This window comes from Pantoea sp. EKM20T (assembly GCF_011800485.1).
GTDB classification, from domain to species: domain Bacteria; phylum Pseudomonadota; class Gammaproteobacteria; order Enterobacterales; family Enterobacteriaceae; genus Pantoea; species Pantoea agglomerans.
The window spans coordinates 1-115,343 of the sequence record NZ_JAALFW010000012.1; the positions used below are offsets into that span (position 1 = coordinate 1).

Annotated in this window: 104 protein-coding genes and 1 pseudogene (1 of these 105 running past the window's edge); 46 read left to right on the forward strand and 59 right to left on the reverse strand. The window is 55.6% G+C overall.

Annotated elements, in window-relative coordinates; all coding sequences use genetic code 11:
- Positions 1–271 precede the first annotated feature (271 nt).
- Complete coding sequence (gene gmhB, locus HFD94_RS18230; RefSeq protein WP_111534821.1) at positions 272–832, reverse strand: D-glycero-beta-D-manno-heptose 1,7-bisphosphate 7-phosphatase; 561 nt, start codon at positions 830–832, stop codon at positions 272–274.
- A 189-nt stretch (positions 833–1,021) separates the two neighbouring features.
- Here gmhB and metN point away from each other — a divergent pair, with 189 nt between their 5' ends.
- The 6 genes from metN to proS all read left to right on the forward strand — a co-directional run bounded on the left by metN (position 1,022) and on the right by proS (position 6,585).
- A complete protein-coding gene (gene metN, locus HFD94_RS18235) occupies positions 1,022–2,053 on the forward strand; it encodes a methionine ABC transporter ATP-binding protein MetN (RefSeq protein WP_010254188.1) in 1,032 nt (343 codons plus the stop codon).
- Positions 2,046–2,699 (forward strand): methionine ABC transporter permease MetI, encoded by a 654-nt coding sequence (locus tag HFD94_RS18240; protein WP_003852613.1) that lies wholly within the window; start codon positions 2,046–2,048, stop codon positions 2,697–2,699. The genes metN and HFD94_RS18240 overlap by 8 nt, the downstream gene beginning before the upstream one ends.
- A gap of 34 nt (positions 2,700–2,733) precedes the next feature.
- On the forward strand, positions 2,734–3,549 hold the full coding sequence (locus tag HFD94_RS18245; RefSeq protein ID WP_010254184.1) for a MetQ/NlpA family lipoprotein: 816 nt from the start codon (positions 2,734–2,736) through the stop codon (positions 3,547–3,549).
- Positions 3,550–3,677: 128 nt separating this feature from the next.
- On the forward strand, positions 3,678–4,076 hold the full coding sequence (rcsF, locus tag HFD94_RS18250) for an Rcs stress response system protein RcsF (RefSeq protein WP_010254182.1): 399 nt from the start codon (positions 3,678–3,680) through the stop codon (positions 4,074–4,076).
- Positions 4,073–4,777 (forward strand): tRNA (N6-threonylcarbamoyladenosine(37)-N6)-methyltransferase TrmO, encoded by a 705-nt coding sequence (gene tsaA, locus HFD94_RS18255; protein WP_010254180.1) that lies wholly within the window; start codon positions 4,073–4,075, stop codon positions 4,775–4,777. Before rcsF ends, tsaA begins: the two co-directional genes overlap by 4 nt.
- Positions 4,778–4,866: 89 nt before the next feature.
- Positions 4,867–6,585, forward strand: coding sequence for a proline--tRNA ligase (proS, locus tag HFD94_RS18260; RefSeq protein WP_045140757.1), 1,719 nt, complete (start codon positions 4,867–4,869; stop codon positions 6,583–6,585).
- 232 nt (positions 6,586–6,817) lie between these two features.
- Here proS and arfB read toward each other — a convergent pair whose 3' ends face one another.
- Positions 6,818–7,228, reverse strand: a complete 411-nt coding sequence (gene arfB / locus HFD94_RS18265; protein ID WP_010254175.1) for an alternative ribosome rescue aminoacyl-tRNA hydrolase ArfB — start codon at positions 7,226–7,228, stop codon at positions 6,818–6,820.
- 217 nt (positions 7,229–7,445) lie between these two features.
- On the opposite strand from arfB, the gene HFD94_RS18270 reads away from it, so the two are divergent.
- Both HFD94_RS18270 and rof read left to right on the forward strand, forming a co-directional pair.
- Positions 7,446–7,646: a YaeP family protein gene (locus HFD94_RS18270; RefSeq protein ID WP_010254172.1), complete on the forward strand. Its 201-nt coding sequence runs from the start codon at positions 7,446–7,448 to the stop codon at positions 7,644–7,646.
- Positions 7,633–7,893 carry a Rho-binding antiterminator gene (gene rof, locus HFD94_RS18275; protein ID WP_010254167.1) on the forward strand — a complete coding sequence of 87 codons (261 nt, stop codon included), beginning with the start codon at positions 7,633–7,635 and terminating at the stop codon, positions 7,891–7,893. The genes HFD94_RS18270 and rof overlap by 14 nt, the downstream gene beginning before the upstream one ends.
- Positions 7,894–7,933: 40 nt before the next feature.
- Here rof and HFD94_RS18280 read toward each other — a convergent pair whose 3' ends face one another.
- From HFD94_RS18280 to rpsB, 21 genes are all read right to left on the reverse strand, one after another.
- Entirely contained in the window at positions 7,934–8,242 is a 309-nt protein-coding gene (locus HFD94_RS18280; protein WP_167433362.1) for a cytochrome c, read from the reverse strand.
- Positions 8,242–9,561, reverse strand: coding sequence for a tRNA lysidine(34) synthetase TilS (gene tilS / locus HFD94_RS18285; RefSeq protein WP_167433363.1), 1,320 nt, complete (start codon positions 9,559–9,561; stop codon positions 8,242–8,244). Before tilS ends, HFD94_RS18280 begins: the two co-directional genes overlap by 1 nt.
- A 52-nt stretch (positions 9,562–9,613) precedes the next feature.
- A complete protein-coding gene (locus HFD94_RS18290; protein ID WP_010671867.1) occupies positions 9,614–10,003 on the reverse strand; it encodes a VOC family protein in 390 nt (129 codons plus the stop codon).
- 64 nt (positions 10,004–10,067) lie between these two features.
- A complete protein-coding gene (locus HFD94_RS18295; RefSeq protein WP_033756642.1) occupies positions 10,068–12,218 on the reverse strand; it encodes a lysine decarboxylase LdcC in 2,151 nt (716 codons plus the stop codon).
- 169 nt (positions 12,219–12,387) lie between these two features.
- Positions 12,388–13,344 (reverse strand): acetyl-CoA carboxylase carboxyl transferase subunit alpha, encoded by a 957-nt coding sequence (gene accA, locus HFD94_RS18300; RefSeq protein ID WP_010254150.1) that lies wholly within the window; start codon positions 13,342–13,344, stop codon positions 12,388–12,390.
- A gap of 12 nt (positions 13,345–13,356) precedes the next feature.
- Positions 13,357–16,839, reverse strand: coding sequence for a DNA polymerase III subunit alpha (gene dnaE, locus HFD94_RS18305; protein ID WP_010671865.1), 3,483 nt, complete (start codon positions 16,837–16,839; stop codon positions 13,357–13,359).
- A gap of 31 nt (positions 16,840–16,870) precedes the next feature.
- On the reverse strand, positions 16,871–17,497 hold the full coding sequence (gene rnhB / locus HFD94_RS18310) for a ribonuclease HII (protein ID WP_022625455.1): 627 nt from the start codon (positions 17,495–17,497) through the stop codon (positions 16,871–16,873).
- Positions 17,490–18,638, reverse strand: coding sequence for a lipid-A-disaccharide synthase (gene lpxB / locus HFD94_RS18315; protein WP_010254138.1), 1,149 nt, complete (start codon positions 18,636–18,638; stop codon positions 17,490–17,492). The genes rnhB and lpxB overlap by 8 nt, the downstream gene beginning before the upstream one ends.
- 3 nt (positions 18,639–18,641) lie before the next feature.
- Positions 18,642–19,430 carry an acyl-ACP--UDP-N-acetylglucosamine O-acyltransferase gene (gene lpxA, locus HFD94_RS18320; RefSeq protein WP_010254134.1) on the reverse strand — a complete coding sequence of 263 codons (789 nt, stop codon included), beginning with the start codon at positions 19,428–19,430 and terminating at the stop codon, positions 18,642–18,644.
- 3 nt (positions 19,431–19,433) lie between these two features.
- Positions 19,434–19,889 carry a 3-hydroxyacyl-ACP dehydratase FabZ gene (fabZ, locus tag HFD94_RS18325; RefSeq protein ID WP_003852639.1) on the reverse strand — a complete coding sequence of 152 codons (456 nt, stop codon included), beginning with the start codon at positions 19,887–19,889 and terminating at the stop codon, positions 19,434–19,436.
- Between the two features lie 152 nt (positions 19,890–20,041).
- Positions 20,042–21,067 (reverse strand): UDP-3-O-(3-hydroxymyristoyl)glucosamine N-acyltransferase, encoded by a 1,026-nt coding sequence (gene lpxD / locus HFD94_RS18330; protein WP_010254128.1) that lies wholly within the window; start codon positions 21,065–21,067, stop codon positions 20,042–20,044.
- Between the two features lie 3 nt (positions 21,068–21,070).
- A complete protein-coding gene (skp, locus tag HFD94_RS18335; RefSeq protein ID WP_010254125.1) occupies positions 21,071–21,568 on the reverse strand; it encodes a molecular chaperone Skp in 498 nt (165 codons plus the stop codon).
- Positions 21,569–21,678: 110 nt separating this feature from the next.
- A complete protein-coding gene (gene bamA / locus HFD94_RS18340; RefSeq protein ID WP_167433364.1) occupies positions 21,679–24,090 on the reverse strand; it encodes an outer membrane protein assembly factor BamA in 2,412 nt (803 codons plus the stop codon).
- A gap of 51 nt (positions 24,091–24,141) precedes the next feature.
- On the reverse strand, positions 24,142–25,488 hold the full coding sequence (gene rseP / locus HFD94_RS18345; protein WP_010671861.1) for a sigma E protease regulator RseP: 1,347 nt from the start codon (positions 25,486–25,488) through the stop codon (positions 24,142–24,144).
- 12 nt (positions 25,489–25,500) lie between these two features.
- Entirely contained in the window at positions 25,501–26,358 is an 858-nt protein-coding gene (gene cdsA, locus HFD94_RS18350) for a phosphatidate cytidylyltransferase (protein ID WP_022625454.1), read from the reverse strand.
- 18 nt (positions 26,359–26,376) lie between these two features.
- Positions 26,377–27,129: a (2E,6E)-farnesyl-diphosphate-specific ditrans,polycis-undecaprenyl-diphosphate synthase gene (gene ispU, locus HFD94_RS18355; protein WP_010254107.1), complete on the reverse strand. Its 753-nt coding sequence runs from the start codon at positions 27,127–27,129 to the stop codon at positions 26,377–26,379.
- Between the two features lie 181 nt (positions 27,130–27,310).
- The gene (gene ispC, locus HFD94_RS18360; protein ID WP_122889294.1) at positions 27,311–28,507 is read right to left on the reverse strand and encodes a 1-deoxy-D-xylulose-5-phosphate reductoisomerase; all 1,197 of its coding nucleotides are present in this window, start codon (positions 28,505–28,507) and stop codon (positions 27,311–27,313) included.
- 111 nt (positions 28,508–28,618) lie between these two features.
- Positions 28,619–29,176, reverse strand: a complete 558-nt coding sequence (frr, locus tag HFD94_RS18365) for a ribosome recycling factor (RefSeq protein ID WP_010254103.1) — start codon at positions 29,174–29,176, stop codon at positions 28,619–28,621.
- Positions 29,177–29,319: 143 nt separating this feature from the next.
- Positions 29,320–30,045: a UMP kinase gene (gene pyrH / locus HFD94_RS18370; protein ID WP_010254099.1), complete on the reverse strand. Its 726-nt coding sequence runs from the start codon at positions 30,043–30,045 to the stop codon at positions 29,320–29,322.
- A 157-nt stretch (positions 30,046–30,202) separates the two neighbouring features.
- The gene (gene tsf / locus HFD94_RS18375) at positions 30,203–31,054 is read right to left on the reverse strand and encodes a translation elongation factor Ts (protein ID WP_010254097.1); all 852 of its coding nucleotides are present in this window, start codon (positions 31,052–31,054) and stop codon (positions 30,203–30,205) included.
- Between the two features lie 181 nt (positions 31,055–31,235).
- Positions 31,236–31,961: a 30S ribosomal protein S2 gene (gene rpsB / locus HFD94_RS18380; RefSeq protein ID WP_008925636.1), complete on the reverse strand. Its 726-nt coding sequence runs from the start codon at positions 31,959–31,961 to the stop codon at positions 31,236–31,238.
- 318 nt (positions 31,962–32,279) lie between these two features.
- Between rpsB and map the strand changes: the two genes are divergently transcribed.
- The 4 genes from map to HFD94_RS18400 all read left to right on the forward strand — a co-directional run bounded on the left by map (position 32,280) and on the right by HFD94_RS18400 (position 37,320).
- Positions 32,280–33,074 carry a type I methionyl aminopeptidase gene (map, locus tag HFD94_RS18385; protein ID WP_033767962.1) on the forward strand — a complete coding sequence of 265 codons (795 nt, stop codon included), beginning with the start codon at positions 32,280–32,282 and terminating at the stop codon, positions 33,072–33,074.
- A 66-nt stretch (positions 33,075–33,140) separates the two neighbouring features.
- Complete coding sequence (glnD, locus tag HFD94_RS18390; protein ID WP_122889293.1) at positions 33,141–35,795, forward strand: bifunctional uridylyltransferase/uridylyl-removing protein GlnD; 2,655 nt, start codon at positions 33,141–33,143, stop codon at positions 35,793–35,795.
- An 83-nt stretch (positions 35,796–35,878) separates the two neighbouring features.
- Positions 35,879–36,703: a 2,3,4,5-tetrahydropyridine-2,6-dicarboxylate N-succinyltransferase gene (dapD, locus tag HFD94_RS18395; protein WP_010671859.1), complete on the forward strand. Its 825-nt coding sequence runs from the start codon at positions 35,879–35,881 to the stop codon at positions 36,701–36,703.
- Between the two features lie 224 nt (positions 36,704–36,927).
- Positions 36,928–37,320 carry a DUF3461 family protein gene (locus tag HFD94_RS18400; protein WP_010254085.1) on the forward strand — a complete coding sequence of 131 codons (393 nt, stop codon included), beginning with the start codon at positions 36,928–36,930 and terminating at the stop codon, positions 37,318–37,320.
- Between the two features lie 60 nt (positions 37,321–37,380).
- Here HFD94_RS18400 and HFD94_RS18405 read toward each other — a convergent pair whose 3' ends face one another.
- The 3 genes from HFD94_RS18405 to dgt form a co-directional block, all read right to left on the reverse strand.
- Positions 37,381–38,538, reverse strand: coding sequence for a CdaR family transcriptional regulator (locus tag HFD94_RS18405; RefSeq protein ID WP_010254083.1), 1,158 nt, complete (start codon positions 38,536–38,538; stop codon positions 37,381–37,383).
- Between the two features lie 184 nt (positions 38,539–38,722).
- Positions 38,723–40,168 (reverse strand): serine endoprotease DegP, encoded by a 1,446-nt coding sequence (degP, locus tag HFD94_RS18410; protein ID WP_010671858.1) that lies wholly within the window; start codon positions 40,166–40,168, stop codon positions 38,723–38,725.
- A gap of 134 nt (positions 40,169–40,302) precedes the next feature.
- Positions 40,303–41,793, reverse strand: coding sequence for a dGTPase (gene dgt / locus HFD94_RS18415; RefSeq protein WP_010254077.1), 1,491 nt, complete (start codon positions 41,791–41,793; stop codon positions 40,303–40,305).
- 92 nt (positions 41,794–41,885) lie between these two features.
- Between dgt and mtnN the strand changes: the two genes are divergently transcribed.
- The 3 genes from mtnN (at position 41,886) to HFD94_RS18430 (ending at position 43,746) form a co-directional block, all read left to right on the forward strand.
- Positions 41,886–42,584, forward strand: coding sequence for a 5'-methylthioadenosine/S-adenosylhomocysteine nucleosidase (mtnN, locus tag HFD94_RS18420; RefSeq protein WP_086905233.1), 699 nt, complete (start codon positions 41,886–41,888; stop codon positions 42,582–42,584).
- Positions 42,577–43,371 carry a vitamin B12 ABC transporter substrate-binding protein BtuF gene (gene btuF, locus HFD94_RS18425; protein ID WP_010671857.1) on the forward strand — a complete coding sequence of 265 codons (795 nt, stop codon included), beginning with the start codon at positions 42,577–42,579 and terminating at the stop codon, positions 43,369–43,371. Before mtnN ends, btuF begins: the two co-directional genes overlap by 8 nt.
- 123 nt (positions 43,372–43,494) lie before the next feature.
- Positions 43,495–43,746, forward strand: coding sequence for a hypothetical protein (locus HFD94_RS18430; protein WP_010254068.1), 252 nt, complete (start codon positions 43,495–43,497; stop codon positions 43,744–43,746).
- Positions 43,747–43,776: 30 nt separating this feature from the next.
- On the opposite strand, the gene erpA is transcribed toward HFD94_RS18430, so the two are convergent.
- Positions 43,777–44,124 (reverse strand): iron-sulfur cluster insertion protein ErpA, encoded by a 348-nt coding sequence (erpA, locus tag HFD94_RS18435; protein ID WP_010254064.1) that lies wholly within the window; start codon positions 44,122–44,124, stop codon positions 43,777–43,779.
- Positions 44,125–44,327: 203 nt separating this feature from the next.
- On the opposite strand from erpA, the gene hemL reads away from it, so the two are divergent.
- Complete coding sequence (gene hemL / locus HFD94_RS18440; RefSeq protein ID WP_010254062.1) at positions 44,328–45,608, forward strand: glutamate-1-semialdehyde 2,1-aminomutase; 1,281 nt, start codon at positions 44,328–44,330, stop codon at positions 45,606–45,608.
- A 277-nt stretch (positions 45,609–45,885) separates the two neighbouring features.
- Here hemL and fhuB read toward each other — a convergent pair whose 3' ends face one another.
- The 6 genes from fhuB to hrpB all read right to left on the reverse strand — a co-directional run bounded on the left by fhuB (position 45,886) and on the right by hrpB (position 57,114).
- Positions 45,886–47,865 carry a Fe(3+)-hydroxamate ABC transporter permease FhuB gene (gene fhuB / locus HFD94_RS18445; protein WP_167433365.1) on the reverse strand — a complete coding sequence of 660 codons (1,980 nt, stop codon included), beginning with the start codon at positions 47,863–47,865 and terminating at the stop codon, positions 45,886–45,888.
- Positions 47,865–48,743, reverse strand: a complete 879-nt coding sequence (fhuD, locus tag HFD94_RS18450) for a Fe(3+)-hydroxamate ABC transporter substrate-binding protein FhuD (protein WP_167433384.1) — start codon at positions 48,741–48,743, stop codon at positions 47,865–47,867. The genes fhuB and fhuD overlap by 1 nt, the downstream gene beginning before the upstream one ends.
- 10 nt (positions 48,744–48,753) lie before the next feature.
- A complete protein-coding gene (gene fhuC, locus HFD94_RS18455) occupies positions 48,754–49,548 on the reverse strand; it encodes a Fe3+-hydroxamate ABC transporter ATP-binding protein FhuC (protein WP_060679487.1) in 795 nt (264 codons plus the stop codon).
- Positions 49,549–49,587: 39 nt separating this feature from the next.
- Entirely contained in the window at positions 49,588–51,792 is a 2,205-nt protein-coding gene (gene fhuA, locus HFD94_RS18460) for a ferrichrome porin FhuA (RefSeq protein WP_167433366.1), read from the reverse strand.
- A 199-nt stretch (positions 51,793–51,991) separates the two neighbouring features.
- Positions 51,992–54,532 (reverse strand): bifunctional glycosyl transferase/transpeptidase, encoded by a 2,541-nt coding sequence (mrcB, locus tag HFD94_RS18465; protein ID WP_010671853.1) that lies wholly within the window; start codon positions 54,530–54,532, stop codon positions 51,992–51,994.
- Positions 54,533–54,630: 98 nt separating this feature from the next.
- A complete protein-coding gene (gene hrpB / locus HFD94_RS18470) occupies positions 54,631–57,114 on the reverse strand; it encodes an ATP-dependent helicase HrpB (RefSeq protein ID WP_167433367.1) in 2,484 nt (827 codons plus the stop codon).
- Between the two features lie 36 nt (positions 57,115–57,150).
- On the opposite strand from hrpB, the gene thpR reads away from it, so the two are divergent.
- From thpR to panD, 9 genes are all read left to right on the forward strand, one after another.
- Positions 57,151–57,708, forward strand: a complete 558-nt coding sequence (gene thpR, locus HFD94_RS18475) for an RNA 2',3'-cyclic phosphodiesterase (protein ID WP_010671851.1) — start codon at positions 57,151–57,153, stop codon at positions 57,706–57,708.
- Positions 57,686–58,390: a DNA/RNA nuclease SfsA gene (sfsA, locus tag HFD94_RS18480; RefSeq protein ID WP_050679564.1), complete on the forward strand. Its 705-nt coding sequence runs from the start codon at positions 57,686–57,688 to the stop codon at positions 58,388–58,390. The genes thpR and sfsA overlap by 23 nt, the downstream gene beginning before the upstream one ends.
- Positions 58,391–58,637: 247 nt before the next feature.
- Complete coding sequence (gene dksA, locus HFD94_RS18485; protein WP_010254035.1) at positions 58,638–59,093, forward strand: RNA polymerase-binding protein DksA; 456 nt, start codon at positions 58,638–58,640, stop codon at positions 59,091–59,093.
- A 73-nt stretch (positions 59,094–59,166) separates the two neighbouring features.
- Positions 59,167–60,045, forward strand: coding sequence for a tRNA glutamyl-Q(34) synthetase GluQRS (gene gluQRS / locus HFD94_RS18490; RefSeq protein WP_010254032.1), 879 nt, complete (start codon positions 59,167–59,169; stop codon positions 60,043–60,045).
- An 86-nt stretch (positions 60,046–60,131) separates the two neighbouring features.
- Positions 60,132–61,550 (forward strand): polynucleotide adenylyltransferase PcnB, encoded by a 1,419-nt coding sequence (gene pcnB, locus HFD94_RS18495; protein ID WP_203583884.1) that lies wholly within the window; start codon positions 60,132–60,134, stop codon positions 61,548–61,550.
- Positions 61,547–62,032 carry a 2-amino-4-hydroxy-6-hydroxymethyldihydropteridine diphosphokinase gene (folK, locus tag HFD94_RS18500; protein WP_045140766.1) on the forward strand — a complete coding sequence of 162 codons (486 nt, stop codon included), beginning with the start codon at positions 61,547–61,549 and terminating at the stop codon, positions 62,030–62,032. Before pcnB ends, folK begins: the two co-directional genes overlap by 4 nt.
- 83 nt (positions 62,033–62,115) lie before the next feature.
- On the forward strand, positions 62,116–62,910 hold the full coding sequence (panB, locus tag HFD94_RS18505; protein ID WP_010254026.1) for a 3-methyl-2-oxobutanoate hydroxymethyltransferase: 795 nt from the start codon (positions 62,116–62,118) through the stop codon (positions 62,908–62,910).
- Between the two features lie 15 nt (positions 62,911–62,925).
- Positions 62,926–63,780, forward strand: a complete 855-nt coding sequence (gene panC, locus HFD94_RS18510; protein WP_089414561.1) for a pantoate--beta-alanine ligase — start codon at positions 62,926–62,928, stop codon at positions 63,778–63,780.
- A 47-nt stretch (positions 63,781–63,827) separates the two neighbouring features.
- Positions 63,828–64,208, forward strand: coding sequence for an aspartate 1-decarboxylase (gene panD / locus HFD94_RS18515; RefSeq protein ID WP_010254022.1), 381 nt, complete (start codon positions 63,828–63,830; stop codon positions 64,206–64,208).
- A gap of 65 nt (positions 64,209–64,273) precedes the next feature.
- On the opposite strand, the gene HFD94_RS18520 is transcribed toward panD, so the two are convergent.
- From HFD94_RS18520 to HFD94_RS18530, 3 genes are all read right to left on the reverse strand, one after another.
- Complete coding sequence (locus tag HFD94_RS18520; protein ID WP_010671846.1) at positions 64,274–65,287, reverse strand: acyltransferase family protein; 1,014 nt, start codon at positions 65,285–65,287, stop codon at positions 64,274–64,276.
- Positions 65,288–65,711: 424 nt separating this feature from the next.
- Positions 65,712–66,482, reverse strand: a complete 771-nt coding sequence (locus HFD94_RS18525; protein ID WP_010254018.1) for an ABC transporter permease — start codon at positions 66,480–66,482, stop codon at positions 65,712–65,714.
- Positions 66,479–67,408, reverse strand: coding sequence for an ABC transporter ATP-binding protein (locus HFD94_RS18530; RefSeq protein ID WP_010671845.1), 930 nt, complete (start codon positions 67,406–67,408; stop codon positions 66,479–66,481). Before HFD94_RS18530 ends, HFD94_RS18525 begins: the two co-directional genes overlap by 4 nt.
- Positions 67,409–67,516: 108 nt before the next feature.
- On the opposite strand from HFD94_RS18530, the gene can reads away from it, so the two are divergent.
- Entirely contained in the window at positions 67,517–68,173 is a 657-nt protein-coding gene (gene can / locus HFD94_RS18535) for a carbonate dehydratase (protein ID WP_029519477.1), read from the forward strand.
- Positions 68,174–68,253: 80 nt separating this feature from the next.
- Here can and hpt read toward each other — a convergent pair whose 3' ends face one another.
- Positions 68,254–68,790: a hypoxanthine phosphoribosyltransferase gene (hpt, locus tag HFD94_RS18540; protein ID WP_010254010.1), complete on the reverse strand. Its 537-nt coding sequence runs from the start codon at positions 68,788–68,790 to the stop codon at positions 68,254–68,256.
- Between the two features lie 235 nt (positions 68,791–69,025).
- On the opposite strand from hpt, the gene HFD94_RS18545 reads away from it, so the two are divergent.
- Positions 69,026–70,309: a cystathionine gamma-synthase family protein gene (locus HFD94_RS18545; RefSeq protein WP_022625436.1), complete on the forward strand. Its 1,284-nt coding sequence runs from the start codon at positions 69,026–69,028 to the stop codon at positions 70,307–70,309.
- Here HFD94_RS18545 and cueO read toward each other — a convergent pair whose 3' ends face one another.
- The gene (gene cueO / locus HFD94_RS18550) at positions 70,310–71,908 is read right to left on the reverse strand and encodes a multicopper oxidase CueO (RefSeq protein WP_045140768.1); all 1,599 of its coding nucleotides are present in this window, start codon (positions 71,906–71,908) and stop codon (positions 70,310–70,312) included.
- A 182-nt stretch (positions 71,909–72,090) separates the two neighbouring features.
- On the opposite strand from cueO, the gene HFD94_RS18555 reads away from it, so the two are divergent.
- From HFD94_RS18555 to speD, 3 genes are all read left to right on the forward strand, one after another.
- Complete coding sequence (locus HFD94_RS18555) at positions 72,091–72,438, forward strand: YacC family pilotin-like protein (protein ID WP_003854673.1); 348 nt, start codon at positions 72,091–72,093, stop codon at positions 72,436–72,438.
- Between the two features lie 102 nt (positions 72,439–72,540).
- Positions 72,541–73,404 carry a polyamine aminopropyltransferase gene (gene speE / locus HFD94_RS18560; protein WP_010253980.1) on the forward strand — a complete coding sequence of 288 codons (864 nt, stop codon included), beginning with the start codon at positions 72,541–72,543 and terminating at the stop codon, positions 73,402–73,404.
- 28 nt (positions 73,405–73,432) lie between these two features.
- Entirely contained in the window at positions 73,433–74,242 is an 810-nt protein-coding gene (speD, locus tag HFD94_RS18565) for an adenosylmethionine decarboxylase (RefSeq protein WP_010253978.1), read from the forward strand.
- Between the two features lie 248 nt (positions 74,243–74,490).
- Here the strand turns inward: speD and HFD94_RS18570 are convergent, their stop codons facing one another.
- The 3 genes from HFD94_RS18570 to HFD94_RS18580 are packed head-to-tail and all read right to left on the reverse strand — an operon-like array spanning position 74,491 to position 77,494.
- Positions 74,491–75,255 (reverse strand): DeoR/GlpR family DNA-binding transcription regulator, encoded by a 765-nt coding sequence (locus tag HFD94_RS18570; RefSeq protein WP_167433368.1) that lies wholly within the window; start codon positions 75,253–75,255, stop codon positions 74,491–74,493.
- A 6-nt stretch (positions 75,256–75,261) separates the two neighbouring features.
- Positions 75,262–76,242, reverse strand: coding sequence for a D-threonate 4-phosphate dehydrogenase (locus tag HFD94_RS18575; protein WP_167433369.1), 981 nt, complete (start codon positions 76,240–76,242; stop codon positions 75,262–75,264).
- Positions 76,235–77,494 (reverse strand): four-carbon acid sugar kinase family protein, encoded by a 1,260-nt coding sequence (locus tag HFD94_RS18580; RefSeq protein ID WP_167433370.1) that lies wholly within the window; start codon positions 77,492–77,494, stop codon positions 76,235–76,237. The genes HFD94_RS18575 and HFD94_RS18580 overlap by 8 nt, the downstream gene beginning before the upstream one ends.
- Positions 77,495–77,681: 187 nt before the next feature.
- On the opposite strand from HFD94_RS18580, the gene HFD94_RS18585 reads away from it, so the two are divergent.
- From HFD94_RS18585 to HFD94_RS18605, 5 genes are all read left to right on the forward strand, one after another.
- Positions 77,682–78,830 (forward strand): iron-containing alcohol dehydrogenase, encoded by a 1,149-nt coding sequence (locus HFD94_RS18585; protein WP_052271103.1) that lies wholly within the window; start codon positions 77,682–77,684, stop codon positions 78,828–78,830.
- An 11-nt stretch (positions 78,831–78,841) separates the two neighbouring features.
- Entirely contained in the window at positions 78,842–79,726 is an 885-nt protein-coding gene (locus HFD94_RS18590) for a dihydrodipicolinate synthase family protein (protein ID WP_033770977.1), read from the forward strand.
- A gap of 79 nt (positions 79,727–79,805) precedes the next feature.
- Positions 79,806–81,221: a sodium:solute symporter family protein gene (locus HFD94_RS18595; RefSeq protein ID WP_031292876.1), complete on the forward strand. Its 1,416-nt coding sequence runs from the start codon at positions 79,806–79,808 to the stop codon at positions 81,219–81,221.
- Position 81,222: 1 nt separating this feature from the next.
- On the forward strand, positions 81,223–82,419 hold the full coding sequence (locus HFD94_RS18600; RefSeq protein ID WP_022625428.1) for an exo-alpha-sialidase: 1,197 nt from the start codon (positions 81,223–81,225) through the stop codon (positions 82,417–82,419).
- Positions 82,420–82,427: 8 nt separating this feature from the next.
- Complete coding sequence (locus HFD94_RS18605) at positions 82,428–83,099, forward strand: SDR family NAD(P)-dependent oxidoreductase (RefSeq protein ID WP_031292874.1); 672 nt, start codon at positions 82,428–82,430, stop codon at positions 83,097–83,099.
- 61 nt (positions 83,100–83,160) lie between these two features.
- On the opposite strand, the gene yacL is transcribed toward HFD94_RS18605, so the two are convergent.
- From yacL to HFD94_RS18620, 3 genes are all read right to left on the reverse strand, one after another.
- Positions 83,161–83,538: a protein YacL gene (yacL, locus tag HFD94_RS18610; protein WP_010253973.1), complete on the reverse strand. Its 378-nt coding sequence runs from the start codon at positions 83,536–83,538 to the stop codon at positions 83,161–83,163.
- A 190-nt stretch (positions 83,539–83,728) separates the two neighbouring features.
- Positions 83,729–86,326, reverse strand: coding sequence for a bifunctional aconitate hydratase 2/2-methylisocitrate dehydratase (gene acnB, locus HFD94_RS18615; RefSeq protein WP_031593569.1), 2,598 nt, complete (start codon positions 86,324–86,326; stop codon positions 83,729–83,731).
- Positions 86,327–86,879: 553 nt separating this feature from the next.
- The gene (locus HFD94_RS18620) at positions 86,880–87,389 is read right to left on the reverse strand and encodes a phenolic acid decarboxylase (protein ID WP_010253965.1); all 510 of its coding nucleotides are present in this window, start codon (positions 87,387–87,389) and stop codon (positions 86,880–86,882) included.
- A 105-nt stretch (positions 87,390–87,494) separates the two neighbouring features.
- Between HFD94_RS18620 and HFD94_RS18625 the strand changes: the two genes are divergently transcribed.
- Positions 87,495–88,394: a LysR family transcriptional regulator gene (locus HFD94_RS18625; protein ID WP_122459250.1), complete on the forward strand. Its 900-nt coding sequence runs from the start codon at positions 87,495–87,497 to the stop codon at positions 88,392–88,394.
- 427 nt (positions 88,395–88,821) lie between these two features.
- Here HFD94_RS18625 and HFD94_RS18630 read toward each other — a convergent pair whose 3' ends face one another.
- The 8 genes and pseudogenes from HFD94_RS18630 to pdhR form a co-directional block, all read right to left on the reverse strand.
- Positions 88,822–89,751, reverse strand: a complete 930-nt coding sequence (locus tag HFD94_RS18630; protein WP_089414566.1) for an Rpn family recombination-promoting nuclease/putative transposase — start codon at positions 89,749–89,751, stop codon at positions 88,822–88,824.
- 236 nt (positions 89,752–89,987) lie between these two features.
- Positions 89,988–90,077: pseudogene (locus HFD94_RS23060) on the reverse strand (CRISPR-associated protein Cas1); the annotation flags it as partial.
- Between the two features lie 81 nt (positions 90,078–90,158).
- On the reverse strand, positions 90,159–90,584 hold the full coding sequence (locus tag HFD94_RS18640) for a type II toxin-antitoxin system HicB family antitoxin (protein WP_167433372.1): 426 nt from the start codon (positions 90,582–90,584) through the stop codon (positions 90,159–90,161).
- A gap of 26 nt (positions 90,585–90,610) precedes the next feature.
- Positions 90,611–90,790, reverse strand: a complete 180-nt coding sequence (locus HFD94_RS18645) for a type II toxin-antitoxin system HicA family toxin (RefSeq protein ID WP_167433373.1) — start codon at positions 90,788–90,790, stop codon at positions 90,611–90,613.
- A 182-nt stretch (positions 90,791–90,972) separates the two neighbouring features.
- Positions 90,973–92,397 carry a dihydrolipoyl dehydrogenase gene (gene lpdA, locus HFD94_RS18650; RefSeq protein ID WP_010253950.1) on the reverse strand — a complete coding sequence of 475 codons (1,425 nt, stop codon included), beginning with the start codon at positions 92,395–92,397 and terminating at the stop codon, positions 90,973–90,975.
- Between the two features lie 160 nt (positions 92,398–92,557).
- Complete coding sequence (gene aceF / locus HFD94_RS18655) at positions 92,558–94,459, reverse strand: pyruvate dehydrogenase complex dihydrolipoyllysine-residue acetyltransferase (protein ID WP_167433374.1); 1,902 nt, start codon at positions 94,457–94,459, stop codon at positions 92,558–92,560.
- A gap of 14 nt (positions 94,460–94,473) precedes the next feature.
- Positions 94,474–97,140 carry a pyruvate dehydrogenase (acetyl-transferring), homodimeric type gene (gene aceE / locus HFD94_RS18660; protein WP_010253944.1) on the reverse strand — a complete coding sequence of 889 codons (2,667 nt, stop codon included), beginning with the start codon at positions 97,138–97,140 and terminating at the stop codon, positions 94,474–94,476.
- 103 nt (positions 97,141–97,243) lie between these two features.
- Positions 97,244–98,008 (reverse strand): pyruvate dehydrogenase complex transcriptional repressor PdhR, encoded by a 765-nt coding sequence (gene pdhR, locus HFD94_RS18665; protein ID WP_010253942.1) that lies wholly within the window; start codon positions 98,006–98,008, stop codon positions 97,244–97,246.
- Positions 98,009–98,523: 515 nt separating this feature from the next.
- Between pdhR and aroP the strand changes: the two genes are divergently transcribed.
- The 3 genes from aroP (at position 98,524) to HFD94_RS18680 (ending at position 102,446) form a co-directional block, all read left to right on the forward strand.
- The gene (gene aroP, locus HFD94_RS18670) at positions 98,524–99,879 is read left to right on the forward strand and encodes an aromatic amino acid transporter AroP (protein WP_033756570.1); all 1,356 of its coding nucleotides are present in this window, start codon (positions 98,524–98,526) and stop codon (positions 99,877–99,879) included.
- Positions 99,880–100,077: 198 nt separating this feature from the next.
- Entirely contained in the window at positions 100,078–101,490 is a 1,413-nt protein-coding gene (locus HFD94_RS18675) for a glycoside-pentoside-hexuronide (GPH):cation symporter (protein WP_061703635.1), read from the forward strand.
- On the forward strand, positions 101,487–102,446 hold the full coding sequence (locus tag HFD94_RS18680; RefSeq protein WP_167433375.1) for a family 43 glycosylhydrolase: 960 nt from the start codon (positions 101,487–101,489) through the stop codon (positions 102,444–102,446). Before HFD94_RS18675 ends, HFD94_RS18680 begins: the two co-directional genes overlap by 4 nt.
- Here HFD94_RS18680 and ampE read toward each other — a convergent pair.
- Entirely contained in the window at positions 102,428–103,282 is an 855-nt protein-coding gene (gene ampE / locus HFD94_RS18685) for a beta-lactamase regulator AmpE (RefSeq protein WP_167433376.1), read from the reverse strand. The genes HFD94_RS18680 and ampE overlap by 19 nt on opposite strands.
- Before the next feature lie 16 nt (positions 103,283–103,298).
- Entirely contained in the window at positions 103,299–103,850 is a 552-nt protein-coding gene (gene ampD / locus HFD94_RS18690) for a 1,6-anhydro-N-acetylmuramyl-L-alanine amidase AmpD (protein ID WP_010671836.1), read from the reverse strand.
- Positions 103,851–104,046: 196 nt separating this feature from the next.
- On the opposite strand from ampD, the gene nadC reads away from it, so the two are divergent.
- The 4 genes from nadC (at position 104,047) to hofC (ending at position 108,137) form a co-directional block, all read left to right on the forward strand.
- The gene (gene nadC, locus HFD94_RS18695) at positions 104,047–104,943 is read left to right on the forward strand and encodes a carboxylating nicotinate-nucleotide diphosphorylase (protein WP_167433377.1); all 897 of its coding nucleotides are present in this window, start codon (positions 104,047–104,049) and stop codon (positions 104,941–104,943) included.
- Positions 104,944–105,117: 174 nt separating this feature from the next.
- Positions 105,118–105,573 carry a prepilin peptidase-dependent pilin gene (gene ppdD, locus HFD94_RS18700; protein ID WP_033787372.1) on the forward strand — a complete coding sequence of 152 codons (456 nt, stop codon included), beginning with the start codon at positions 105,118–105,120 and terminating at the stop codon, positions 105,571–105,573.
- Complete coding sequence (gspE, locus tag HFD94_RS18705) at positions 105,560–106,945, forward strand: type II secretion system protein GspE (protein ID WP_167433378.1); 1,386 nt, start codon at positions 105,560–105,562, stop codon at positions 106,943–106,945. The genes ppdD and gspE overlap by 14 nt, the downstream gene beginning before the upstream one ends.
- Positions 106,938–108,137, forward strand: a complete 1,200-nt coding sequence (gene hofC, locus HFD94_RS18710) for a protein transport protein HofC (RefSeq protein WP_167433379.1) — start codon at positions 106,938–106,940, stop codon at positions 108,135–108,137. The genes gspE and hofC overlap by 8 nt, the downstream gene beginning before the upstream one ends.
- Before the next feature lie 25 nt (positions 108,138–108,162).
- On the opposite strand, the gene HFD94_RS18715 is transcribed toward hofC, so the two are convergent.
- Entirely contained in the window at positions 108,163–109,203 is a 1,041-nt protein-coding gene (locus tag HFD94_RS18715; protein ID WP_010671832.1) for a GMP reductase, read from the reverse strand.
- A gap of 234 nt (positions 109,204–109,437) precedes the next feature.
- Here HFD94_RS18715 and coaE point away from each other — a divergent pair, with 234 nt between their 5' ends.
- From coaE to yacG, 3 genes are read left to right on the forward strand one after another with little or no spacing between them, the layout of a single operon-like run.
- Complete coding sequence (gene coaE, locus HFD94_RS18720) at positions 109,438–110,046, forward strand: dephospho-CoA kinase (RefSeq protein WP_167433380.1); 609 nt, start codon at positions 109,438–109,440, stop codon at positions 110,044–110,046.
- A 4-nt stretch (positions 110,047–110,050) separates the two neighbouring features.
- A complete protein-coding gene (gene zapD / locus HFD94_RS18725) occupies positions 110,051–110,794 on the forward strand; it encodes a cell division protein ZapD (protein ID WP_167433381.1) in 744 nt (247 codons plus the stop codon).
- 8 nt (positions 110,795–110,802) lie between these two features.
- Complete coding sequence (yacG, locus tag HFD94_RS18730) at positions 110,803–111,000, forward strand: DNA gyrase inhibitor YacG (protein WP_010253903.1); 198 nt, start codon at positions 110,803–110,805, stop codon at positions 110,998–111,000.
- Between the two features lie 35 nt (positions 111,001–111,035).
- On the opposite strand, the gene mutT is transcribed toward yacG, so the two are convergent.
- The 4 genes from mutT to lpxC form a co-directional block, all read right to left on the reverse strand.
- The gene (gene mutT, locus HFD94_RS18735; protein ID WP_010253900.1) at positions 111,036–111,431 is read right to left on the reverse strand and encodes an 8-oxo-dGTP diphosphatase MutT; all 396 of its coding nucleotides are present in this window, start codon (positions 111,429–111,431) and stop codon (positions 111,036–111,038) included.
- Positions 111,432–111,585: 154 nt separating this feature from the next.
- Positions 111,586–114,294, reverse strand: a complete 2,709-nt coding sequence (gene secA, locus HFD94_RS18740) for a preprotein translocase subunit SecA (RefSeq protein WP_010671827.1) — start codon at positions 114,292–114,294, stop codon at positions 111,586–111,588.
- Between the two features lie 74 nt (positions 114,295–114,368).
- A complete protein-coding gene (secM, locus tag HFD94_RS18745; protein WP_323054595.1) occupies positions 114,369–114,875 on the reverse strand; it encodes a secA translation cis-regulator SecM in 507 nt (168 codons plus the stop codon).
- Positions 114,876–115,175: 300 nt separating this feature from the next.
- Positions 115,176–115,343, reverse strand: the 3' end of a protein-coding gene (lpxC, locus tag HFD94_RS18750) for a UDP-3-O-acyl-N-acetylglucosamine deacetylase (RefSeq protein WP_010253894.1). 750 nt of this gene lie beyond the right edge of the window; the window shows 168 of its 918 coding nt (coding positions 751–918); the start codon falls outside the window, past its right edge; it ends in the stop codon at positions 115,176–115,178.

The window sequence follows — 115,343 nt, forward strand, 5'->3', positions numbered from 1 at the left end:
ACAGATTGTCTGATAAATTGTTAAAGAGCAGTGCGAACAGTGCGTTAGCGTCCTGTCGCGAGGTGGCGTATATTACGTTTTCCTCCTGCAGAGTCAACTTCTTTCTCAGAAGTTTTTCTCCGGCGGCGCAGTCTCCTGTGCCTCCTGACCCGTTTTCCGTTTCCGGTTTGCCGTGTCAGTGGAGGCGCATTATAGGGAACGGCTCAGATAGCGCAAGTGCAAATTGAGACTTTTTTTCTGTTCGTCTGAAATTTGCACAAAAGCGGCGTTTTTACCCCTTTTTAATGCGCGCCGGGAGCTCTGCCAGGCTATTAATCACCCAATCTGCTGCTGTTTCACCTTCAGCGGTGACCGGTTTGCCGCTGCGCACCAGTACTTTCATGCCGACACCGGCAGCCTGCCCTGCCAGCATATCTTCCAGCTTGTCACCCACCATATAAGAAGCAGCCATATCAATATTCAGTTCTTCCTGTGCCGTCAGCAGCATACCCGGCTGAGGCTTGCGGCAGTCACAGGCCTGACGGAACTCTGCTACTGTTGCTTCAGGATGGTGAGGACAGAAATAGATGCCATCCAGATCAACATCACGATCGGCCAGCGACCAGTCCATCCATTCTGTCAGCCGCATAAAGGTATCTTCAGTAAACATACCGCGCGCGATGCCAGACTGATTGGTCACAACCACCAGCGCAAAACCCATTGCCTTCAGTTGTTGCAGCGCTTCAATCGTGCCGTCAATAAACTGGAAGTCATCGATCTCATGGACATAGCCATTGTCGACATTAAGGGTGCCATCACGATCAAGAAAAATAGCGGGGACTTTATTCGCCACGTAGAAACTCCTGCTGTAAAAATTGCCGATCAGTATCGCATGATTGCTATAAAAGGGAGAATGTCAGATTGAATCACTTCCATTGATTTAGACGTCTGGATGCCTTAACATCCATCCAGCTTTTATACCGAATAAAAGCGACGAGGCTTCCCACACCACGGACAACGCAACACGATAATAAATAACATAATGATTAAACTAGAAAATATCACCAAGGTGTTTCAGCAAGGCACGCGGTCTGTTCCGGCGTTAACGGATGTCAGCCTGCACGTGCCTGCCGGACAGATTTATGGCGTTATCGGTGCTTCCGGTGCCGGTAAAAGTACGTTGATTCGTTGCGTTAACCTGCTGGAGCGCCCTACTTCGGGCCGCGTACTGGTAGACGGTGCTGATTTAACCGCACTCAACGAACGTCAGTTAACCCAGGCGCGCCGCCAGATCGGCATGATCTTCCAGCACTTTAATCTGATGAACTCCCGTACCGTCGCGGGTAACGTCTCTCTTCCACTGGAACTCGGTAATCTCTCCCGCGCTCAGATCACGGCTCGCGTAACTGAGCTGCTGGAACTGGTGGGATTATCAGACAAGCATGATGCCTGGCCCGCCAATCTGTCGGGCGGACAGAAGCAGCGTGTCGCGATTGCCCGCGCCCTGGCCAGCAATCCCAAGGTTCTGCTCTGTGATGAAGCCACCAGCGCACTGGATCCCGCGACGACCCGCTCTATTCTGGAATTGCTTAAAGACATTAACCGCCGGCTTGGGCTGACGATTCTGCTGATCACCCATGAAATGGATGTAGTGAAACGCATCTGCGATCAGGTTGCGGTCATCAGTCACGGTGAGCTGATTGAGAAAGATAGCGTCAGTGAGGTCTTCTCTCATCCTAAGACACCGCTGGCGCAGCAGTTTATTCAGTCTACGCTGCATCTGGATATTCCGGATGATTACCAGCAGCGTCTTTCTGCCACCGCCGCTGAAGGCACCGTGCCTCTGCTGCGGCTGGAATTCACCGGTAAATCGGTTGATGCGCCGCTGCTGTCTGAAGCTGCCCGCCGTTACAACGTGAATAACAACATTATCAGTGCCCAGATGGATTACGCCGGTGGCGTGAAGTTCGGCATCATGCTGGCCGAAATGCACGGCACAGAAAGCGATACCCGCGAGGCGATAGCCTGGCTGAAGGAGAATCATGTGAAAGTAGAGGTGTTAGGTTATGTCTGAAGCGATGATGTGGTTGCTGGGACGGGGCGTGTGGGAAACGCTGATGATGACCTTCGTCTCGGGCTTTTTCGGTTTTGTGCTGGGTCTGCCGGTCGGCGTTTTACTCTATGTCACCCGTCCGGGCCAGATTCTGCAGAATCAGGGACTTTATCGCGTGCTCTCCGCGCTGGTGAATATCTTCCGCTCCATTCCTTTCATTATCTTACTGGTCTGGATGATTCCTTTTACTCGCGTAATCGTCGGCACCTCAATCGGACTGCAGGCGGCCATCGTGCCGTTGACCGTTGGCGCGGCACCGTTTATCGCACGTATGGTTGAAAATGCCTTGCTGGAACTGCCAACCGGACTGATTGAAGCGTCACGAGCTATGGGCGCCACGCCAATGCAGATCATCCGTAAGGTTCTGCTGCCGGAAGCGATGCCTGGCCTGGTGAATGCTGCGACCATCACCCTGATTACCCTGGTTGGTTACTCCGCCATGGGTGGCGCGGTGGGTGCCGGTGGTCTGGGCCAGATCGGTTATCAGTATGGTTATATCGGATATAACGCCACTGTGATGAATACGGTATTGGTGTTGTTAGTGGTTTTGGTGTATCTCATTCAATTCTGTGGCGACCGCATCGTGCATGCGGTGTCCCATAAATAAGCCAGCAATATCACATTATTAAGAAGGAAAGGATATGTCTTTCAGATTCAAGAAAATTGCCGCTGTGGGTGCACTGATTGGCGCGATTGCGCTGGCAGGATGCGATCAAAAAGAGAAAGACCCTAACCACATCAAAGTGGGTGTGATTGTCGGTGCTGAGCAGCAGGTTGCTGAAGCAGCGCAGAAAGTTGCCAAAGAGAAATATGGTCTGGACGTTGAGCTGGTCACCTTCAACGATTACGTACTGCCGAATGAAGCGCTGAGCAAAGGCGATATCGACGTCAACGCTTTCCAGCACAAACCGTATCTGGATCAGCAAATCAAAGATCGTGGCTACAAGCTGGTTTCAGTGGGTAACTCCTTCGTCTACCCAATCGCGGGCTATTCGAAAAAGATTAAGTCACTGGATGAGCTGCAGGATGGCGCTCAGGTTGCCATTCCAAACGACCCGACCAACCTGGGCCGTACGCTGCTGCTGCTGCAGAAAGTGGGTCTGATCAAGCTGAAAGATGGCGTGGGCCTGCTGCCAACCTCGCTGGATATCACTGAAAACCCTAAGCATCTGAAAATCGTTGAGCTGGAAGCACCGCAGCTGCCACGCTCACTGGACGATCAGCAGATCGCGCTGGCGGTTATCAACACTACCTACGCCAGCCAGATTGGCCTGACACCAGCCAAAGATGGTATTTTCGTCGAAGATAAAGATTCACCGTACGTGAACCTGATTGTGGCGCGCGAAGATAATAAAGATGCGGAAAACGTGAAGAAATTTGTCAAGGCTTACCAGTCTGACGAAGTCTACGATGCCGCTAACAAAGTCTTTAACGGCGGCGCGGTTAAAGGCTGGTAATTCAGCTGTTCATCTCCTTAAGGGCGGCGCTATGCCGCCCTTTCTGTTATTGGGTGCCCTGCCCGACTTGTTATTTATTCTTGTCCTTGTTTCAATAACGCCACTTTTTGAAACCTGAGGATGTTGCCATGCGTTTTTTACCGCTCTGCTTGTTAGCATTGATGCTGACAGGGTGTGTTCATGAGTATCACCCGATAAGCAGCGCACCGTCCCGGCCGCAGCAATCCAGTGAACCCACCCGCAAGCCTGTGTCACGACCGGCACCGGTTAAGCTCTATACCGATGCCGCCGATCTGGTCAGCAAGCCGTTCCGCGATCTGGGTGAAGTCTCCGCTGAAGATTGCCAGATGAGTAATCAGAACTCCCCAGCCAACATCGCTACTGCACGTAAACGCCTGCAGATCAAAGCGTCACAGATGAAAGCCAATGCGGTGCTGCTGCATCAGTGTGAAATCGTCACCGGCACGCCAGGCTGCTATCGTCAGGCGGTGTGTCAGGGTTCGGCACTGAAAGTCAGCAATCAATGAGTGAATTCGCCTTTGCGCAAATTGGGGTAATCCGCTCACCATGGAAGGAGAAGTTTGCCGTGCCGCGCCAGCCAGGGCTGGTGCAGGATGGCGGCGGCGAACTGCACCTGCAGCCACCTTACAATCAGCCGGAAGCGGTGCGTGGACTGGAAGCGTTCAGCCACCTCTGGCTGCTGTTTGTCTTCCATCAGACGATGGAGGGCGGCTGGCGTCCCACGGTTCGCCCTCCCCGGCTGGGCGGCAATGCGCGCATGGGTGTATTTGCGACACGTTCAACGTTCCGTCCCAATCCCATTGGCATGTCGCTGGTTGAGCTAAAAGGTATCAGGATTGAAAAACAGCAGGTGATCCTGCAGCTTGGCAGTCTGGATCTGGTCGATGGCACCCCGGTGGTGGATATCAAACCTTATCTACCCTTTGCCGAAGCATTGCCGCATGCCCAGGCGGGTTTTGCTCAGGCGGCACCTGCGGCTGATATGCCGGTTCGCTTCTCCGCACTGGCACAACAGCAGCTTCACCAGCAGTCGCGCTACCCCAATCTGGCTCGCTTTATCAGTGAAGTGCTGGCACAGGATCCCCGTCCCGCTTACCGTCAGGGCGAAACGCAGGCGCGGGAATATGCGGCCTGGCTGATGGATTTTAATGTACGCTGGCGCATTGACGATGCCGGTACTGAAGTGATCGCTATCGACCCGCGTTAAAACCCGCTTTTGAGCCGGTGATCTCACTGGTACACTAGCCGCCAGCAAAATTCTGTCTGTGACTTTCCGATCAACTGGAACCGTAATCAATGCGTACTACTCAATATCTGCTCTCTACTCAGAAAGAGACGCCTTCCGACGCTGAAGTGATCAGCCACCAGCTGATGCTGCGCGCCGGTATGATCCGCAAACTGGCTTCTGGCTTGTACACCTGGTTACCGACCGGGGTTCGCGTGCTGAAAAAAGTCGAAAACATCGTGCGCGAAGAGATGAACAACGCGGGCGCGGTTGAGATTTTAATGCCGGTTGTGCAGCCCGCCGACCTGTGGCAGGAGAGCGGTCGCTGGGAGGAGTATGGCCCGGAACTGTTACGTATTGCAGATCGCCACGAGCGTCCGTTCGTGCTGGGTCCGACGCATGAAGAGGTGGTCACTGACCTGATCCGCAATGAGCTGAGCTCTTATAAGCAACTGCCGCTCAACCTCTATCAGATCCAGACCAAATTCCGTGATGAAGTCCGTCCGCGCTTTGGCGTGATGCGTTCACGTGAATTCATCATGAAAGATGCTTACTCGTTCCACGTTTCGCAGGAGTCGCTGCAGGAAACGTATGACGCGATGTACCGCGCCTATAGCCAGATCTTCAGCCGTATGGGTCTGGATTTCCGCGCCGTGCAGGCCGACACCGGCTCGATTGGCGGCAGCGCCTCCCATGAGTTCCAGGTTCTGGCGCAGAGCGGTGAAGATGATGTGATCTTCTCTACCGATTCTGATTACGCGGCCAACATTGAGCTGGCCGAAGCCGTCGCACCCGCTGGTGAGCGCGCAGCGCCGTCGCAGGAGATGCAACTGGTCGAGACGCCAGACGCAAAAACCATCGCGGAGCTGGTTGAGCAATTCAATGTGCCTGTTGAAAAAACAGTGAAAACGCTGATTGTTAAAGGTGCCGAAGAGAGCGGCCACGCGCTGGTTGCCCTGCTGGTACGCGGCGATCATCAGCTTAATGAGATCAAAGCGGAGAAGTCAGAGATCGTTGCGTCACCGCTGGTGTTCGCGACCGAAGAAGAGATTCGCGCCGCAGTGGGTGCCGGACCGGGTTCAATCGGCCCGGTTGGTCTGCAGATGCCTGTGATTGCTGACCGTACCGTGGCGAAGATGAGCGACTTCAGCGCCGGCGCCAACGTCGATGGTAAGCACTACTTCGGCATTAACTGGGAGCGCGATCTGCCGCTGGCCAGCGTTGCGGATATCCGTAACGTGGTCGAAGGCGATTTAAGCCCGGATGGTAAAGGTACGCTGCAGATTAAGCGCGGCATCGAAGTCGGTCATATTTTCCAGCTCGGCACCAAGTATTCTGACGCGCTGAAAGCGTCTGTTCAGGGCGAAGATGGCCGCAATCAGGTGATGAGCATGGGCTGCTACGGCATCGGCATCACCCGCGTTGTTGCGGCAGCCATTGAGCAGAACCATGACGACCGCGGCATTATCTGGCCAGCCGCACTGGCACCTTTCGAGGTTGCGATTCTGCCAATGAATATGCAGAAATCGTTCCGGGTTAAAGAGCTGGCGGAAGAGCTGTATGCCACCCTGCGTGCCAAAGGCGTTGAGGTTATTCTGGATGACCGTAAAGAGCGTCCGGGCGTGATGTTCGCTGATATGGAACTGATCGGCGTGCCACACACCATCGTCATTGGTGACCGCAATCTCGATAATCAGGAGATTGAGTACAAATCACGTCGTGCCGGTGAGAAGCAGATGATTAAGCAGGATGAAATTGTTGAATTCCTGCTGAGGGCTCTGAATAAGTAAGTTCTTAGCGTTAATCAAAGCGGGCTGAATCTGGCCGCAACAGATGAGCTCAACGCAAAGGGAACCGGGTCAGGAGAGGAAAGCGTCCCGCGCCAGGGACGGTGCGGGCCGAGCGGCCATGGATGGCTTTAGCGACTTTCCGATCTGACCCCGTTCCCTGAGCAGGCTCGATCTCTTCGCCGCTCGCCCCTGACGTTGTAAGTACTCAAACGCCCCGCCTGCGGGGCGTTTTTTATTGCACCTTGCCGCGCATCGATTTAGTTGAACTGCGGCGGGCTTTTCCTTCAAGACGGCGCTCTTTTGAGGCGCGGGTCGGCCGCGTGGCGCGCCGGGCTTTTTCCACGGTACTCAGCTCCTGGATCAGATTAACCAGACGTTGCAGCGCTGCTTCACGATTCATCTCCTGACTGCGATACTCCTGCGCCTTGATCACCACAACGCCATCACCGGTAATCAAATGATGAGTGGCGGTGAGCAGCCGCTCTTTATAAAACGCGGGCAGTGAAGAGGCAGCGATATCGAAGCGCAGATGAATGGCGGTGCTGGCTTTATTGACATGTTGTCCGCCTGCGCCCTGAGCACGAATCGCCGTCAGCTCAATCTCACTCTCCGGAATCTCAACCGAACGGGATAGCATAATCATAAGCTCGCTCCCCACACCTTAACCACGTTGACCTCCGATAACCTGTTCATCAAATTAACCTTTTGTGCTCTGATTTATTCCGCCTAAGACAGCGGAATCTGTCACTTTAGCAGTGATTCGCGCACTGTTCCTGCTTTACGCAGGCTGATTTCCTCTAAATGGCTATGATATAGTCGCCAGTTAACCAGAGTATTTACGCTCTGCCGAGGAGGGCCACGTGCAAAATTATTGTGAGTTAGTTCGCCGGAAGTATGCCGAAATCGGCAGCGGGGATTTAGGTTACATACCGGATGCGATTGGCTGCGCATTGAAGGCACTTAATGATGTTGCCGCAAATACTGAGCTAAACTCTTCTGTCAGGGAACAGGCGGCCTACGCCGCTGCTAACTTATTGGTGAGCGACTATGTTGATAAATGAAGCGTACCAACCTATCAATTGCGATGATTACGATAATCTGGAACTCGCCTGCCAGAACAACTGGATGCTGTCGCTGGAAATGAAAGATGGCGAGCAGCTTAAGGCAAAAGCCAAAGAGATCTTTTCACGTAAGAACGTTGAATATCTGGCTATCGATCTTTCCGGTGAACATCGCGAATTACGTCTCGACCATATCGCCAGCTTCACCCATCCCGAGTTGGGTACGGTGGTTGTCAGCGCAGAGTAACCTACGCATTCAGGGCGGGACCTTTCCGCCCTGTTAAACTTCAGGGCTGCAACGAACTGTAGTACGCCGCTAAATCCGCCATATCGCTGTCACTCAATCCCGCCACAAACGCCTTCATGACTTCAGCCTGCCCGCCACTGCGTTCGCCCTTTTTATAGGCCTGCAGCGCATGTTCCAGATAAGGTGCGTGCTGCCCGGCCAGGTCAGGATAGAGCGGCACCGCCGCTTTTCCTGCTGCGCCATGACAGGTCATGCAACTGCCCGCTTTCTGTGCGCCGCGCTGCGCATCACCCGCTGCCCATGCCGGTAACACGGTGACCGCTAAACAGGCGATAAGCCACTGTTTCATTATTGTTGTTCTCCTGTGCCGGATGCCCCGTCCCAGACTATCTGCCAGCCCTGCTGATCAGGGGCCGCGCCATCACGGGTGACAAAGAGAGTCGGAACGCAGACCAGCGTCTGGTTATAAAAAATTAACGGCAGCCGTTCACGCTGCCACGGCGGTATCTGCAACTCCTGCCACAGTTTTTTCATTTCCCTTCCGCCACGACGGCCCACCAGATGGACATGACCCTGTGCGTGAAACCGCACGCTGACCTGCTCATCCGGCTCAGGATAGCGCAACAGGCTCTCTGACTGGCTGGCACGCAGCGTGCCAAGGTTCTGCGGTAACGCCAGCGGCTGGCAGAGATCGGGCCATGCCAGCACGGTGTCGCGCAGTGAACTGAACAACGGCAGCCAGTAGAGCTGCTGACGGTAACGACGGAGTTCAGCCTGACCGAATCGCAGCCGGGGCTGCGCATCCTCCCGGCTCGCCATCACTTCGTCGTGGATGCGTTTCAGCGCTTCACGGGACGGCATCGCCCCACCCTGTCCGGCGATCCAGCGCCGCAATAAGGCATTAGCACGCAGCTCACTCATGGCCATTATGGGTGGAAAGTGCAGGCTGCCATCAGGCTGGATCAGCTCTGCCAGTTGCCCGGTGAGCAGTTCATCCAGCAACTGCTCCTGCTCACTGCATAACGCCGCACTGCGGGCCGCTGCCTCGGCAAAATGGGGCCAGCGCTGGTGAAGCTCAGGCAGCAGCCGCTGACGCAGAAAGTTGCGGTCGTAGCGAAGATCCTGATTGCTCTCATCTTCAATCCACGCCAGCTGATGCGCGTCGGCATAGGCTTCAAGCGACTGTCGCGTCTGATTCAGCAGCGGACGCACCAGCTGATGAGAACCCAGCGTGCGTGTCGCGGGCATCGCTGCCAGCCCGGCGGGACCACTGCCGCGCTTCAGCGCCAGCAGGAATGTTTCGCACTGATCGTCGAGGTGCTGCGCTGTGAGTAACACTTCGCCCGGCTGCAGTGCCGCACTCAGCGCCTGATAACGGGCAGTGCGGGCGGCTGCTTCAATGCCGTTTTCCCGGCCATCAACGTTAACGCGGAGCACTTCACAGGGCAGCTGCCACTGCGCGCAAATCGTCTGGCAATGGGTTGCCCAGCGATCGGCATTCGGGCTAAGCCCATGGTGAACATGCAGTGCCCGCAGGCGCAACTGAGGATGCTGCTGCTGCCAGCCGCGAAGCTGATGCAGCAGCACGGTTGAATCCAGTCCACCGCTGAATGCGACCACCAGGGCGGCATCAGGTTGCAAAAGGTTGTCAAAAGCGGGCAAAGACATGGCAGAATCCAGAAAATCGGGCCACTGAATGTCGCCCGCTGAGCGCGCTATTTTACGCCTGATAAAGCTCCAGCGGCAAACCATCCGGATCGGCAAAGAAAGTGCATTGTTTACCGGTCAGGTCATCAATGCGAATCGGTTCGCAGATAACGCCTTTATCGGCCAGCGTCGCGACGGCAGCGGCAACATCCGGCACGGTAAAGGCCAGATGACGCAGGCCACACGCTTCAGGATGACTGACCCGCGCCGGCGGCTCAGGAAAAGAGAACAGCTCAATGGTATAGCGATCCTGTAGGGCAAGGTCGCCTTTCCAGGAGTCCCGCGCTTCGCGGTAATATTCGCCCATCAGACGGAAACCCAGTACGTCACAATAGAATGCTTTGCTGCGCTGATAGTCAGAGGCGATGATGGCGATGTGGTGAATAGCGGTTAACTGCAACATGTTCAATTCCCTGATTCGGGCAGGCTGTCCGCAGACACCCTGCCGCTGATAGTCGTTTAAAGGTTTATGCGAGGTCGTTTTTCAGCACGCGGACGCGATACTCGCCCTCTTCGGTCAGGCTGGCGCCGTGAATATCCGTTTCGAAGCCCGGATAATGCCGTCCAATGCTGCACAGCATCAGCAGAAAATCGAGCACCGCGCGGCTCTTCTCAGTAATCATCTCGCCTGGCATCACCAGTGGAACGCCTGGCGGATAAGGCAGAATCATATTGGCCGACACCCGCCCGACCAGTTCGCTGAGATCCACCGTTTCGATGTTGCCCTTCACCTGCTGCTGAAACGCCTGATGCGGCGTCATCTTCATTTCGGGCAGGACATCAAATGCCTGCAGCATCAGACGCGGCAGATCGTGATGGCGGATCAGCTGATGGATCCCCTGCGCCAGTGTCTGGATGCGCATATTGCGATAGAAGTCAGGATCTTCGGCATAGAGATCCGGCAGCATGTTTTTCACCCGCAGATTGAGATCGTAGGCGCGTTTGAACTCGGTCAGACCGCGCAGCACGCTCATTGCTTTGGTTTTGTCGATGCCGATGCTGAACAGGAACAGCAGGTTATAGGGACCGGTTTTCTCCACCACGATGCCGCGCTCATCCAGAAACTTCGCCACCAGCGCCGCCGGGATCCCCTCTTCCGCCATCTTTCCCAGTTCGCTCATACCCGGCGTCAGAATGGTGACCTTGATCGGATCCAGGTACATATGATCGCGATCGGCCTGAGTAAATCCGTGCCACTCTTCGTCGCCGGGCTGGATCGGCCAGCATTGCGCTTCATCAACCTCTTCCGGCTGCCAGATATCAAAGAACCAGCTGTCAGACTCTTCGCGCAGGCGCTGGATCTCCCGACGGAAGTGCAGCGCGCGCTCCACCGAGCGATTGATCAGTCGTTTACCGGGATTGCCACGCAGCATGGCAGCAGCAGTTTCAATAGAGGAGACGATGGCGTAATTGGGTGAGGTGGTGGTGTGCATCATGTAGGCTTCGTTAAACGTCTGTTCGTCGTAGTCGCCCTTAATGTGAATCATTGATGCCTGCGAAAACGCCGCCAGCAGTTTGTGGGTCGATTGCGTCTCATACACCACTTTGCCCGGGATGCGGTCGCCACTCATGCCACTTTTACCGGCGTAGATCGGATGGAAATTGGTGTAAGGCACCCACGCTGAATCGAAATGAATCGACGGTACATCCAGTGTCTCTTTGATGTACTGGGTATTGTAGAGCAGCCCATCATAGGTGGAGTTGGTGATCACCGCATGAACCGGCCACGTGGCACGGTCGGTGGCAGCCACCTTGAGCGAAATACTCTCGCGGGTGAACTCCTGCTTCGGGATACCGCCGAGAATACCCAACGCATTGCGGGTCGGCTTCAGCCAGATGGGGATAAGATCGCTCATCATCAGCAGATGGGTCAGTGACTTGTGGCAGTTGCGATCGATCAGCACGGTGCTGCCCGCCGGTGCGGCATACATGCCGACAATTTTGTTCGACGTTGAGGTCCCGTTGGTCACCATGTAACTCTGCTCGGCACCAAAAGTGCGTGCAATGTACTCCTCCGCTTCAAGGTGCGGACCGGTGTGATCAAGCAGCGAACCCAGTTCGGTAACGGAAATTGAGATGTCCGATTTCAGGGTATTGGCCCCGAAGAAATCGTAGAACAGGCAGCCCACCGGGCTCTTCTGAAACGCGGTACCCGCCATATGGCCCGGCGTGCAGAAGGTGTACTTGCCCTCTTTCACATAGGTGAACAACGCTTTAGTCAGCGGCGGCGTAATGTGGTCGAGATAGTCATCGGTATATTGCCGGATATGCAGCGCGATATCGTCGGCGGCATTCAGCGCGTACTCAAAAAAGTGCAGCGGCATGCGCATCTCATTGACGCTGATATCCATCTGCGAGTGGGTGTTGATAAAGGCGTACAGCGGCAGGTATTCGTTGAGCTGATTAATCTCACCGCAGAGTTCCGGACTGTTGTGCGCGTCCCAGTCGAAGATGACGCCGCTGATACGCGGATTGTGCTCGATCAGTTTCAGCAGATCGTCACTGTTTTTCGGGTAAAGCAGCCTGAAGCCTTGCAGATTTAACGCCGCGTCGAGTTCGCGTAACGGTTCATCTTTATAAAACACGCCGTGCGCGCCCATGATCGCCAGAATATTCAATGCCCATCTCCCTGATTATTGTGGAACCGGACAAGCATAACCGCTAACCCGCGGAAGGTGTAGCAAGGCGGCTATCGGATGGCGCTGAAAGAGAGGGGAATAGCGTGCGGAGATAAACCGGCGGCATAAAAAAAGCGGACCGGAGTCCGCTTTTATTGATGGGGCTAAATCAGGCGTAGCCGTAGCTCATCAGGCGCTGATAACGACGATCCAGCAGCTCTTCAGTGCTAAATCCATCGAGATCGGCCAGATCGGCCAGCAGCTGCTGCTTCAGTGACTGCGCCATATCAACCGGACGGCGATGCGCGCCACCCAGCGGCTCAGGGATCACCGAGTCAATCAGCTTCAGCTCTTTCAGACGGTGAGCGGTAATGCCCATCGCTTCAGCGGCCAGCGGCGCTTTGTCAGCGCTTTTCCACAGAATAGATGCACAGCCTTCCGGCGAGATCACTGAATAGGTGCTGTACTGCAGCATATTCACTTTGTCGCCCACGCCAATCGCCAGCGCACCACCTGAACCACCCTCACCGATGACCGTACAGATCACCGGCACTTTCAGGCCAGACATTTCACGCAGGTTGCGGGCAATCGCTTCAGACTGCCCACGCTCTTCCGCGCCCACACCCGGATAGGCACCCGGTGTGTCGATGAAGGTGATGATTGGCATTTTGAAACGCTCAGCCATCTCCATCAGGCGCAGCGCTTTGCGATAGCCTTCCGGTGCTGGCATGCCGAAGTTACGGCGAATTTTCTCTTTGGTTTCACGGCCTTTCTGGTGCCCGATGATCATCACCGGACGTCCATCAAGACGTGCAATCCCGCCCACAATCGCTTTGTCATCGGCATAAGCACGGTCGCCCGCCAGCTCATCGAAATCGTCGAAGGCGTTGCGCACGTAGTCAAAGGTGTAAGGACGCAAAGGATGACGCGCCAGCTGAGCGATTTGCCATGCGCCCAAATCGGCGAAGATCTTACGGGTCAGCTCAACGCTTTTCTCACGCAGACGCTGAACTTCTTCATCCAGATTAACGTGTTTATCATCCTGACGACCAATTGAGGTCAGCGAATCGATCTTCGCTTCCAGTTCTGCAATTGGCTGTTCAAAATCCAGGTAATTAAGACTCATAATGTTCCTGTTCTAGTCAAACTCCAGTTCCACCTGCTCCGATCCAATCAACGAGCGCAGATCGTTAAGTAAACGATCGCTGGGCGAAATTCGCCACGCTGCACCAAAGCGCAGCTTCGCTCGCGCGTCGGCTCTCTGATAGTAGAGATGCACCGGAATAGTCCCTGATCGATGAGGTTCCAGAGACTGACGGAGTCGGTTTAATAGCTGGTCATCAATTTGCCTGTCCGTCAGCGAGATAGCAAGTCCGCGCGCGTATTTTTCGCGAGCTTCGTCGATGTCCATGACTTCACGAGCGGTCATTTTAAGGCCACCACTGAAGTCATCAAAGCTGACCTGTCCGCTGACGATCAGAATTCGGTCTTTCTCCAGCAACTGCTGGTATTTATCTAACGCATCGGTAAATAACATCACCTCAAGACGACCGGAGCGATCGTCCAGAGTACAGATACCAATTCGGTTGCCGCGTTTGGTGACCATTACCCGTGCCGCGATCACCAGACCGGCCGCCACGGTAATTTTACCCCGATCGGTAGGATGCATATCTTTCAGCCGCACCCCGCCAACGTAACGCTCAATTTCTTTCAGGTACTGATTAATCGGGTGGCCGGTAAGGTAAAGCCCCAGCGTTTCCCGTTCGCCATCCAGCTGCACCTGCTCAGGCCACGGCGTGACGCTGGCGTACGATTTCTCAACCTGCTCCGGCTCTTCCGCCAGTACGCCAAACATATCAGCCTGGCCAATCGCTTCCGCTTTCGCGTGCTGATCGGCCGCTTTTAACGCGTCACTGAGTGAACTCATCAGCGCAGCGCGATGCGGTCCAAGGCGATCAAAGGCCCCGGACATGATCAATTTTTCCATTACCCGACGGTTGATCTTTTTGGTGTCGGTACGGGCGCAGAGATCAAACAACTCGCGGAAATAACCGCCTTCGTTACGGGCGTCGATGATCGCTTCGATCGGGCCTTCACCGACGCCTTTGATCGCGCCGATACCGTAAACGATCTCGCCCGCGTCATTAACATGGAACTGATAGAGACCGGAGTTGATATCAGGCGGCAGGACTTTCAGTCCCATCCGCCAGCACTCATCGACCAGGCCAACCACTTTCTCGGTGTTATCCATATCGGCGGTCATGACCGCAGCCATAAACTCAGCCGGATAGTGCGCCTTCAGCCACAACGTCTGGTAGGAGACGAGTGCGTAGGCCGCAGAGTGTGACTTGTTAAAGCCATAACCTGCAAATTTTTCTACCAGATCGAAGATCTTCATCGACAGTTCCCCGTCGATGCCCATACTTTCAGCACCGTCGCGGAATACAGAACGCTGTTTGGCCATCTCCTCGGGTTTCTTTTTACCCATGGCGCGACGCAGCATATCCGCACCGCCCAGCGTGTAACCGGAGAGAACCTGGGCGATCTGCATCACCTGTTCCTGATAGAGGATGATGCCGTAGGTCGGTTCCAGCACCGGTTTCAGGCTTTCATGCTGCCACTGAATGTCGGGATAGGAGATCGCTTCACGGCCATGCTTACGGTCAATGAAGTTATCCACCATGCCGGACTGCAGTGGGCCAGGACGGAACAGCGCCACCAGTGCGATCATATCTTCGAAGCAGTCGGGCTTCAGACGCTTAATCAGATCTTTCATGCCGCGCGATTCAAGCTGGAACACCGCAGTGGTTTCCGAGCGCTGCAGCATATCGAAGCTTTTCTTATCGTCCAGCGGGATAGAGGCGATATCGATCGGCTCCAGCCCCTGCTTTTCCCGGCGCGGGTTGATCATCTTCAGCGCCCAGTCGATGATGGTCAGCGTACGCAGACCCAGGAAGTCGAACTTCACCAGGCCGGCATATTCCACATCATTTTTATCGAACTGAGTTACCGGGAACTGCCCATGCTCATCACAATAGAGCGGCGCAAAATCGGTGATCTTCGTTGGCGCAATGACCACGCCGCCCGCATGTTTACCGGCGTTACGCGTGACCCCTTCCAGCTTGCGCGCCATGTCGATCAGCGCTTTAACCTCTTCGTCCGCGTCATACATGGCGGGAAGCTGCGGTTCAGCAATAAAAGCTTTTTCCAGCGTCATGCCGGGATCGGGCGGGATCAGTTTTGAAATGCGGTCAACGAAGCCGTAAGGATGTCCCAGCACGCGGCCCACATCGCGAATGACCGCTTTCGCCGCCATGGTGCCGAAGGTAATAATCTGGGAAACCGCTTCACGTCCGTACATATCTGCAACGTGTTCGATCACCTGATCGCGCTTCTCCATGCAGAAGTCGACGTCGAAATCGGGCATCGAGACGCGTTCCGGGTTCAGGAAGCGTTCGAACAGCAGGTCAAATTCCAGCGGATCGATATCGGTGATTTTCAGCGCATAGGCCACCAGCGAACCGGCACCGGAACCACGCCCCGGCCCGACCGGCACGCCGTTGTCCTTCGACCACTGGATGAACTCCATTACGATCAGGAAGTAGCCGGGGAAACCCATCTGGTTAATAACGTTGAGTTCAATCTCCAGACGTTCATCATATTCCGGGCGTTTCTCAAGGCGTTCGGCTTCGTCCGGGAACAGGAACTCGAGACGCTCTTCCAGACCCTCACGGGATTTCACCACCAGATAATCTTCGGTGGTCATATCACCGGTCGGGAACTGCGGCAGGAAGTATTCGCCCAGCCGGACCGTGACGTTACAACGCTTAGCAATCTCTACGCTGTTTTCCAGCGCTTCCGGGATGTCCGAGAAGAGCTCGCACATCTCCTCTTCGCTGCGCATATATTGCTGAGGACTGTAGTTACGCGGACGCTTGGGATCATCCAGCGTATAGCCGTCATGAATGGCAACGCGAATTTCGTGCGCATCGAAATCTTCTGCATTGATAAAGCAGACTTCATTGGTGGCAACCACCGGTATTCCCTCTGCAATCGCCAGTTCAACTGCCGCATGCAGATAGCTCTCTTCGTCCTGACGGCCGGTACGAATCAGCTCCAGGTAGTAGCGATCGGGGAAATGTTGCTGGTAAAACGACAGGCATTGCGAAACCAGGGCATTGTTGCCGCGCAGCAGGCTGCGACCCACATCGCCGCGCCGTCCGCCCGACAGCAGGATTAATCCTTCCTGCAATTCAATCAGCCAGTCGCGGTCGATGATCGGTCCGTCCACGCCATACCCACGCTGATAGGCACGGGAGATCAGCAGCGTCAGGTTCTGATATCCGGTATTACTGGACGCCAGCACGGTAAGCTGTGTCAGCTCATCCCCCATCAGCTCACTGGCAACGTTGAAATCGGCACCAATGACCGGCTTTATCCCTGCGCTATGTGCGCCACCGTAAAATTTCACCAGGCCACAGAGGTTAGTGAAGTCGGTAATCGCGATAGCCGGCATGCCAAGGGCAGCCGCCTTCTTGATTAACGGCCCGGTTTTCGCCAGGCCATCAACCATCGAATAGTCACTGTGGACACGCAGATGTATAAAACGGGGTTCAGCCATATCAGTTTCCGGTTAAAACAGCGTCAGGCTATTAAAGCGTAAGGGTCTGGCGTGCAGCCAGTACTTCAGCATCGAGCAGCGCATTGCGTACGGGCGCAAAACTGCGACGGTGGTGCGGCGTGACGCCATACTGCGTCAGTTTTTCCATATGCAGCGCCGTCGGATAACCTTTGTGCTGCGCAAAACCATACTGCGGAAACAGCAGATCGAGTTCGGTCATCTCCTGGTCACGCGACACTTTGGCGATGATCGATGCTGCACTGATTTCGGCAACCAGACTATCCCCTTTAACTACCGCCTGTGAAGGCATTGGCAGTGCCGGGCAACGATTACCATCAATCAGCACATAATCGGGCTGAATGCCAAGGCCAGCTACGGCGCGCTGCATCGCCAGCATAGTGGCATGCAGAATGTTGAGCTGATCGATCTCTTCAGGCTCTGCGCGTCCCAGACTCCATGCCAGCGCTTTCTCTTTGATTTCGTCATACAACGCGAGGCGGCGCTTTTCAGACAGTTTCTTCGAGTCGGCCAGGCCGGTAATCGGGTTTGCCGGATCGAGGATCACCGCGGCAGTAACGACCGCGCCAACCAGCGGACCGCGCCCCACTTCGTCCACACCGGCAATCAGTCTGGCGACAGGATAGATAAAATCAGGCATTCACCAGCTCCAGTACCGCATCCGCTGCCTGCTCATCGGCGTTCCAGCGGATCTGTTGATGTAATTCATGAAACGTCTGCAGGAGTGTTTCTCGCTCAGGCCCGGCATGCAGCAGCGGATCTAACGCTGCGGCCAGGGCTTCAGGCTGACACTCATCCTGCAGTAACTCTTTGACCAGCTCACGCCCTGCCAGCAGGTTTGGCAGCGAGACGTAAGGGGTTTTGACCAGCCGTTTCGCCAGCCAGAAGGTGGCCGGCTTCATGCGATAACCGACGACCATTGGGCATTTTGCCAGCATGCACTCCAGTGCGGCAGTGCCTGACGCCAGGAGTGCGGCATCGCTCGCAATCATCGCCTCACGTCCCTGACCATCAAGCAGATGCATCGGCAGTTCGGGGGCGGTTTCGGCTTTAATCTTCTCAAACTGTTCGCGGCGACGGGCGTTGACCAGCGGCACCACGATTTCCAGCGCCGGATAGTGACGACGCAGCAACTGAGCGGTTTTCAGAAAATCGGCGCTGAGCATTTCCACTTCCGCACCCCGGCTGCCGGGCAGCAAGGCCAGGCAGAGCGCATCATCGGCAATGCCCAGATGACGGCGTGCAGCCAGCTTATCGGGTTGCAGCGGCATGGCATCCGCCATGGTGTGACCGATAAAACGACAGGGAACGTTATAGCGATCGTAAAAAGCTTTTTCAAATGGCAGGAACGCCAGCACCAGGTCGGTGTTACGACCAATCTTAAAGACACGCTTTTGCCGCCATGCCCACACCGAGGGGCTGACATAGTGGATAGTGCGAATGCCAGTGCGTTTAAGATTGCCTTCCAGCGTGATATTGAAATCGGGCGCATCAATCCCGACAAAGACATCGGGTCGGAGTTCGGTAAAACGCCGGGTGAGATCGCGACGGATTGTCAGCAGGCGTCGCAGGCGACCGAGCACCTCGACAATGCCCATCACCGCCAGCTCTTCCATCTCATACCAGGCTTCACACCCTTCTGCCTGCATCAGGGGACCCGCCACGCCGACAAAGCGTGCATCCGGATGACGGGCTTTCAGGGCACGGATCAGACCTGCACCAAGAATATCGCCGGAGGTTTCTCCGGCGACCAGGGCAATCGTTAAGGGACGCGCTGACATGGATTAACGAATTAATCCACGGGTTGAACGGGTGAAGAAATCGTAGAAAGGTTGCACTTCGCTGTGCTGCTGTGCGATGGCTTCGATCTCCGGTTTCACTTCCTCCAGCGTTCTGCCGCTGCGATAGAGCAACTTATAGGCGTTGCGGATAGCGTGCAACGACTCTTTGCTGAAGCCGCGACGCTTGAGACCTTCGATATTGATCCCGAACGGCGTAGCGTGGTTGCCCTGCGCAATAACGTAAGGCGGCACATCCTGCGCCACGCCCGAACAGCCGCCAACCATCACGTGAGCACCGATGATGCACCACTGATGTACCGCTGTCATGCCGCCAATAATGGCGAAATCATCGACCGTCACGTGACCACCCAGGGTGGCGTTGTTGGCGAAGATACAGCGGTTGCCAATCACGCAGTCATGCGCGATGTGAGCATTAACCATCAGCAGATTATCGCTGCCCACTGTGGTGACCTGGCCACCCTGCGTGGTGCCGCGATGAATCGTCACGCTTTCACGGATACGGTTACGATCACCGATCTCAACCCGTGTTGGCTCACCGGCATATTTCAGATCCTGATTCACTTCGCCAATTGAGGCGAACTGATAAATCTGATTATCTTTACCGATGCGCGTGTGGCCGTTCACCACAACATGTGACTTCAGTACCGTTCCTTCACCGATCTCAACATTCGCACCAATAAAGCAAAACGGGCCAATGTGAACGCGGGCGCCAATAATAGCGCCCTCTTCGATGACAGAACTGGGATGGATAGTGGCTGTTGGATCAATCACGAATTATGCCTCCCGGCTGCGGGCACACATCATGGTCGCTTCACAAACGATTTTACCGTCGACAGTCGCCACGCCTTTAAAGCGGGTCAGACCACGGCGGGTTTTCTCGAAAGTGACTTCCATGATCATTTGGTCGCCAGGTACCACAGGGCGCTTGAAACGGGCACTGTCGATACCGGCAAAGTAGTAGAGTTCGCCTGGCTCCAGTTTACCTACGCTTTTAAACGCCAGAATACCGGTAGCCTGCGCCATCGCTTCCAGGATCAGAACGCCAGGAAAAATCGGTTTACCAGGGAAGTGCCCCTGGAAAAACGGTTCATTAACAGAAACGTTCTTCACTGCACGCAGGTATTTGTGCTCTTCAAATTCCAGCACGCGGTCTACCAGCAGAAACGGATAGCGGTGCGGCAGCAGCTCTAAAATCTCTTCAATTTTCAGAGTATGAGTTTCAGTAGTCAAAATACTCTTCCTGTCCTAAAAATCTGATGACATCAATAACACGGCCTGCACAGATCAAAATGATCTTCCGCAGGCCGCAAATAGGTTCTGTGGCGCCGGGCTTCCCTGCTTAACATTTTTATTATGAAAGCCGGTCAGTTTTGGGATGGCGGTTAGTCGTCTTTGCCGACCTTGCGCTCGATGGCTTTTAAGCGTTTGCTCATGTCATCGATGTTCATCACCAGCGCTGCAGTTTTGCGCCAGGTTTTGTTGGGTTGCAGCGGAATGCCTGATGAATAGACACCAGGCTCTGTGATAGGACGCATGACCATACCCATACCGGTCACCGTTACTTTGTCACAGATTTCCATATGGCCGTTAATGACGCTGGCACCGCCAATCATACAGTAACGCCCAATTTTCAAACTACCCGCCATGATCACACCGCCTGCAACCGCAGTATTGTCGCCAATAACTACGTTGTGAGCGATCTGGCACTGGTTGTCTATGATAACACCATTGCCGATCAGAGTGTTATCCAGCGCACCGCGATCGATAGTGGTGCAGGCACCTATTTCTACGCGATCGCCGATTATCACCGCGCCTAACTGCGGGATTTTCACCCAGTTACCACGATCGTTGGCATAGCCGAAACCATCAGAACCGATGACGGTACCTGACTGAATCAGGCAATCCTGACCGATTTCAATTTCGTGATAAACAGAGACGTTGGCCCAGAGACGGGTACCGCTGCCGATACGGGTTTTTTTGCCAACAAAACATCCTGCACCAATGACCACGTTATCGCCCAGCTCAACATCCGCTTCGATCACCGCATTGGCGCCAATCGCGACGTTGCTCCCGAGTCGGGCTGAGGGATCGATCACTGCACTGGGGGCAATATTTTGCGCTGGCTGTGGCGTGGTATCGAGTATTTGTGCCATACGCGCATAGGTCAGGTAGGGATCTTTCACCACCAGCGCTGCGGTATTGCACCACTCCAGATCCGCTTCCGTCAGCACCACGGCTGAGGCCTTAATCAGGGCGAGTTGCTCGCGGTAACGGCTGTTTGCAAGAAAAGTGATTTGGCCAGTTGTGGCGGATTGCATAGAAGCAATGCCGGAGATGACGATATCGCCATCTCCGTGCAATTCTGCATCCAACTGCTGGGCTAAATCAGCCAGTCGAATAGATGACATGAATTATTTAACCTGTTTCAGCACGTCAGCAGTGATGTCTTTTGCGTTTGACGCATAAGCCACCGCGTTAGCGTCGATCACGACGTCGTAACCATCGCTGTCAGCGACTTTCTTCACGGCATCCTGAATACGGCTCAGCAGCTTGTTACGCTCTTCCATCTGACGACGGCGATTATCCTGCTCAAAAGACTGGGCTTTTGTAGAGAAAGCTTCACGCTGAGACATGACATCTTTTTCCATACGGCTGCGTTCGCTCGCCTTCATGGTAGAACCGTCACGCTGCAGACGCTGCATTTTGGTTTGCAGATCGCGCTCCTGGCTCTGCAACTCAGTTGCACGGCCTTTGAACTCGTTTTCCAGCTGTTTAGCAACAGTCGCACGTTGCGGTAACTGTTGGAAAATGCTGGACACGTTTACCACTGCAATTTTGTCGGCAGCCTGAACACCAGCGGAGACCGCTAAAGCAAGACCCAGACCTGCGGCACACAACAACTTTTTCACTATAAACTCCTTACCATCAACGTTTGTGTCAGCGACACAGTGTTTGCCCCGGAACAGCAACAGGTGCTGTCCGGCAGCAATACTTCAGCTATGCATCCATGCTCAGAACATTACCAGGTTTTACCAATGTTAAACTGGAACTGCTCTGACTTGTCTCCATCGACTTTCTTCATCGGCTGGGCGTAAGAGAACACCAGCGGGCCGAGCGGTGACATCCACTGTAGCGCAACACCGCTGGATACACGGATATTGTTTGGATCGCTGTAGTCAGGAATGCCCGCCGCACGCGTTTCCGCAGTATTTTCCCAATGGGTATCCCACGCTGTACCGGCATCGACAAACACCGAGGTACGAACCGAGTTAGCATACTTCTCGCTCAGGAACGGCGTTGGCGTAATCAGCTCAAGGCTGGCAATCGCCATGGCGTTACCGCCCACCGCATCGTCAGACTTACAGACGCCATTTGGATTGGCGATTCGGCAGTTCGACGAGTTGTTATTTAAGTAGGCTGCTTTCGGTCCAATGGTGTTGGACTGGAAGCCGCGCACGGTGCTTGAACCACCGGCGTAGAAGTTCTCGTAGAACGGCATCTCTTTGCCGTCGAGACCATCGCCATAACCTACGCGACCACGGCCTAACAGCACCCAGGTACGATCCTGGTTAATCGGCACATACTGCTGAGTATCCAGCGTGGCCTTATAGAAGCTGTTATCCGAGCCCGGAATCGTCACCTTACCGTTCAGGTTGGTACGGTTACCGGACGTCGGGAAGAAGCCGCGGTCCAGGGTGTTATAAGTCCAGCCGTAGTTAAAGGTGAAGTCATCTGCTGAGAAATCACCTTCATCATTGAGCTGCTGCGGCTTGCCGACCGAGTCAAGATAACGCCACATCGCCACCTGAGGCTGCATGTTTGACAGGTCATTGTGGACATAGCCCAGACCGACACGCAGGGTGTTGTTTTCGTTAACCGGGAAGCCAAGCGTGCCATCCAGACCATAACTTTTGTTGGTATAGTCAGAAAGGTCCGCGTTATCTGCTTTAAAGTCGTTGTAGAACAGACGACCACCCAGACTGACACCATCAACGGTAAAGTAAGGGTCAGTCAGCGAGAATTCAGCATAGGTCTGGTAATCGTTCTTGGTGCCGCTGATGCCCACGGTATTACCGGTGCCCAGCCAGTTATCCTGCGTGACGCCGACCTGGAAGCTCACACCACTTTCGGTGCCGTAGCCGACGCCGAAGTTAAAGGTACCGGTGTTACGCTCTTTAACCTTGTAGACCACGTCAACCTGGTCCGGCGAACCTGGCACACGCTGAGTATCCACATCAACGGTTTCAAAGTAACCGGTACGGTTCAGACGCTCTTTACCCTGTTCAACCAGATCGCTGCCCAGCCACGCGCCTTCCATCTGACGCATTTCGCGACGTAACACGGAGTCTTTCGACGTGTCATTGCCTTCGAAACGGACGTTACGGACATAATAACGGTTACCCGCATCCACATTAATATGCAGTTTTACGGTTTTGTCGGCGTCGTTGATTTCTGGCTGTGTTGCCACGCGCGGATAAGCATAGCCGTAGCGGCCCAGCAGTTTCTTGATGTCATCTTCCATTTTCGTGACTTTGGCGCCGTTATAAAGCTCGCCCGCCGGAATCTTGGTCAGATGTTCAATTTCTGCTGAATGGCCCGCCATGCTGCCATTGACGATCACGCCTGCGATTTTGTACTGGTCACCTTCGGTGATGTTCACCGTGATGTAGATGCCTTTTTTATCAGGCGTCAGGCTGACCTGCGTTGAATCGATGTTAAAGCGTGCATAGCCACGATCCAGATAGAAGCTGCGCAGGGTTTCAAGGTCACCCGCCAGTTTCTGCTTCTGATATTTACGATCGCCGACCACGTTCCACCATGGCACTTCATCGCGCAGCTGGAAGCGGGAAATCAGCTCATCGGAGCTAAAGGCTTTATTACCGACGATGTTGATCTGCTGAATTTTTGCAGAGACACCTTCAGTAAAGACCAGCTTCAGATCCACACGGTTACGCGGCAGTGGCGTGACCACGGCTTTCACGTTGGCGGTATATTTACCTACGCTGTAGTAGAAATCCTCAAGTCCCTTCTCGATAGAGGAGATGGTGGTACGGTCCAGCGCTTCGCCGACACGGACACCTGAGGCTTCCAGATTTTGTTTGAGCTGATCCTCTTTCACCGCTTTGTTACCGGTGAAGGTAATGCTGGCAATGGTAGGACGTTCTTTGACCTGGACAATCAGCGTTGTACCGTCTCGCAGGACCTGAACATCCTCAAAGTTGCCAGTAGCGAACAGCGAGCGAATGGTATTTCTGACATCATCGTCATTCACCGTATCGCCAACCCGTACTGGCATGCTCAGCAGAGCCGCGCCGACGGCGACTCGCTGCAGCCCTTCGAAATGAATATCCTTCACTACGAAATCGTCTGCACCGTAAACGGTGGCGCTGCTAAACAGCAGCGACGCTATGAGCAACTTTTTCATCGCCATCGTTGTTATGCGTTTTCCTAACACATCCCTCGAATGTTCGCGTTCCAGCGGTTACAAACGTGAGAAATCATTGAAAAGTGCAAGCCCCATTAACAGCACCAGTAAAATTGAACCGATGCGATAACTAAAGTCCTGAACTCGCTCGGACACCGGTCCACCCTTGATCTTTTCGATCGCCAGGAAGAGCAAGTGCCCACCATCTAAAACCGGCAGAGGGAACAGGTTGATGATGCCCAGGTTGACGCTAATCAACGCCAGGAACATCAGGTAGTAAATCAACCCATACTCTGCTGACAACCCTGCACCCTGCGCAATCGAAATTGGCCCGCTCAGGTTGTTCAGCTTCACATCACCGGTTATTAACTTGCCCAGCATGGAGACGGTGAGCTTCATCAGTTGCCAGGTTTTTACACTAGCCTCACCGATAGCCGCAAACGCGCCATACTGTCTTACCGTCTTGTACTCTTCTGGCAGAGGAACAATGCGCGGAATGACACCCGCAAATCCCGCTTTACTGCCAGATTTCGCTTCTGGCGTCATCGTCAGCGCAATAGACTCACCGCCGCGATCCACCTCAAGCGCCATGCTTTTGCCGGGGTTATCCCGGACCTGCGTGACAAAAGTCTGCCACTGCGATAATGGCTGACCATCGACTTTAACGATCCTGTCGCCTGCTTGCAAACCGGCTTCACTGGCTGGCGAGTTCGCCTGCACTTCTGCCAGCGTGGTCTCAATCTGCGGACCGCGTGGCTGAATCCCTAACGCGACGACCGGATCCTGCTTATCAGGCTCAAACTGCCAGTTACGCAAATCCAGCTGTTTCTGCTGGGTTGCGTCCTCGCCAAATCGAGCCACTGTTAAGGTGGTGCTGCTGTCGCCGATTTTACCCACCAGCGCCATACGCACAGCATCCCAGTCAGGCGTTTCGATACCGTCAACAGCCTTAAGTTCCATGCCGGGCGTAATTTGAGCTTCCGCAGCCACCGAACCGTTTAAAATTTCACCGATTACCGGGCGCACGCCGGGCACGCCGTGAATAAACACAACCCAGTAGGCAAAGATGGCAAAGATGAAATTAGCGACAGGACCTGCCGCAATGATGGAGGCGCGTTGCCAGACGGCTTTGTTGTTAAAAGCCTGATGACGAAATTCGGCTGGCACGCTTTCAACGCGCTCGTCGAGCATTTTAACGTAGCCGCCGAGGGGAATCAGCGCGATGACAAATTCGGTGCCATGGCGGTCACGGCGCTGCCAGAGCGACTTACCAAAACCAATGGAAAAGCGCTCAACTTTGACGCCACAGCGACGAGCGACCCAGAAATGGCCAAACTCATGAACGGTAATTAATACGCCCAGCGCAACGATAAAGGCGACGAAACTCCAGAGTATGCTCAACATCTTTGCCTGTCCTTAAAGGGTGCGAAACACCAGCAGCAATAAACAGGCAAACACCGGCACCGCCGCAGTCAGACTATCAATACGATCAAGAATGCCGCCGTGACCAGGAATCAGATTACCACTGTCTTTGATGCCCGCTTCACGTTTAAACATGCTCTCAGTGAGGTCGCCCAGCACAGAGGCCAGCGTCGCGATAATCGCGCAAATCACCAGCGTACCGGTGGAAACCGTCAGTGGCGCCAGCGTCGCAAACAGCACTGCAATCAGCGCCGAGGTGACCAGACCGCCCAGGAAGCCTTCCCAGGTTTTGCCTGGTGAGACCTTTGGCGCCAGCTTGTGCTTGCCGAACATCTTGCCAAACATATAGGCACCTGAATCCGCTCCCCATACCAGCAGCAACACAAACAGCAACCACCAGGCACCGGCGAAGTGGTCGGTGTCATAGTGATACTGGCGCAGCGCCACCATGCCCCAGAAAAAAGGGACCAGCGTTAACACGCCAAACAGTAAGCGAAGGGGACGCGAATCGCGCCAGAAGGCCGCAGAAGCGGGATAGGAGAGCACCAGCAGCAGTGCAACGACCCACCACACCAGCGACGCCCAAAGCGATGTCGCGATCTGTGGCAGATGCACCGTGTGTTGATAAGGTGGCAGCGTAAACTGCATCAGCGCCAGCAGCAGACCACAAAGTACAGCCAGCCAGACGCGCTGTTGCCGTGATGCCATCCCTGCAAACTGACCCCATTCCCAGGCTGCCAGCATGCAGATAACGATGGTTGTCAGGGCGAAGCCAACAGGCGGTAACCAGAACAGTGCAGCTATTACCAGCGGAATTAATATCAACGCGGTAATCAGACGAGACTTCAGCAAAGGTTACCCCCAGATTGCTCAGGCGCCGCCTGGTGCAGCGCCGCCAAAACGACGCTCCCGCAGAGAGAATGCATTCAGTGCACCTTCAAAAACGTGTTCATCGAAATCCGGCCAGAGCACATCGGTAAAATAGAATTCAGCATAGGCAATCTGCCACAGCAGGAAGTTGCTAATCCGATGCTCTCCCCCGGTCCTTATCACTAAATCCACTGGCGCCAGCTCCTGCATACAGAGCTGCGACGTCAGGCTCTCTTCGGTAATCTGGTCAGGTCGCAGTAATCCTTCCTGAACCTGTTCAGCCAGTTTTTTCACGCCTTCGATAATATCCCAACGGCCGCCATAGTTGGCAGCAATGTTGAGCGTCAGGCCACTATTATTTGCGGTCAGCGTCTCAGAACGGCGAATACGTTCCTGAATACGCGGGCTGAAACGGCTGGTATCGCCAATGACGCGTAAGCGAACATTGTGTTTGTGCAGGCTCTTCACTTCACTATCAAGCGCCCAGACAAAGAGTTCCATTAACGCGGTGACTTCCTGCGGCGGACGACTCCAGTTTTCACTGCTGAAGGCGTAAAGCGTCAGGGCTTCAAGATTGTTACTGACCGCAAAGCTGACGGCACGGCGTACCGATTTAACGCCAGCTTTGTGGCCTGAAATGCGCAATTTTCCCTGATTTTTGGCCCAGCGGCCATTGCCATCCATGATGATAGCGACGTGGCGCGGACCGTTTCCCTGCTGGTCATCAGTGTTGTTGTGATTGTTAGACGACATAACGCTTAACCAATTCCTTTCATCAGAAATGCTGTGGTTTCTGAATACATTGCGCCCGATTCAAATCCCGACACACTCTCAGTGCCGGGCCACACCGAATTCGGTGACAGACCGTGAAACGCGAGCCAGCGACTATATCATTTTCACCTGAAGCGAACAAATGGCCTCATAACGATCGGCATCACGACGTGAAACGCGGCAACATTTCTGTCGCCAGCGCACGCGCAGTGCGATCGATTTCAAGGACAGCGTCCACCGAATCCGGCTCCGGACACACTTGTGCCGCCATCACCTCACTATTTAGCGCGGCAATGTCGGTGAAGAGGATCTGGTGATTCAGGAAAGCCGCGACGGCAACCTCGTTGGCTGCATTCAGCGTGGTGGTCGCCGCCTGTCCTGCATCACAGGCATCAATGGCCAGTTTCAGACAGGGGTAGCGACTAAAATCAGGTTCTGCAAAGGAGAGCGCCGACATGCGGGTAAAATCCAGCGGCGTCACGCCTGCATTGATGCGCGAAGGCCAGGCCATGCTGTGGGCAATCGGCGTACGCATATCAGGAGAACCTAATTGAGCCAGCACGCTGCCATCGCAGTATCGCACCATGGAGTGAATCACCGACTGTGGGTGGAGTATCACTTCCATCTGCGCTGCGCTGGCATTAAACAACCAACGGGCTTCAATGTACTCAAGACCTTTATTCATCATGGTGGCCGAATCGACAGAGATTTTTCTCCCCATCGACCAGTTCGGATGTGCACAGGCCTGATCTGGCGACATGGCGCTGAGATCCGCTAAATCTGTGTCACGAAAAGGACCACCCGATCCCGTAAGGATAATCGACTCAATGCCATTATCCCGCAGGTCAGCGTAACCTAACTGATGCTGGATGGTAGCCGGTAAACTCTGAAAAATGGCGTTATGCTCGCTGTCGACCGGTAGTAACTGTGCGTTATGATGACGCACGGCCTCCATAAACAAACGGCCGCAGGTGACAAGCGATTCTTTGTTGGCCAGCAGCACCGTTTTTCCGGCGCGAATGGCCGCCAGCGTCGGCAGCAAACCCGATGCGCCAACGATCGCCGCCATCACCTGATCCACCTCATCCAGCGCGGCCAGCTCACAGGCTGCCTGAACGCCGGAGAGCACTTCAGTATTGACCCTGATTGCTCTCAGTCGCTCACGCAACGCAGCGGCGGATGCCTCGTCTGCCATGCAGGCGAAGCGCGGTGTAAAGGCCGCACACTGCTCGGCCATCAGCGCCACGTTATGGCCGGCAACCAGCGCCGTAATCTGATAAAGCGCCGGGTTGGCGCGCACCACCGCCAGCGTACTGGTGCCGATAGAGCCGGTGGATCCCAGCAGAGTTAATCGCTTCATGAAGCTATCCGTGTGAAGTCAGCGTGCCCACAGGCACAATGTAAAACGCCGCCAGATGTCGCATTCATACGAATACCTCTCTGTACGGCGTTTTGTCCGGCAATGATGGGATTAGAAATCCATCAGCTCCGTCTCTTTTTCTGACAGTGCAGCATCAACTTTCTTGATGTACGCATCGGTCATTTTTTGCACTTCATCCTGCGCACGACGTTCGTCGTCTTCGCTGATCTCTTTATCTTTCAGCAGCGCTTTGATTTTATCGTTGGCATCGCGACGGACGTTACGTACCGACACACGGCCCTGCTCGGCTTCGCCGCGCACGATTTTAATCAGATCTTTACGACGCTCTTCTGTCAGCGCAGGCAGCGGAACACGGATGTCGGTACCGGCTGAACTTGGGTTCAGACCGAGATCGGACTTCATGATCGCTTTTTCGACTGCCGGACTCAGTGAACGATCAAACACGTTGATTTTCAGCGTGCGTGAATCTTCCACAGTGACAGAAGCCAGCTGACGCAGTGGCGTCGGCGTGCCGTAATATTCGACGACGATGCCGTCGAGCAGCGAAGGTGAAGCACGACCGGTGCGCACTTTGCTGATGGTGGTTTTGAATGCTTCAACGCATTTTTCCATGCGCGTGTCAGCATCTTTTTTGATGTCGTTAATCACGTTGAAACCCTTGGATTCGGTTTGACCTGGCCAGTTCCGGCGTAACCGGAAGCGGGATCGATAATCATCGATAATCCTGACTGGTGCGCGATGCATTATCATCGCGCTGACAGAATATACCTTATTTTATCTCGCCTCGGGTATTAATGCGTAATCAGGGTGCCTTCTTTTTCACCCATCACTACGCGACGCAGTGCGCCAGGCTTATTCATGTTGAAAACACGGATAGGTAATTTGTGGTCACGCGCCAGGGTAAAGGCCGCAAGATCCATCACTTTCAGCTCCTGATCCAGCACTTCAGCATAGGTCAGTTGCTCATACAGCGTTGCGTCCGGGCTTTTCACCGGATCCGCAGAGTAGACGCCGTCCACTTTGGTCGCTTTCAGCACGACGTCCGCTTCAATCTCAATGCCGCGCAGACACGCTGCAGAGTCAGTGGTGAAGAACGGGTTACCGGTACCGGCGGAGAAGATCACCACGCGGTTGTTACGCAGCAGGCTGATTGCTTCTGCCCAGCTGTAGTTGTCACAGACGCCATTCAGTGGAATCGCTGACATCAGGCGTGCATTCACATAGGCGCGGTGCAGTGCATCACGCATCGCCAGGCCGTTCATCACGGTTGCCAGCATACCCATGTGGTCACCCACAACGCGGTTCATGCCGGCCTGCTGCAGGCTCGCTCCACGGAACAGGTTCCCTCCGCCAATCACCACGCCAACCTGGATGCCCAGTTCAACCAGCTCTTTTACCTCTTGTGCCATGCGGTCAAGCACACTCGCGTCGATACCAAAACCTTCAGCGCCTTGCAGGGCTTCGCCGCTGAGTTTAAGCAGGATACGTTGATAAACAGGTTTTGCGTTGGTCGCCATGGTCAGTTCTTCCTGGAAGATTGGGTGTAAAGGAGAAGTAAATTCTGATCGATCATCCGCTTACCGCAATGAAATTGCTATTGGGATGAAACTGAAAACGTATCTGTTGCGATTCACAGACAAAAAAGAACCGCCATCTGGCGGTTCTTTCAAAGCATTAAGACTGTTTGGACATTGCTGCAACTTCTGCAGCGAAGTCAGACTCAACTTTCTCGATGCCTTCACCAACTTCGAAGCGGATGAAGTTGATAACGTCAGCGCCCTGCTCTTTCAGAGCCTGGCCAACGGTTTTGCTTGGGTCGATAACGAAAGCCTGACCAGTCAGAGAGACTTCGCCGGTGAATTTCTTCATACGGCCTTCAACCATCTTCTCTGCGATCTCTTTTGGCTTGCCAGACTGCATCGCGATGTCCAGCTGAACCTGGTACTCTTTATCAACCACGTCAGCAGAAACGTCTTCTGGCTTAACGAATTCAGGCTTGCTTGCCGCAACGTGCATCGCGATCTGTTTGATCAGATCTTCGTTAGCGCCTTTGGTTGAAACCAGAACGCCGATACGTGCGCCGTGCAGGTAGCTGCCCAGCTCTGCGCCTTCCAGGATAGCAACGCGACGGATGTTGATGTTCTCACCGATTTTAGCAACCAGTGCAACGCGCTCTTCTTCGAACTGCGCTTTCAGAACTTCAACGTCGGTAACGCGATCAGCTGCAGCCACATCCAGAACTTTGTCTGCGAACGCCTGGAAACCGCCATCTTTTGCAACGAAGTCAGTCTGGCAGTTTACTTCCAGAATCACGCCGTAGTCGCCAACGATCTTGGTTTTGATTACGCCATCAGCAGCAACGTTGCCTGCTTTTTTCGCTGCTTTGATTGCGCCAGACTTACGCATGTTCTCAATCGCCAGCTCAATGTCGCCATTCGCTTCAGTCAGCGCTTTTTTGCAATCCATCATGCCAGCGCCAGTACGCTCACGCAGTTCTTTTACCAATGCAGCGGTAATGTCAGCCATTCCAGAATCCTCGGTTCGTGCCTGTGTACGTTTGCACCAGCAGACACTTATTTGCGGAAAATTTACTCTGTCCCGCCGTCCGGTTGGGGGCGTAACAGACTTAGATAAAATAAAGGGGCCAGTATAGGCCCCTTACAGATCACATCTGAATGCTAAGGGCTCTTATGCAGAGCAAACCTTATTAAGCGTTTTCTAAAGACGCTTCTTCAGCTTGCTCAGCCAGGTCCTGAGAGCGGCCTTCGCGAACGGTGGTCGCAACGGCAGTCAGGTACAGGTTTACAGCACGGATTGCATCGTCGTTACCTGGGATAACGAAATCAACGCCATCTGGATCTGAGTTGGTATCAACGATAGCAAATACCGGGATACCCAGGTTGTTTGCTTCTTTGATTGCGATGTGTTCGTGGTCAGCATCGACAACAAACAGCGCGTCTGGCAGACCGCCCATATCTTTGATACCGCCCAGGCTGTTTTCCAGCTTGGCCAGCTCACGCGCACGCATCAGCGCTTCTTTTTTGGTCAGTTTGTCGAAAGTACCATCCTGAGACTGAATCTCCAGATCTTTCAGACGCTTGATTGACTGACGCACGGTTTTCCAGTTAGTCAGCATGCCACCCAACCAGCGGTGGTTTACGAAGAACTGGTCGCAGCTCAGTGCAGACTCTTTTACCGCCTGAGCAGCAGCACGCTTAGTACCTACGATCAGGATCTTACCTTTACGGGAAGAGATCTTGTTCAGTTCAGCCAGAGCTTCGTTGAACATAGGTACAGTTTTTTCCAGGTTGATGATGTGAACCTTGTTACGAGCACCAAAGATGAATGGCTTCATTTTTGGGTTCCAGTAACGGGTCTGGTGACCGAAGTGAACACCAGCCTGGAGCATGTCGCGCATGGAAACAGTTGCCATGATAAAACCTCTAAAGTTTGATTGGGGTTGGGCCTCCATGTATCCCATACGACCGACCTCTTTCAAGGCACCCCGGCGTATGTGTCGATACATGTGTGTTTTATTACACATAATGAGAGTTATGCGTTTCCTGCTGACCGAAACGGCCATACAGAGAATCGTCGGCGCGCTTTATACCACAACCAGCCCAGGGACGCCAATAAATGATCGCTGACGGAGGTCAGCGCGTTCTCTATTTGGCAGCCCATTTGCTGGCTGCTAACATGACAGCACAGAACTTATTATTGTCGAAAATTTCGACAACTGCGGATTAATTTAATGGCAATTTCAATTAAAACCCCTGAAGAAATCGAAAAAATGCGCGTCGCGGGCCGACTGGCCGCCGAAGTGCTGGAGATGATCGAGCCTTACGTAAAACCGGGTGTGACCACCGGTGAACTGGACCGCATCTGCCACGATCACATTACTCAAAAGCAACAGGCCGTCTCCGCCTGCCTCGGCTATCACGGCTTTCCGAAGTCGGTCTGCATCTCGGTGAATGAAGTGGTGTGCCACGGGATCCCCAGCGATGATCGTCCGTTAAAAGATGGTGATGTAGTGAATATCGATGTCACCGTAATTAAAGATGAATACCACGGCGATACCTCAAAGATGTTTATCGTCGGTAAGCCGACCATTCAGGGCGAACGCCTGTGCCGTGTCACGCAGGAGAGCCTCTATCTCTCACTGCGTCTGATCAAGCCCGGCATCCGCCTGCGCGAACTGGGCCGCGCCATCCAGAAATATGTTGAAGCCAACGACTTCTCTGTGGTGCGCGAATATTGCGGTCACGGTATCGGCAAGGGTTTCCATGAAGAGCCTCAGGTGCTGCATTACGATGCCGATGATGGTGGCGTGGTACTCCAGGCGGGCATGACCTTTACGGTAGAACCGATGGTCAATGCCGGGGATTACCGCATCCGCACCATGAAAGATGGCTGGACGGTAAAAACCAAAGATCGCAGCTTGTCCGCGCAGTATGAGCATACTATTGTGGTTACGGAGAACGGCTGTGAGATTTTAACCCTGCGCAAAGACGACACGCTGCCCGCTATGCTTGTCGCCGAAGGGTAATTCCCCCATTACAGATCAAGCCGGCGCTGAGCCGGCTTTTTTTTGGCTAAAAAAGAGAAGAGCTGCATGAGCGTGAGTCTGTCAGAAGATGTGAAAAACGGTCTGGTCGATTCGCCAGCCGAATGGGGTGACGACCAGCTGACGCGTGACATTCTGAAGCCGCGGCTGGAGCAGTTTCAGCAACATCTGGCCGCCGCGTTTGATGCCGGTGAACCCGTTGAGCCGCTGATTGATGCCCGCACGCTGTTTATCGATCGGCTGCTGCGTCGCCTGTGGCGCTTCTTTGGCTTTGATGAGATGCCGGCTATCGCTCTGGTCGCCGTTGGCGGCTATGGCCGTGCCGAACTGCATCCGCTCTCTGATATTGACGTCCTGATCCTGAGCCGCCAGCCGCTGAATGAACAGGCTGCGCAGCGCACCAGCGATCTGTTAACGCTGATGTGGGACCTTAAGCTGGAAGTGGGTCACAGCGTCCGCACGCTGGAAGAGTGTCTGCTGGAGGGGTTATCTGACCTGACCGTTGCCACTAATCTGATTGAGTCACGCATGCTGACCGGCGATGTGGCGCTGTTTCTGGAATTACAGAAAAACATCTTCAGCGATGGTTTCTGGCCCTCATCCTGCTTTTTCGCCGCCAAAATTGAAGAGCAGCAGGAGCGCCACAAGCGTTATCACGGCACCAGCTATAACCTTGAACCGGACATTAAAAGCAGCCCCGGTGGCCTGCGGGACATTCATACGCTGCAGTGGGTCGCCCGACGCCATTTTGGCGCCACCACGCTGGATGAGATGGTCGGCTTTGGTTTCCTCACCGACGCCGAGCGCAGCGAACTCAACGAATGTCAGGCATTTCTCTGGCGCATCCGCTTTGCCCTGCACCTCTCCCTGCCCCGCTACGATAATCGCCTGCTGTTTGATCGCCAGCTCAGCGTGGCGCAACGCCTGAATTATCAGGGCGAGGGCAATGAGCCGGTCGAGCGGATGATGAAAGATTTCTATCGGGTCACGCGGCGTATCGGCGAACTGAATCAGATGCTGCTGCAGCTGTTTGATGAGGCGATTCTGGCGCTCTCCACCAGCGAAAAGCCCAGGCCTATTGATGACGATTTCCAGCTGCGTGGCGATTTGATCGATCTGCGCGACGAAACGCTGTTCCGGCGAGAGCCGCAGGCAATCCTGCGCATGTTCTACGTCATGGTGCGTAATGACAGCATCAAAGGGATCTACTCCACCACCCTGCGTCACCTGCGCCATGCGCGTCGTCATCTTAAACAGCCGCTGTGTCAGATTCCGGAAGCGCGCCGCACCTTTATGTCGATTCTGCGCCATCCCGGCGCGGTCAGCCGGGCGCTGGTGCCAATGCATCGATATAGCGTGCTGTGGGCTTATACGCCGCTGTGGGGCCATATCGTCGGACAGATGCAGTTCGATCTGTTTCACGCCTACACCGTAGATGAGCACACCATTCGGGTGCTGCAGAAGCTGGAAAGTTTTGCCAATGAAAGCACCCGCCCGCAGCATCCACTGTGCGTCGAGTTATGGCCGCGCCTGCCGCAACAGGAGCTGTTGCTGATGGCCGCGCTGCTGCATGACATTGCCAAAGGGCGCGGCGGCGATCACTCTATTCTCGGCGCGCAGGATGCGCTCGACTTTGCTGAAATGCACGGTCTCAACTCACGTGAAACCCAGCTGGTGGCCTGGCTGGTGCGTCATCATCTGCTGATGTCGGTGACAGCACAGCGGCGCGATATTCAGGACCCGACGGTGATACAGCAGTTCGCCGAGGTGATGCAGAATGAGAACCGGCTGCGCTATCTGGTTTGCCTGACCGTAGCCGATATCTGTGCCACCAATGAAAGTCTGTGGAACAGCTGGAAGCAGAGTCTGTTGCGTGAGCTCTTTTTCGCCACCGAGAAGCAGTTGCGACGCGGCATGGAAAACAGTCCGGATCTGCGTGAGCGGGTGCGTCATCATCGCCTGCAGGCGCTGGCGCTGCTGCGGATGGACAACATCGATGAAGAGCGTCTGCACCAGATCTGGAATCGCTGCCGCGCTGACTATTTCCTGCGCCATACGCCGAATCAGATCACCTGGCATGCCCGCCACTTACTGGTTCACGACCTGAAAAAACCGCTGGTGCTGGTCAGTCCGCAGGCCACGCGCGGCGGGACCGAAATCTTTATCTGGAGTCCCGATCGCCCGCACCTGTTTGCCGCCGTTGCGGGTGAACTCGATCGCCGTAATCTCAGCGTGCACGATGCGCAAATCTTTACCAGCCGCGACGGCATGGCGATGGATACCTTTATTGTGCTGGAGCCGGATGGCAGCCCGCTCTCTCCGGATCGCCATCCGATGATCATTCAGGCGCTGGAGCAGGCGATAACCCAGTCAGAGTGGGCGCCGCCGCGTACCCGCCGTCCGTCGGCCAAACTCAGGCATTTCAGCGTCGATACCGAGGTCAATTTCCTGCCGACGCATACCGATCGTCGCAGCTATCTGGAACTGGTGGCGCTGGATCAGCCAGGCCTGCTGGCGCGGGTCGGTGAAGTCTTTGCCGATCTCGGAGTCTCACTGCATGGCGCACGCATCAGCACCATCGGCGAGCGGGTCGAAGATTTGTTTATTCTGGCCAACAGTGAACGTCAGGCACTGGACGAAGAAATGCGAAAAGCGTTGCGACAACGGTTGACAGAGGCCCTTAATCCAAACGATAAAGTGTGACCAGACTCGATTTGTAAACATTAATCTCTTTACTTGTGTCGGGGTATTGCCCGGCATCGCACATGACAGATCAGGAAAAAAATATGCAACAGTTACAGAGCGTTATTGAATCCGCCTTCGAACGTCGCGCTGACATCACACCCGCCAGCGTCGACAGCGAAACCCGTGATGCCATCAACCAGGTGATCGCCCTGCTGGACAGCGGTGCACTGCGCGTTTCTGAGAAGATCGACGGCGAGTGGGTAACGCATCAGTGGCTGAAGAAAGCCGTACTGCTCTCTTTCCGCATCAATGACAATCAGGTGATGGAAGGTGCAGAAACCCGCTTTTACGACAAAGTGCCGATGAAGTTTGCTGGCTGGGATGAAGCACGTTTCAAAGAAGCCGGTTTCCGCGTCGTGCCGCCTGCGGCTGTGCGTCAGGGTGCCTATATCGCCCGCAACACGGTGCTGATGCCTTCTTACGTCAACATTGGCGCCTTTGTGGATGAAGGCACCATGGTGGACACCTGGGCGACCGTTGGCTCCTGTGCACAGATTGGTAAAAACGTTCACCTTTCTGGCGGCGTGGGTATCGGTGGCGTGCTGGAGCCGCTGCAGGCGAACCCGACCATCATCGAAGATAACTGCTTCATTGGCGCGCGCTCTGAAATCGTTGAAGGCGTGATTGTTGAAGAAGGTTCCGTGATCTCAATGGGCGTTTACATCGGTCAGAGCACCAAAATCTATGACCGCGAGACCGGCGAAGTGCATTACGGCCGTGTTCCTGCGGGATCCGTGGTGGTCTCAGGTAACCTGCCCTCTAAAGATGGCAGCTACAGCCTCTACTGTGCCGTAATCGTGAAGAAAGTGGATGCGAAAACGCTTGGCAAAACAGGTATTAACGAGCTGCTGCGCACCATCGACTGATTTAAGCGACGGGCTGGTTTCCAGCCCGTCATCTTTTCTTTACAGTGATTCCTGAACAACATGCTTCGCGTCGCGAATTAACTGGTGCGTTTAGTTTTTATCCAGGTCATAATCCGCGCCAGTTAAATCCTGTCGCGCAATGTTCATCCCGCTTATTTATGTCTACAGTTGACGGACGTCATGAACAAGTCTGCGCGCTTCTCACTTTTGATGGAAACAACGCTATGTATGACAATCTGAAAAGCTTAGGTATCAGTAACCCGGACGACATTGACCGCTACAGCCTGCGTCAGGAAGCCAATAACGACATTCTGAAAATCTACTTCCGCAAAGATAAAGGTGAGTTTTTCGCGAAGAGCGTCAAATTCAAATATCCGCGCCAGCGCAAAACGGTTGTTGCCGATCACGCGACCCAGGGCTACAAAGAAGTTCAGGAAATCAGCCCGAATCTGCGTTATGTCATCGATGAACTGGACCAGATTTGCCAGCGCGATCAGGTTGAAGTGGATCTGAAACGCAAAATTCTGGATGACCTGCGTCACCTGGAAAGCGTGGTTTCTCACAAGATCACTGAAATTGAATCGGATCTGGAAAAATTAACCCGTAACGGTCGTTAATTCCCTGCCCGACCAGAGAGGCCAGCATTGCTGGCCTTTTTTATGCCGCAAATCTGCACTTCAGCCCTGCTCATCCAGTTGCAAAGCGACATAGAGCAACAGCCTGTCATCAAAATGGCCAAGATTCAGTCCGGTCAGTTCAGAAATCCGGTTCAGCCGGTATTCCAGCGTATTACGATGAATGAACAGCGCACGCGCGGTGGCGCTCGGCTGGACGTTATGGGTGAACCAGGCGATCAGCGTACGGCGCAGCAAGCCGTTGTTATCCATGCTCTTGAGCTTCGCCAGTGGCCGGGCGAGCTCATTGGCCTGCCAGCCACCCCGCAGGCTGTCGAGCAGCACGGGCAGCACCAGATCCTGATAAAAATAGCTGCGCACCTCGGGCATACGTTGCTTGCCCACCATCATCGTGGTGCGCGCCGTCCGGTAAGAGCGTGCGATGCTGCCGGGTCCGGTAAAGAAGTTGCCCAGCGCGATACGCATCCGAAGATGACCGCTCTCTTTCATCCGCTGTAGTAACTGCTCTACGCGGCGGCGATGATCTTCCTGATCGTGACGCCCATGCCCATTAAGGGCCGGTTTCAGCACCACCATTTCGGTCAGTGACACAATCGCGATCAGATTGTCCCGCTCCGGCGTGGTCAGCAGCGTTTGCAGCTGCTGTAGCTCTGACATCGCGCTGTCGACACCGAGCTGACCACTATCCACTTCCACCACGGCGACCACACGCGGCTGATTGAGATCGATCCCGAGCCGCTGCGCCCATTCGGTCAGCTGTGGCGACAGGGTATCGCTGCGGATCAGGTTCAGCACCAGCTCTTCACGCAGACGGCTGTCCTGCGCCAGCATATGCAGCAGCCGGGCCTGCTCCAGCATCATCTCTGCGGTCATGCAGACCAGCTCGCCATAATGCCGCAGCGCCAGCGGCTCACCGGTCAGGCCGATCACCCCGACGATGTCACCATCAATGCGCAGCGGCAGGTTAATGCCAGGCCGCACGCCATGGAGATGTTTAGCCACGGCCTCATCGATGTCGACAACGCGCCCCTGAGAGAGCACCAGCAGTGCACCTTCGTGCAACTCCCCAATACGTTCCCGGTCACCGCTGCCGATAATCCGGCCCCGCGCATCCATCACGTTGACATTGCTGTCAATAATTTTCATGGTGCGCGCCACGATATCCTGTGCCAGCCGGGCATCAAGGTGATAGGTAGCCATCCATTACTCCTGAAAAGAGGGGGGAGAAACAGAATACGCATGCACAGCACGCAGAACATTGTGCAATTGCACAGAGCCAGGCCGTCATTTGCCGAATTTGCGGTGAGCATCACACTCTGACGAGGCAGAAAGTGGACATAAAAAAGGCGGACCGCAGTCCGCCTCTTCATCCGTTGCTGTTCGCTTACTGCATCAGCAGATAGATACTGCTGTCGCCGCGTTTCACATTCAGCGCCAGAACGGACGGCTTGCTGTCGAGAACTTTGCGCAGCTCACCCAGGTTGGTCACTACCTGCTGGTTAACGCCCTGGATCACATCGCCCTTTTTCAGGCCGATACGCGCCGCAGCACTGCCCGGTTTCACGTTATCAACCCGGACACCTTTGGTACCCGCTTCGATATTGCTGAGATCGGCGCCTTCAATGCCAGTGTAGATGGTCGCGGACTGCACTTTTGACTGGCTGCTCTGCTGCAACTTAACAGAGACATCGACCGGTTTGCCGTCACGCAGCAGCCCCAGTTTCAGGGTGGTGCCAACCGGAAGTGAGCCCACTTCCGCACGCAGCGAAGCAAAGCTGCTCAGCGGTTTACCGTTCATCGACACAATGACGTCGCCCGCCTTAATACCGGCTTTGGCGGCCGCTGAGTCTGGCAGCACCTGGCTGACAAAGGCACCACGTTGTGCGTCGACCTTCATCGCTTTTGCCAGCTCAGAGTTCAGCTCAGTCCCCTGCACGCCCAGCTCGCCGCGTTTCACCTGACCAAACTCGACCATCTGTGCCGTCAGGTTTTTCACCATGTTGCTGGGGATAGCAAAGCCGATACCGATGTTGCCGCCATCGGGCGCCAGAATGGCGGTGTTAATCCCGATCAGTTCACCGTTGAGGTTAACCAGCGCACCACCGGAGTTGCCCCGGTTAATGGCCGCATCTGTCTGGATAAAGTTTTCGTAGTTTTCCACGTTCAGGCCACTGCGTCCCAGCGCGGAGACGATACCTGAGGTGACCGTTTCACCCAGACCATAAGGGTTGCCGATCGCCACGGTATAATCGCCGACGCGCAGGTTGTCAGAGTCAGCGATTTTGACTGCGGTAAGATTTTTGGCTTCCTGCAGCTGAATCAGGGCAATGTCAGAGCTGGGATCTTTACCGATGACTTTGGCGTCATAGCGACGACCGTCGCTGAGCTGTACCTGAATTTTGGTGGCATTATTCACGACGTGGTTATTAGTTACCACATAGCCTTTGTCAGCGTTAATGATGACACCCGATCCCAGAGCACGGAATTTTTCCTGCTGTGTATCAGGCACTGGCGCGCCGCCGTTACCGCCTGCACCGTCGCCGTTCTGGCACATCGGTGAACCCTGGAACGGGGAACCATCCTGGCAGAATGGCGAATTGTCGCCAAAGAATTGCTGAAATTGCTGCGGCATACGCGGGGTTTTCACCGTGGTGGTCCCCTCGACGCTGATACTGACCACAGACGGCATCACCTTCTCCAGCATCGGTGCCAGACTTGGCTGTTGCAGGCTATCGGAAGAGGCCGTTTGCGCAGCAGAAACAGTAACAGGGGCGAGCGCCATGCTCAGGCTCAACGCCAGCGCACTTAACATTAAGGTCTTTTTTTTCATTTTTCGTTTCTCAATAAGATTACTGTTCAGACCATTGCTGTGGTCGAAAGGTGAGATAAATGTTTTAGCGCGAAGTTCCTTTAAAAGTTTAAGGCAAAAGTAAAAATTTATTCGCGCTCTTTACAATTGGCGGCTTATTCTACCGCCATCAGTCGTCGGTACTCATCCCAGGCATAGAGATCGGTCATACCACTGATATAATCCTGAATGAGCCGGAAGCGATAATAACGTTCCCACAACAGACGCTGATATTTATGTTCTACAACCAGATTACGCATCTTATGCAAATAGGCTTTACGGTGTTTACCCGAGAGCTTATGAAAAAGCCGGGTTTCGATCGGATGCTGACGCAGGAAATCTTCATTTATCAGCGTGGTAAAGGCTTCGTAATTAAGGCGCATCAGCGGCTGATAGATCTCCAGCAGCCCTTTAATCACCCGGTAACCCTGCAACTCCAGCTGCTCTACTTCAGAATGATTAAAGACCTGCTGGCGCGCAACGGTTTTAAACAATTGCAGTAAGCGGCCCTCTTCACCCTCATCTTCCAGTAGTGCATGGTTAAAACTTCCATCGAATATAGCAGGGAGATTATCAACAAAACGTTTCACCGCATAGCTTACCAGTACGCTCTGAACATTTACGCGGAGTGACATAAAAAATTGATCGCTGCGGCTTCGGCGTTTTTTACTGCAGGCTTCACGCCAGGCTTCGCCAATAGTCCGGCTGAAAGCGTCATTATTTTTAACCGGCCCCCAGGCTTTATTGAGAAACTCATACAAACTTTCAACATTAAAGATATCTTTTTCTACAGCGTCGTCCAAATCGGCAATACAATAGGAGATATCATCCGCAGCTTCCATTATATAAGTCAGCGGAAAACGGTGGTGTTCTTCCATATTGGTGGCAGCACGCAGGTCGGCAATATAATCCTGCTCAGAGAGATAAAACCCAGGCTTCTTCATGAGTACGCTAAATTCGGCGGGCTTTTCCCCCTGCCACCAGGCAGGCGCGGTATATTTCAGGATGCAGGCGACCTGAGAATAACTGAGATTCAGTTGCAGCAGCGTATGCACCATCCGGATCGCCTGCGCATTGCCTTCAAAGTGACAGAGATCCTGGCGGATCATGGCGTTGAGTTGATCAAAGGCTTTACGCTGTGCTTCTCCTTCCACGCCGGCCACCAGCGGATCAACCAGCTCGGCAGAGAGGTTCTCTTCAAACCAGTCGTTAATCGCCGCCTCGCCAAAATGGCCAAAAGGTGGATTACCGACATCATGCATCAGACAGGCCATCTCAATCAGACTTTCAAACGCGCCTTCCAGCTCATCAAGACCATACTGCGCCAGCCCGCCCTGCATCTTCAGGGTTTGCAGGATCTCTTTGGTGATGTAACGCCCGGTCTGCTGCACCTCCAGCGAATGCGTCAGGCGGGAACGAACGGCAGCGTTACGCTCCAGCGGAAACACCTGCGTTTTTTGCTGCAAACGCCGGATTGCGGCGGAGTTTATAATCCGTCCGCGATCGCTCTCAAAATGGCGCGTAATGTAATATTCGCCTTCCGGTTCCTTGCGGCTGTTATAAGGGCGCGAGAAGCTGATCTTCTTCCTGAAATTAATCGCTGACATGGATTACCCCTTATTTTTTCGTGAATTAATCCCCTGAATGCCATGGTAGACTATGCCCTAAATTTTGATTCTTTACATTAGCGGAACTCACTATGAAAGCAGGCATTATTGGCGCGATGGAGCAGGAAGTCACACTGCTGCGCGACAAAATTGAAAACCGTCAAACGCTGTCGCTGGCGGGTTGTGAAATTTATACCGGCACCCTGCAGGGCGTTGAGGTGGCTCTGCTGAAATCGGGCATTGGTAAAACCTCTGCCGCGCTGGGTACCACGCTGCTGCTGCAGCTCTGCAAGCCGGATGTGGTGATCAACACCGGTTCGGCTGGCGGTTTAGCGCCGTCGCTCAGCGTCGGTGATATCGTGGTGTCAGAAGAAGTGCGTTATCACGATGCTGACGTCACCGCTTTTGGTTATGAGCCGGGTCAGATGGCGGGTTGTCCGGCCGCGTTTGTGGCAGACAGCAAGCTTATCGCCGCTGCAGAAGCCTGTATTAAGCAGCTGGATCTGAATGCCGTACGCGGTCTGGTGGTCAGCGGTGATGCCTTTATCAATGGTGCCGAACCGCTGGCGCGCATTCGTAATCTGTTCCCGCAGGCGATTGCCGTTGAGATGGAAGCCACCGCTATCGGCCATGTCTGTCATCAGTTCCAGGTGCCTTTTGTGGTCGTTCGCGCCATTTCCGACGTGGCCGATAAGCAATCTCACCTCAGCTTTGATGAGTTCTTAAGCGTTGCGGCGAAGCAATCTTCGCTGATGGTGGAGAACCTGCTGGCGCATCTGGCGCGTGGCTAAAACGCTACTCCTCTGCTGGCTGCTGCTGTTGAGCGGCAGCCTGCTGGCTTCACCGCCACGCGTGATTACCCTCTCCCCTCACCTTACCGAACTCGCCTTTGCTGCCGGGATTACCCCGATTGCGGTCAGCGCCTGGTCCGACTATCCGCCGCAGGCGAAACAGATTGAGCAGGTCGCAAACTGGCAGGGCATCAAGGCTGAACGTATTCTGCAGCTTAAGCCGGATCTGGTATTAGCCTGGCGAGGCGGTAATCCGCAGCGGCAGATTGACCAGCTACAGCAGCTCGGCGTGCCGGTTAAATGGATTGATCCGCTGACGCTGGATGAGATGTTCACGGCGCTGGCCGATCTGGGCCACTGGAGTCCCAGACCGGAGCAGGCAACTCGCGCTGCCCGCCAGTTACGTCAGCAGGAAGCCGCGCTGCGTCAGCGCTATGCTCATCTGACTGCGGTTCCGCTTTTTTTGCAATTTGGTCAGCAGCCCCTGTTTACCGCCGCCAGAGCCACGCTGCAGAATGAAATTATTACGTTATGTGGTGGCAGGAACATCTTTGCTGACAGCCGCGTCAGTTGGCCGCAGGTCAGCCGTGAGCAGGTGCTGATGCGCCATCCTCAGGCCGTTGTGACGGGTGGCAGTGCGCAGCAGGCGGAAAACATCCGGGTGTTCTGGCGACCGCAGCTGGATGTACCGGTGATTGCCATCAACGAGGACTGGCTTAGCCGGCCAGGCCCGCGACTGCTGCTGGCCGCGCAGCAACTCTGTGCGGCCCTGCATCCCGATGAATAAATCAGCGAATTGATTAAAGTCACTGCGATTTTTGCCGTTGATCAATACCAGAGACGAACGCGCCACGTATGCTCGCCGTCCTTTTAGCGCTCCGGCGCTTTTTTAAAACACCAGGAACCTTATATGACCAGAGCACTGCTGCTGGCCATAGGGCTGTCGATCGCCGGTTCTGCCTTTGCAGGATCGATAAATGGCTCTATTGGCGCCAGACTTGTCATCTATTCACGCTGTGAAATCAACACGGCTAACGGCCAGCCCGCACCGCAGATCAACTGCGGCAGACAGGCAAGCGCGCAGCCGCGCGTAACAAACGGCCAGATTCAATCGCAGGGAAGTGTGAAGCAAAGTAACCGGCTGGTCACAATAGAATGGTAAACGAGGCCGTCTGTATGACGGCCTGCATTATCAGATACTGAAGGAAGAGCCACAGCCACAGGTGGTTTTGGCATTCGGGTTGGTCACGATAAAGCGTGAGCCTTCCAGACCTTCCGTGTAATCCACTGAACCGCCCACCAGATATTGCAGGCTCATCGGATCAACCACCAGTGAGACGCCCTGCTTTTCAATCGTCATGTCGCCATCATTCATCTGGTCATCAAAGGTGAAGCCGTACTGGAAACCACTGCAACCGCCACCGGTGATATAGACGCGAAGTTTCAGCGCCGGGTTCTCTTCGTCGGCAATCAGGTTCTTCACCTTGGTGGCTGCGGCGTCGGTAAACTGCAACGGCAGTGCTACTACTTCATCACTCATGTTTTACTCCGGTAAACGCCCAGGTCAGAAAACGACCTTAATTACGCTATTATCAGCCAGCACCTCAGCGCAATCAAGCTCTGCCCTTCGCACTCTGTGCCGCTTTCGCTCCTGTTAAGGGCACAGGGGGTGAATCCACCTTTCGTCTGCTGCCCCTCTTCCGTAGAATGGCGCAATATTTTTATGAACCGCTGGAGCCGAAAATGAGTAAGTCCGAACAACTGTTTGCAGAGGCACAACGCCTGATCCCGGGTGGGGTAAACTCGCCAGTACGCGCATTTACCGGTGTGGGCGGCGTTCCGCTGTTTATTGAACACGCTGATGGCGCCTATCTCTATGACGCTGACGGCAAAGCCTATATCGACTATGTCGGCTCATGGGGTCCGATGGTGCTGGGTCATAACAACGCGGCGATCCGTAACGCCGTGATTGAAGCGGCACAGCGCGGCCTAAGTTTTGGCGCACCAACCGAAATGGAAGTGACCATGGCGCAGCTGGTGTGTGAGCTGGTGCCGAGCATGGAGATGGTGCGGATGGTCAACTCCGGCACCGAAGCGACCATGAGCGCTATCCGTCTGGCGCGTGGCTTTACCGGCCGCGATAAAATCATCAAGTTTGAAGGCTGCTACCACGGCCACGCCGATCATCTGCTGGTGAAAGCCGGCTCCGGTGCGTTAACACTGGGTCAGCCGAACTCGCCGGGCGTACCGGCCGATTTCGCTAAACATACTCTGACCTGCACCTTTAACGATCTCGACTCAGTGCGCAGCGCTTTTGAGCAATATCCCGAGTCGATTGCGGCCATCATCGTTGAGCCGGTGGCTGGTAACATGAACTGCATCCCACCTCAGCCGGAGTTCCTGCCGGGTCTGCGTTCACTGTGTGATGAGTTCGGCGCACTGCTGATTATCGATGAAGTGATGACCGGTTTCCGTGTCGCGCTGGGTGGCGCGCAGGCTCATTACAATGTGCGCCCTGATTTGACCTGCCTTGGGAAAATCATTGGTGGCGGCATGCCAGTCGGTGCATTTGGTGGGCGTCGCGAAGTGATGGCAGCGCTGGCCCCGACCGGTCCGGTTTATCAGGCGGGAACGCTCTCTGGTAACCCAATCGCCATGGCGGCGGGTTTCGCCTGCCTGACGCAGATCGCGCAGCCGGGTACCCATGAGAAGCTGGATGCCCTGACCCGCAAGCTGGCAGAGGGTCTGCGTGAAGCAGCACAACAGCAAAATATCCCGCTGGTGATTAACCATGTTGGCGGGATGTTCGGCCTGTTCTTCACCGATGCTGACAGTGTGACCTGTTACGCCGATGTAACCCGCTGCGATGTGGAGCGCTTTAAAACCTTCTTCCACCTGATGCTTGAGGAGGGCGTTTACTTTGCGCCTTCAGCCTATGAAGCGGGCTTTATGTCGCTGGCGCACAGCGAAGAGGATATTCAGCGCACTGTCGACGCCGCGCGTCGTTGTTTCGCGAAGCTGTAATTGCGGCAGCGTTAAAGATGAAGACCGGCAGCAGCCGGTCTTTTGTTATTGATGAGGTTTGCCCCGCTCTGTTGTGAGAGGGTGCACGCACAGGAAACAGGGTCAGATCGGAAAGGCGCGAAAGCCGTCATCCATGACTCGCTCGGCCCGCGCCGTCCCTGGCGCGGGACGCTTTCCTCCTCTGACCCAATTTCCTGCGCATTGAGCTTCTTCGTTGTTGTCAGATTCACCCTACTTTGGATCTGGCCGGCGTCTGAAACCAGCCTGCTTTTTCCTCTTAACCTGAACGCCGCAGCAGCCAGATAAAGTAAGGCGCGCCTAAAAAGGTCGCCATCAGCCCGGCTGGGATCTGATCCGGGAATGCCAGCATCCGTCCGCACCAGTCAGCCAGCACCATCAATCCCGCCCCCAGTAATCCTGACAGCAGCAGTTGCGGTAACGCCCGCCGGAATCCCAGCATGCGCGCCATATGGGGCGCCATTAGTCCGACAAAACTCAGCGGACCGATAGTCAGTGTCGCGCTGGCGGTCAGCGCGGCCGCCAGCAGCAGCAGACTCAGCCGCGCAGGCGTCAACGCCATACCGGCCGAGCGTGCGGTAGCGCTTCCCAGCGGCAGCAACGTCAGCCAGCGACTGGCCAGCGGTGCCAGCGACACCAGCACCAGCGCGCAGATTGCGCTCTGAACCGCCTGAGTGCCGCTGATGTTATAGGTCGAGCCGGAGATCCAGCTAAGCAGCCCGCCCATACGCGGATCGCCACTCGCCAGCAGTAGCATCAGCAGGGTGACAAAGGCGCTGTTAAGCGCCATGCCCGCCAGCAGCATTCGTTCCGGCGAAAAGCCGCCCCGACTGGCTACCGCCATGATCACCAGCAACGTCAGCGCCGCGCCCAGCGCACCGGCGGGCAGCAGCCAGGCCAGCGCATCGCCCGGCACAAAGAACATCATCATCACCACGCCAAAAGCGGCACCCGAACTGATGCCCAGCACTTCCGGGCTGGCCATGGGATTGCCGGTCAGCCGCTGAATCAGACTCCCCGCCACGCCCAGCATCAGGCCGGTCACCAGCGCGGCCAGCACGCGCGGTGCGCGCCACGGCAGCAGCGATTGCAGCATCTCACCCGCAGACCAGACCCAGCCCTGCGCATCACGACCAAACGCCAGACCACCCCACCCCAGCAGCGCCAGGATGGCAAGTCCCGTCAGCGCCCAGCGCAGCAGGTTCTGTCGCTCGGCGGGCACCTTATCACCCTGATTCAGCGCGGGCGGCACCGAACCGGTGCGCAGTCGCGGCAGCAGCCACAGCAGAATCGGTACGCCGAGCAGCGCCGTGGCGGTGCCGGTCGGGATATCGCGCCAGTGAGTGCTGAGCCACAACACGCAACTGTCCGCCAGCCACAGCAGCAGCGCGCCAGTCAGCGGAGCCAGCAGCATCCGGGTGATGAGCCGTCGTCCACCCAGCAGCTTCGCCAGCAGCGGCGCAAACAGCCCGATAAAGCCGATGATACCGGCGACGTTGACCAGCTGTGCGCTGAGCAGGATCGCCAGCCCGAGGCCACCGACACGCGCCACGGAGAGCGCAAGGCCAAGGTTTTTCGCTACGCCATCATCCAGCCCCATCAGCGTCAGCGGACGCAGCAGCGCCAGCGCCAGCACAAACGCCAGCAGCAGGCGCGGCCAGAGTTGCTGCACATTTTCCCAGCTCATCTGATTCAGCGCGCCGGTGCTCCACAGAAACATGTTCTGCAGCTGATCGTGATTGAAGATAGCGAAGATTTGATTCACCGCGCCGCTGTAGAGGCTCAACACAAGCCCGGCCAGAATCAGTGTTACCGGCGACAGACGTTTGCCCCAGGCCACACCAAACACCAGCGCGCCCACCAGCAGCGCGCCACTGAGCGCGGCAAACTGCTGTGTCAGCGCCCCGCCCGGCAGATGCCACAGCGTCGCCACGGTAATGCCCAGCTGTGCGCCGGAAGAGACGCCCAGCGTGGTTGGCTCCGCCAGCGGATTACGCAATATCTGCTGAAACAGCAGACCGGCTAAGCCCAGCCCGGCACCCACCAGCAGCGCCAGTACCGTGCGCGGCAGCAGGCTGTGGTGAAACACCATCTGCGGCAGGCTATCGACCGCCGGTGACCAGAGTGCCTGCCACCATTCAGCCTGTGGCAACGCCTGATGCAGATTGACCAGCGTCAGGCTGAGCGCCAGCAGAAACAGCAGGCTGAGGAGGCCTGCGGGAAACAGAGCATGGCGCATCAGTGCGTCTCCAGCGCGCGTTCCAGCACGCGAACAAAGTGCAGCGCCGAGAGCGTCGCACCGTAATACCAGACGGCCGGGACGCGCTGAAAGCGTCCGGTGCGTACAAACGGCAGCGACTGCCACAGCGGGCTGCGCATCAGTTGCTGCATCTCCGCATCGTTATCATGATCAAAGCAGATGACATCCACTTCCCCGACCTGCGCCAGCTTTTCAATGCCGATCACCGCGCTGCCCCAGAAATTTGTTTCGCCCTGCCAGCCATTTTTCAGGCCCAGCAGAGTCATCACTTCCAGAAACAGACTGTTTTTGCCGAAGGTAATGGCGTGACGACTGTCGAGCAGCGACATCAGCAGGATAGTGCGTCCGGCATAGGGCGCCAGCCGCTGGCGCGCCGCCGCCAGCTGATCATCGACCTCGCGCAGATGCTGTTCCGCTCGCGCGCTTAATCCAAGGCGCGCCGCCAGCTGACGCAGCGATGCGCACGCGGCAGTGAGAGGTTTCCCGTCGCCGCTGTGGAGGTCGAAGCCCATAATGGGCGCGATGCGCGTCAGTTTCTCTTTAGGCGGGCCGTAGCCGTTGGAGCAGAGGATCAGCGACGGCTGCATTTGCGCCATCAGCTCAAGATTGGGTTCGGTGCGCAGACCTACATCGATCACGCCCTCAGGCAGCGGCGGCTCCCCTACCCAGATGTTGTAGTTGTGCAGATCGGCCACGCCCCAGGGCGTGACGCCTAATGCTATCAGCAGTTCGGTGGGTAACCACTCCAGTGCAATAATCCGACCCGGATTTGGCGTGGCGGCACGCAGGGGAAGCGCACAAAACAGCGGAGAGACTGCCAGCGCCAGCATCAGTCGGCGGCGATTAAGATCGGGCATCATCCTCTCCTTAACAGACAAAACTGACCGGCGCGCCGCCCTGCGGGTGCGGTAAAATGCCCATCGGAATGCCATAAATTCCACCGAGCACCTCAGGCTGCATAATCGCCTCTGCGTCACCTTCGGCAATCATCGCGCCCTGACGCAGTGCCACCAGATGATCGCAGTAGCGTGCTGCCATATTAATATCGTGCAGCACCGCAATCACGGTTAAGCCGCGCTGCTGGCTCAGCGCTTTTATCAACGCCAGCACCTCAACCTGATGGGCAATATCCAGTGCCGACGTCGGTTCATCCAGCAGCAGACAGCGGCTGTTCTGCGCCACCATCATCGCCAGCCAGGCGCGCTGACGCTCGCCGCCCGACAGGCTATCTACCAGCCGTCCGGCAAAGGCATTAAGCCCGACCTGGGCAATCGCATCCTCTACCCGGTCGCGATCTTCCTGACCAAAGCGCCCCAGCGCGCCGTGCCAGGGATAGCGGCCAATCGCCACCAGTTCACGCACCGTCATCCCTTCGGCTGCCGGTAACTGCTGCGGCAGATAGGCTACCTGACGGGCAAAGGCTTTGCTGTTCCAGCGCCCGACGGGCTGCTGATTCAATAGCACCTCTCCGCTGCTGGCCGCGTGGTGACGACCCAGCATTTTTAACAGTGTTGATTTGCCCGAGCCGTTGTGACCGATCAACCCGGTCACTTTCCCCGGCGGAAAAGTCAGCGACAGTGGCTGAAGGAGAGTCCGGCCCGGCACTTCAAAACTGGCGTTTTTCAGCGTAAAGGTCGCCTCTTCTGCGTGCGGATGCGGCATGGTTATCCCTGTGAACGGGCGCCGAAGCGCCCGGTTAAATCAGAATCTGAAGGTCGCGGTGCCGACAATCTGGCGCTCCGCACCCCAGTAGCAGGCGTATTCACGATAGCAGCTGGCGACGTAGTCGCGGTCAAACAGATTGTTGACGTTGACGCCCACAGTCGAACCCGGCAAACCGAAACGACCCAGATCATATTTCAGCGCCGCATCCACCGTGGTGTAACCGGCAACTTTAAAGTTCTGGTTCTGCTCAGTGCCAGTGCTGTAAAGGCCCTGACTCTCACCGACATAACGCACACCCGCGCCGATCGTCACGCCTGACAAAGCGGTTTCGTGGAAGGTGTAGTCGCTCCACAGTGAGGCCATATGTTTCGGCACCTGCACCGGTGTTTTGCCTTTGAGCTGGGTGTCTTCGGTATATTCCGCATCGGTGTAGGTGTAGGACGCCGTCAGGTTAACGTTGGCATTCAGCGCCGCTTTAGCTTCCAGCTCTACGCCCCGTGACCGGATTTCACCGCTCTGAACGCTGAAAAAAGCTCTGTTTGGATCGGGATCGGCAGTCAGGTTCTTGGTTTTGGTCAGCTGATAAAGCGCGGCGGTGAGCACCACCGGACGATCTTTCGGCACATACTTCACGCCCGCTTCATACTGCTTAGCACGTGACGGATCAAATGCCTGACCCTCATAGGTCGAACCTGCATTCGGAATAAAGGCTTCGCTGTAGCTGAAGTAAGGCGCGATGCCATTATCAAACACATAGTTCAGGCCGCCGCGCCAGGTAAAGGCCTGATCGTTCTGGCGATCAACGCTATCCGCTACCCGATCGTAAACCGAGTTCATGGCATAGTCGTAGCGGCCACCCAGCGTCAGCACCCAGCGGTTCCACTCCATCTGGTCCTGAGCATAGAGGCCGGTCTGACGCTGTTTGTTGAGATGCTGATAAGGATCGGCAAATGGCGTTACGCTGTTATCACCATATTGCGGATTAACCGCATTCAGGCTGGAGGCAGTGCCAAACTGTGCGTCGATATCATTGCGGGTACGCTGGAAGTCCACGCCCAGCAGCAGCGTATGATCAACCTGGCCGGTGGCGAATTTCGCCTGCGCCTGGGTATCGACCGCCAGTTGGTTAAGCTTCTCTTCTGAAACCGCCGAACCGCGCGTGATTTGCTGAGTCTCCGGCAGGAAACCATTGCCGTAAATGCTGCGGTAATCGGTGCGCAGGTCGGCATAACGCAGGTTCTGGCGCAGCGTCCAGGTGTCGTTAAAGCTGTGCTCGGCGTTATAACCGACCATTTTGGTGTTGCGTGAAATCTTGTTGCTCTGCTCGCCTTCATCAAAGTTGGTTGGCAGTTTGTACTGGCTGCCATCAGCGCGGGTGATCGGTACCACCGTGCCCTGACGCGGCAGCCAGCCGTAATAACCGGTTTCTGGCTCGTTCTGGAAATAGGTCAGCAGGTCAATGCGGGTGCGATCGTCGGGACGCCAGCTGAAAGCCGGTGCGATGGTGTAGCGCTTCTCTTTGTTCATCGCCTGCTGCGCATCCTGACTGCGCGCCTGGCCGGTCAGGCGATAGCTGTAGACGCCGTCGTCGTCCAGCGCGCCGCCAAAGTCAAAGCCGGTCGAGAAGAGGTTATCGTTGCCCATCTGGAACTGCACTTCGCGCAGCGTTTCCTGGGTCGGACGCTTACTCACCAGCGAGACCACTCCGCCGGGATTGCTCTTACCGTAGAGCACCGAAACCGGGCCGCGCAGCAGTTCAGCGCGTTCCAGGAAGTAAGGATCGATGGCAAACTCAGAGTAGTTGTCACCCTGCAGTTTCAGACCATCCAGATACTGATTGGTGTTGGTTTCGCTGAAACCGCGAATCGACAGCGCATCAATCACGTCTGAGCTGCCCCGGTTACCGGTCAGCACGCCAGGCGTGTAGTTAAACGCCCCTTTCACGCTGGTTACGTTACGCATCTCCATCTCTTCACGGGTGACCACGGAGATGGACTGCGGATTTTTTTCAATGGGGGTATCAGTTTTGGTCCCGGTGGCGCTGCGTTTCGCTGCCACGGTGGGTGCCGGTCCCCAGGCGCTTTCCGCCTCGACGCCGCTGCCGCCATCAGCCGAGACGACCATCGTCTCCGCCTGCGCGGCGTAAAGAGAGGAGCTCAGGCTCAGTGAGATCATGATGCCCAGAAGCGGTCGGGAAAATGTTTTTTTGGTATTGTCAGAAAAAGTCGTTCGCGCATTCATAAAAGTGTCTCTTAACAATAGGCTCAGGCAGGCGAATCGAAACGATAATGATTATTATAACGCTTAGATAATATGCGAAATTCAGCAGGCACTGCAAGAAGAAATCCCAGTAGTGACGCCGTTTGCAGGCCGATTGACGCGTATTGATCAGGAACAAAAAAAGGGCGCCGAAGCGCCCTTTTTAACCTGTCTGACTGATTTATTTGCCAAACATATCTTTTATCCACCCTGCTACGCCGTCGCTATCTTTCTGCTCCTGCTGTTGCTGGGCCGGTTGTTGCGGCTGCTGCTGCTGCTGTTGTTGCTGCTGCTGATCGAAGAGCTGTTGTTGCTGCTGAACCTGCTGCTGCTGTTGCTGACACAGCGCATTCGGATCCAGCGCCCATACCGGCAGAGAACGCCAGGTGCTGCTGCCCGTGCCGCAGACAAAGTTACCGGCAGAATCCACATTCATCAGCGACACATCTTCCGGTGGCGTCAGCTGTAACGGCATCGGGGCCTGAATGTCCAGGTAGCGACGGTAGAGCTGCATCGCGCCGCTGGCACCATAGAGTTTGGTCGGCTGGTTGTTATCGCGTCCCACCCAGGTGATCGCCACTTCTTTACCATCAATACCGGCAAACCAGCTGTCCACCAGATCGTTGGTAGTACCGGTTTTGCCCGCCAGATGCGCATTCGGGAAACGTGCGCCCAGTGCACGGGCGGTACCGTGGTCAGCCACCTGTTGCATGGTGTAGAGCGTCAGATAAGCGGCCTGCGCCGGCTCAACACGCTGCGCCTGCGGATAGCTCTGATAGAGCACGCTGCCATCTTCCGCAATCACCGAACGCACCGCTGACAGCGACGCGCGGTTGCCGCCGCTGGCAATCGACTGGAACGCCTGAGCCACTTCAACCGGTGTCAGGTTTAAAGCACCCAGCAGCATCGATGGCACCGGATGCAGCTGCTCTTTTGGCACGCCCAGCTTGTTCCAGGTATCCACTACCGCATCCAGCCCCAGCGTCATACCGAGGTTTACGGTCGGCACGTTCATTGAGTTGGTCAGCGCATCCACCAGCATCACTTTGCCGCTGAAGCGACGATCGTCGTTCATCGGTTTCCAGATGCTGCCGTTTGGCTGTTTCAGCGCAATCGGCTCATCGGCGATCCAGCTGTTCAGCCGGTAGCTGTTTGGCTGGCTCAGCGCGGTCAGGTAAGTCGCCGGTTTCGCCAGTGAGCCGATAGAGCGGCGTGCCTGCAGCGCGCGGTTGTAACCGGCATACTGTGGATCGGCACCGCCGACCATAGCGCGGACTTCGCCGCTGAAACGGTCAACCACCACCATCGCGGTTTCCAGATCTTTCAGACCACGCTGTTTTTTCAGCGTCGGAATGCCATCGATCACCGCCTTTTCGGCCGCATCCTGCGACACCGGATCCAGCGTGGTGAAGATTTTCACCCCGGAGAGATCTTTCACCTTGTCGCCCAGTTTTGCCTGAAGCTCGTTACGCACCATCTGCATAAAGGCCGGCTGCGGCGTAATCACGCCGCCTTTCGGCTGCACACCCAGCGGACGGGCCGACAGCATGTCATACAGCTCCTGGTCGATCACTTTCTGCTGCTGCAACAGGCGCAGCACGAGGTTGCGTCGTTCCAGCGCCAGTTTCGGGTTACGCCACGGATTATAGAGCGACGCGCCTTTCACCATGCCGACCAGCATCGCCTGCTGATCCAGACTCAGCTCATCAACCGGACGGCCAAAGTAGTAGAGGCTGGCCAGCGGGAAACCGCGGATCTGATCGCTGCCAGCCTGACCGAGATAGACCTCGTTCAGGTAGAGCTCCAGGATGCGATCTTTGCTGTAGCGCGCATCCATGATCACCGCCATGTAGGCTTCACGCGCTTTACGCCACAGCGAACGCTCGTTGGTGAGGAACAGGTTCTTCACCAGCTGCTGCGTCAGCGTACTGCCGCCCTGCACCGCTTTCCCGGCCGTGATGTTCGCCAGGAAGGCGCGGCCGATGGAGTAAGGGCTGATGCCATCATGCTCATAGAAATGGCGATCTTCGGTGGCGATCAGCGTATCGACCAGCAGATCCGGGAAACCGGCGCGCGGTACGAAGAGTCGCTGTTCACCGTTCGGCGACTGCAGCATGGTGATCAGGCGCGGATCGAGGCGGAAAAAGCCAAAATCACGACCGGTTTCGAGGTTTTTAATCTCGCTCAGCTCATCTTTACTGAAGCTCATGCGCGCGTGGATCTGCCCCTCTTTACTGTCGGGGAAATCAAACGGGCGACGCAGCAGATCGATGGTATTGCCCTTCACCGAAAACTCGCCAGGGCGGGTAATACGGGAGACTTCGCGATACTGAGTACCTTCCAGCAGCGCCACCATTTCACTTTTGTTGTAGGCCATGCCGGGTTCCAGGCTGACCATGCGGCCATAGACGGTGGCGGGCAGTTGCCACACTTTACCGTCAATCCGGCTGCGAATTTCCGAGTCGAGGTAGATGCCCCACGCGGCCATGACCACCACAAACACCAGGAACAGTTTGATTACCCATCCCAGCCAACGGCGTTTGCCGCGCGGCGGTTTTCCACCTTTACCTTTACGTGGCACCGGCGCTTCCTCCTCGTCATCATTAAAATCGTCCTGATCGATATCCTGTTCGATATCCCTGCGTCGTCCCCGGCCCGCACTGCTGCGCGGCGGCAACGGTTTACCTTTGCGCCCTATTGGTTCGCGATCGTTCCCAGACATTACTTTTCTTCTCCAGGCAGTGCTTACGGCAGCGCCGCTACTCTAACTGCTTTCTCGCGTGCCGCATGGCAGAACCCTCTGAATTCGATCCAGCGGACTCAACCCTGCGGGGACATTTTTTTGGTTCGCCTTGTTGGCAAGGCGGTGGCCGGATCCTCGGGCCAGGGATGTTTAGGATAACGTCCCTTCATCTCTTTCCTGACCTCCGGCCAGGCACCGCGCCAGAACGCCGCCAGATCGCGGGTGATCTGCAACGGGCGCTGGGCGGGCGATAACAGCTCCAGCACCAGCGGAATACGTCCTTCCGCTACGGTGGGATTCTGCGCTTCGCCAAACATCTCCTGAATCCTTACCGCCAGCGCGGGCGGCTTCTCCGCATCGTAGCGGATTGGCAGCCGGCTTCCGGTGGGCACAGTGTAATGAGTTGGCAGCACAGTATCCAGCCGCTGACGCTGTGACCATGTGAGTAAATGTAAGAGTGCCGTGGTCAGGTTCACCGCCTGCAGGCTGCGGAGATCGCGTACCGCTGACATCTGCGGCAACAGCCACTGCGACAGGCTCTCAAGCAGGGTTTCATCGTCGGTCACGGGCCAGCTCTCTTCCGGCAGCCACCGGGCCGCACACTGGATGCGCAGGCGCAGCTGTTCGGCCTCCGGCGTCCAGCCCAGTACCGACAGACCTTTTTCGGCGATCCAGCGCAGCATGGCCGCGTGCAGCACCTCCGGTTCCGGGCGCGCCATCGGCTGGGTTTTCAGTATCAGCGCGCCAATCTGCTCACGTCTGAAAGCACGCAGCGTGCCTTTCTCTTCGTCCCACTCTACTTCGGTCCGGCGCTCAATCAGGGCGGGCTGCTGCTGGCACAGCGTTTCAATATCGACCGGCAGTGCCAGCAACATCCGGGCATCCGGTGTGGCACTGCCCTGCAACAGAGCAGGCGCAATCAGCCATTCATTACGCGTCAGGCCATCCTGCTCATCGAGTCTGGCGCCCAGCCCGTTGGCCAGCTGATAGCGACCACTCTGATCGCGTCGCCGCGCCAGCCGATCGCCAAAGCCCACCGCCAGCAATCCGGCGAAACGATCTTCATCGATGCGCCCGCCACGGATTTTAAGCCGCTGCTGCCACTGCTGCGCCCGCCGCTGCCATTGCGCCTGCGGCCGATGCAGCGCATCACGCAGGTCGGCGCTGCCGCTGCGGAGAGGATCTTCCAGAATCGCCACCAGCAGCGCGGCGCTGGCGACCGCATCCGGCTCATCGCCTGCGGCACACAGTATGGCGGCGAGTCGGGGATCGCATCCCAGCTGCGCCATGCGCCGTCCCAGCGTGTTGAGCAGGCCGTTGTTGTCCAGTGCTCCCAGTCGGGTCAGCTGCTGCTGCGCCGCATCCAGATTTCTGGCGGGCGGCAGATCCAGCCACTGCAGCTGTTGCGGCTGGGTACAGCCCCACTGCAGCAGATCCAGCCACAGTGACGAGAGATCGCTGTTAACGATTTCCGGTTCGCTCTGCGCCGCCGCTCGTGATGCCTGCTCCTGCGGCACCAGATGCAGGCAGAGTCCCGGCATCAGTCGCCCGGCGCGACCCGCTCGCTGGATCATCGATGCCTGGCTGATTCGCTGGGTCTGCAGACGCGTCACGCCGCTGCGGGCGTCAAACAGAGCGCTGCGTTCCAGCGCACTGTCGACCACCAGCCGAATCCCCTCAATGGTCAGGCTGGTTTCGGCGATATTGGTGGCAAGCACCACTTTGCGGCGGCCGTCGGCGGCAGGCAGAATTGCCCGGCGCTGCGCCGCCAGCGGCAGTGCGCCATAGAGCGGCGTCAGATCAACGTCGTCACTGATGCGTGATTCCAGCTCGCGCTTCACCCGTTCGATCTCCGCCACACCCGGCAGAAACAGCAGCAGCGAACCGCTCTCATCCCGCAGCAGCTGGGCGACTTCACGCGCGACCGCCTCTTCAAAACGCACATTCTGATTCAGTGACGCGTAACGCCGCTCAACCGGATAGCTGCGCCCTTCTGAGACGATCAGTGGCGCATCCGGCAGCAGCGCCGCCAGCCGGGCGTTGTCCAGCGTGGCGGACATCAGCATGATTTTAAGGTCGTCGCGCAGCCCCTGCTGTACATCAAGCAGCAGCGCCAGCGCCAGATCGGCCTGCAGGCTGCGCTCGTGAAATTCATCGAGGATCACCAGCGACACGCCTTCCAGCATCGGGTCGTGCTGAAGCATGCGCGTGAGCATGCCTTCGGTCACCACTTCCAGCCGGGTCTGCGGCCCGACGCAGCTTTCGCCACGCATCCGGAATCCCACCGTGCCACCCGGCTGCTCGCCGAGTTGCTCCGCCAGCCGCTGCGCCACATTACGCGCCGCCAGCCGACGTGGCTCCAGCATGATGATCCGTCCTGGCAGCGCCGCCTGCTGTAACAACTGCAGCGGCAGCCAGGTCGATTTGCCTGCCCCCGTGGGCGCGGCCAGCAGGATTTGTGGGGCGTCACTCAGCGCCGCCAGGATGTCAGGCAGCACCGCGCTGACCGGTAAATCGCTCACAGCAAACTCCGCTTCTGCCTGTGCTAAGATGGCGCGCATTGTAGCATCCATCCGTGATATTTGCCGGAGAGCGCCATGGCGACACAACGCTTATTTTTTGCCATCAGCCTGCCTGACGAGATGCAGCAAGAGCTGGTGCGCTGGCGGGCCGATACCTTTCCTGCGGAGGCGGGCCAGCCGGTGGTCGCGGCGAATCTGCACCTGACGCTGGCGTTTCTGGGTGAAGTTGCGCCGGAAACCTCACAGCGCCTGCAGACGCTGGCCTCCCGTATTGTGCAGCCCGGTTTTGATCTCGACCTTGATGATGCCGGACACTGGCCGCGCCCCGGCGTGGTCTGGCTCGGCTGCCAGCGCGCGCCACGCGGTCTGTTGCAGCTCGCCAGCCTGCTGCGGGCCCAGGCCGCCCGGCATGGCTGTTACCAGAGCCCCCAGCCGTTTCATCCGCACATCACGCTGTTACGCCACGCCACGCAGCCGGTGACGTTACCGCCGCGCGGCTTTCACTGGCGTTTTCGCGTCTCTACCTTTTCTCTGTTCGCCTCTGAATATGCCCGGGGCCGCACCCGCTATCGCGCCCTGGCTAGCTGGCCATTACATTCTCAGGATCCACATGCACTTCTCTCCGCCCCTTAAACCCGCCCGTCTGATTGCCCGTTACAAACGTTTTTTGGCCGATGTGGTGACGCCAGAGGGCGACGTTCTGACGATTCACTGCGCCAATACCGGCGCCATGACCGGCTGCGCCACGCCGGGCGATCGGGTCTGGTATTCGACGTCCGATAGCCTGACGCGCAAATACCCCCACAGCTGGGAGCTGACCGAAACGCAACAGGGCCACTGGATCTGCGTGAATACGCTGCGCGCCAACCAACTGGTGGCTGAGGCGCTGAAGCAGGAACGGCTGCCGGCGCTGGCCGGTTATACGCATCGTCAGGCGGAAGTGAGATATGGCACTGAAAAAAGCAGAATTGATTTCCTGCTCAAAGCAGAGGCCCGGCGCAACTGCTATATTGAGGTGAAATCCGTAACCCTTCTACATGAAGGAAAAGGGTATTTTCCGGATGCGGTGACGATTCGAGGACAGAAACACCTGCGTGAACTGGCAACAGTTGCGGCAGAGGGTCATCGGGCCGTTTTGTTGTTTGCCGTTTTGCACTCGGGGATTGAGGACGTTTCCCCGGCACGGCACATTGATGTGGCGTATGCAGAACAACTGGCTCAGGCGCAGCAGGAGGGCGTAGAGGTTTTAGCGTATCAGGCAGACTTATCGGCGGAGGGAATGTTTCTTAAATCGCCGATCAACGTAACCTTGTAATATCTTTTGCAATTTTATGTGTTAAGAATGTTCTGAGCTAAGGGCCAATTACGCTGTTCCTCACAGGCTTGTCAAGGTGTGTTCATGAAGAATTGCCAACCCTGACTGCTTCTGTTATTTATAGCGGCCTGTTTTTTTCCCCAATGGGGGATCGATGTACCCCGCAGACGTCAAATGCAGGCTGGCAGCAAGGCCCCTGCGAGACGAAATTCGAAGGGTATAGTGCGTGTTATCCAGGAGAAGCAACATGCAAGAAGGTCAAAACCGTAAAACATCGTCCCTGAGTATTCTCTCTATTGCTGGCGTCGAACCTTATCAGGTGAAGCCTGGCGAAGAGTATATGAATGATGCGCAGCTGACCCATTTTCGCAAGATTCTGGAAGCCTGGCGTAATCAATTACGGGACGAAGTCGATCGTACCGTTTCTCATATGCAGGATGAAGCCGCTAACTTCCCGGACCCGGTTGACCGTGCCGCGCAGGAAGAGGAGTTCAGCCTGGAGCTGCGTAACCGCGATCGCGAACGTAAACTGATCAAAAAGATCGAGAAGACGCTGAAGAAAGTTGAAGATGACGACTTCGGCTATTGCGATTCCTGTGGCGTTGAGATTGGTATCCGCCGTCTCGAAGCCCGTCCTACTGCCGATCTCTGCATCGACTGTAAGACGTTAGCAGAAATTCGTGAGAAACAAATGGCCGGCTGATGCCGCGTCCAGCCTGTTACCACGCAGTGGAACAACTGCTGTTTTGTCCGCTGCGTGGTCACTTCTGAAACCTATGTCATCCTCCTGTATCGGTCGCTTCGCCCCTTCTCCCTCTGGTGAACTCCACTTCGGATCGCTGATTGCTGCCCTGGGCAGTTACCTGAGCGCGCGTGCGCAAAACGGCGTCTGGCGGGTGAGGATTGAAGATATCGATCCGCCACGGGAAGTGCCGGGTGCCGCCAGCCGTATCCTGCATCAGCTGGAGCACTACGGTTTAGAGTGGGATGGCGAGGTTCTGTGGCAGTCACAACGTCATGAGGCCTACCGTGACGCGCTGGCCTGGCTGCAGCAGCATCGTCAGAGCTATTACTGCACCTGCCCCCGGCGTCGCATTCAGCAGATTGGCGGTTTCTATGATGGTTACTGCCGTGAACGGCAACGCGGACCGGAGAATGCCGCGCTGCGTTTACGCCAGCATGCGCCGGTCTTTGCGTTTGACGATCGTCTGCGTGGCCGTGTGGAGGCGGACAGGCGTCTGGCACAGGAAGATTTTATTATTCACCGCCGTGATGGCCTGTTTGCCTATAACCTGGCGGTCGTTGTCGATGATCATTTTCAGGGCATTACCGAAGTGGTTCGCGGCGCAGATTTGATTGAGCCGACGGTGCGACAGATTGCGCTCTGCCAGCAATTTGGCTGGCCGGTGCCTGACTGGCTGCATCTGCCGCTGGCGCTTAACCACGATGGTCATAAGTTGTCGAAGCAGAATCATGCACCTGCGCTGCCGGATGGCGATGCCAGACCCCTGTTGGTGGCGGCGTTACGCTTCCTCGGACAGCCGGTTTCAGGCGGCTGGCAGGACTTAACGCAGGACAAACTGCTGTCTGATGCGGTGTCGCAGTGGAATATCGCTTTGATGCCGCAAGAGAACGCCCTGAAACCGGATGCATAGACAACAGCATTCTCAAACGGTTCTCAACAGGCTATGATTAGCCGCTGATTTTACCTACACCCTAATTGCCACTGTCGAGGTGTCCCATTTTTACCCGAGTAGCTAATTTTTGCCGGAAAGTCCTGAAGCGTGATGAAGAGGAAGCCCCAGCAGAGGTTGAACCAGAGCGTCTGATGACCATCATTCCTCGTGAAAGCCATACCATCTCACGTAAAGACATCAGCGAAAATGCCCTCAAAGTGCTCTATCGCCTGAACAAAGCCGGTTATGAAGCCTATCTGGTAGGCGGTGGCGTGCGCGATTTGCTACTGGGGCAAAAACCCAAAGATTTCGACGTGACCACCAATGCCACGCCTGAGCAGATGCGTAAGTTGTTCCGCAACTGTCGCCTGGTTGGCCGTCGTTTCCGTCTGGCGCACGTGATGTTTGGCCCGGAAGTGATCGAAGTCGCCACCTTCCGTGGACATCATCAGGCGGAAGAGCCGGAAGAGGATCGCAACAGCTCGCAGCGCGCCCAGAGCGGCATGCTGCTGCGCGACAACATCTTCGGCTCTATCGAAGATGATGCCCAGCGACGCGATCTCACCATCAACAGCCTCTACTACAGCGTGGCTGATTTCAGCGTGCGTGACTATGTCGGCGGCATCAGCGATCTCGAACAGGGCATCATTCGCCTGATTGGCGATCCGGAAACCCGCTACCGCGAAGATCCGGTCCGCATGCTGCGCGTCGCACGCTTTGCCGCCAAACTCAATATGAGCATTGCGCCGGAAACCGCCGAGCCGATTCCACGTCTGGCCTCGCTGTTGCGTGATATTCCGCCTGCTCGCCTGTTTGAAGAGTCGCTGAAGATGTTGCAGGCTGGCTACGGCTACAGCACATATCTCAAGCTGTGTGAATATCAGCTGTTCCAGCCACTGTTCCCGACGCTGGCGCGTAACTTCACGGAAAACAGCGACAGTCACATGGAGCGGATGCTGGCGCAGGTGCTGAAAAACACCGATAACCGCATTCACAACGACATGCGCGTTAATCCGGCGTTCCTGTTTGCCGCGATGTTCTGGTATCCGCAGCTTGAAACGGCAGAACGCATTGCGCAGGAGAGTGGCCTGACCTACTTCGAAGCTTTTGCGATGGCGATGAACGATACGCTGGACGAAGCCTGCCGTGCGCTGGCGATTCCGAAACGTATTACGTCGCTAATCCGCGATATCTGGCTGCTGCAGTTACGCATGTCCCGCCGTCACGGTAAACGCGCCTGGAAACTGATGGAGCATCCGAAATTCCGCGCCGCTTACGATCTGCTGGCACTGCGTGCAGAAGTGGAAAATAACCCGGAACTGCTGCGCCTGAGCCAGTGGTGGGGTGAATTCCAGGTGGCTGCGCCGCCGCATCAGAAAAACATGCTCAATAACCTGGGTGACGATCCGGTGCCGCGTAATAAATCGCGTCGTCCGCGCCGCCGTCCTTCCGCACCGCGTCGTGACAACCAGAACGTCTCATGACACGGGTTTACCTCGCGTTAGGCAGTAACCTGGCCGATCCGCTGCATCAGGTTGATGCAGCGCTGACCGCACTGGATGCGTTGCCGCAGACGCAACGCATCGCTACCTCGCCGTTCTACCGCACGCCGCCTTATGGCCCGCCCGATCAGCCCGATTTTCTCAATGCCGCCGTGGCGCTGGAGACCGATCTCAGTGCAGAAGCGCTGCTTGACCATACCCAGCGGATCGAGCAGGAGCATGGCCGGGTGCGCAAGGCAGAACGCTGGGGTCCGCGCACGCTGGATATCGATCTGATGCTGTTTGGCGAGGCGCACATCAACACGGAGCGGCTGATCGTGCCGCACTATGATCTGCTGAATCGCGCGTTTATGCTGGTGCCCCTGCTGGCGATTGCGCCAGACGCCCGCCTGCCCGACGGTCGCGCACTCAGCACAATCCTGGCTGCCCTCGACAGTAGCAGCATCGTGCTGTGGCACGGCTGAGCAGACAAACGCACATCTCTGATTCCGCTCTTTCACGCTATCCAGTAAACTGCGCCCATCAGAATTCCTGAGTTGAGAGCGCCATGAAACCCACCACGATTTCACATCTGCGTCAGGCGAAAGCCAGCGGTAAAAAATTCGCGACCCTGACCGCCTACGATTTCAGTTTCGCCCGCTTGTTTGCCGATGAAGGCATTCAGGTGCTGCTGGTTGGTGATTCTTTAGGGATGACGGTGCAGGGGCATGATTCCACCCTGCCGGTCACGGTCAGCGACATCGCCTATCACACCGCCGCCGTGCGCCGTGGCGCACCACAGGCACTGCTGCTCGCCGACCTGCCGTTTATGAGTTATGCCACGCCACAGCAGACCTTTGACAACGCCGCGCAGCTGATGCGTGCCGGTGCTAACATGGTGAAGCTGGAAGGCGGCAGCTGGCTGGCTGAGACCGTGCAGATGCTGACCGAGCGGGCCGTTCCGGTATGTGGTCATCTGGGCCTGACACCGCAGTCGGTCAATATCTTTGGCGGCTATAAAGTACAGGGCCGGGATGAAGCCGGTGCAGAGCAGTTGCTGGCCGATGCGCTGGCGCTGGAAGCCGCAGGTGCACAGCTGATGGTGCTGGAGTGTGTGCCGGTGTCGGTAGCGCAGCGGATTACCGACGCGCTCACCATCCCGGTGATCGGTATCGGTGCCGGCAATGTCACCGATGGTCAGATTCTGGTGATGCATGACGCGCTGGGCGTGACCGGCGGCCACATTCCCAAATTTGCCAAAAATTTCCTGGCGGAGACCGGCGATGTTCGCGCGGCGATTCGCCACTATATCGCCGAAGTCGAGGCCGGAACCTATCCGGCGGCAGAGCACAGTTTCCAGTAATCCAGGAGAGTCACCGTGTTGATCATTGAAACGCTGCTGATGCTGCGCCAGGAAGTCCGACGCTGGCGCCAGCAGGGTAAACGCATTGCGCTGGTCCCGACCATGGGCAACCTGCATGAAGGTCACCTGACGCTGGTGGATGAAGCACGGGCGCGCGGCGACATCGTGATTGTCTCGATCTTTGTCAATCCGATGCAGTTCGATCGCGCCGATGATTTAGCGCGCTACCCGCGCACGCTGCAGGAAGATTGTGAAAAGCTGAATCGCCACCAGGTTGACGTGGTCTTCGCCCCCTCACCTGCTGAAGTCTATCCGCAGGGCGCGCAGAATCAGACCTTTGTTGAGGTGCCGGTGCTCTCTTCCCTGCTGGAAGGGGCCACACGTCCAGGTCATTTTCGCGGTGTGGCCACTATCGTCAGCAAACTGTTTAATCTGGTACAGCCCGATATTGCCTGTTTCGGTGAAAAGGATTTTCAGCAGCTGGCTATCATTCGTAAGATGGTGGCCGATATGGGCTTCGACATTGAGATTGTTGGTGTGCCTACGGTGCGCGCTAAAGATGGCCTGGCGCTGAGTTCGCGCAACGGCTACCTGACGGCAGATGAGCGTAAGCTGGCACCGGTCCTGAGCCAGGTGATGCATGAGATGGCGACGCAGCTGGAGAATGGCGAGCGTCATATTGACGAGATCATTGAGGCAGCCAGTGAGGCACTGCTGGCGCAGGGATTACGCCCTGATGGCCTGGCGATCTGTGATGCGGAAACGCTGCAACCGCTGACGGTGGACAGCCAGCGCGCGGTGGTGCTGATGGCCGCCTGGCTGGGCAAGGCCCGCCTGATTGATAATCAAACCGTTGACCTGACGCAGTAATTAATCCCGCTGCAGGTTATTTTATTTCTCTGACAAGGTTTCTGGCTATGATTCGCACAGTTCTGCAAGGCAAATTGCACCGCGTGAAGGTGACGCAGGCGGACCTCAATTATGAAGGTTCCTGCGCTATCGATCAGGATTTCCTGGATGCTTCCGGCATTCTGCAATATGAAGCGATCGATATTTATAACGTCACCAACGGTCAGCGCTTTTCCACCTACGCTATCGCGGCTGAGCGTGGCTCGAAAATCATCTCGGTCAACGGTGCGGCCGCCCGCTGCGCCTGCGAAGGCGATATTTTAATTATCTGCTCCTATGTGCAGGTAGACGATGCCGAAGCGCGTCAGTGGCAGCCTAAGGTCGCCTATTTTGAAGGTGACAACCAGATGAAGCGTCTGGCGAAAGCGCTGCCGGTGCAGATCGCCTGATTAAAACCTGATTAAAAAAGGGCCGCCGGTAAAACGGGCGGCCCTTTTTATTTCTGCTGCAGTAATTAAACCGGTTTGGTTGTCATCGGCTTCGATGACTTTTTCATCGTAAAGAGGAAATTAAACCAGCCGCGTTTTCTCATCAGACATAATGTCCACGGTAACGCCAGCGCCACCAGGAACGCCGAAATAAACTTCAGGTCATTTACCCAGGCTGACGGGCTTTCAAACTTCACAATCTTACTGAAGAACTGAATCGCCAGATAATGCGACAGATAGAAGACGATAGAATTGACGCCTATGTAGTAGACCAGTTCAGACTTCAGTTTCAGCGCAATCCAGACAAAGAACGGAACCGATAATAGTGCCAGCGGTGACAATAACGCCTGGGAATGACGCTCCAGTACAAAGATATTCAGGCAGGAGAGCAGCACAAAACTAATTACCGAGATAAACAGCGTTGGGCCATGCTGCACTTTCTCCGCGATATCCACCTGCTTCCTCACGACGTAATCGCCGAGATAGAAGAATACAAACAGATAAAGCGATTTATTGATGTGGGTATTGTCGAAGCTGGCAAACACCCCATCCGCCTCAATCGCTGGCAGCGCCCAGCTCAGCGTCATACAGATGGCAAACACCAGCAGGAACGGCAAGTGACGGGCAAAGATAATCACAATAAAGAAGATAAACAGCGAATGCAGGAACCAGGTCATATCACCGCCACCGGTCAGGTGGGAGAGAATAATATTCATCGGTGATTGCGGCGTATTAGCCATTGAGCTGAACAGGATTTTCAACCCGCCGTAGACTGCAACCCAGACCACAAATGGATAGAGAATACTGCGCACCTTGTTATTAAAAAAAGGACCCAGGCCTTTTCTTAACCCGGCATCGACAAATAAACCCGAAACAAAGAACATCAGCCCCAGCCTTACCGGTGCCAGCATCTCATTTAACAGGCCGCTGAAGGCGGTAAAATGTCCGGCGTTGTTATGTACGGCAATAGTGCTGTGCAAAAAAATGATTGCGAGAATACTCAATCCCCGCAGGTTATCGATCCACGTTATACGATTCATCTTTTCCTGCCTTTGATTAAAAACTGGCCCTGATTCGGTTGCCATTTTTCTTATTAAGAAGACTCTTAGCCTACTCATTCGTCCCTGAGCAGAGGAATGACCTTATTCCGGCGCTATTCTGATAATTCATAATCAAATAAACAACAGCCAGACTTTAAGGCTATTCTTAAAAAATATTTAATAGTTAAGAATCATTCAGATAGCGAAAGATGTCAGAGTATTATCAGATAATACTTAGGGTTATTTTTTGTGAGTAAGGATGTAAGCGAGGCGTCAGGCGGCTTCAGAGGCAAAATATAACGAATGAGGCGGGTTTTAAGGTGATTTTTAAGGCCAGGCAGAACCGTAGTCAGCGTGATTTGCTCTCCACCCAAAAAAAAGCCACGCCCTTATCGCAGCGTGGCCCTTACCATTCAGCTTAACGTCAGGTGCGTAATCCGCGCCCGCGCTGTATCAGCGCATAGACCAGCCAGTAGAACACCAGAATAAAGGCCACCAGCACCGAGAGGGTAAACACCAGCGGCACATCATTAATGCCGAGGAAGCCATAACGGAATCCGCTAATCATATAAACGATTGGATTGAGTTTAGAGACAGCCTGCCAGATCGGCGGCAGCAAACTCAATGAATAGAATACGCCGCCCAGATAAGTCAGTGGCGTCAGCACAAAGGTCGGGATCAGGCTGATATCGTCAAAGGTGCGCGCAAAGACAGCGTTCAGCAAACCTGCCAGTGAAAACAGAATCGCGGTCAGCAGCAGCGTGACCGCCACCATCGTCCAGGAATGCACGTGGAACGGCACAAAGAACAGCGAGATGGCCGTCACCAGAATACCCACGCAGACACCACGCGCCACGCCGCCGCCAACATAGCCGGCAATGATGATGTGGGTCGGCACCGGCGCGACCAGCAGCTCTTCAATGTTGCGCTGGAACTTGGCGCTGAAGAACGACGACGCCACGTTGGCATAGGCGTTAGTGATGACCGCCATCATGATCAATCCCGGCACGATGAACTGCATATAGCTGAAGCCGTGCATTTCACCGATGCGCGACCCGATCAGGTTGCCAAAAATGATGAAATAGAGCGTCATGGTGATGACCGGCGGCACCAGCGTCTGGATCCAGATGCGGGCGAAACGGTTAACCTCTTTGGCCCAGATGCTCTTCAGCGCCACCCAGTAGAGATGTGTCATGCTTTTGCTCCTGTTTTTCCCTGCGTCGTCAGACCCACAAACAGCTCTTCAAGACGGTTGGCTTTATTGCGCATACTCAGCACCTGCACACCCTGCGCGCTAAGCTGGCTGAAGACGCTGTTGAGCCCCTGCTCACGCAGCACTTCCACTTCGAGCGTTGAGGTATCGGTCAGCCGGTACTGGAACCCTTCCAGCGAGGGCAGCGGACTGCGGGGTGCCAGATCCAGGATAAAGGTTTCTGATTTGAGCTTGGAGAGCAGCCCTTTCATTGAGGTGTTCTCCACCAGCTCACCGCTCTGGATGATGCCGATGTTGCGGCACAGCATCTCCGCCTCTTCCAGATAGTGGGTAGTGAGAATAATGGTCGTGCCTTTGGCATTGAGATCTTTCAGGAACACCCACATTGAGCGTCGCAGTTCGATATCCACGCCAGCGGTGGGTTCATCCAGAATCAGCAGCTTAGGCTCATGCATCAGCGCACGGGCGATCATCAGGCGACGCTTCATCCCGCCGGAAAGCATGCGTGCACGTTCAGCGCGTTTTCCCCACAGATCGAGCTGCTTCAGATACTTTTCTGCCCGCTCATTGGCTTCACGACGCTCAACGCCATAGTAACCCGCCTGATTAACGACGATTTGCATCACCGTCTCAAACGGGTTGAAGTTAAACTCCTGCGGCACCAGGCCGAGCTGGCGCTTGGCATTCACCACATCTTTTTCAAGATCGTAGCCAAACACCCGCACGCTGCCCTCGGATTTATTAACCAGCGAACTGATAATTCCGATGGTGGTCGATTTACCGGCACCGTTTGGCCCCAGCAGCGCATAAAAGTCACCCGCTTCAACGTTAAGATCGATGCCCTTCAGCGCTTGCACGCCGCCGGGATAGGTCTTGGTCAGCCGGGAAAGTTCCAGTGCATAAGTCATTCTGCATCCATACCCTGTTTTGATGGCATTGCAATGCCGTTTAAATTTATCAGGCCCTGTCATATAGTACGCGCGCGCACTCTGCGCAGTAACCGGTCGCTCAACACCATGACAGATATCAACACCCTGATCAGAAACAACCGCGAATGGTCAAAATTACTGGTTGAAGAAGATCCCAGCTTTTTTGAGCGGCTCGCCCAGGCACAAAAACCGCGCTTCCTGTGGATTGGCTGTTCTGACAGCCGTGTTCCTGCCGAACGTCTGACCGGACTGGAACCCGGCGAACTCTTTGTTCACCGCAACGTGGCCAATCTGGTGATCCACACCGACCTGAACTGTCTGTCCGTGGTGCAGTACGCTATCGAAGTGCTGGAAGTGGAACACGTTATCGTCTGCGGCCATTACGGCTGCGGCGGCGTGCAGGCGGCGATGGATAACCCGGAACTGGGATTAATCGACAACTGGCTGCTGCACATCCGCGACCTCTGGTACAAGCATAGCGTGTTGCTGGGGGAACTCCCGCCGGATAAGCGCCTGGACAAACTGTGCGAAATCAACGTTATTGAACAAGTCTATAACCTGGGACACTCCACCGTACTGCAATCTGCCTGGAAACGCGGAAAGGATGTCTCCCTGCACGGCTGGGTATACGGCATTCAGGACGGCTGTCTGCGTAACCTTGATGTGACGGCAAACAGCCGGGAGATCCTCGAACAGCGCTACCGCCACGGCATTGCTAATCTGCGGAAGAACGGCGAGGCCTGAGCCGATCGCAGCGTAAAGCGCGGCATAGCCTACACCAGGCAACAGGTGCAGGCCTTGGAAGAATGTGCGGTAGAGCGGTATCAGGATTCCAGCGGCACCACTTTGCCAATATAAGGCAGATGGCGATAGTGCTGAGCATAGTCGATACCAAAGCCCACCACGAACTCATCCGGAATCGCAAAGCCGACATATTCGACGTTCACTTCGACTTCACGGCGCTCTGGCTTATCCAGCAGCGTACAGATCGCCAGGGATTTTGGCTGACGCAGTTGCAGAATCTCTCGCACTTTGCTCAGGGTGTTGCCGGAGTCGATGATATCTTCGACGATCAGCACATCCTTGCCACGGATGTCTTCATCCAGATCTTTCAGGATTTTCACATCACGCGTGCTGGACATCCCGCTGCCGTAACTGGAAGCCGTCATAAAGTCGACTTCATGCGGCACATCGATGGCGCGACAGAGATCAGCCATGAACATAAAGGAGCCGCGCAGCAGCCCCACCAGCACCATATCGCTGCCGCTGTCGCGGTAGTGGTCGTTAATCTCTTTGCCCAGTTCAGCGATGCGCGTGGCGATTGCCTGTTCAGGGATCATCACTTCAACAGTGTGTTTCATTGCGTTCAGCCCGGTTACGTCAGAAAAGCCCCGGAGTCTATCACAGACGCAGCAGCGACGGCTGCGCGGCCCCATAAGCAAACGATTACGTCGCGAAAATTATTACCCGCCGCCTGCGGCTCGCTGAAATGCGCATTACCTTAGAACATTCTGGCATTTACCAGCATGATTCGCTGCATGGTAGCCTTTATCCAACAGATCGTTACCCTACTCGCGCCGCTGGCCGGAGATCACAATGACTTCATCTTCAAGCAAAAAAACGCATATCGGCGACAGGCCGCTGCACCCTGAAACCCAGATGCTGAACTATGGCTACGATCCCCGCCTCTCTGAGGGTGCGGTGAAGCCGCCGGTATTTCTGACCTCGACCTTTGTCTTTGACAGCGCCGAAGAGGGACGGGATTTCTTTGATTACGTCTCTGGCCGACGTGAGCCGCCGGAAGGCAAATCGGGTGGGCTGGTCTATTCCCGCTTTAACCACCCTAACAGCGAAATTGTAGAAGATCGGCTGGCGGTCTATGAGCAGGCGGAGAGCTGTTCGCTCTTCTCTTCCGGTATGGCCGCCATCTCCACTGCCCTGCTGACGTTTGCCCGTCCGGGCGAGGTGATCCTGCATTCCCAGCCGCTGTATGGCGGCACCGAAACCCTGCTTAGCAAGACGCTGCACAATCTGGACATCAAAGCAGTGGGTTTCAGCGACGGCAATGATGAAGTCAAAGTGCGTGAAGCCGCTCAGCAGGCGATGGCCCAGGGCCGGGTAGCGGTGATCCTGATTGAAACGCCAGCGAATCCCACCAACAGCCTGGTTAATATCCGTCTGATGGCGCGTATCGCTGATGAGATTGATCAGCAGCAGGGTTCACGACCGATTATCGCCTGTGACAACACGCTGCTCGGCCCGCTGTTCCAGCAGCCGCTGACGCTGGGCGCTGATCTGTCGCTCTACTCGCTGACCAAGTATGTTGGCGGTCACTCTGACCTGATTGCAGGCGCGGCGATGGGCAGTAAAGCGCTGATGGCGAAAGTACGCGCCCTGCGCAGCGCTATCGGCACGCAACTGGATCCACACTCAAGCTGGATGCTCAGCCGCTCGCTGGAAACGCTGTCGCTACGTATGGAGAAAGCCTGGCAGAATGCGGAAGCGGTCGCGGCGTTTCTGCGCGATCACCCGAAAGTGGCGAAGCTGCACTGGCTGCCCTATCTGGATGCGGAGAGCGCCGAAGGGAAAACTTATCGCGAGCAGTGCAGCGGTGCCGGTTCGACCTTCTCATTTGATATCGTCGGCGATCAGCCCGCTGCGTTCCGTTTTCTTAATGCGCTGTCGCTGTTTAAGCAGGCGGTAAGCCTGGGCGGGACCGAGTCGCTGGCCAGCCATCCTGGCAGCACCACCCACTCCGGTGTTCCGCAGGCGGTGCGTCAGCGTATTGGGATCACTGACGCCACGGTGCGGCTATCGATTGGCATCGAAAACGCCGGCGACCTGATTGAAGATGTGAAGCTGGCGCTGGATCAGGCGTAATCAACTGACGGTAAAGCCCAGCATCATGCCGGTGTCTTCATGCTCCAGCAGATGGCAGTGGGCCATGTAAGCGTGTTCTGCGGCGGCGACATAGTTGAAGCGTACCAGCACTTCACTGCGCCAGCCGTCGACATTCACTATATCTTTCCAGCCCTGCCGGTGCGGGGCTGGCGGTTTGCCGTTTTCTGAAAGAATACGGAACTGGGTGCCGTGAATGTGGAACGGGTGCAGCATCGCATCGCCTTCACCTGAAATCGTCCACTTCTCGTAATCACCCAGCTTCACCGCAAACGACGGCTTCGTCATATCAAAGGCCTGGCCATTAATCTTATTGCCGTTGCGGAAATCGTAACCGGCGGGCGGCGTATTGCCGTGCATGCTGTGATCCATGCTTTCCATAGGCGGCATCGGCTCTGCCGTCGTTTTCTCCTCCGGCGTCTGCGACATCGTGTGATGACCGCCCTTGCCCATCGCTTTCTCGCCGTAGCGCTGCATCAGCGCCTGCATGCCCTGCTGGTCCAGCTGCGGGTCCATCATCAGCTGCAGCCAGCGTGTCGTCAGGCCGTCTGTTGAGGGTAGCGCTGGCAGCGTCGCCAGCTGATCCGGCAGCGTGGCGCTGGCCATCACCCGCAGCGGCAGGATCTGCACCAGCGGCAGCGGCTGGTCAAACGGCGGCAGCGTCATGCCCATCTGCTCTGTCGGCAGCGTCACCAGATCGAAGCTCTTACCATCAGAGGTATCGATCATCACCTCAAAACGCTCGCCCGACAGGATCGGCAGCGAGTCGAGCTTTACCGGCTCGGCCAGCAGGCCACCATCGCTGGCGATCACGTAGAGAGGACGTTTATCACTGGCGGCAACATGCAGCGAACGGGCATTGCAGCCGTTGAGCAGGCGCAGACGCAGCCAGCCGCGCGGCACCGCATGCTGCGGATAGTGCACGCCGTTGGTCAGCATCATATCGCCAAACCAGCCCACCGCGGCGCGCATCACGTCGAGCTGATAATCAATGCGGCTGCCATCTTTGGTCAGTTGCTTATCCTGAAAAATCAGCGGCACATCATCCACACCCCACTGCGAGGGCAAACGCAGCGTTCCGCTCTCTTTATCTTCCAGCAGGATCAGTCCCGCCAGCCCCTGAGCCACCTGATGCCCGGTCTTGCCATGCAGATGCGGGTGATACCAGCAGGTTGCAGCGGGCTGATCGGGCGTAAAAGAGACCTGACGCGAGCCGCCAGGCGCAATCACCGCCTGCGGGCCGCCATCCACTGCGCCGGGGATTTCCAGCCCGTGCCAGTGCAGGGTGGTCGCTTCGCTGAGCCGGTTATGGATGTTCACCGTCACCGGTTTACCACTCTGCATCTTCAGCACCGGCCCCAGCAGGCTGCCGTTATAGCCCCAGGTCGGCACCGCTTTGCCGTTCCACTGGGTGGTACCCTGCATCGCGGTGAGGCTGTAGCTGCCCCTGGCATCGGGTTCCAGCAGAGACGGAATCGGCAGCAGCGGACGGGTGGCTGCCATCAGCGAACGGCTCCAGAGCGGTAATGCTCCGGCTGCACTCAGTGCGGCAGTGAGTTTCAGGAAATGGCGACGTTGCATGGTGATCATCCTTGTGGCATCAGAGCGCACAGCCTAAACCCTGACCTTATGGGAAGGTCAAGTCTTACCCGTACGAATCTGACGAAAAAAAGGCGGTGCAGCAGCCCACAGCGGCAAATTAATCGAAAACCTGAGAGCAACTGTGCTAACGTCATTAGCAATATCCATTGAAGAGAACGACTATGAAGCAAAGTATCAGGATCCTGCTGCTGACGGGACTCCTTGGCTTCTCCTCCACCAGTTTTGCCCTGAGCGAATCCGAAGCGGAAGATCTGGCCGATCTCACGGCGGTTTTCGTCTATCTGAAAAATGATTGTGGCTATCAGGATTTACCGGACGCGCAGATTCGCAAAGCGCTGGTCTTTTTTGCTCAGCAGAACCGCTGGGATTTAAGCAACTACAGCAACTACAACATGAAAGCGCTGGGTGAAGATAGCTATCGCGATCTCAGCGGCATCGCCATCACCAACGACAAAAAGTGCAAGTCACTGGCCCGCGATTCGCTGAGCCTGCTGGCCTACGTCAGGTAACGATTCTTCCCTCTGCAGCCGGACATTGACCGTGCAACCACGGTCAGTGTTAGCTATCATATGCCGCCCATCTTCATGGCGATGTCATCAGAGGAGAGCACCATGGCCCACAATGAAACGTGGTATGAAACCCTTCATGCCGGTTTTGGCCAGTATTTCACGGTCGATAAAGAGCTGTACCGTGAGAAGACTGCGCATCAGGATTTAATCATTTTCGAAAATGCCGCGATGGGCCGCGTAATGGCGCTGGACGGCGTCGTTCAGACCACCGAACGCGACGAATTTATCTACCATGAAATGATGACCCACGTTCCGCTGCTGGCGCACGGCGCGGCGAAGAGCGTTCTGATTATCGGTGGCGGTGACGGCGCAATGCTGCGTGAAGTGTCACGTCATCCCGGGATCGAAAAGATTACCATGGTGGAGATCGATGCGGGCGTGGTGACCTTTTGTCGCCAGTATCTGCCGAACCACAGCGCGGGTGCCTATGACGATCCGCGCTTTACGCTGGTGATTGATGACGGGGTGAACTTCGTTAATCAGACGCAGGAAAAGTTTGATGTCATTATCTCCGACTGCACCGATCCGATTGGTCCGGGCGAGAGTCTGTTTACCTCGGAATTTTATGCCGGGTGCAAAGCGGCCCTTAATGAAAATGGCATCTTTGTGGCGCAGAATGGCGTCTGCTTCCTGCAACAGGATGAGGCCGTTAACAGCCATCGTAAGCTGGGACATTACTTTGCGGACGTCAGTTTCTATCAGGCGGCGATTCCGACCTACTACGGCGGCATTATGACCTTTGCCTGGGCGAGTGATAATCCGGCGCTGCGCCAGCTCGACACCGCGACCTTAAAGGCGCGTTTCGAGGCCGCTGGCCTGACCTGCCGTTATTACACGCCAGCAATCCATACCGGCAGCTTTGCCCTGCCGCAATATCTGTTGAATGCGTTATCTGCCGCGTGCTGATAGTGCATTTCTAAGGGGGTGAACGAAATTGCAAAAGCTAAAACTACATGGCTTCAACAACCTGACGAAAAGCCTGAGTTTTTGTATTTACGATATTTGCTATGCGAATACTGAAGCTGAACGCGATGGTTACATCGCCTACATTGACGAACAATATAACGCTAACCGTCTGACGGAAATCCTGACTGAGACCTGCTCCATTATCGGGGCTAACGTGCTCAACATTGCGCGCCAGGATTATGAACCGCAGGGAGCCAGCGTCACGATTCTGGTCAGCGAAGAGCCTATCGATCCGAAAGATATCGATAACTCAGAGCACCCCGGTCCGCTGCCCAACTCGGTGGTGGCTCATCTCGATAAAAGTCATATCTGCGTGCACACCTATCCGGAGAGCCATCCGGCAGGCGGCCTGTGCACCTTCCGTGCGGACATTGAAGTCTCCACCTGTGGCGTCATTTCGCCACTAAAAGCGCTGAACTATCTGATCCACCAGCTGGAGTCAGATATTGTCACCGTCGATTACCGGGTGCGCGGTTTTACCCGTGACGTGAAAGGGATGAAGCACTTCATCGATCACGAGATCAATTCGATTCAGAACTTCATGTCTGAAGATATGAAAGCGATGTATGACATGGTGGATGTGAATGTCTATCAGGAAAACATCTTCCATACCAAGATGTTGCTGAAAGAGTTCGACCTTAAACACTACCTGTTTAACACCCGCCCGGAAGATCTCACTCCGCAGGAGCACAAGCGCATTACCGATCTGCTCTGGAAAGAGATGCGCGAGATCTACTACGGCAGAAATATCCCCTCAGTGGGCCTGAAGACCCTCTGATTATCAGGCGCGCAGCGTTATAGCTCATAACCTGCGCGTCTCCTTCCCTCTTGTTCCCCCTGCTTTTTCATCACGGCAACTGCCTGACTGAGGTTTGAACGGGTTTCGGTGGACACACCCGCGACTACGCGCGAAGAGAATGATGCGTACGCGCGTTAACGGCGCGTTTTAACGGCGAGAGATAAAGATAAACGCGCGGTGCTGCTGTCGTCCTGCTGATCAGGTCAGAGCAACATGGCGCGTTCTGTTCAGGCGGAGGTCAGCGCCAGCGTAATCCCGCGCTCGCGCAGCGTGCGGCAGACAGCCTCATCTAACCGGCTGTCGGTCACCACATCGGTCAGGTCATCCACCGCAGAAGCGCAGAATAGCGACCAGGAGCCATATTTACTGCTGTCCGCCAGCAAGACCCGACGAGCCGCATTGGCCAGAAGATCGTGTTTCAGCCCCGCTTTCTCCTCCGTCGGCGTGGTAATGCCGCGCTCAAGGCTCCAGGAGTTACAGCTGACAAAGGCGATATCGGGATTGATGCTGCGCAGCAGCCGCCGTCCATGTTCGCCCACACAGGACTGACTGGAGTCGTCGATACGTCCGCCGATAATCGTCACTTCGATCTGCTTAAACTCAGACAAAAACAGTGCAATGTGCAGATCGGCAGTGATGACCCGCAGCGGCAGATGCGTGAGCTGCCGCGCCAGCTCCAGCATAGTGGTGCCCGCATCCAGCACGACCGCATCGCCCGCCCGGACAAAGCTGGCGGCACATTCTGCAATCGCCTGCTTCTCGGCCAGGTTACGCTGCATCTTCTCCAGCGTGGTCGGCTGGGCAGGAATAAAACGATTCAGGGTAACGCCGCCATGACTGCGGCTGATCACGCCCTCTTTATCCAGCTTAATCAAATCACGGCGAATCGTGGCGGGTGAGGCGGAAATCGCACTGACCAGTTGCTCAACAGTCACCAGATTATGGCTTTTCAGGTAATCCATAATCTGGTCAAGACGGCTCTGTCCCTTCATATATCCCTATGCGAGCTGCATCGCGAGTTTAATAGAGATCGCCATGCTGTCAGACTTCGCTTTACCTGTCCAGGCGATATCAAATGCAGTGCCATGGTCAGCAGAGGTACGGATAAACGGCAGGCCTGCGGTGATGTTGACGCCATCATAAAAGCCCAGCAGTTTAAGCGGAATATGCCCCTGATCGTGGTACATCGCCACCACCATGTCATACCGTCCATCCTGGCACTGCAGGAACACCGTGTCCGGCGGACAAGGCCCGTAGACATCAATCCCCTGCGCTTTCATCGCCTCAATAGCGGGCGCCACGGTGGTGATCTCCTCATCGCCAAACAGGCCGTTCTCTCCGGCGTGCGGATTTACGCCCGCCACGGCGATACGCGGGGCGCTGTAACCGACACGACGCAGGAAAGTGTCCGCCATACCAATCACGGTTTTGATGCGCGTCTGGTTCAGCGTGTCCAGGAACTTACGCAGCGCAATGTGGGTCGTGACATGAATCACTTTCAGCTTATCGGTGTAGAGGACCATGGCGTAATCTTTGGTCCCGGTAAGATGCGCCAGCAGTTCGGTGTGACCAGGATAGAGATGGCCTGCCGCATGCAGCGCCTCTTTGTTCAGCGGCGCGGTGGCAATGGCATGTACGTCGCCCGCCAGTGCCAGCTCTGTAGCACGCTTCACGCAACGCCACGCCAGATCTCCCGCCTCTTTCTGCACCACGCCAGGTTTCAGCGCGTCGGGATCGGCCAGAGGCTCATCGATGACGTTGATGATGCCGGGCGCAAACCGCGCATCCTGCACCCGGTCCAGCACCCGCAGCTCGGCCTGTGGCGTAATGTTCATTGCCATAATGTGGCGCAGCGTACTGGCACAGCCAATCACCACCGCCGGGATGCCATTCAGCTCACCTTCAGAGAGTGACTTAATGATGATTTCCGGGCTGATGCCCGCTGGATCGCCCATGGTGATCGCAATAATTTTACTCACTCGACTTCTCCTCAATAAAACCAATGGCTGCTACCAGGGTATTTTCATCACCAAAGCCACCCGCTTTGGTCATCACCGGCAGAGTAAATTCACTGTTAAGCAGAACCCCGTGCGGCACACAGCCCGCCACCAGACCCTGAATTTTAAAGCCGCTGGCCCCCAGTGCCTGGGCAACGGCAATCGCCACGTCGCCTCCCGACAGATAGAGCGCATGCGGCAGCTGTGTCCGGCACAGGCTGTGAGTCATTTCGCCCAGCAACAGACTGATCGCTTCGCCCAGCTGCTGGCGGGTCACGCTGTGCTGCTGGCTGAGATGCTCAATGTCGTGACGCTGGGATTCATGCTGACAGGTGCGGATCACCGTATGGCGACCGGCACGCAGTGCGGCGGCAGCCTGTTCGATCCAGCGATCCCGATCAGGCCAGGCGGGCTGCTGAAACAGCTGACGGATATCGACATCTACGATCTCAACTGCCCGCTGGTTAAGCAGCGTGGCGATCTGCTGCTGCGCGCTGCTGCTCATCGATCCCACTACCGCCAGCACGGGCCGCGACGGGCGAACAGAGAGCGCTGCGCCCAGCGCATCGCTTAACCCGGCTGCTCCCACCAGCAGCGGCTTCTCTGTCAGCCGCGCCGCAGCGATTATCAGTCGCGCCAGATCGGCTTCATTTTCGGCATCCACCACCACCACGCCGTGCGCCGCCGCTAACACCGCATCAAGCCGATCGCTGCGCAGCGTCGGGAGATCGATCTCCGTGCCGTCGATCTGCATATGATCGAGTACGCGGGCGCTGAGGATCGGGGTTTTAGGATCGCTGGCAAATTCGGTGTCTGTCAGTAACCGCTGATTGACCCACACTTTACCTTCGCGTGTGGTGCGGCCCAGTCGTGGCACGGCCGGCGCAACCAGCGCCAGCCTTTTGCCGCTGGCTCGCAGCGCAGCCGCGGTTTCAGCACCGACGTTGCCGCGCAGCGTGGAGTCGATCTTTTTAAACAGCCAGCCCTGCCGAAGCTGTGCGGCGAAGTGCTGCACCACCTGAGCGACGCGCTCTGCGGCCTGGCTGGCGCTGACTGCCCGGCTGTCGGTGCTGATAACCAGCACATCCGCAGCGTCCTCTGGCAACGGCGCCTCCGTGCCAAACAGCACATGTACGCGGGCGCCAGCCTGTGCCAGTCCGCTACCCGCATCGTTGGCACCGGTAAAGTCATCGGCGATGACCAGCACCGGGGTTTTCCATAATGATGAGCCCATCCTCACTCCTGTCAGGCGATTGCCACTGCATTTGATTATATTCAATCACGATTGATTATATGTGAGCAAGTTCAAATTAATCGAAATCGATATGCCTTATAAAATTAGCCACAGAGAGTGACTGACTTCGCATTGCGCTGAGCAAGATTAATCATCCGCTCAGACAGGACAGAAATAAGGGTATGAAATGAACATTAACAGCACGGTGATTAGCGGTTATCAGGCGTTAAACGACATGCGCTATCTGCTGAAGGGGATATCGACAGCAGTCGTGGTCACTGACCGGAACATTGAGGCGATTCCGGCAGTGCAGGCGCTGATGGGTCAACTTCGGGATCAGATTCCGGGTATCAGCGTGGTCAACAGCGTCCCGCCTGAACCAAGCCAGCATGATGTGGCAGCGATTATCGCGACGCTCTCCCGGCCCCATGTCGATATGGTGATTGGCATCGGCGGCGGCAGCGTGCTGGATGTGGCGAAGCTACTCTCAGTGCTGTGCATCGACGCCGCGCCTTCGCTGGACGCCCTGCTGGCAGGCGAAAAACCGCAGCGCCGTACCCGTTCAATACTGATCCCTACCACCGCAGGCACGGGTTCTGAGGCGACGCCCAATGCGATCCTGGCGATCCCGGAGAAAGAGACCAAAGTCGGCATTATTTCACCGGTGATGCTGCCCGATGTGGTGGCCCTGGTGCCGGAACTGACCACCAGCATGCCTCCACATATTGCCTCTTCAACCGGTATTGACGCCCTCTGCCATCTGATTGAGTGCTTTACCGCCAATGTCGCCAACCCGGTCAGCGACAACTATGCGCTGATTGGGATGAAGAAACTGTTCGCTAATCTCGAAACCACCCTGCGCGAGCCAGAAAATTTGCAGGCACGCCTGGAGATGCTCTGGGCCTCTTATTATGGCGGTGCATCGATTGCCCATGCCGGGACACATCTGGTGCATGCCCTCTCTTACCCGCTCGGGGGCAGATATCATCTGCCACACGGCGTTGCCAACGCCATCCTGCTGGCTCCCTGCATGCGCTTTGTCCGTCCGGCGGCGGTGAGCAAATTCGCTCAGGCCTATGATCTGCTGCCCGACGCCGACGTCCGTTTAAGCGATGAAGAGAAATCACACGCGCTGGTCGACTACTTCACCGCGCTGGTGGCGCGGCTGCAGCTGCCTGCCAGCCTGGAAGCCCTGGGCATCAGCCCGGATCACCTGCCCTGGTTAGTGGAAGCCGCGCTCGACGTCCAGCGTCTGATGAACAACGTGCCGATGGCGGTCACCGCCGACGATGTGCGCGCCGTCTACCTGACGCTTTTCCCTTCCTGCCAGGCGTAATGAGGATTGTCATGAATAAGAAGATAAACGGCGTACTGACCGCCATCGTCACCACTTTTGACCGGGAAGGTGCCTTTGATCCAGAAAGGCAGCGCGAACAGGTCAGACGCCAGATCAACGCCGGTAACGGCATCTTCTGCGGCGGAACCAACGGCGAATTCTTTGTGCTGAACGAGCAGGAGAAGATCGCGGTTACCACCACCTGCGTCGATGAAGTTAACGGCCGGGCATCGGTGGTGGCGCATATCGGGGAGATTTCGACCCGTGAAACTATCCGGCTCGGCAAACAGATTGCCCGCCTTGGCGTAGATGCTGTTTCCGCGATCACGCCGTGGTTTGTTCCGCTTAAGCAGCAGGAGCTGATCGACCACTATCAGCGCGTGGCTGATGCGCTTACGGTGCCGCTGTTCCTCTACAACATCCCGGCGCGTACCGGCAATACCTTGCAGCCAGAGACCGTTCGTACGCTGGCCGCGCACCCGAACATCATCGGCATTAAAGATTCAGCAGGCAGCTATGAAAGTCTGAGCGGCTTTCTGCAGGCTACCGCCGACTGTCAGGACTTTGCTGTGCTGAACGGCCCGGATTCGCTGATCCACCAGGGTTTTGTGGATGGCTGCTCCGCCTCAATTTCCGGGCTGGCAAACGTGGCACCGGAGGCGATTAACGCCATCTGGGCGCGCTTCCATGCGGGCGATATTGCCGGTTCGCATCAGGCACAGGAGAACGTCACCGGCCTGCGCACCGCACTGTACAGCATCGGTTTCTCACCGGCCGCCGTGAAAAAAGCGGTCAGCCTGCAGGGCTTTGAGGTGGGTGAAAGCCGCTATGCGGTGCAGTTCAGCGCCGAAGAGCAGCAGCAGATCCGTCAAATCGTGAACCACTACCTGCAATAACGTCCATCACCTTTGCACCCTACCGGTCAGATGAGAACGAACCTGCTGGTCGCCATCTGCCAGAACAATCGAGGTCATGATGAAAGCATTTTCAACTGAGAGCACCTTACTGATCGTCGGCATGGTGGTCGCCTATATCCTGTTCACCACCTGGCTCACCTGGCGGCTGCGCAGTAAAACCAGCGGCGACTTTATGGAAGGCTCGCGCGCCATGCCTGCTTTTATCGTCGGCATTATGCTGATGTCTGAATATATCGGGGCAAAATCCACCATCGGCACCGCGCAGGCGGCCTTTGAAGATGGCTTCGCCGCCTCGTGGTCGGTGATTGGCGCGGCAATTGGCTTCCCGCTGTTTGGCCTGATACTGGTCAAACGCATCTACAACACCGGCAAGATCACTATCTCCGGTGCTATCGCCGAGAAATATGGCAGTTCGACCAAAAATATTATCTCGCTGATCATGATCTATGCGCTGCTGCTGGTAAACGTCGGCAACTACATCAGCGGCGCGGCGGCGATCTCCACCGTACTCAAGATCGATCTGACCCAGGCGGCTTTTATCACTGCGGTGGTCAGCACCTTCTACTTTGCGTTTGGCGGCATGAAAGGCGTGGCCTGGGTCACGCTGCTGCACAGCGCCATCAAGTATATGGGGATCCTGATTATCCTCTATGTGGCGCTGAAGATGACCGGCGGCGTCGCCCCGATGATGGAGAAAATGCCGGCGTTCTACTGGACATGGGATGGTCACGTCGGTGCCAGTACCATTGTGGCCTGGCTGATCGGGACCGTGGGTTCGATCTTCTGTACCCAGTTTGTGATTCAGGCGATCTCCTCCACCAAAGATGTGAAGTCAGCGAAGCGCGCCACCTGGGTCGCCTTCTTCTTCTGCCTGCCGATTGGTCTGGCGATGGCGCTGATTGGCGTGGCAGCGAAGTTTGCTCACCCGGATATCAAGAGCCTCTATGCGCTGCCGGTGTTTCTGCAGGATATGTCACCGTGGCTGGCGGGCATTGTCACCACCTCGCTGGTGGCCTCGATTTTCGTCAGCGTCGGTACCGTGGCGCTGGCCATCGCCTCGCTGGTGGTGAAAGACTTTTACGTGCCTTATCGTAATCCTACGCCAGAGCGCGAATTTAAAATGACACGCTGGATCTCGATTGGCATCGGCTTCTTCCCGCTGCTGTTTGTTCTGTTCTTCCCGGAAGTGCTGAAGCTCTCGTTCTTTACCCGTGCGATTCGTCTGTCGATTACCGTTGTGGCGATCATGGCGTTCTACCTGCCGTGGTTTAAGAGCACACGCGGCGCCAATGCCGGTCTGATTGGCGCCTGCGTTGTCACTTCCGTCTGGTTCCTGATGGGTAACCCGTTTGGTATCGACAATATGTACGTGGCGCTGATCACCCCGGCAATTATTATGGTGATTGACCGCTGTATCCCGTCACGCCAGTCTCAGCCTCAATCGCAACACAATGCACAAAACAGTGGAGCCTAAAATGACTCAGGAAACCGTCACCGCAGAACGCACCGGCCTGCTTGCGCCTCACCCGCAGGATAGCGCGCAGCAGGTTGCGATGCTGCCCTCCTCCTGCCCGCAAAACCACGCGGCTAACCTGCTGCCGCTGCCCGATGGCGATCTGCTTTGCGTCTGGTTTGGCGGCACGCAGGAAGGGATTGCCGATATCTCTGTCTGGTGTTCACGGCTGCGAAAAGGCAGCGATCGCTGGAGTGAAGCACAAAAACTCTCTGACGATCCGGGCCGTTCAGAACAGAATCCGGTGCTGTTTCTCGATCCCGACCAGGTACTGTGGCTGCTGTGGACGGCGCAGAAATCGGGCAATCAGGACACCGCGATTGTTCGCTATCGCCAGTCTCACGATCTGGGCCAGAGCTGGGGGGAGATCAAAACGCTGCTGGATAAGCCTGGCACCTTTATTCGCCAGCCGATTGTGGTGCTGCCCAACGGTAACTGGTTGCTGCCGGTGTTTTACTGCCTGACGCAGCCTGGCGAAAAGTGGGTCGGCAGCTATGACGTGAGCGCGGTAAAAATCTCAGAAGATAAAGGCCAGAGCTGGCGCGACGTCAGCGTGCCTGACAGCACCGGCTGCGTCCATATGAACGTAACCCTGCTGGATGATGGCTCGCTGCTGGCGCTCTACCGCAGCCGCTGGGCCGACCACATCTATCAGAGCCGCTCACTTGATCAGGGTGAAAGCTGGAGCGCGCCACAGCCGTTGTCGCTGCCCAACAATAACTCCTCAATTCAGGTCACGACGCTGCGCAATGGTCATCTGGCGCTGGTGTTCAATGCCATGAGCGCCGAAGGTGCCAGCGAACGCCGGTTGTCGCTGTATGACGAAATTGAAGATGATGAAGAGGAAAGTGATGTTGCCGTCGCCGCTGAGCCGGTGATGCACAGTGGTCGCACCGCTTTCTGGGGTGCGCCACGTGCGCCGATGACGCTGGCTATCTCAACGGATGGCGGTAAAAGCTGGCCGCTGCAGCGCAATCTGGACGAGGGCGATGGCTACTGCATGACCAATAACTCCCAGCAGAAATTAAACCGTGAGTTCTCCTATCCCAGCATTAAACAAGGCCTGGATGGCGAACTGCATATCGCCTACACCTGGTATCGTCAGGCGATTAAGTATGTGCGGGTCGCGGAGTCATGGGTGAAGGGAGGTGATGCGTGATTGAACGGATGGTGCTGGTGACCGGAGCCAGCTCCGGCATCGGTCAGGCGATTGCTGACCGTTTACTCGATGAGGGCTGGCAGGTTATCGGCCTGAGCCGCTCGGCGATAAGCCGGGCAGAAGCGGGCTGGCAGAGTCATCAGATCGATATCAGCGACAGCGCCGCACTGCAGGCTTTACTGGACGCGCTACCGGTGCCGCAGGCGGTAATCCATGCAGCCGGTATGATGCAGGCCGCGCCGCTTGGGGAGCTGGATCTGAGCGCCAGTACACGCTTATGGCAACTGCACGTTGCCGCTGCTGAGCAGCTGGCGAATCATTTTGCACCGCGGATGCGTGTGGGCGGCAGAATTGTGCTGCTGGGCAGCCGGACATCAGGCGGTGCGGCGGGCCGCAGTCAGTATGTCGCCACCAAATCGGCGATGATCGGTATGGTGCGCAGCTGGGCGGCGGAACTTGCTCCGCGCGGCATTACCGCCAATATTGTGGCGCCAGGCGCCACCGAAACGCCGATGCTGCAACAGCCGGGCCGTGCCAGTTCACCGCCCCGTCTGCCACCGATAGGCCGCTATATTCAGCCGCAGGAAGTGGCCGGGCTGGTCGATTTCCTGCTCTCCCCTGCGGCGGCGGCGATCACCGGCCAGCAGCTGGTAATGTGTGGCGGTGCATCGCTGAGTTAGTTAACAGGCCGGGCTGCTGAGTTCGCCCGGCCTTATAACCTTAAAGGATTGCCTTACTGTCTTACCGTACGGGTTTGCCGTACTGGTTCATAAACTGGCGATAAGCAGCGATCACCAGCTGAAAATCTTCAATGCCGCAGAACGAGAGGCTCTCTTCGTCATAGTAGTTCATCCCCTCTTCCATACCGTCATCTTCCAGAGCCAGCAGGTTGGCGCGGATCATCACCTCCTCTTCATCCAGCAGAATGGTGTACTCGCTGCCGATCCGCTGCCACTGACGTACGCTGCCTTTGACATCTTCAATGGCGGCTTCAACTTCATCCAGCAATCCCGGATCGTTTTTGACCTCTTCGTTGAACCAGTGGCCGACCGCTTCATGATCCATCGACATGCGAACCTTAATCTGTCCGGTCACATCGCGTAAAAATTCATATTCCATCGCCCGTTCCTCTCAACGTCGTCGTCTCACCTGGTAAGTGTCCGTGCTGCTCTCGCGGCAAAGTGTGACACGTCGCGCATTATTACAGGCTGTCTGCCGAAAGCCAGCTTTTGATCGTCTCTCTACCCCATGCTGAGACGAAAAAAAGGGGCGAATCATCGCCCCTTATTCATGCCTGCAAGGTGAAGAATCAGACCGCGGTCTGGAAAATCACACCATCAGCTTTGTCGGTGTACTGCGTCAGCTGGTCGAAGTTGAGATAGCGATACGTGTCGCTGGCCGTTTTATCGACCTGCGCCATGAATTGCTGATACTCATCCGGCGTTGGCAGTTTGCCAAGCAGAGACGCGACCGCAGCCAGCTCCGCTGACGCCAGGTAGACGTTAGCGCCGTTACCCAGACGGTTCGGGAAGTTACGGGTCGAGGTAGAGACCACCGTCGAACCATCTGCAACACGTGCCTGGTTACCCATGCAGAGTGAACAGCCCGGGATCTCGATACGCGCACCGCTTTTGCCGAATACGCTGTAGTAGCCCTCTTCGGTCAGCTGTGCCGCATCCATCTTGGTTGGCGGTGCCACCCACAGACGGGTTGGCAGCTGGCCTTTGTGGCTATCCAGCAGTTTACCCGCAGCACGGAAGTGACCAATGTTGGTCATGCATGAGCCGATAAACACTTCGTCGATCTTCTCACCCTGAACGTCAGAGAGCAGACGTGCATCGTCCGGATCGTTTGGCGCACAGAGGATTGGCTCTTTGATTTCAGCCAGATCGATTTCGATCACGGCGGCATATTCAGCATCGGCATCCGGCTCAAGCAACTGAGGATCGGCCAGCCATTTCTCCATACCTTCAATGCGACGCTCCAGCGTACGACGATCGCCGTAGCCTTCTGCGATCATCCACTTCAGCAGCACGATGTTAGAGCTGAGGTATTCGATAATCGGCGCTTTATCCAGCTTGATGGTACAGCCCGCAGCGGAACGTTCTGCTGACGCATCGGACAGCTCAAACGCCTGCTCGACTTTCAGATCCGGCAGACCTTCAATCTCCAGGATGCGACCAGAGAAGATGTTTTTCTTACCTTTCTTCTCAACGGTCAGCAGACCCTGTTTGATGGCATACAGCGGAATGGCGTGAACCAGATCGCGCAGGGTAATACCTGGCTCCATCTTACCTTTGAAGCGCACCAGAACCGATTCCGGCATGTCGAGCGGCATTACGCCAGTCGCGGCGGCAAACGCCACCAGGCCTGAACCCGCCGGGAAAGAGATGCCGATAGGGAAACGGGTGTGCGAGTCACCACCGGTACCAACGGTATCCGGCAGTAGCATACGGTTCAGCCAGCTGTGGATAATGCCGTCACCCGGACGCAGTGACACACCACCGCGGTTCATGATGAAGTCTGGCAGCGTATGGTGCGTGCTCACATCCACCGGCTTCGGATACGCGGCGGTGTGACAGAACGACTGCATCACCAGATCGGTCGAGAAGCCCAGGCAAGCCAGATCTTTCAGCTCGTCACGGGTCATCGGGCCGGTGGTATCCTGCGAGCCAACCGACGTCATTTTAGGTTCGCAATAGGCACCCGGACGAACTCCGGTCACGCCACAGGCGCGGCCAACCATTTTCTGCGCCAGCGAGAAACCACGGGTGCTCTCCGCGACATCTTTCGCCTGACGGAATACGGTGCTGTGCGGCAGACCCAGCGACTCGCGCGCTTTGGTGGTCAGACCGCGACCGATGATCAGCGGAATACGGCCACCGGCGCGCACTTCGTCAATTACTACTTCGGTTTTGAGCTCGAAGCTGGCCAGCAGTTCATTGGTTTCGTGGTTGCGGACTTCGCCTTTGAATGGATAGATGTCGATCACATCGCCCATGTTCAGGTTGTTTACGTCCACTTCAATGGGCAGTGCGCCCGCATCTTCCATGGTGTTGAAGAAGATGGGTGCAATTTTGCTGCCCAGCACCACGCCGCCGCCTTTTTTATTTGGCACGTTCGGGATGTCGTCGCCCATAAACCACAGCACCGAGTTGGTGGCGGATTTACGTGAAGAACCGGTTCCGACAACATCACCGACATACGCCAGCGGGAAACCTTTGGTCTTCAGAGCTTCGATCTGTTTGATCGGGCCGATATTGCCCGCGTCATCAGGCTCAATGCCTTCACGGGCATTTTTCAGCATCGCCAGGGCGTGCAGAGGAATGTCTGGACGTGACCAGGCATCCTGGGCCGGAGAGAGATCGTCGGTGTTGGTTTCGCCAGTGACTTTAAACACGGTAACCGTGATCTTCTCTGCCAGTTCAGGCCGTGACAGATACCATTCCGCATCTGCCCAGGATTGCATCACCTGCTTCGCGTATTCATTACCCGCTTTCGCTTTCTCTTCGACATCATAGAAGTTGTCGAACATCAGCAGCGTGTGTGAAAGGGCTTTCGCGGCAATCGGAGCCAGTTTGCTATCGTCCAGCGCCTCAATCAGCGGATGAATATTGTAACCGCCCTGCATGGTGCCAAGCAGTTCAACCGCTTTTTCAGAAGATATCAGAGGAGAGGTTGCTTCGCCTTTGGCGACAGCCGCCAGGAAACCGGCTTTGACATACGCCGCTTCATCGACGCCAGGTGGGACGCGGTTGACCAATAAATCGATCAAAAATTCTTCTTCACCCGCAGGTGGATTTTTTAGCAGTTCAACCAGCGCGGCCATTTGGGAAGCCTCTAAAGGCTTAGGTACAATTCCCTGGGCAGCACGCTCGGCAACGTGCTTACGGTATTCTTCTAGCACGACGTTATCCTCGCTCTCATTATGTAGGGCTTTCCGACCACCTTGCTCACTTATGGAGAACAATCTTCCCTTTCTCGTCCAGGTTGAGGTGCCCGGTTTCGCGGAGGGCAGAATAGCAGTATTTCGTCTGTTTGTTAATCTGTTTACAAAAATACAACATAATCCACTACGGCCATTCTGCCCGCTTAACTCCCTGCATCAGCCAGCTGAGTCGGCTGAATGGTTCTCTCTGCAGCGTACCGCATTCCACACAAATGGCTGCAGGTTTATGTCAGTTTTGCCGTGGCTTTAGCGAAGTGATTCAGGGAAATAGATAACTGGCAGGAATAGAAGCCGGCGTGTTTATGGGGTACAGCGGAGGTGAGCTCAGGAGGATAACAACACCAGGCCGGAAATCAGCCTGATGCAACTGAAACCGAATTCGTCCTGCTGATTACTACTGATAAAACCCTGGTCGGTAAATCTCTTTTTCATTCTCGCAAGTTACACGTCAGAAGCTACAAGACAGAAACTGCTATTCAGAAGAGGTCGTCATGACCTCTTCTGTGCATGTTTAATTTTTCAGATTTTCCGGAAAATTGGCGGGCAACTGGTCAGGCGGACAGTCGATCACGCTTTCGTTATTTTCACCCACATCACGGATTACGGTCAGCGTCGCGAACTCATCAATCACTTCGGTTGGATAAGCCGGACCCGCTTCGCGGAATTTTGCCATCTCTTCCAGATGATCATTCTGGAAGCAGACGGTTTTTTCCGGATTATTCATTACCCAGCGCGGGAAGAAGATGGTGCCGTGGAAAATTTTATCAGCCAGATTAACGGCCAGGCTGACATCGGTTCCGGTTGGTTCAGTCCAGGAAACTTTATAGACATCCTGCGCCAGACGGACGACATAGACATGCTGATTTTTAACCCAGCGATTACCGACCATACCGCTGTGAATGCGATAGTCGATGGTGCTGGCATTTTTAATGTAGAGCTCGTAATTCCAGCCGTTGTCATAAGTGTAAACCAGATGTTTGCCGACGATGCCAGACAGGTCATGTTTATCGAAAGTGCTCATGGTTAATTCCTCATTTGTTTTCCTTGAGGAGATTATTGCTCGTTACAAAACCGATGAATAACGCTATTTTTAGCACTAAATAATTTAATTTTTAGATGAGTGAGCATGTACAAGACAACACTCGAACAGTGGTATCTGCTCGACGCAGTAGTGAATGAGGGGAGTTTTGCGCTGGCAGCGGAGAAGAACAATCGCAGCCAGTCCTCACTGAGTTATCAGCTGAGCCTGTTACAGCAGCGGCTGGGTTTGACCCTGCTTCAGCAGGAGGGCCGCCGCGCTGTCCTGAGTGCAGAGGGACATCAGTTGCTGGCACAGGTGCGTCCGCTGCTGGAGGGATTCGGCGCGCTTGAGGCGCAGGCCAGTGCACTGCAACGCGGCGAACGGTCGCGCATCGATCTGATGGTCGATGCGACTCTGCCCAAACCCTTGCTATTCGATGTGCTTCAGACCTTTCAGCAACGCTATCCGCATGTCCGCATCTGGTTTAGCGAAATCGTCCGAAGCGAAACGCCTGACAGACTGGCGGAAAATCAGGCTGATCTCTGGCTGGTGGCACAATATGGCGACACGCCGTTAGCAGGCGAAAGCCTGATGAGTGTCGATTTCGTCGCCGTCGCCCATCGCGACCACCCGCTGCACCGCGAATCCGCCCCGCTTAGTGCTGCTACGCTGGCACGCTGGCCCTGCATTACCATTCTGGATCGTCAGCAACAGCAGCAGTCGGAGGTCAATGGCGATCAGGCGGAGAACTGGTCATTCACGACGCTGTCGGCAGCCATTGAAGCGGTCCAGCATCAGTTAGGTTATGGCTGGCTGCCGGAACAGAATATCGCCGCGCTGTTAGAGAGCGGTGAGCTCCGTCCCCTGCCGCTGCTGCAGGGCCGCCGACGCAGTAGTTCGCTGGTGATGTATATCAATGAAGAAAGACTACCCGGCAACAGCGCCATTACTGCCCTGGCGCAGATGTTTATTGAACGGGTGGCTGCATGGGAGATGCGTGGTTAGATGAAGGTTAGCTTGCTGCCTAATCTTCTGAGAATTTGACTGTCAGAGAGCCACCGTCCAGCATCCCATATTGTGTTTACCGGGTGTACTGGAAACAGTGAAAGGGATAAGCCAGACCTTAGCCGGCCCCTGAATTTTAGCATCCAGGAAGGTTATGCCCTGCTGATCTGCAGCCCTCTTCGCTTCCTCCCAGGAACTCCACCTATCCTGATGTTTCAGCCAGGAGCCCCGGTAATTTTGTCATAACAGTCGAATTGCTTTGTGATGAGTTTCGGGAATGGCAGAAAAGCACGCTCGTAATTATAGTCAGTTAACCCGGGAGACTGTGTCAGCGCACTAACTGATGAGCAGCGCCTGCGTTTCATTAAATTTGTTAAGCCCTGTAGTGCAGGGCTTTACGTTGCCGAGCCGTTTTCTGACATCAAAATCAGTGACGGATCTGTGAAAGTTCATCTTCTGAGAGACCGGTCATTTTCATGACGGTGTTACGGTCAATGCCGTTCTGCAGCATAGTGCGGGCAACTTCGACTTTGCCTTCATTTCGGCCTTTCTCGATTCCACGCTGTTCACCAAGCTGAATACCTTTCTCGATGCCCTTCTGCTCCAGCTGCTGTGCGATGGTCATAAGTGCGTCTCCGTGTTGCGGCACTCGCTGTGCCAGTTCGCGCACGAAGGCTTCGGAGTCAGCCGACTCGCCTGCCTGCAGTAAATAGTGTATCAGAGCTGTTACCTGGGGTGAAGAAAGATAATCAGCCATCAGTAACGTGGCCAGCCGATCGGTGAGAGTCGCGATGTCACGCTGATGTATGTGCTTCTGTAACAGCGTCAACGCCGCCATGCTGCGGTGCCCCATGATTTCCTCATCCGGGATCACCGTGACATCCACCAGTGGAAAGGTACTGCCATAGAGGTTTTCCGCCAGCGAAGGGTCTTCAAATTCGTCGAGCCAGCGTGTTGAATACGGATAAGGGCTGCGTTTGCCGGTATAGAACAGTACCGGTATAACCAGCGGCAGCTGCTTATGGCCCGCTTCAAGGTGGCGGTGCATAGCCGCCACAGCGTATCGCATCAGCCTGAATGCCATATGCCTGTCCGGCGTAGACTGATGCTCAACCAGGACGTGTATGTACCCATCCCCGTTACTGGTCTTCAGGCTGTAGAGGATATCGCTGAAATACTGGCGAAGATCGTCTTCAACGAACGAACCGGATTCAAGTTTCAGGGTGCTGAGGTCGCATATAGCGCGCAGTTCGGCGGGCAGATGCAGTTCCATGAAGTCGCGGGCAATGTCCGGCTGTGAGAGAAACTGCCGGAAAGTGGCATCGTGAGGTGTGGGAGTGCTGTTCTTTTTTTTCATCGGGCCTGACTCTGATATTCACATTCGTAGGGGATCACAGGCCAGATGTCTGGCCACCTCCATCATCAATGCGGTTTATCCCCGCTAGAGCGGGGAACACTCTTAATGTATGTAGCTGTAAAATATGATGATTTTACCCTCATAAAAAAATCACAACTAAATTCACGTATTTAAAGATCAGTAACTCACTGATTTGTAAGAGTCAGGAAGAGAATCAGCAGCAGTCCATCCAGATTCACCGGAATATGCATTTTTACGCCGGTTTTATCAATCTGGATAAAAGCATCATCAAAGACATCAACCTGACCATACGGGAGAAAGATCATAGCAACGGCTTAAGGGGTAAAAACTCATAAACGGTGCCTTTTGATTCCTCTGCCACCAATAAATTTAGCTATCGCTCAGACTTACTTTTGAGGCCTGTTAATCGGAGCAGTAATACGCTCAAGCGCTACCTGAGCCAGAAAGCCCGAGCGACTTTTGTATTCGGGGTGTGAAGCCACACAACGATCAATCCGATCAATTAACGACTTGGGTAAAGTGACATTGATTTTTTCAGAGCCGCCCAGCAAACGAATGACATCTACATCAACCAATGCCCAGATATAACCCTGATAGTCAGGATTCGTGGCCAGAGTCTCAATGATGGACACGGCAGGGATCTCATGACCGAGCTCTACACATAATTCGATATGCCCTGTGATAGCCTCTTTGGCGTTTTTAATGGCTTCATCAAGAGTATCCCCGGCAGAGAAACACCCTGGTAAATCGGGAACGATTACGCCGTATGCGTGTTCGTGATCACCCGCTTCAATCGCGATTGGATAAAACATATTCATACCTCTACGGGCAAGCGGGATTAAATTCTCGCTTGTTTCCTGATGCTCTTTACCGTACCGATCGGTAAGTCTTTTTTAGGATGGGGTACTGTAACCAGCCCCGGTTTTGTCGGATGTGTGAAATGGTGATGGCTACCGTTTATCCCTGTCAGAATCCAGCCATCAGCCTTCATTTCGGAAATTAACGTGCTGCTATCCATCCCTGTGTCCTGTCGCGTCCCGATGAAAGCACGATAACTCTAATAACTCTCACAGGCAACGTTTTCAGGGTTATTGGGGTTACCTTTAGTCTTAACCCAAATCGATTCTTGCCATACAGCACCAAACTCCAGGCGAAAAAAAAGCCCCCATAACGGGAGCTTTCTTCTTTAGTAGCAGAAAGTTATTTCTTCTTCGCTTTCGCGTTAGGCAGATCGGTGATGCTGCCTTCGAAGATTTCTGCCGCCAGACCGACTGACTCATGCAGGGTCGGGTGAGCGTGGATGGTCAGCGCAATATCTTCCGCATCACAACCCATCTCAATCGCCAGACCGATTTCGCCTAACAGCTCGCCGCCGTTAGTACCGACAATCGCGCCACCAATAATCCGGTGCGTCTCTTTGTCGAAAATCAGTTTGGTCATACCGTCTGCACAATCAGAAGCGATAGCACGGCCTGAGGCTGCCCACGGGAAGGTGGAGGTCTCGTAGCTGATGCCCTTCTCTTTCGCTTCTTTCTCGGTCAGACCGACCCAGGCAACTTCTGGCTCAGTATAGGCAATTGAAGGGATCACTTTCGGATCGAAGTAGTGCTTCAGACCGGAGATCACTTCTGCCGCCACGTGGCCTTCATGCACGCCTTTGTGCGCCAGCATTGGCTGACCGACGATGTCGCCGATAGCATAGATGTGTGGCACGTTGGTGCGCATCTGCTTGTCGACGCGAATGAAGCCGCGATCGTCCACTTCCACGCCCGCTTTACCGGCATCCAGACCTTTACCGTTCGGCACACGGCCGATCGCCACCAGCACCGCGTCGTAACGCTGCGCTTCGCCTGGTGCTTTTTTACCTTCCATTGAAACGTAAATGCCATCGTCTTTTGCTTCAACGGCGGTCACTTTGGTTTCCAGCATCAGGTTAAATTTCTTGCTGATTTTCTTGGTAAAGACTTTCACCACGTCTTTATCCGCAGCCGGGATAACCTGGTCGAACATCTCAACCACATCAATCTCTGAACCCAGCGCATGATAAACCGTCGCCATTTCCAGACCGATGATGCCGCCGCCCATGACCAGCAAGCGCTTCGGCACTTCTTTCAGTTCCAGCGCATCGGTAGAGTCCCAGACACGTGGATCTTCATGTGGAATGAATGGCAGTTCGATTGGACGTGAACCCGCAGCGATAATGGCATTATCGAAGTTGATGGTGGTCGCGCCGCCTTCTCCTTCAACCACCAGGGTGTTAGCACCGGTGAATTTGCCAAGGCCGTTAACCACGGTGACTTTACGACCTTTTGCCATTCCTGACAGGCCGCCAGTCAACTGGTTGATAACCTTCTCTTTCCAGCTGCGAATCTTGTTGATATCAGTAGATGGCTGGCCAAACACAATGCCGTGCTCTTCAAGGGCTTTCGCCTCTTCAATCACTTTAGCAACATGCAGCAGCGCTTTAGATGGGATACAACCGACGTTCAGACAAACACCACCCAGGGTGCTGTAACGCTCTACCAGTACGGTTTCCAGACCTAAATCCGCACAACGGAAGGCTGCAGAGTAACCTGCAGGACCTGCCCCAAGTACTACGACCTGGGTTTTAATCTCTGTACTCATCATGACCTCTTAATTGATATCCGGCGGGTCAGACTTTCTTATAATGCCCTTGTTCCACCGGGACTTTCACCGCAAGAGTTTACAGAATTGTTAACAAACTGCCAACCGCGGCGCGACGAATCGTTACAGGAAGGCCGGCTTCCGCCGGCCTTCTTTACATTTACATAACTAAACGACGAATGTCAGACAACATATTGCCGATGATGGTGATGAATCGTGCACCATCAGCACCGTCGATTACGCGGTGGTCGAAGGAGAGAGAAATCGGCATCATCAGACGCGGAGTAAACTCTTTACCGTTCCACACCGGCTCCATCGCCGATTTAGAGACACCCAGGATAGCCACTTCCGGCGCGTTCACGATCGGCGCGAAGTGCGTAGTGCCCAGGCCGCCCAGGCTGGAGATGGTGAAACATCCGCCCTGCATGTCGCCCGCTGTCAGCTTACCGTCACGCGCTTTCTTCGAAATCGCCATCAGTTCACGCGACAGCTCGGTGATGCCTTTCTTGTTCACGTCTTTGAAGACCGGAACCACCAGGCCATTTGGTGTATCAACCGCCACACCGATGTTGATATATTTTTTCAGCGTCAGTTTCTGTGCATCTTCAGACAGCGAGCTGTTGAAGCGTGGCATCTGCTCAAGCGCCGCCGCGACCGCTTTCATGATGAACACCACCGGGGTGTACTTCACATCCAGCTTACGCTTCTCTGCTTCAGCATTCTGCTGCTTACGGAAGGCTTCCAGATCGGTGATATCGGTTTTGTCGAAATGCGTAACGTGCGGGATCATTACCCAGTTACGGCTCAGATTCGCGCCAGAAATTTTCTGAATACGACCCAGTTCGACTTCTTCGATTTCGCCAAACTTACTGAAATCAACTTTCGGCCATGGCAGCATGCCTGGCAGACCGCCGCCGCTGGCCGCAGCTGGTGCCGCTTCAGCGCGTTTCACGGCCTCTTTCACGTAAGCCTGCACGTCTTCTTTCAGAATGCGACCTTTACGGCCGGTGCCTTTGACTTTCGCCAGGTTAACACCGAACTCGCGCGCCAGGCGACGGATCACCGGGGTAGCGTGAACGTAAGCGTCGTTCTCTGCGAACTCACCTTTGCTTTCCGCTTTAGCTGGAGCGGGTGCCGCGGCTTTAGCGTCAGATTTGGCAGCAGGAGCCGGTACAGCTTCCTGTTTCGCGGCCGCAGGGGCAGCCGGAGCAGCACCTTCGACCTCGAACACCATGATCAGTGAGCCGGTGCTGACTTTATCGCCGGTCGCCACTTTCAACTCTTTGACGGTACCTGCAAACGGCGCAGGCACTTCCATAGAGGCTTTGTCGCCTTCAACCACAATCAGTGACTGCTCAGCTTCAACTTTGTCGCCGACTTTGACCAGGATCTCGGTAACTTCAACTTCATCACCGCCGATATCCGGAACGTTAACGTCTTTGGCGCCTGCAGCCGCGGCAGGTGCCGATGCCGCTTCTTCTTTCACTTCTGGCTTCGCGTCAGAGGCCGGTGCTGCGCCTTCTGCTTCAAAGACCATGATGGCTGAACCGGTGCTGACCTTGTCGCCGGTGGAAATAGTGATCTCTTTGACCACACCCGCGAACGGAGCCGGGACTTCCATCGACGCTTTATCGCCTTCCACCACAATCAGTGACTGCTCGGCTTCGACTTTGTCGCCAACCTTAACCAGGATCTCAGTGACTTCAACTTCGTCACCGCCGATATCCGGCACAGCCACTTCTTTGCTGGCCGTGGCCGCAGCAGCGGCTGGCGCTGGCGCCGCGTCCGCTTTTTTCTCTTCGGCGGCGGCAGGTGCTGCTTCCGCAGCGCCTTCAGCATCAAACACCATGATCAGTGAGCCGGTCTCAACTTTGTCACCGGTAGAGATTTTGATCTCTTTCACTACGCCAGCCTGCGGCGACGGCACTTCCATTGAGGCTTTGTCGCCTTCCACGGTGATCAGCGACTGCTCGGCTTCCACCTTGTCGCCAACTTTCACCAGAATCTCGGTGACTTCAACTTCGTCAGACCCGATATCCGGTACCTTAATTTCGATAGCCATTACTCTATTACCTCTTAAGCCAGACGCGGGTTAACTTTATCGGCATCGATATTGAATCGGGTGATCGCGTCGGCCACCACTTTCTTCTCGATCTCGCCGCGTTTAGCCAGCTCACCCAGCGCGGCAACCACCACATAAGATGCATCAACTTCAAAGTGATGACGCAGGTTCTCACGGCTGTCAGAGCGACCAAAGCCATCGGTACCCAGTACGCGATAATCGCTGGCCGGGACATAGCTACGAACCTGCTCAGCGAACAGTTTCATGTAGTCGGTTGAGGCGACAGCAGGTGCGTCGTTCATCACCTGAGCGATGTAAGGTACGCGCGCTTCTTCTGTCGGATGCAGCATGTTCCAGCGCTCACAATCCTGGCCATCACGTGCCAGTTCAGTGAACGAGGTGACGCTGTAGACATCAGAGCCGATACCGTAATCTTTCGCCAGGATCTGCGCAGCTTCACGCACATGACGCAGGATAGAACCTGAGCCCAGCAGCTGCACTTTGCCTTTGCTGCCGTCTACCGTTTCCAGTTTGTAGATACCCTTACGGATACCCTCTTCTGCACCAGCGGGCATTGCTGGCATATGGTAGTTTTCGTTCAGCGTGGTGATGTAGTAGTAAACGTTCTCCTGCGCTTCGCCATACATACGCACCAGACCGTCATGCATGATGACAGCGACTTCATAGGCGTAAGAAGGATCGTAGGAAATACAGTTCGGGATAGTCAGCGACTGAATGTGGCTGTGACCATCTTCATGCTGCAGACCTTCGCCGTTCAGGGTAGTACGACCTGAGGTGCCGCCGACCAGGAAGCCGCGCGCCTGTTGGTCGCCCGCCAGCCACATCAGATCGCCGATACGCTGGAAGCCGAACATCGAGTAATAGATGTAGAACGGGATCATCGGCAGGTTGTTGGTGCTGTAAGAGGTCGCCGCAGCCAGCCAGGATGAACCTGCGCCCAGCTCGTTGATCCCTTCCTGCAGAATCTGGCCTTTCTCGTCTTCTTTGTAGTAAGCAACCTGCTCGCGGTCCTGCGGGGTGTACTGCTGACCGTTCGGGCTGTAGATACCAATCTGACGGAACAGACCTTCCATACCAAAGGTACGCGCTTCATCAGCGAGGATCGGAACCAGGCGATCTTTGATCGACTTGTTCTTCAGCATCACGTTCAGGGCACGTACAAAGGCGATGGTGGTTGAGATCTCTTTGTTCTGCTCATCCAGCAGCGCACTGAACTCTTCGAGTGCTGGCATTTCCAGCTTTTCAGTAAACTTCGGCTGACGCGTTGGCAGGTAGCCGCCTAACTTTTCACGCTGACCGTGCAGATACGTGTGCTCTTCAGAGCCCTTTTCAAAGGTCACGTACGGCAGTGATTCAATTTTGTCATCTGCAACTGGCACGTTGAAGCGATCACGGATATAGCGCACGCCATCCATGTTCATCTTCTTCACCTGGTGGGCAATGTTTTTGCCTTCCGCGGTGTCGCCCATACCATAACCTTTGATGGTATGCGCCAGGATCAGTACTGGCTTGCCTTTGGTGTCCTGCGCTTTTTTCAGTGCCGCGTAGATTTTCTTCGGATCGTGGCCGCCACGGTTCAATGCCCAGATTTCATCATCGGACAGATCTTTAACCAGCGCGGCGGTTTCCGGATATTTACCAAAGAAGTGCTCACGCACATAGGCACCATCACGGGATTTGAAGGTCTGGTAATCGCCGTCGACGGTTTCGTTCATCAGCTGAATCAGCTTGCCGCTGGTATCTTTGCGCAGCAGCTCATCCCAGCGACCGCCCCAGATGACCTTGATCACTTCCCAGCCAGCGCCGGCAAAGATGCCTTCCAGCTCGTTGATGATCTTGCCATTACCGGTCACCGGGCCATCCAGACGCTGCAGGTTGCAGTTGATGATGAAGACCAGGTTATCCAGTTTTTCACGGGTCGCGATGGTGATCGCGCCTTTGGATTCTGGCTCATCCATCTCACCGTCACCCAGGAAGGCGTAAACGGTCTGAGCAGAAGTATCTTTCAGGCCACGGTGTTCCAGATACTTCAGGAACTTCGCCTGGTAGATAGCCGACAGCGGACCCAGACCCATTGATACGGTCGGGAACTGCCAGAATTCCGGCATTAATTTCGGGTGCGGATAAGAAGAGAGGCCTTTACCGTCAACTTCCTGACGGAAGTTATTCATCTGGTCTTCGGTCAGACGACCTTCAAGGAACGCACGGGCATAGATGCCGGGAGAGATGTGGCCCTGGAAATAGACCAGATCGCCGCCATCCTTCTCACTGCGCGCGCGGAAGAAGTGGTTGAAGCACACTTCATAAATCGTCGCAGAAGACTGGAAGGAGGACATGTGGCCGCCGAGTTCCAGATCTTTCTTCGATGCGCGCAGCACCGACATGATGGCGTTCCAGCGAATTGCGGAACGGATACGACGTTCAAGAGAGGTATTGCCCGGATAGTCGGGTTCATCTTCAACGGCAATAGAGTTGATGTAGTTGCTGATTGCAGAAGATCCTGCAGCCACGTTTACGCCGCCTTTGCGGGCTGCACCCAGTACCTGATCAATCAGATACTGTGCACGTTCAACACCTTCTTCACGGATGACCGATTCGATCGCCTGTAGCCAGTCACGAGTTTCAATCGGATCCACGTCATTGTGTAAACGTTCTGACATGGGTGTGTTCCTTATCTGTGTCTAATACGTTGAATAATCGGGAGCCTGTTAAAGCAGATGCAGGCAGGCTCGTCGCACATGTCCGTACGATCTTTGTCGCACGTTATTCCTTACGTTGCTGTAAACGACGCAGGGAGCGTTCTCGACGGCTCTGCTCCCGACTTCTGTCCAGCAAGATTTCCTCTATGAACGCCAGGTGACGGTGTGAAGCCTCGCGCGCTTTTTCTGGCTCACGAGCCACAATCGCCTCAAAGATTCTGGCGCGGTGACCGCTCACTTTTGCCAGCATTTCCCGGCGCGAGTAGAGCAATTCGAAATTCTGGCGAACGTTTTGTTCCAGCATAGGGCCCATTGAGCGTAGCAAATGTAAAAGCACAACATTATGGGCCGCTTCTGTGACAGCGATCTGATACTGCATCACTGCGTCCGCTTCGGCGTCTAAATCGCCGCTGTCCTGCGCCTGCTGGATATTCACATGGCAGTCGCGAATGCGCAGCAGGTCTTCCTCTGTGCCGCGCAGCGCCGCGTAATAGGCGGCGATGCCTTCTAAGGCATGGCGCGTTTCCAGCAGATCAAACTGTGATTCCGGATGGTCGGCGAGAAGCTCAACGAGTGGATCGCTTAAGCTTTGCCAGAGATTCTCCTGCACGAACGTTCCGCCACCCTGTCGGCGCAGCAATAATCCTTTGGCTTCTAAGCGCTGGATCGCTTCGCGGAGAGACGGACGTGAGACATCGAATTGTTTGGCGAGTTCGCGCTCAGGCAGCAGCTTCTCTCCCGGACGCAGAGTTCCTTCCATAATCAGCGATTCGAGCTGTTGCTCGATAGCGTCGGAGAGCTTAGGTTGGCGAATCTTACTGTAAGCCATCATCCCTTCTTATTAAGCCAATCGTCCGGAGTAAATTGGTAATACCAATTGCAAAGAGGTGCCGGTAAAGTAACAAAGTATTCACCTTGTGTCTATATGGTGTCTGCGACATTCACCTGCCCCCAAAGCCTGTGCTGGCGCTAACTTGCGGTTAAAAAAATGAAAAATTCGCGTTACCGCAAATGTTAAATAATTTCACTTTTACCAAACCTTACACCCGCTTAGCGCGTTAGCGCAGCGGCAGACATAAGTGAAAGCTATTCGTCATTAACGGAATTTCATGGCAGAAGTTGCTGTGGGCAGACGTGACCAGGACGGCGTTTTTTCAGTCAACTCTCAGCACGAAAGGCGAAAGCAGGTGCAAAGCGATTCGCTTATCACTATTCTTGTCGCCAGGGTAGCAGATGGCACTATTCAGCACGCCAGATACCGTAAAATAATCAATACGTTATTGTAACTACTTCATTACAGCGTCCTGCGCTGCGAACGAAGAATAAAAACATCACGAGGTTTGTATGGAACAACAGCAAGGCGAAGCGCTGAAACGTGGTCTCAAGAACCGCCATATTCAGCTCATCGCGCTGGGTGGTGCAGTGGGAACCGGCCTGTTTCTGGGCAGTGCATCGGTCATTGAATCCGCCGGACCGGCCGTAATTCTGGGCTATGCAATTGCCGGTTTTATTGCCTTTTTAATCATGCGTCAGTTAGGTGAAATGGTCGTGGAAGAGCCGGTCGCCGGCAGCTTCAGCCACTTCGCGTATAAATACTGGGGCAACTTTGCAGGCTTCGCCTCGGGCTGGAACTACTGGGTGCTCTATGTGCTGGTCGCCATGGCGGAACTCACCGCCGTTGGCAAATATGTCCAGTTCTGGTGGCCAGACTTTCCGACCTGGGCTTCGGCTGCCATCTTCTTCGTGATGATTAACGCTATCAACCTGACCAACGTGAAAGTGTTTGGTGAGATGGAGTTCTGGTTCGCCATCGTTAAAGTGGTTGCGGTGATTGGCATGATCCTGTTCGGAGGCTGGTTGCTGTTCAGCGGTCACGCGGGTCCGCAGGCTACCGTGCGCAACCTGTGGGAACAGGGCGGATTTTTCCCGCATGGCATCGGCGGTCTGGTGATGGTCATGGCGATTATCATGTTCTCCTTTGGTGGCCTGGAGCTGGTGGGTATCACCGCCGCTGAAGCCGATAACCCGGAAGTGAGCATTCCAAAAGCGACCAACCAGGTGCTGTGGCGTATTCTGATTTTCTATATTGGTTCGCTGGCGGTGCTGCTGTCACTGATGCCGTGGACGCGTGTCACGTCAGAAGTCAGCCCGTTTGTCTTTATCTTCCACGAGCTGGGCGATGCCATGGTAGCGAATGCGCTCAACGTGGTCATCCTGACAGCGGCGCTATCGGTCTATAACAGCTGCGTTTACTGTAACAGCCGTATGCTGTTTGGTCTGGCACAGCAGGGTAATGCGCCGAAAGCGCTGCTGAAGGTCGACCGTCGCGGTGTGCCGGTATTAACGATTCTGGTCTCTGCTGTCGCCACTGCGCTGTGTGTGCTGATCAACTATCTGATGCCGGGTGAAGCGTTTGGCCTGCTGATGTCGCTGGTCGTCTCTGCGCTGGTGATCAACTGGGCGATGATCAGCCTGGCGCACCTTAAGTTCCGTCGTAAGAAAGATAAGCAGGGCGTAACCACCCGCTTTAAAGCGCTGCTCTATCCGGCCGGTAACTGGATTTGCCTGATTTTCCTGGCGGCGATTCTGGTACTGATGGCGACCACGCCGGGCATGGCGATCTCTGTCTGGCTGATTCCGGTCTGGCTGGTGATTCTGGGCGTGGGTTACTTTATCAAGAACCAGACACAGAAAGCCTGATGCTTTACCACGTGCTGCGACCTCCTGCGGGGTTGCAGCACGTCACCCGCGCCTCTCTGTCCGTCTCAACTGCCCCGATCCAGTTCACACTTCTCTCCCCGCAACTGTTTTGTCCATCTTCATAACGAATTACTCCCGTTCATCTCGCTGATTTCCTGCCAATAATTCCTGTTCACACTGGATGCGCAGGAGAAAACCATGAAAGGTACAGCCCTCCCGTTTCGGGAAAAACTGGGATATGGCATGGGCGATGCCGGATGCAACATGATTGGCGGTGCCATCATGCTGTTCCTGAACTACTTCTATACCGACGTTTTCGGCCTGGCCCCGGCGCTGGTGGGAACCCTGCTGCTCTCGGTCAGAGTGCTCGATGCGGTAACCGATCCGATTATGGGCGCGATCGCCGATCGCACCCAGAGTCGCTGGGGTCGCTTTCGTCCCTGGCTGCTGTGGGTTTCCGTACCTTACGTCGTGTTCAGCGTATTGATGTTCACCACGCCAGACTGGACCTATCACAACAAGGTGATCTGGGCCTTCGTCACCTACTTCCTGATGTCGCTGACCTATACGGCGATTAACATTCCTTACTGCTCTCTGGGCGGCGTGATTACCAACGATCCCGGTGAGCGCGTCTCCTGCCAGTCTTATCGCTTTGTCATGGTCGGCATCGCTACGCTGATACTCTCCCTGTCCCTGCTGCCGATGGCAGAGTGGTTCGGTGGCGAAGACAAAGCGCGCGGCTATCAGATGGCGATGGCGGTACTGGCAACCATTGGCCTGGCGATGTTTCTGTTCTGCTTTGCCACGGTACGTGAACGTATCCGCCCTGCCGTGCCGAGCAATGATGACCTGAAAAAAGATCTGCGTGACGTCTGGAAGAATGATCAGTGGGTACGCATTCTGCTGCTGACCTTCTGTAACGTCTGTCCCGGCTTCATCCGCATGGCGGCCACCATGTATTACGTGACCTGGGTCATGGGCCAGTCAACGCACTTCGCCACGCTGTTTATCAGCCTGGGTGTGATTGGCATGATGGTCGGCAGCACGCTGGCGAAACTACTCACCGATCGCTGGTGCAAACTCAAAGTCTTCTTCTGGACCAATATCGCGCTGGCACTCTTCTCCAGCGGTTTCTACTGGATCGATCCCCACGCCACCGTGATGGTCGTGATCGCCTACTTTGTGCTGAATATCCTGCATCAGATCCCCTCTCCGCTGCACTGGTCACTGATGGCCGATGTGGATGACTACGGCGAATGGAAAACCGGCAAACGCATCACCGGCATCAGCTTCTCCGGCAACCTGTTCTTCCTCAAGGTGGGACTGGCGGTTGCCGGTGCGATGGTCGGCTTTCTGCTGTCGATCTATGGCTACAATGCAGGTGCTAAGCAGCAGTCACCTGAGGCGATTAACGGCATCATGCTGCTGTTCACCATTATTCCTGGCGTCGGCTATCTGATTACCGCAGGTGTGGTACGACTGATGAAGGTCGACCGCAAAATGATGATTACCATCCAGCAGGATCTCGCGCTGCGCCGCGAAAACTTCCATGAGTTACACACCGTTCGCCTGCGCGACGGTGTTGTCACGCCAACCGGAGATGTTAAATGACCGCAATCTTGCCGAATCCTTTTATCGAGCAGCGTGCCGACCCCTTTATCCTGCGCCATGAACAGTTCTATTACTTTGTAGCATCGGTGCCAGAGTATGACCGGCTGGAGATCCGTCGCGCCACGACGCTGGCTGGCCTGCGCAGCGCCGAGCCTGTAGTCGTCTGGCGCAAGCCCGAGAGCGGCCCCTTTAGCGAGTTAATCTGGGCACCTGAGCTGCACTACATTGACGGACAGTGGGTCATCTATTTCGCGGCAGCACCGACGCGTGAAATCAAAGAGGGACTGTTTCAGCACCGGATGTATGCGCTGGTGTGTGAGGCGGAAGATCCGCTGCAGGGGGAATGGCAGCCCTGCCGCCGGGTGTTCAGCCAGTTTGACAGCTTCTCACTGGATGCCACCCACTTCGTGCATCAGGGTAAAAACTGGTATCTCTGGGCGCAGAAAGATCCATTGATTCCCGGCAACTCTAACCTCTATCTGGCTGAGCTGCTTAATCCCTGGACGCTGAAAGGCACGCCGGTGATGCTGAGCCGGCCAGAATATGAGTGGGAGTGCGCAGGCTTTAGCGTTAATGAAGGACCGGCGGTTATTCGTCACGGGGATCGGCTGTTTGTGACCTACTCTGCCAGCGCCACCGATGAGAATTACTGTCTGGGGATACTGTCGATTGACGTTGATGCCGATCCGCTTGATGTCGCCGCATGGCAAAAGTCTGCACGGCCGGTATTTGTCTCCAGCTGGGACAACCATCAGTATGGACCGGGTCACAACAGTTTTACCCAGGATGAGGCGGGACGCGACGTGCTGGTATACCACGCGCGTAACTACACTGAAATTGAAGGCGATCCGTTATGGGATCCGAACCGCCATACCCGACTGAAATATTTCAGCTGGCGGGAAGATGGCACGCCTGATTTCGGCGTGCCGCCTGCCGATTACACCAGCGTGCCGTAAATCGTCAGCAACGCGACAGCGACCACCAGTACCAGTGAGGTACGTTTCGCTAACGCCACGGCAACCCGTGGCGTTTCGACTTTATCGGTGTGCGGATCGCGTGACAGTGAGAACTGCGCCAGAGTCGTCAGCACCTGATACTGAGAACGATGCCGATCGGTCAGCGAAGCAAACCAGGCGGGCAGCGCTTTTTCGCCATGACCCAGCAGGGCGTAAGCCACACCCGCCAGCCGCACCGGGATCCAGTCGAGAAGATGCAGAATGGCATCCACGCCAGATTGTGAACGCGCCATCGGTGTTCCGTGCTTTGCCAGCCAGCCTTGCCAGGCCCGCAGAAAAGCGTAACCCACCAGCAGCACCGGCCCCCACGGACCGCCTACCACCAGCCAGAACATTGGCGCAAGGTAGAAACGGAAGTTTATCCAGATCAGGGCATTCTGCAGCTCACGCAGGAACTCGCGCTCGCTGCATTCCACCGGCACGCCATGAATCAGCGTCAGTTCAGCCGCCATCGCCTGATGCGCAGCGTCGTCATCATGACTGGCCGCTTTCAGGTAGCTGTGGTAGTGCTGTCGCACCGACCCGGCACCGATACAGAGCAGTCCGGCAACAATCCAGAAGAGCAGTTGCAGCACGCCAAACAGCAGCCCTTTCAGACTCCAGATCACCATCGCGGTCAGCGCCATCGCCAGCACGGTCATCAGCAGGGTACGCATCATTGAGAAATGGTGGCGCTGGCGAAAGATCGGCTCCAGCCGGTGTTCGAGCTGCCAGTGCTCGCCCAGTTTAAACAGGCGCTCCCAGCCTAAAACCAACAACAAGGTAAACAACGTCATACTGACTCCGCAAAAATCAGGATTTTTGCTGCGTTAACAGCTGTTTGTAGTAGTCCCAGTCAAAAGCAGGTCCGGGATCGGTTTTGCGTACCGGTGCGATGTCACTGTGCCCCGTGATACGTGCCGGCGTTAACGGATAGTGTTGCAGCAGTAATTGCGTCACCTGCTGCAAGGCCCGATATTGCGCCTCGCTATAAGGCTCACTGTCTGTCCCTTCCAGTTCGATGCCTATGGAGAAATCGTTGCAGTTCTCACGTCCTTCGAACTGCGAAATGCCTGCATGCCAGGCGCGTTTATCAAAGGGGACATACTGCACGATCTCCCCGTCACGGCGAATCAGGCAGTGTGCCGCCACTTTCAGCGCGGCGATATCCGCAAAATAGGGATGGGCATCGGGCGGTAAGGTGCCGGTGAACAGTTTATCGATCCATGGCCCGCCAAATTCACCGGGTGGCAGGCTGATATTGTGGATCACCAGCAGTGAAGGTGCCTCATTATCAGGGCGTTCGTTGCAATGCGGCGACGGCACATGACGCACGCGGGTCAGCCAGCCCTGTTTGATTTTCATAGCGGTTTTCCTTATTTCACTGGCTGAGAATAGCATGAATAATAAAGGATTCTTGCTTCTTAGTGTGCCGGTCTGATGACATTCACGCACTGCGTGTTAAGGATACTAAACAAAATGCTATCTGTTGCTGGAACCGAATGGCGGTTCAGGCTATTGTGACCGCCTCTGTCATTCCCCTTTCAGGAGTAAAACGCCTATGTCATCCCGTGGTTATGATCCCGACAGCCGTCGTCAGGCGCTGATTAAACGCATTGAAAGTGACATTCCGGATAGCGTTGCGCTGGCGTTAAAAGAGGATCTCGGGGGCGAGATCGACGCTGACCGCGATATCACCGCGCAGCTGTTACCCGCCGATACCCAGGCCGATGCGCAGGTCATCACCCGCGAAGCCGGTGTTTTCTGTGGTAAACGCTGGGTTGAAGAGGTGTTCATTCAGCTCGGCTCACACGCGACCCTGATCTGGCATGTCGAAGATGGTGATCAGATCGAGGCTGACCAGCTGCTGTTTGAAATCGAGGGGCCTGCCCGGCTGCTGCTGACCGCCGAGCGAACGGCGCTTAATTTTGTGCAGACGCTCTCAGGCGTTGCTACCGAAGTCAGCCGCTATGTCGCGCTGCTGGCGGGAAGACAGACGCAACTGCTGGACACGCGTAAAACCCTTCCCGGACTGCGGACTGCGCTGAAATATGCCGTGTTGTGCGGCGGTGGCAGCAACCATCGGCTGGGCCTCTCTGACGCTTATCTCATCAAAGAGAACCATATTATTGCCAGCGGTTCGATTCGGCAGGCAGTGGAAAGAGCGCAATGGTTGCAGCCCGATGTGCCGGTTGAAGTTGAGGTGGAATCGCTGGAGGAGTTACGTCAGGCGCTGGAAGCGGAAGCCGATATCGTGATGCTGGATAACTTCAGCCTGGAAGCGATGCGTGCCGCCGTCGAACTTAATCAGGGTCGGGCGTTGCTGGAGGTCTCCGGTAACGTCACCGAAACTACCCTGCCACAGATCGCCCTGACCGGCGTGGACTATGTTTCGGTTGGCGCGCTGACCAAACATGTGCGGGCGCTGGATCTCTCGATGCGCTTTAAACAAAAATAGCCTGCCTCGCCGTCACTCAACACGGCGATTTTGCGACCCTGCTTCCGGCGCAGTTTCGACTGCGCTGTAAGTCTGAAATCTGTTCACATCACGCTTTCCAGTTTGCCCATCTCTGCCTGTCTTTTACTGCCCCCGATTTTTAACCTGTCGCCTTCTTAATACGGAGACGATGTGATGAATTATCAACGTGGATTTACGCTGGTTGAACTGATGATTGTGGTGGGTATTGTGGCAATCTTAAGTGCCATCGGCCTGCCCGCTTATCAAAATTATCTGCAGCGTGCTGCCCTTACCGACATGCTGCAAACCATGGTGCCCTATAAAACCGCTGTTGAGCTTTGCGCCATGGAGCGCGGCGGCCCGACGCAGTGTCAGGCCGGAGAAGCGGGTATTCCTGCTGCCAGGGGATCGCGCTATGTCTCGGGACTGAGCGTGACCAACGGGGTCATTACGCTGACCGGCCAGGAGAGCCTGAATGGCCTGAGTGTTGAAATGCTGCCGCTCTGGGACAGCAACGAGGGCGGCATCAGCTGGCAACGCAGTTGCACCAGCAGCAACAATAGCCTGCGTGACAATTGCCTGCAGCAGTTCCGCTTTGCGGATAAAGGAGCCAGCGATGAGCAAGCCTGATGAGGCGATCGCGGCATTATGTCAGCGCTATCGCGCCCTGGTTTTGCACCATGATGCCAGCCAGCTGCGTGTTGCCGTCGCGGAGAGCGTGCCGCCAGGGCTGGCTGAAGCCCTCCATTTTGCCAGCCAGTGTCAGATTGAAATTGAATGCTGGCCGCAGGCCCGGCTCGACCAGCTTCAGCACGCTGACACACCGCTGGTGGCGCGCGAAGAGGCGCCCACAGAATCAGCGATCGAAGCGACACAGCTGATCCTGCGTCAGGCGCTGGAGCGTCGCGCCTCTGATGTCCATATCGAACCCGGCCGTGATGGCCTGCGGGTGCGTTTGCGTATCGATGGCGTATTGCACCCTCTATCTTCCCTGCCCGTCACCCAGCCTGCTGCGCTAATGGCGCGACTGAAGATCCTCGGCGGACTGGATATCGCCGAACGCCGGTTACCGCAGGATGGTCAGTTCAGTCTGGAGATCGCCGGTAAACCTGCCTCTTTTCGCCTGGCCACCTTACCCATCTACGGTGGTGAGAAAGCGGTGGTCCGGCTGTTGCAGAGTGAAAGCGCGGCGCTGTCGCTGGATAAGCTCGGCTTACCCGCCGCGCAGTTGCGCCTGTTCTGCGCCGCGCTGGCGCAGCCGCAGGGGCTGATTCTGGTCACCGGGCCTACCGGCAGCGGCAAGACGTTTACGCTCTATAGCGGACTCAGTGCCCTGAATACGCCGGAAAAAAATCTGTGCAGCGTTGAAGATCCGATTGAGATCCCGCTGCCCGGCATTAACCAGACGCAGATCCATGCTAAAAACGGCCTCGATTTTAACCGCGTGCTGCGGGCGCTGCTGAGACAGGATCCGGATGTGATCATGGTTGGGGAGATCCGCGATGCTGAAACGGCGGAGATTGCGGTTAAAGCGGCACAGACCGGGCATCTGGTGCTGTCGACGCTGCACACCAACTCCACCGCCGAGACCCTGACCCGGCTACGACAGATGGGTATTCCCGGTTATCTTCTGGGGTCGGCGCTGAAACTGATTGTTGCTCAGCGCCTGGTTCGACGCCTCTGTCCCCACTGCCGTCAGCCCGCTCAGGCAGTGGCGCACTATCCTGCGGAACTCTGGCCCGGTACCTTGCAAACCTGGCGGGCACCCGGCTGCGACCACTGTTTTTCCGGCTATTTTGGCCGGCTGGCGCTGTTTGAACTGCTGCCGATCAATGCCAGGCTGCAAAATGCGATCGCCGCCGAAATGCCGCTGGAAAATCTGCTCAGCCTGGCGAAACAGCAGGGATTACGCACCCTGCTGGTTTCTGGCCTGGAAGCGGTAAGCCGGGGCGATACCTCGCTGGAAGAGATGCAACGGGTAATTGGGCTGGACGATGGCTGATGCGTCTTTATTTCGCTGGCAGGCAGTCGATAGCCAGGGCCAGTTAGTCAGTGGCCAGCTACTGGCTATCGACAGTGATAACCTGCTGCTGATGCTGGCGCAGCGCGATCTTCTGCCGGTGAGCTGGAAGCGAGAAAAAGTGTGGCGGCAGAGGGAGTGGAAGTGGCAGCACAAAACCGATCTGATTCGTCAGTTGGCAACCCTGCTCAAAGCGGGACTGCCGCTGGCAGAGAGTCTGGCTTTGCTGGCTGAGGGCCATCCGCATGCAGGCTGGCGTGCTCTGATGCTTGTCCTGCATCATCGGGTACTCAGCGGCGCCCCTTTTTCTCAGGCTTTACGCGAATGGCCGCAGATTTTTCCGGCGCTCTATCCGGCCCTGATGGAGGTGGGTGAACTGACCGGTCAGCTGGATACCTGCTGCAGTGAACTGGCCCGGCAGCAGATCCGGCAGCAGCAGTTATGGCATCAGGTGGCGAAGGCGCTGCGCTATCCTCTGTTCATTCTGCTGGTGGCGATTGCGGTCACCTGCGGCATGCTGCTGTTCGTTCTGCCAGAGTTCGTTGCCGTTTATGACTCCTTTGATGCCCCCCTGCCCGCCTTTACGGCAGCGGTAATGCAGTTATCTGCCGCGCTTCAGGAGTGGGGAACGGTGTTAGCCATCGGCGTATCGCTGATGCTGGCAGCCTGGCATCAGTTACGACGACGCTCTGCGGGCTGGCAGCGCCGTGAACAGGCCATTTTCCTGCGCATCCCGCTGCTTTCCGGGTTATGGCGTGGCACGCAGCTGACGCAGATCTATACCATTCTGAATCTGACACAGCGCGCCGGGTTAACTTTGCTACAGGGACTGGCAGCCGTTGAAGTCACGCTCTCATCATTGCTATGGCGGGAAGCAATGGCCGGACTGCAGCAGCACATTGCTCAGGGGAGTCCTCTGCATCAGGCGCTGATGCATCATCCGCTGTTTACACCATTATGCGGTCAACTGGTTCGCGTCGGCGAAGAGGCGGGCGCGCTGGATTTAATGCTGGCTCGTCTGGCGGAATGGCATGAGGCAGAAACCCGTGAGCGCGCTGACACACTGGCTGCTTCGCTGGAACCGATGATGATGGTGGTGATTGGCGGCATTGTTGGCACGCTGGTGATTGCGATGTATCTGCCGGTGTTCGGGCTGGGTGATGCGATGCACTAAGGGGCGCAGGCTGCGCCCCGGATAACTATCGGTTGAAAACGCGGTTTTCCTGCTCATTAACCCGAATAAAGGTGGTGCGCTTGGTCAGCTCTTTCAGCCGCTCCGCGCCCACGTAGGTGCAGGCGGAACGCAGTCCACCCAGAATATCGCGCGCGGTGTCAGCTACCGGGCCACGCAATGGCAGCTTCACCGTTTTACCTTCTGCTGCGCGATATTGCGCCACACCGCCAACGTGACGCTTCATCGCCGATTCGGAACTCATGCCGTAAAACAGCATAAAGCTTTCGCCATTCTCTTCGACCACCTGCCCTTCACACTCATCATGTGCCGCCAGCATGCCACCCAGCATCACGAAGTCGGCACCGCCGCCAAACGCTTTAGCAATATCGCCAGGCACTGAACAGCCGCCATCACTGACAATCTGTCCGCTTAAGCCATGCGCCGCATCGGCACATTCAATGACAGCGGAAAGCTGCGGATAGCCCACGCCGGTTTTCACCCGGGTTGTACAGACCGAACCCGGGCCAATGCCGACTTTAACGATATCCGCGCCAGAGAGAATCAGCTCTTCCACCATTTCGCCCGTTACCACGTTACCGGCACAGATGGTTTTAGCCGGGAAGGTTTCACGGGCGCGCTGCAGAAAATCAACAAAATGCTGAGAGTAACCGTTGGCCACGTCGATACAGATAAACTGCAGATCGTCTGACAGCGCCATAATCGCGACCAGTTTATTGAGATCGGCCTCCGAGGTGCCGGTTGAAACCATCACATGTTTCAATACCGTCGCGGGGACGCGCTGAATAAACGCGCGCCACTCATCTACGCTGTAATGCTTATGGACTGCTGTAAGGATATTGAAGCTGGCCAGCGCCTCAGCCATTGAAAATGTGCCGACGGTATCCATGTTGGCGGCGATAATCGGTACGCCGCTCCAGCTCAGGCCCGAATGTCTGAAGGTAAAGCTGCGTTCCAGCTCAACCTGTGAGCGACTTTGCAGCGTGGAGCGTTTGGGGCGGATTAAGACATCTTTAAAGCCCAGTTTTAAATCTTCTTCAATACGCATAAACAGTGTCCTGGTAAGTGGCAATGAATCGTCGTTCACGAAGTAAGCACAGCTCCAGTGACGTTATGATACGCGCCTCTCGCTGCGCGACAAGACTGCGAATTTCACTTTATTTACGCTACAATCCGTTAAATTTAATTGTGGTTTATCGGTGTGATCTGACGCGCATTTTTGCGTTTTTTATTCAGATCATTACCCTGAAGCCCTGTCGAAAAGAGAAGTCAGGTGAGAAACATGCCCTATATCGTCGCGCTTACAGGGGGGATCGGCAGTGGTAAAAGTACGATTGCCCAGGCATTCGCAGCGTCTGGTGTGGAAATTATTGATGCTGACCTGATAGCACGTGAAGTTGTCGAACCCGGCACACCCGCTTTGCAGGCCATTCAGGCGCGCTATGGCACGTCGATAGTAACTGATGAGGGGAAGCTTGATCGTAGCCGGCTTCGCGACATTATTTTTCAGCAGCCGGAAGAAAAAAGCTGGTTAAACGCGCTGCTGCATCCACTGATTAATGCCCAGACGCGTCAATTGATCGCCGAAGCCACCACACCTTATGTGCTCTGGGTGGTGCCGCTACTGGTGGAAAATCAGTTACAGCACCAGGCTGATCGGGTACTGGTGGTGGATGTTGATGAGGCAACGCAGTTAGCGCGCACCCGGCAGCGTGATCATCTTTCCGTCGCGCAGGCGAAACGCATTCTTGCCGCACAGGCGACGCGCCAGCAGCGCCTCGCCTGTGCCGATGACATTATTGATAACAGTGGCGAGCCCGACGACGCCTTGCCGCAGGTTGCCGAACTCCATCAGCGCTATCTCAGGCTGGCGGCAACGAAACAGGATTAATACCATGAGCACACCCGTTCTGTTTGAACACCCACTGAATGAAAAAATGCGAACCTGGTTACGGGTTGAGTTTTTGATCAATCAGTTAGATGAAATTGTCCCACTGGATAAAACCGTTAATGCGCTGACCTTTTTTCGCCTGATTAGCGAGCTGCTCGACATTTTTGAGCGGGGCGATATGCGTACTGAATTGTTAAAAGAGCTGGAGCGTCAGCAGCAAAAGTTACGTGCATGGGCTGATGTGCCAGGTGTTGATATGACGCTGGTTAATGCCCTGCGCGATAAACTCAAAATTCAGTCGACGCAGTTAATGAATGCCCCACGTATGGGCCAGCAACTACGCGAGGACCGTCTGATTGCCCTGGTGCGGCAGCGCCTGAGCATCCCTGGTGGATGCTGCAGCTTTGATTTGCCGGGCCTGCACATCTGGCTCCATCTGCCACAGGAAGCACGCGATGCGCAGGTCGAAGCCTGGATGCTGACGCTGGAGCCACTGCATCATGCGCTGGCGATGGTACTGGATTTGATCCGCCAGTCCGGCGCGTTTCATGTGCAGACCAGCCTTAATGGTTTTTATCAGGATAATGCCGAAGGCGCCGATCTGCTGCGACTGCAGTTGTCGCTGGAGGATGCGCTCTATCCACAGGTGTCCGGACATAAAAGCCGCTACGCCATTCGTTTTATGCCGCTTGATAGTGAGCGTGGTGAAGTTCCGGCCCGCCTTAATTTTCAACTGGCCTGTTGTTAGAGGTAAAAATGCAGCAAGAAGTGATGACCGTTGCCTGTCCGCAGTGCGGCAAAGATGTGATCTGGGATGAACTCAGCCCGTGGCGCCCCTTTTGCAGTAAGCGCTGCCAGCTCATTGATTTAGGTGAGTGGGCCGCAGAAGAGAAACGCATTCCCAGCCGCGACGATATGAACGACAGTGACAACTGGAGTGAAGAGGATCGCTGATAGCCGAACCGGATGGGGCACGCTGCCCCATCCGCTCAGAGTTCGCCGGCGATCAGACGCGCAATCAGCTGATGATTCGCGGGCGGAAACTCCTCCGCGACCAGCGCATGCTGATCAACCCAACGCTGCGGCTGACCCTCTTTGCCCCACGGCTCTCCTTTCCACCCTTCAACCAGAAAGAAATGCAACGTCACGCGCAAATCGTCATAGCTGTGGTCTGCATGACCAATCGGGCGTGCCTCGGTGACCTCAATCCCGGTCTCTTCCTGAAGTTCCCTTATCAAACCCTGTTCGGCGCTTTCGCCCGCTTCAATCTTACCGCCAGGAAACTCCCACTTGTTCGCCATGTAAGAGGTCGCCGCGCGCTGGGCAAGGAAAATTTGTTTACTGGCATTGCGAATGATGCCAACTGCAACCTGCAGGTGCTTCATGAAGACTATCCGGTAGTAATGGGTGAATGAAGCCTGATTTTAGAGCATGCCGTAGCGGATGTTAACCGCTTTAGCTCAGCGGAGTCGCTGTTGCCTGGGTGGCAGAGACCATAAAAAAAGGAGCCAGAGGCTCCTTTTTTATTAGCATTCAGTCTCAGGCGATACGGCCATGACACTGCTTGTACTTTTTACCGGAACCACATGGGCAGGGATCGTTGCGGCCGACTTTGCGTTCGCCACTCTGCTCCGCCACAGGCTCTGCGGCTGCCAGCAGATCCTCTTCAACATGGCTCAGCTGCTGTTGCTGTGCCAGACGTTCAGCTTCTTCGCGACGTTGTTGCTCCATCGCTTCAACTTCCTCTGGCATGCGCACCTGCACTTTGCTCAGCGTACTGATCACTTCATATTTAAGAGATTCAAGCATCGCGGCAAACATGGCGAAGGATTCACGCTTGTACTCCTGCTTCGGATCTTTCTGCGCATAGCCGCGCAGATGGATGCCCTGACGCAGATAATCCATCGCGGCCAGATGCTCTTTCCACAGCGAATCCAGCGTCTGAAGCATCACGCCTTTTTCGAAGTTGCGCATCATCTCTGCGCCAACGATCTCTTCTTTCTCAGCGTAGCTTTCCATAGCATGGGTCATGATGCGCTCACGCAGCACTTCTTCATGCAGGTCAGGCTCTTTATCCAGCCACTCTGCAATCGGCAGGTTTAGATCAAAGTCAGTACGCAGACGCTCTTCCAGGCCTGGCACGTCCCACATCTCCTCCAGCGACTGCGGCGGAATGTAAGTATCGATGGTGACTTTGTAGACGTCGTGGCGAATGCTGTTGATGGTTTCGCTAACGTCAGACACATCCAGCAGCTCGTTACGCTGACTGTAGATGGCGCGACGCTGGTCATTAGCCACATCATCATATTCCAGCAGCTGCTTACGAATATCGAAGTTACGGCTTTCAACTTTGCGCTGGGCATTGGCAATCGCTTTGGTGACCCACGGATGCTCAATCGCTTCGCCTGGCTTCATGCCCAGTTTACGCATCATATTCGAGACGCGGTCTGAGGCAAAAATACGCATCAGCGCATCTTCCATCGACAGGTAGAAGCGAGAAGAACCGGCGTCACCCTGACGACCTGCACGACCACGCAGCTGGTTGTCGATACGACGCGATTCGTGACGCTCAGTACCAACGATGTGTAAACCACCTGACGCCAGAACCGCATCATGACGAATCTGCCATGCCGCTTTAATCTCTTCGATTTGCGCTTCAGTTGGCTCTTCCAGTTCGGCCACTTCAGCGTGCCAGCTGCCGCCCAGCATAATATCTGTACCACGTCCGGCCATGTTAGTGGCGATAGTGACCGCACCCGGCTGACCAGCCTGCGCCACGATATCCGCTTCGCGGGCGTGGAATTTGGCGTTCAGAACGTTATGTTTGATACCGGCACGGGTCAGTTCGTTAGAGACCACTTCTGATTTTTCAATCGAGATGGTTCCCACCAGCACCGGCTGACCATTGGCGGTGCGCTCACGGATATCTTCGATAATGGCATCGATCTTCTCTTTCTCGGTCATGTAGACCAGGTCAGCCAGATCTTTACGCACCATCGGACGGTTGGTCGGCACGACAATGGTGTCGAGCTTATAAATGGAGCTGAATTCAAATGCTTCGGTATCTGCGGTACCTGTCATACCGGCCAGCTTCTCGTAAATACGGAAGTAGTTCTGGAAGGTGATAGAGGCCAGCGTCTGGTTCTCGTTCTGGATCTCAACGCCTTCTTTCGCTTCAATCGCCTGATGCAGACCATCAGACCAGCGACGACCCTGCATGGTACGGCCGGTGTGTTCATCAACAATCACCACTTCACCATCTTTCACGATGTAATCCACATCGCGGGTAAAGAGTGCGTGCGCACGCAGCGCCGCAGTGACGTGGTGCATCAGCATGATGTTGGTCGGAGAGTAGAGTGACTCGCCCGCTTCCATGATGCCCTCGCTGACCAGCAGCTCTTCCACTTTGACCAGACCGCGCTCAGACATGTGAGCCTGACGCGCTTTTTCATCGACCCAGAAGTCGCCTTCACCCTGATGGGTTTCGGTATCTTCTTTATCCTGGCGCACCAGATGAGGGATGATCTTGTTCACTTTGGTGTAAAGCTCAGAACTGTCTTCTGCCGGACCAGAGATGATCAGCGGCGTACGCGCTTCATCGATCAGGATGGAGTCGACCTCATCCACCAGCGCATAGTGCAGTTTACGCTGTACACGCTCTTCCGGGCTGAAAGCCATGTTGTCGCGCAGGTAGTCGAAGCCATATTCGTTGTTGGTGCCGTAGGTGATGTCTGCTGCGTAAGCTTCACGCTTTGCCACCGCCGGCAGGCCCGACATGTTGATACCAATGGTTAAACCCAGGAACTCAAACAGCGGACGGTTATTTTCCGCATCACGCTGTGCCAGATAGTCGTTGACGGTAACCACGTGAACGCCTTTGCCGGACAGCGCATTCAGGTAGGCTGGCAGCGTTGCGGTCAGCGTTTTACCTTCACCGGTTCGCATCTCAGCAATGCAGCGATCGTTCAGCACCATACCGCCGATCAGCTGCACGTCGAAGTGACGCATCCCGAACACGCGTTTACTCGCTTCACGCACGGTTGCGAACGCTTCCGGGATCAGGCTTTCCAGCGATTCACCTTTTTTCAGGCGTTCGCGGAACAGATCAGTTTTCGCTTTCAGTTCATCATCAGAGAGCTTCTCAAAATCGGGCTCCATCTTATTGATGACGTCCACCACTTTACGCATACGACGCAGGGTACGATCGTTACTGCTACCAAAAACCTTGGTTAATATTTTGCTTAACATAGTAAATATATTCTCAATTCAGCCGGAGCATTCCGGACTGCGAAATCTTAACAGAGTGAATAAAACCAAAAATATTAGCAGAACAATCGGGCAGGTCCGGCGCGAATGCCATGCACGCTGGCATGCCACTCTACCCATGAACGGGTAACGGCCGTGAAAAGAGGCGGCGTAGAGATCTGCTGCGGTGCAGTGTGCAGCGCAGAATGTGATGTCAGTAAACTATGCAGTGAGTCGATCAGCGCCAGCTTTTGTGCCGCCAGCGGTAATGTCTGTTGCTCCGCCTGCGCCTGGGGCGCCAGCGTGAAAGAGAGATGACGAATAACGGTACGGATGGCGTGCTGATGCCAGTAATCCACGCTGAAGCTCGGGCGTCGGGATGCTTCCTGCAGCCGGATCAGGTGATCAAAGCGTGTGGCATTGCCAAGAAAGAGACTGCTGGCCGGAGATTCAGACGACGCGTTGAGTTCGGAGCTTTGCGCACAGGCTGGCAGGCCAAAGCTGGCCGCTACCATCCCTAACAGGAGATGAGGCCAGAAGTAGCGTCTACCTAATTGTCGCCAGCGCAGAAGAATCCCGATCACAACCTTTCCATCGCGCATGCTCTGTTGCGCTCTTGTTTTCTGGTACCCGCCGCGAGCCGCAACGGATTTCGGCCTGTAAAAGCGCCACAGATAGTATCATTAATGTGGGGCATCCACACCTGGGATTAAAGTGATGGCGAGAGAAAACACGTGTGATTGTTCAGCAAATCAGCAGAACAGACAACGCTTTGCGAGCGAGGTCGCAGTCATCAGGCGTGTGATAAGAGGCAATAAAAAACGGCTGGCGCCGCTGACCGGAGAGGGTGTCAGCATAACCAGCCGTTTCACGTTCCGGGGTAATTAAGCCAGAACCAGATTCGGTGCTTTGAATGCCAGCGGCAGTTCAGCTTCGTCTTCGAAGGTTGCCCATTCCCAGGCTTCCTGCTTAGCCAGAACCGCTTGCAGCAGCTTGTTGTTCAGCGCGTGGCCCGATTTGAACGCAGTGAATGCGCCAATGATGTTGTGACC

Excerpts from the sequence above, each read along its gene's own strand:
- metN (WP_010254188.1), top strand. The coding sequence starts at position 1,022 with ATGATTAAACTAGAAAATATCACCAAGGTGTTTCAGCAAGGCACGCGG.
- HFD94_RS18240 (WP_003852613.1), top strand. The coding sequence starts at position 2,046 with ATGTCTGAAGCGATGATGTGGTTGCTGGGACGGGGCGTGTGGGAAACG.
- HFD94_RS18245 (WP_010254184.1), top strand. The coding sequence starts at position 2,734 with ATGTCTTTCAGATTCAAGAAAATTGCCGCTGTGGGTGCACTGATTGGC.
- rcsF (WP_010254182.1), top strand. The coding sequence starts at position 3,678 with ATGCGTTTTTTACCGCTCTGCTTGTTAGCATTGATGCTGACAGGGTGT.
- tsaA (WP_010254180.1), top strand. The coding sequence starts at position 4,073 with ATGAGTGAATTCGCCTTTGCGCAAATTGGGGTAATCCGCTCACCATGG.
- proS (WP_045140757.1), top strand. The coding sequence starts at position 4,867 with ATGCGTACTACTCAATATCTGCTCTCTACTCAGAAAGAGACGCCTTCC.
- arfB (WP_010254175.1), bottom strand. The coding sequence starts at position 7,228 with ATGATTATGCTATCCCGTTCGGTTGAGATTCCGGAGAGTGAGATTGAG.
- rof (WP_010254167.1), top strand. The coding sequence starts at position 7,633 with ATGTTGATAAATGAAGCGTACCAACCTATCAATTGCGATGATTACGAT.
- HFD94_RS18280 (WP_167433362.1), bottom strand. The coding sequence starts at position 8,242 with ATGAAACAGTGGCTTATCGCCTGTTTAGCGGTCACCGTGTTACCGGCA.
- tilS (WP_167433363.1), bottom strand. The coding sequence starts at position 9,561 with ATGTCTTTGCCCGCTTTTGACAACCTTTTGCAACCTGATGCCGCCCTG.
- HFD94_RS18290 (WP_010671867.1), bottom strand. The coding sequence starts at position 10,003 with ATGTTGCAGTTAACCGCTATTCACCACATCGCCATCATCGCCTCTGAC.
- accA (WP_010254150.1), bottom strand. The coding sequence starts at position 13,344 with ATGAGTCTTAATTACCTGGATTTTGAACAGCCAATTGCAGAACTGGAA.
- dnaE (WP_010671865.1), bottom strand. The coding sequence starts at position 16,839 with ATGGCTGAACCCCGTTTTATACATCTGCGTGTCCACAGTGACTATTCG.
- rnhB (WP_022625455.1), bottom strand. The coding sequence starts at position 17,497 with ATGCCTGATTTTATCTATCCTGTCGCCAGACTGATTGCCGGTGTGGAC.
- lpxB (WP_010254138.1), bottom strand. The coding sequence starts at position 18,638 with ATGTCAGCGCGTCCCTTAACGATTGCCCTGGTCGCCGGAGAAACCTCC.
- lpxD (WP_010254128.1), bottom strand. The coding sequence starts at position 21,067 with ATGTCATCTATTCGACTGGCTGATTTAGCCCAGCAGTTGGATGCAGAA.
- bamA (WP_167433364.1), bottom strand. The coding sequence starts at position 24,090 with ATGGCGATGAAAAAGTTGCTCATAGCGTCGCTGCTGTTTAGCAGCGCC.
- rseP (WP_010671861.1), bottom strand. The coding sequence starts at position 25,488 with ATGTTGAGCATACTCTGGAGTTTCGTCGCCTTTATCGTTGCGCTGGGC.
- ispU (WP_010254107.1), bottom strand. The coding sequence starts at position 27,129 with ATGTCGTCTAACAATCACAACAACACTGATGACCAGCAGGGAAACGGT.
- ispC (WP_122889294.1), bottom strand. The coding sequence starts at position 28,507 with ATGAAGCGATTAACTCTGCTGGGATCCACCGGCTCTATCGGCACCAGT.
- pyrH (WP_010254099.1), bottom strand. The coding sequence starts at position 30,045 with ATGGCGACCAACGCAAAACCTGTTTATCAACGTATCCTGCTTAAACTC.
- tsf (WP_010254097.1), bottom strand. The coding sequence starts at position 31,054 with ATGGCTGACATTACCGCTGCATTGGTAAAAGAACTGCGTGAGCGTACT.
- rpsB (WP_008925636.1), bottom strand. The coding sequence starts at position 31,961 with ATGGCAACTGTTTCCATGCGCGACATGCTCCAGGCTGGTGTTCACTTC.
- map (WP_033767962.1), top strand. The coding sequence starts at position 32,280 with ATGGCAATTTCAATTAAAACCCCTGAAGAAATCGAAAAAATGCGCGTC.
- glnD (WP_122889293.1), top strand. The coding sequence starts at position 33,141 with ATGAGCGTGAGTCTGTCAGAAGATGTGAAAAACGGTCTGGTCGATTCG.
- dapD (WP_010671859.1), top strand. The coding sequence starts at position 35,879 with ATGCAACAGTTACAGAGCGTTATTGAATCCGCCTTCGAACGTCGCGCT.
- HFD94_RS18400 (WP_010254085.1), top strand. The coding sequence starts at position 36,928 with ATGTATGACAATCTGAAAAGCTTAGGTATCAGTAACCCGGACGACATT.
- HFD94_RS18405 (WP_010254083.1), bottom strand. The coding sequence starts at position 38,538 with ATGGCTACCTATCACCTTGATGCCCGGCTGGCACAGGATATCGTGGCG.
- degP (WP_010671858.1), bottom strand. The coding sequence starts at position 40,168 with ATGAAAAAAAAGACCTTAATGTTAAGTGCGCTGGCGTTGAGCCTGAGC.
- dgt (WP_010254077.1), bottom strand. The coding sequence starts at position 41,793 with ATGTCAGCGATTAATTTCAGGAAGAAGATCAGCTTCTCGCGCCCTTAT.
- mtnN (WP_086905233.1), top strand. The coding sequence starts at position 41,886 with ATGAAAGCAGGCATTATTGGCGCGATGGAGCAGGAAGTCACACTGCTG.
- HFD94_RS18430 (WP_010254068.1), top strand. The coding sequence starts at position 43,495 with ATGACCAGAGCACTGCTGCTGGCCATAGGGCTGTCGATCGCCGGTTCT.
- erpA (WP_010254064.1), bottom strand. The coding sequence starts at position 44,124 with ATGAGTGATGAAGTAGTAGCACTGCCGTTGCAGTTTACCGACGCCGCA.
- hemL (WP_010254062.1), top strand. The coding sequence starts at position 44,328 with ATGAGTAAGTCCGAACAACTGTTTGCAGAGGCACAACGCCTGATCCCG.
- fhuB (WP_167433365.1), bottom strand. The coding sequence starts at position 47,865 with ATGCGCCATGCTCTGTTTCCCGCAGGCCTCCTCAGCCTGCTGTTTCTG.
- fhuD (WP_167433384.1), bottom strand. The coding sequence starts at position 48,743 with ATGCCCGATCTTAATCGCCGCCGACTGATGCTGGCGCTGGCAGTCTCT.
- fhuC (WP_060679487.1), bottom strand. The coding sequence starts at position 49,548 with ATGCCGCATCCGCACGCAGAAGAGGCGACCTTTACGCTGAAAAACGCC.
- fhuA (WP_167433366.1), bottom strand. The coding sequence starts at position 51,792 with ATGAATGCGCGAACGACTTTTTCTGACAATACCAAAAAAACATTTTCC.
- mrcB (WP_010671853.1), bottom strand. The coding sequence starts at position 54,532 with ATGTCTGGGAACGATCGCGAACCAATAGGGCGCAAAGGTAAACCGTTG.
- hrpB (WP_167433367.1), bottom strand. The coding sequence starts at position 57,114 with ATGCGCGCCATCTTAGCACAGGCAGAAGCGGAGTTTGCTGTGAGCGAT.
- thpR (WP_010671851.1), top strand. The coding sequence starts at position 57,151 with ATGGCGACACAACGCTTATTTTTTGCCATCAGCCTGCCTGACGAGATG.
- sfsA (WP_050679564.1), top strand. The coding sequence starts at position 57,686 with ATGCACTTCTCTCCGCCCCTTAAACCCGCCCGTCTGATTGCCCGTTAC.
- dksA (WP_010254035.1), top strand. The coding sequence starts at position 58,638 with ATGCAAGAAGGTCAAAACCGTAAAACATCGTCCCTGAGTATTCTCTCT.
- gluQRS (WP_010254032.1), top strand. The coding sequence starts at position 59,167 with ATGTCATCCTCCTGTATCGGTCGCTTCGCCCCTTCTCCCTCTGGTGAA.
- folK (WP_045140766.1), top strand. The coding sequence starts at position 61,547 with ATGACACGGGTTTACCTCGCGTTAGGCAGTAACCTGGCCGATCCGCTG.
- panB (WP_010254026.1), top strand. The coding sequence starts at position 62,116 with ATGAAACCCACCACGATTTCACATCTGCGTCAGGCGAAAGCCAGCGGT.
- panD (WP_010254022.1), top strand. The coding sequence starts at position 63,828 with ATGATTCGCACAGTTCTGCAAGGCAAATTGCACCGCGTGAAGGTGACG.
- HFD94_RS18520 (WP_010671846.1), bottom strand. The coding sequence starts at position 65,287 with ATGAATCGTATAACGTGGATCGATAACCTGCGGGGATTGAGTATTCTC.
- HFD94_RS18525 (WP_010254018.1), bottom strand. The coding sequence starts at position 66,482 with ATGACACATCTCTACTGGGTGGCGCTGAAGAGCATCTGGGCCAAAGAG.
- HFD94_RS18530 (WP_010671845.1), bottom strand. The coding sequence starts at position 67,408 with ATGACTTATGCACTGGAACTTTCCCGGCTGACCAAGACCTATCCCGGC.
- can (WP_029519477.1), top strand. The coding sequence starts at position 67,517 with ATGACAGATATCAACACCCTGATCAGAAACAACCGCGAATGGTCAAAA.
- hpt (WP_010254010.1), bottom strand. The coding sequence starts at position 68,790 with ATGAAACACACTGTTGAAGTGATGATCCCTGAACAGGCAATCGCCACG.
- HFD94_RS18545 (WP_022625436.1), top strand. The coding sequence starts at position 69,026 with ATGACTTCATCTTCAAGCAAAAAAACGCATATCGGCGACAGGCCGCTG.
- cueO (WP_045140768.1), bottom strand. The coding sequence starts at position 71,908 with ATGCAACGTCGCCATTTCCTGAAACTCACTGCCGCACTGAGTGCAGCC.
- HFD94_RS18555 (WP_003854673.1), top strand. The coding sequence starts at position 72,091 with ATGAAGCAAAGTATCAGGATCCTGCTGCTGACGGGACTCCTTGGCTTC.
- speE (WP_010253980.1), top strand. The coding sequence starts at position 72,541 with ATGGCCCACAATGAAACGTGGTATGAAACCCTTCATGCCGGTTTTGGC.
- HFD94_RS18570 (WP_167433368.1), bottom strand. The coding sequence starts at position 75,255 with ATGAAGGGACAGAGCCGTCTTGACCAGATTATGGATTACCTGAAAAGC.
- HFD94_RS18580 (WP_167433370.1), bottom strand. The coding sequence starts at position 77,494 with ATGGGCTCATCATTATGGAAAACCCCGGTGCTGGTCATCGCCGATGAC.
- HFD94_RS18585 (WP_052271103.1), top strand. The coding sequence starts at position 77,682 with ATGAACATTAACAGCACGGTGATTAGCGGTTATCAGGCGTTAAACGAC.
- HFD94_RS18590 (WP_033770977.1), top strand. The coding sequence starts at position 78,842 with ATGAATAAGAAGATAAACGGCGTACTGACCGCCATCGTCACCACTTTT.
- HFD94_RS18595 (WP_031292876.1), top strand. The coding sequence starts at position 79,806 with ATGAAAGCATTTTCAACTGAGAGCACCTTACTGATCGTCGGCATGGTG.
- HFD94_RS18600 (WP_022625428.1), top strand. The coding sequence starts at position 81,223 with ATGACTCAGGAAACCGTCACCGCAGAACGCACCGGCCTGCTTGCGCCT.
- HFD94_RS18605 (WP_031292874.1), top strand. The coding sequence starts at position 82,428 with ATGGTGCTGGTGACCGGAGCCAGCTCCGGCATCGGTCAGGCGATTGCT.
- yacL (WP_010253973.1), bottom strand. The coding sequence starts at position 83,538 with ATGGAATATGAATTTTTACGCGATGTGACCGGACAGATTAAGGTTCGC.
- HFD94_RS18620 (WP_010253965.1), bottom strand. The coding sequence starts at position 87,389 with ATGAGCACTTTCGATAAACATGACCTGTCTGGCATCGTCGGCAAACAT.
- HFD94_RS18625 (WP_122459250.1), top strand. The coding sequence starts at position 87,495 with ATGTACAAGACAACACTCGAACAGTGGTATCTGCTCGACGCAGTAGTG.
- HFD94_RS18630 (WP_089414566.1), bottom strand. The coding sequence starts at position 89,751 with ATGAAAAAAAAGAACAGCACTCCCACACCTCACGATGCCACTTTCCGG.
- HFD94_RS18640 (WP_167433372.1), bottom strand. The coding sequence starts at position 90,584 with ATGTTTTATCCAATCGCGATTGAAGCGGGTGATCACGAACACGCATAC.
- HFD94_RS18645 (WP_167433373.1), bottom strand. The coding sequence starts at position 90,790 with ATGGATAGCAGCACGTTAATTTCCGAAATGAAGGCTGATGGCTGGATT.
- lpdA (WP_010253950.1), bottom strand. The coding sequence starts at position 92,397 with ATGAGTACAGAGATTAAAACCCAGGTCGTAGTACTTGGGGCAGGTCCT.
- aceF (WP_167433374.1), bottom strand. The coding sequence starts at position 94,459 with ATGGCTATCGAAATTAAGGTACCGGATATCGGGTCTGACGAAGTTGAA.
- aceE (WP_010253944.1), bottom strand. The coding sequence starts at position 97,140 with ATGTCAGAACGTTTACACAATGACGTGGATCCGATTGAAACTCGTGAC.
- pdhR (WP_010253942.1), bottom strand. The coding sequence starts at position 98,008 with ATGGCTTACAGTAAGATTCGCCAACCTAAGCTCTCCGACGCTATCGAG.
- aroP (WP_033756570.1), top strand. The coding sequence starts at position 98,524 with ATGGAACAACAGCAAGGCGAAGCGCTGAAACGTGGTCTCAAGAACCGC.
- HFD94_RS18675 (WP_061703635.1), top strand. The coding sequence starts at position 100,078 with ATGAAAGGTACAGCCCTCCCGTTTCGGGAAAAACTGGGATATGGCATG.
- HFD94_RS18680 (WP_167433375.1), top strand. The coding sequence starts at position 101,487 with ATGACCGCAATCTTGCCGAATCCTTTTATCGAGCAGCGTGCCGACCCC.
- ampE (WP_167433376.1), bottom strand. The coding sequence starts at position 103,282 with ATGACGTTGTTTACCTTGTTGTTGGTTTTAGGCTGGGAGCGCCTGTTT.
- ampD (WP_010671836.1), bottom strand. The coding sequence starts at position 103,850 with ATGAAAATCAAACAGGGCTGGCTGACCCGCGTGCGTCATGTGCCGTCG.
- nadC (WP_167433377.1), top strand. The coding sequence starts at position 104,047 with ATGTCATCCCGTGGTTATGATCCCGACAGCCGTCGTCAGGCGCTGATT.
- ppdD (WP_033787372.1), top strand. The coding sequence starts at position 105,118 with ATGAATTATCAACGTGGATTTACGCTGGTTGAACTGATGATTGTGGTG.
- gspE (WP_167433378.1), top strand. The coding sequence starts at position 105,560 with ATGAGCAAGCCTGATGAGGCGATCGCGGCATTATGTCAGCGCTATCGC.
- hofC (WP_167433379.1), top strand. The coding sequence starts at position 106,938 with ATGGCTGATGCGTCTTTATTTCGCTGGCAGGCAGTCGATAGCCAGGGC.
- HFD94_RS18715 (WP_010671832.1), bottom strand. The coding sequence starts at position 109,203 with ATGCGTATTGAAGAAGATTTAAAACTGGGCTTTAAAGATGTCTTAATC.
- coaE (WP_167433380.1), top strand. The coding sequence starts at position 109,438 with ATGCCCTATATCGTCGCGCTTACAGGGGGGATCGGCAGTGGTAAAAGT.
- zapD (WP_167433381.1), top strand. The coding sequence starts at position 110,051 with ATGAGCACACCCGTTCTGTTTGAACACCCACTGAATGAAAAAATGCGA.
- yacG (WP_010253903.1), top strand. The coding sequence starts at position 110,803 with ATGCAGCAAGAAGTGATGACCGTTGCCTGTCCGCAGTGCGGCAAAGAT.
- mutT (WP_010253900.1), bottom strand. The coding sequence starts at position 111,431 with ATGAAGCACCTGCAGGTTGCAGTTGGCATCATTCGCAATGCCAGTAAA.
- secA (WP_010671827.1), bottom strand. The coding sequence starts at position 114,294 with ATGTTAAGCAAAATATTAACCAAGGTTTTTGGTAGCAGTAACGATCGT.